Here is a 115,343-nt window from a genome sequence, read left to right as displayed (position 1 = left end):
GCACGTCGCGGATGGACGGCGCGTCGGTGAACAGCATCACCAGCCGGTCGATGCCGATGCCTTCGCCCGCCGTCGGAGGCATGCCGTGCTCCAGGGCGCGGATGTAGTCCGCGTCGAAGTGCATGGCCTCCTGATCGCCGGCGTCCTTTTCCATCACCTGCCGGCGGAACCGCTCGGCCTGGTCCTCGGCGTCGTTCAGCTCGGAGAAGCCATTGGCGATCTCGCGGCCGCCGACGAAGAACTCGAAGCGGTCGGTGACAAAGGGGTCCGCGTCGTTCAGGCGCGCCAGCGGCGAGACCTCGGTGGGATAGGCAGTGATGAAGGTGGGCTGCATCAGCCGGTGCTCGACGGTCTTCTCGAAGATCTCTACCTGTACCTTGCCCAGGCCATAGCTGTCCTTCAGATGGATATCCAGTCCCTGGGCCACGGCGCGGGCCCGGCCCGGGTCGTCGAGATCGGCGTCGGTCAGGTCCGGATTGAAATGCAGGATGGACTCGCGCACGGTCATGCGCTGAAACGGCTGTGACAGGTCGTAGGTCTCGCCCTGGTAGGTCAGCTGCGTACTGCCGAGCACGGAGTGCGCCATGTCGCGCAGCATCTGCTCGGTGAGATCGATGAGATCCTGGTAGTCGGCGTAGGCCTGGTAGAGCTCCAGCATGGTGAACTCGGGGTTATGCCGGGTGGACAGCCCCTCGTTGCGGAAGTTGCGGTTGATCTCGTAGACGCGCTCGAAGCCGCCCACCACCAGGCGCTTCAGGTACAGCTCCGGGGCGATGCGCAGGAACAGCTGCATGTCCAGGGCATTGTGGTGGGTGACGAAGGGCCGTGCCACGGCACCGCCGGGGATGGCCTGCATCATCGGCGTCTCCACCTCCAGATAGGCCCGCGCGTTGAGGAACTCGCGGATGAACTGGACGATACGGGTGCGCGTGCGGAAGGTCTCGCGCGTGCTCTGGTTCATGATCAGGTCAAGATAGCGCTGGCGGTAGCGGCTCTCCTGATCCGACAGGCCGTGCCACTTCTCCGGCAGCGGCCGCAGCGACTTGGTCAGCAGCCGCAGTTCGTCCACCTTCACCGACAGCTCGCCGGTCTTGGTCTTGAACAACTGACCGGAGGCACCGCAGATGTCACCGACGTCCAGTTCCTTCTTGAACCAGGCATAGTCGTCGCTGCCCAGGGTGTCGCGCTGCACGAACAGCTGGATGCGCCCGCTCATGTCCTGCAGGTGCGCAAAGCTGGCCTTGCCCATGACGCGGCGGCTCATCAGCCGGCCGGCCACCCGGGCGCGCACGTTGCGCGTCTCCAGCTCGGCGGCGTCCATGTCGCCGTATTCGGCATGCAGTTCGCCGGCGACCACATTGCGCCGGAAGTCGTTGGGGAAGGCGATGCCCTGTTCGCGGATCTGCGCCAGCTTCTCGCGCCGCTGGGCGATCAGCTTGTTCTCTTCTGCGGCGGCCTGTTCCGGCGTCGTCGCCTGCGGGTCCGGGGCGGTCTGCTCCGGGTCGGTCTGGGGCTGCTTGTCGCTCATAGTCGGTTTCGGTCGTCAGAGCCCGCTCTTCAGGCTGGCCTCGATAAAGGGGTCAAGATTGCCGTCGAGCACGGACTGGGTGTTGCCGATCTCGACATTGGTGCGCAGGTCCTTGATGCGTGATTGGTCCAGCACATAGGAACGGATCTGGCTGCCCCAACCGATGTCGGACTTGGTCTCTTCCAGCGCCTGCTGATCGGCGCGGCGCTTCTGCATCTCCAGCTCGTAGAGCTTGGCCTTGAGCTGTTTCATGGCCTGGTCCTTGTTCTTGTGCTGGGAGCGGTCGTTCTGGCACTGGGTGACGATGCCGCTGGGCATGTGCGTGATGCGCACGGCGGACTCGGTGCGGTTGACGTGCTGGCCGCCAGCGCCGGAGGCACGATAGACATCGATGCGCAGGTCCGCCGGGTTGATCTCGATCTCTACCGAGTCGTCGATCTCCGGCGACACGAACACCGCGGCAAACGACGTATGGCGGCGATTGCCGGAGTCGAACGGCGACTTGCGCACCAGCCGATGCACGCCGGTCTCGGTGCGCAGCCAGCCGAAGGCATGATCTCCCTGCACGGCGACGGTGGCGGACTTGATGCCCGCGACCTCCCCCGGGGAGACCTCCATCAGCTCGGCCTTGAAACCGTGGGTCTCGGCCCAGCGCAGGTACATGCGCAGCAGCATCTCGGCCCAGTCCTGGGCCTCGGTGCCGCCGGAACCGGCCTGGATGTCGACAAAGGCGTTGGAGGCGTCCATCTCGCCGGAGAACATGCGGCGAAACTCGAGCTCGCCGACGCGCTGCTCGAAGCCCTGCAGATCCGCGGCAACCGCATCCACGGTGTCGGCGTCGCCTTCCTCGGCGGCCATCTCCAGCAGGTCGGCGGCATCCGCCAGCCCGGCGGTCAGCTCCTCGACGGTGACGACGATGAGCTCCAGCCCGGCGCGTTCGCGGCCCAGCTTCTGCGCCCGATCCGGATCATTCCAGACATCCGGCGCCTCCAGCTCCCGCAGGACCTCGGTCAGGCGATCCTTCTTCTCGGCATAGTCAAAGATACCCCCTCAGGGACTCGAGGCGTCCCTGGAGGTCGGCGATCTGGTGGCGAAGCGGGTTGGTATCCTGCATGGCAGTCTCGCGGCTGGCAAAACCGGTAAGTATATACCCCGGCCGCGGGAATGACGAAGTTCACCTGCGACGCCGCAGCAGGTAGATGTCCATCAACCAGCCTTTCTCCTCCCGGACCCTGGCGCGGGTCTGCAGCAGGTCGTCGAGCACCTCGTCGAGGGGGCCGCCCACCAGGACCTCGTCCGGGCAGCCGAGATAGCCGCCCCAGTAGATGTCCATGCCCTGGCCGCGGAAACGCTGGAACGACGCCTTGCCGTCGAGCATGACCACGGCGTTCTCGATCTCGGCGGGGTCGCAGGTCTCGAGGTGGCGTCCGGTGGTGATGGTGACCTGCTCGCCGATGCGGTTCAGCGGGATCCGATGCCGGGCCGTCAGGGCCTGCACCGAGGTGATACCGGGAATGATCTCGAAGTCCAGCCCGCCGCTGGAATCCCCCGCCAGCTCTTCCACCAGTTCCGCCACCATGGACACCGTCTGGTCGTACAGCGACGGGTCGCCCCACAGCAGCAGCGCGCCGCATTGCCCCGGCTGCAGCTCGTCGGCCAGCAGTTGCGCGAACAGCCGGCGCTTCTGCTGGTGCCAGGTTCGGACATCCGCGGCATAGTCCCCGGTGTGCGTCTGCCGCTCCGGGCTGGACGCCACCACCACGCGGTATCCGTCGTCGCCGAGGTAGTGGCGCAGGATGTCCCGCCGCATCTGCAGCAGCTCCTCCTTGCCCCGGCCCGCCTTCTCCAGCATGAAGAAGACATCCACCCGCCGCAGGGCATCGACGGCCTGCATGGTCAGGTATTCCGGGCCTCCCGGGCCCATGCCGATGAGATACAGCTTTTTCATCCGACTGGCCATTGCAGGCATGCCCATAACACGTGTTGACTGAAAACCGAAGGAAGGGATCGGGAACGGGATCCGGCCTGGGATCCGGCTCGGAATCGGACGTGGCGCCGGCATCGCACGGACATCATGGCGATTCCAGCCGCGCCTTGGTATGATCCGACAACTTGATTTCGCGGACAACCGGTCATAACGCCTCGATCCGGTTGCATCTGGCCCGCGGTTGAAACGGCCGACAGACCACACAGGCACAGCTTGCCCGGTTCGGTTCGGTCCATGCACTCTCCCGTCGAGACAGGCCTCCGTGTTGCCGTTGTTCCACCCAGACATCTTCAGAGCGACCACCGCCGAAGACCCGGAGCTAAAACATGCGAATTCTCTTTGTCCACCCGAACTACAGCGCCGGTGCCGCGGATATCGCCGGCAACTGGTCACCGGCCTGGGTCGCGTACCTCGCGGGCTATCTCAAGGCCGGCGGCTACGAGGACTATCACTTCGTCGATGCACTGGTGGACAAGCTCGACGAGGAACAGGTGCGCGTCGCCATCCGCGAGGCCAAGGCCGACATCGTCGCCACCACGGCCATGACGCCGATGATCTACACCGCCCAACGGGTACTGCAGATCGCCAAGGAGGAAAACCCCGACGCCATCACCCTGCTCGGCGGCATCCATCCCACCTTCATGTTCAACCAGGTGCTGGCCGAGGCGCCCTGGATCGACGTCATCGTCCGCGGCGAGGGCGAGGCCGTCACGCTGAACCTGGTCCGCGCCGTCGACGAAGGTCGCTGGCCGTCCGATCGCCAGAACATCAAGGGCATCGCCTATCTGGACGAGAACAACCAGGTGGTCGCCACACCGGCAGAGCCGTCGATCAAGGACGTGGATTCCATCCGCGCCGACTGGGGCATCCTCGAGTGGAAGAAGTACATCTACATCCCGCTGGGCGTGCCGGTGGCGACCCCCAACATGGCCCGTGGCTGCCCCTTCACCTGCAGCTTCTGTTCCCAGTGGAAGTTCTGGCGCGACTACCGCGTGCGCGATCCGAAGACGATGGTCGACGAGATCGAGGAACTGGTGAAGGTCCACGGCGTCGGCTTCTTCATCCTCGCCGACGAGGAACCGCAGATCAACAAGGCCAAGTTCGTCGCCTTCTGCCAGGAACTCATCGACCGCGACCTGGGCATCCATTGGGGCATCAACACCCGCGTCACCGACGTCATGCGTGACGAGGACCTGCTGCCCTTCTACCGCAAGGCCGGCCTGGTGCACGTCTCCCTCGGCACCGAGGCCGCGGCACAGCTCAACCTGGACCGGTTCGTCAAGGAAACCACCATCGAGCAGAACCGCCGCGCCATCGAGCTCTTGCAGCAGAATGGCATCGTCACCGAGGCGCAGTTCATCGTCGGCCTCGAGAACGAGACCCGCGAGACGCTTGAGGAGACCTATCAGATGGTCATGGACTGGGGTGCCGACATGGCCAACTGGTCGATGTACACCCCCTGGCCCTTCTCCGACATGTTCACCGAGATGGGCGACAAGGTCGAGGTCCACGACTACTCCAAGTACAACTTCGTCTCGCCCATCATGAAGCCGGACAACATCGATCGTGCCGAGCTGCTCGATGGCGTCATGGCCAACTATCGGCGCTTCTACATGAAGCGCATGTTCTTCCAGTACCCCTGGGTGCGTGACCCGTTCCGCCGCAAGTACCTGATCGGCTGCATCAAGGCCTTCCTGAAGAGCGCCACCGAGCGGCGTTTCTACCAGCTTGGCCAGCAGAACTACTGGGGCCCGATGTTCAAGAAGTTCATCAAGTTCGACTACGACAAGTCCAGGTCGAAGATCGTCGAGCCGGATCACAACGCCTGGAAGAAGGCCCCGCCGGCGAAGCGCCCGGCAGCGACAGCGGCCGCGCCCATCGGCACCAGTCAGGCCGTACCCATGGCCTGCGGCGGCGGCAACCAGCAGATGGAAGACCTGGAGCCGGGTGCTGTGGCCTCGCCGAAATGCCAGCCGGGTGGTTGCGGCGGCGGCAGCGTCACCAAACCCGCCCAGGTGGCAATGCCCGAGCTGAGCAAGCGCAAGCAGCCGGAGGCGATCGCCGAAGAGGCCTGAAACAGGGCCGCAGGCCCCAACCCAAAGCGCTGACCCACCAAACGCCCCACACGCTGGGGCGTTTTCGACTTCGACCCATGCCATGACCGATCAAGCCCCCGACATCGACCTGCAGTTGCCGCCCCTGACCGAGCACGGGCCCCGCCGGGCGCGCACGCTCATGATCCAGGGCACCGCCTCGGACGTGGGCAAGAGCCTGCTGGTGGCCGGTCTATGCCGGGCCTTTGCCCGTCGCGGCCTGGTGGTGCGCCCGTTCAAGGCGCAGAACATGAGCAACAACGCCGCGGTGACGGCGGACTCCGATCTGCCGCCCGATGCCGACGGCCGGCAGCCCCAGGGCGAGATTGGCCGCGCCCAGGCGCTGCAGGCGCGCGCTTGCGGCGTGCCACCCTCGATCCACATGAACCCGGTCCTGCTCAAGCCCCAGACCAACGTCGGCTCTCAGGTGGTGCTGCGCGGCCGGGCGCTGGGCAACTGCCCGGCGCGGGTCTATCACCAGATGCGTCAGGGCATGATGCCGGCGATCCTGGACAGCTTCGAGCGCCTCTGCGCCGAAGCGGATCTGGTACTGGTCGAGGGCGCCGGCAGCGGCGCCGAGGTCTATCTGCGCGACTGCGACATCACCAACATGTACTTCGCCGAGCGGGCGGGCGTGCCGGTGATCGTGCTCGGCGATCTGGACAAGGGCGGCACCATGGCCTCGCTGGTGGGCACCTGGCTGCTGCTGGACCAGGCGGATCGTGATCGGGTGGTCGGCTACCTGGTCAACAAGTTCCGCGGCGACTTCTCGCTGTTCGAGCCTGCCTGTGAGACCATCACCGCGCACACCGGCTGGCCGTTCCTGGGCGTGCTGCGCTGGTTCGAGGGCGCCAGTCGACTGCCGGCGGAAGACTCGCTGGCACTGGAGCGCCCGGCCGAGGGCGATTGGGCCAATGGCGGCGGCAGCATCAATATCGCCGTGCCGCGGCTCTCGCGCACCGCCAACTTCGACGACCTGGATCCGCTCGCCGCCGAACCCGGTGTCAACCTGCGCTGGATCCAGCCCGGCCAGGTGATCCCGGCCGAGACCCATGTGGTGATCCTGCCCGGCTCCAAGGCGACGCGGGCCGACCTGGATGCCCTGCGCCGGGCCGGCTGGGACATCGACATCCTCGCCCATGTGCGCCGCGGCGGGCGGGTGCTCGGCCTCTGTGCGGGCTTCCAGATGCTCGGGCGGGTGGTGCGGGACCCCCAGGGCATCGAGGGCGAACCCGGAGAGACCCCCGGACTCGGCCTGCTGGACATCGAGACCGAGATCGGCTCCGACAAGCGCCTGATCGACCTGGCCGCAACCGACCGGCACAGCGGCTGTCCCATCCGGGGCTACGAGATGCACATGGGTCGCACCACCGGCCCCGGCCTGGAACGGCCCTGGCTGGATCTGGCGGAAACGGCCCAAACTGGCACCGACCGCGCCGAAGCGCGGACCCGCCCAGAGGGCGCCATCTCCGCCGACGGCCGCGTCATGGGTGGCTATCTGCACGGCATCTTCTCCAGCGACGCCTTCCGCGCCCATTGGCTGGAACAGGTCGGCGGGCGCGCCGCGCAGATGGATTTCGAGACCCGCATCGAACAGGCACTGGACGACCTGGCCACGCACATCGAGGCCAACCTCGACCTCGACGCCCTGTTGCGACTGGCGCGTTGACGCCCTCCTGCGGTCACCGGCAAAGGCCGCTATGCGATCCAAACCTCCAGACCGCCGATGCCTGACGATGCCATCGGGGCGCTCATCGATGACCGTCGCTGCCCAGACCCTGCCAAGAATGGACCCCGAGGCCTTCCTCGCATTCGAACGCGATGCGGAGTGCCGCCACGAACTGGTCGACGGTTACCTGTTCGCCATGACCGGCGCCAGCGCGCGTCATGGGGAAATTCTCGCCAACCTGCTCGCGGCCATTCACACCCATCTCCGCGGTGGTCCCTGCCGTGTCTATGGCTCAAACCTGAAGATCCGTGTCGAAGACGATTTCTTCTATCCCGATCTCTTCGTCCGCTGCGGCCAGGATCAGGGAGACCCCTACTTCAAGACCGACCCGCTTCTGATCATCGAGATCCACTCGCCCAACACCCAGCGCTACGACCGGGGTGACAAGCGTCTGGCCTACCAGCGCCTGGACAGCCTGCGTGACTATGTCCTGATCCATCAGGATGCCCCGCTGGTGGAGGCGTTCCGGCGACATGACATCGGCTGGTACAACCAGGCGCGCATCATTCGGGGGCCGGATGGCCTGCTGGAACTCCCGTCGATCGGCCTGACTATCGCACTTGCCGACCTCTATGCCTGAGTTCCGCACCGCTTCTCCGCCGCAACCCGCTTGCCGGAACCCCTCCGCCGCCCCATTGTCAGCGGATTGACGGCGCGGCCGCCCGGGACTGGGCGCCGCGATGCCATACACACGAGCCGCGGCACATGCAACCCAAAGACCTGACCGACAACGAGGCCTACAAGGGCTTCACCAACAGCGACTGCCCGTTTCTGCCCTGCCATGCTGGTGTCAAGCGCGAATTCAACTGCCTTTTCTGCTATTGTCCGTTGATTGCCTACGAGTGTCCGGGACCCTATCAGGTCTTCACCGACGCCAACGGCCTCCAGCGCAAGGACTGCTCGTCCTGCACCCTGCCCCATGACGGCTATCGCGCCTCCTGGGCATTCATCCAGAAATGGCTGGCCAGACCCGTTATCTGGGATGGCCATGCGCAGGACCCTCGCTATCTTCCACGCAAGAAAGATCACTCAGCATCATGACAGATCGCCATCCCCTCCTCCGCCAGCGCCTGCAACAGGCCATCCTCATCCTCGACGGCGCCATGGGCACCATGATCCAGCAGCGCAAGCTGGAAGAGGCCGACTATCGCGGCGAGCGCTTTGCCGACTGGCCGTCGGATCTCAAGGGGAACAACGATCTGCTGGTGCTGACGCGACCGGACGTCATCGCCGACATCCACGGTGAATACCTGGCCGCCGGCGCGGATATCATCGAGACCAACACCTTCAACGCCACCCGCATCGCCATGGCCGACTATGGCATGGAGGAGTTGGCCCGCGAGATCAATGTCGCCGCGGCCCGGCTGGCGCGCCAGGCGGCCGAGTCCGCATCCACCCCGGAGAAACCCCGCTTCGTTGCCGGCGTGCTTGGCCCGACCAACCGCACCGCCTCCATCTCGCCAGACGTCAACGATCCCGGCAAGCGCAACACCGACTTCGACACCCTGGCCAGCGCCTACGCCGAGGCGACGCGCGGACTGATCGAGGGCGGCGCCGATCTCATCCTGATCGAGACCATCTTCGACACCCTGAATGCCAAGGCCGCCATCTTCGCGGTGCGCCAGGTGTTCGACGAAGACGGCGTCGAACTGCCCATCATGCTCTCGGGCACCATCACCGATCAGTCCGGGCGCACCCTCACCGGCCAGACCACCGAGGCCTTCTACAACTCGCTGCGCCATGCCGAGCCCATCAGTGTCGGCCTGAACTGTGCGCTTGGGCCCTATGAACTGCGCCAGTATGTCGAGGAACTCTCGCGCATCAGCGAGTTTGCCGTTTCCGCGCACCCCAATGCCGGCCTGCCGAATGAACTCGGCGGCTACGATCTCGGCCCTGAACAGATGGCAGGCGAGATCCGCGAATGGGCCCAGAGCGGCTTCCTGAACATTATCGGCGGCTGCTGCGGCACCACGCCGGAGCACATCCGCGCCATCGCGGCCGCCGTCGCCGACTGCGCGCCGCGCCAGGCCCCGGAGATCAAGCCGGCCATGCGTCTGTCGGGCCTGGAGCCCTGCAACATCGACGCCGACAGCTTCTTCGTCAATGTCGGCGAGCGCACCAATGTCACAGGCTCGGCCCGCTTCAAGCGGCTGATCAAGGAGGGCGACTACGACACCGCGCTCTCGGTCGCCCTGGAACAGGTCGAGAACGGCGCCCAGGTCATCGATGTGAACATGGACGAGGGCCTGCTGGATGCGGTCGCCGCCATGCACCGCTTCCTCAATCTGGCCGCCGCCGAGCCGGACATCGCCAAGGTCCCGGTGATGGTCGATTCCTCCAAGTGGGAGGTGATCGAGACCGGGCTCAAGTGCCTGCAGGGCAAGCCCATCGTCAATTCCATCTCGCTGAAGGAAGGCGAGGACAAGTTCATCGAGCAGGCGCGCCTGTGCCGGCGCTATGGCGCGGCGGTGATTGTCATGGCCTTCGACGAGGTCGGCCAGGCCGACACCCAGGCACGCAAGGTCGAGATCTGCACCCGGGCCTACCGTATCCTGACCGAGCAGGTCGGCTTCCCGGCCGAGGACATCATCTTCGACCCCAACATCTTCGCCGTCGCCACCGGCATCGAGGAGCACAACAACTACGCCGTCGATTTCATCGAGGCGACCCGCGAGATCAAGCGGACCCTGCCCCACGCCAAGATCTCCGGTGGTGTCTCCAACGTCTCCTTCTCCTTCCGCGGCAACAACCCGGTCCGCGAGGCCATCCACGCGGTCTTCCTCTACCACGCCATCAAGGCGGGGCTGGACATGGGCATCGTCAATGCCGGTCAGCTGGCGATCTACGACGACCTGCCGGAGGAATTGCGCGAGGCGGTCGAGGACGTGATCCTCAATCGCCGCGACGATGCCACCGAGCGGTTGCTGGACCTGGCGCCCAAGTACAAGGGCGACGGCAGCGCGGGCGAGGCCAAGGTGGATCAGGAATGGCGCGCCTGGGCGGTCGAGAAGCGCATCGAATACGCGCTGATCAAGGGCATCACTGAACACATCGACGACGACACCGAAGAGGCGCGTCAGAAGCTCGGCCGACCGCTCCTGGTGATCGAAGGCCCGCTGATGGACGGCATGAACGTGGTCGGCGATCTCTTCGGCGAGGGCAAGATGTTCCTGCCGCAGGTGGTCAAGTCGGCCCGCGTGATGAAGAAGGCGGTGGCCTATCTCTACCCCTATCTGGAGGCCGAGAAGGCCGAATCAGGCAACCAGGCGCAGAGCAACGGCAAGTTCCTGATCGCCACCGTCAAGGGCGACGTGCATGACATCGGCAAGAACATCGTCGCCGTGGTGCTGCAGTGCAACAGCTATGAGGTGATCGATCTGGGCGTCATGGTGCCGGCCGAGACCATCCTGCAGCGGGCGGTCGAGGAGCAAGTCGACATCATCGGCCTGTCCGGCCTGATCACCCCTTCGCTTGACGAGATGGTGCATGTGGCCAAGGAGATGAAGCGCCAGGGCATCGAGGTGCCCTTGCTGATCGGCGGCGCCACCACCTCCAAGCTGCATACGGCGGTCAAGATTGCGCCCCAACGCGAGCAGCCGGTGATCTACGTGCCGGACGCCTCACGCGCCGTCGGCGTGGTGAGCAACCTGCTGAGCCAACGCGAGCGCGACGGCTATGTCGCCGGCATCCGCGCGGAATACGACAAACTCCGTACCGAGCGCGAGGCCCGCGGCACCACGCGCAAGGCGATGCCGCTGGCGGAGGCCCGTGCCAACAAGGTGCCCATCGACTGGGCCGCCTACCAGCCGCCGCGGCCGGACATCCTCCGGCCCGAGATCGGCTTCCAGGGCTTTTCCGACCTGCCCTTCGCAACCCAGCTGCAGACCGCCGGCGATGGCGTCATCGCCACCATCGACGGTTTCCCCCTGGACGAACTGGTCGAGACCATCGACTGGCTACCGTTCTTCAGGGCCTGGGAACTGGCAGGCAGCCGCTTCCCGGACATCCTCGACGACGAGATCATCGGCGAGGAGGCCCGCAAGCTCTACGCCGACGCCCGGGCATTCCTCGACCGCCTGGTCCGGGAGCGCTGGCTGACCGCGCGGTGCGTGTTCGGCTTTTTCCCGGCCAATTCCATCGATGACGACATCCTGCTCTACGCCGACGAGGCCCGCGAGCAGGTCACGGCCAGGCTGTTCAACCTGCGCCAGCAGATGATGCGCTCCGCTGGCCGCGGCCAGCCGAATCTGTGCCTCAGCGACTTCGTCGCGCCCGTGGACAGCGGCCGACCGGACTGGATCGGCGCCTTCGCCGTCACCGCCGGCATCGGCATCGATGCCCATCTGGAACGCTTCGAGGCCGACCACGACGACTACAACGCCATCATGCTCAAGGCCCTGGCCGATCGCCTGGCGGAGTCCTTCGCCGAGCGGCTGCACCAGCTGGTGCGCACCCGCTTCTGGGGCTATGCCCCCGACGAGCAACTGGACAATGCCGCACTGATCGCCGAGAAATACCAGGGCATCCGGCCGGCGCCCGGCTATGCCGCCTGCCCGGACCACACGGAAAAGGGCACCCTCTGGTCGCTGCTGCAACCCGATCAGCGCATTGGCCTGACGCTGACGGAAAGCTACGCCATGCTGCCCACGGCGGCGGTCTCCGGCTGGTATCTGTCGCACCCGGATGCGCGCTACTTCGGCACCGGCAAGATCCAGCAGGACCAGGTGGAAGACTATGCCGCGCGCAAGGGACTGACACTGGCGGAGGCCGAGCGCTGGCTGGCGCCGGTGCTGGGCTATGATCCCTGAGCCTGACCCCGTATCGGCGCGCACAGAGACGCCCGCACCTGAGCACATCCCGGCACTCACGCTGGTCACCGGGCCCGCGCGCAGCGGCAAGAGCGAATGGGCGGAAGCGCTGGCGGTCCGCTCGGGGCGCCCGGTGGTCTATCTGGCAACCGCGCGGGAGGATCCGGATGACGCCGACTGGAGCGCACGCATCGCGCAGCACCGTCAAAGGCGCCCCGATCACTGGCGCACGGTGTGCGTACCCACCGGGCTGGAGGCGGCGATCGCGTCCCACCGCGCCGCTGACGCCTGCCTGCTGGTGGACTCCCTCGGCACCTGGGTGGCAAACCTGCTGGAACTGGACGCCGCCGCCTGGGACAGCCGCGTGCGCAGCCTGCTGGAGGTGCTCGCACCGGGGCGCGGGACGGTGATCCTGGTGGGCGAGGAAACCGGCTGGGGGGTGATCCCGGCCTATCCCGTCGGCCGCACCTTCCGCGACCGGCTCGGCGGCCTGGTCCGGCGTCTCGGCCCCCGCTGCGAGGCCAGCTATCTGGTCACCGGTGGCTATGCCGTGGATCTGCGCCGGCTGGGCACCCCCCTCGGCTGAGGCCCCGGTCGCGCCGGACAGAGGACACCGACCCTGCCACAACCCATCCGCACCCGTCTCTCGCCCGCCTTGTGGCCAGCAGTGCGAGCAGCCTTGCTGCTGGCACTGCTGGCGACCGCGCCCACGGCTGCGTGGGCGGAGTTGCCACGGGTCGCCAGCACCAACCTGTGCGCCGATCTGCTGCTGCTGCAGATCGCGGCGCCCGAACAGATCGTCTCGGTCTCGCGTCAGAGCCAGGACTCACCGCTGTCGCCCGTTGCCGAGCAGGCCCGGTCGTATCCGCCCAACCGCGGCGGCGTCGAGGATCTGCTCTACCGCTCGCCGGACATGGCGCTGGTCTACCAGGGCTGGACCGGGCGACGCCATGCCGAGCTCCTGTCCGAGCAGGGGATCGCGGTGATCCCGCTGCCCTATCCGCAGACCTGGGACGAGGCCCTGGCAATCACCCGTCAGGTCGCCGCGCGGATCGGCCGCCAGCAGGCAGCCGAGTCGGTCATCGCCGACGCCGAGGCCCGCCTGCGCACACTGGGTGCACGGCCCCGCCCCTACCGCGTGCTCTATCTGCGGCCCAGCGGCGGCACGGCCGGCAGCGGCACCTATGTCGACGACCTGCTGCAACGGCTGGGGGTGCGCAACCATGCCGCGGACCTCGGCCATGCGGGCTGGGGTCGGCTGCCGCTGGAATCACTGGTGGGGTCGCCGCCGGATGTCTTCCTGCTGGGCTATTTCGAGTCTGCCCAGCCCTCCACCCAGGCCGCCTACGGCCGACATCCGCTGCTGCGGCGGCTGCTGGAGCGCATCCCGAGCATCACGGTGCCGACCACCGTCTGGGGTTGCGGGGGGCTGGAACTGGTGACCGCAGCGGAGCACATCGCGGCTCGACTCGATGAGCTCGACCAGCTCGGTCGACCCCAATCCCGGTGACAGGCCGCCGCCGATGCGCCCTTCGCCGCTGAACCTGCTGCTGCTCGGCCTGCTGATGACGCTGAGCCTGTTGTCGCTGGGCCTTGGCGAGGCCCCCCTCAGACCCGGCGAGGTGCTTGGCGGGCTGCTGGGCTGGGGGGCAGAAGAACACCGGCTGATCGTGCGCCAGATCCGCTTGCCGCGGGTGGTGCTGGCCTGGCTGGTTGGGGCCACGCTGGGCATGTCCGGTGCCGCGCTGCAGGGCCTGTTGCGCAATCCCCTTGCGGAGCCGGGGCTGCTCGGCATCTCCGCCAGCGCCGGACTGGGGGCGGTGGTGGCGCTGTATTTCGGCCTCGGCGCCCTGACCCTCTGGGCGGTGCCGCTGGCCGCCATGGGCTTTGCGCTGCTGGCCACCTCCATCCTGTACGCCCTGACCCGCGCCGGCGCCACCAACCTGACCCTGATCCTGGCGGGGATCGCGCTGTCGTCGCTGGCGGCGGCGCTGACCTCGTTGGCCCTCAACCTGGCGCCGACGCCGTCCGGCGTGCAGGACATCGTGCTCTGGCTGCTGGGTTCCATCGCCGACCGCAGCTTCGACGACATCTGGCTGAGTCTGCCCTTCGTCGTCCTGGGGCTCGGGCTGCTGCTGACGAGCGCGCCGGCGCTGGAGTTGCTGGCCCTGGGCGAGGGCGAGGCGAGCACCCTGGGGGTGGACATGACGCGTCTGCGCGGGCTGATCATCCTGGGCTCGGCACTGGGGGTCGGCGCCGTCGTCGCCGTGACCGGCGCCATCGGCTTCGTCGGCCTGGTGGTGCCCCACCTGCTGCGGCGCTTCGTCGACTACCGGCCAGGCCGCCTGCTGCTGCCCAGCGCCCTCGGCGGAGCGCTGCTGGTGCTGGCTGCCGATCTGGCCATCCGTCTCATCGACACGCCGCGGGAACTGATGCTGGGGGTAGTGACAGCGCTGGTGGGGGCGCCCTTCTTCCTGGCTCTGGTGCTGCGCTCACGCAGGGACATGCTGTGAGCCTGCTCGAGGCCAGCGCGCTGCAGGTCCGCCTCGGCGGCAAGCCCCTGGTGCGGGACCTGTCCTTCGCCCTCGACGCCGGCGAACTGCTCGGCCTGATCGGCCCCAACGGCGCCGGCAAGAGCACCGCGCTCAAGGCGCTGGTGCAACTGCTGCCCCACAGCGGAGCCATAAGGCTCGACGGCCGGGATCCGGCCACGCTGCCGGCGCGGGAGCGGGGGCGCCGGATCGCCTATCTGAGCCAGAACGACAGCCTGCAATGGCCGATCTCGGTGCGCGATCTGGTGGCCCTGGGCCGGCACCCGTACCGGGGCAGCTGGTGGCGCGGCGACGGTGGTCTGGGCAGGCGCGATGACGAGGCGATCGACAAGGCCCTGCGCGCCACCGATGTCTGGCACCTGCGCGGGCGCAAGGTCACCGAGCTGTCCGGCGGCGAACGTGCACGCGCACGCCTGGCACGGGTGCTCGCCGTGGAGGCCCCCGTGATCCTGGCGGACGAACCGGTGGCCGCGCTGGACCCGAGGCATCAGCTGCGGGTGATGGAGCTGCTGCGGGCGCAAAGCCGCCAGGGCCGGGGGCTGATCCTGGTGCTGCACGACCTGACCCTGGCCAGCCGCTTCTGCGACCGGCTGCTGCTGCTGGACCGGGGCCGGCCGGTTGCCTCGGGCACGCCGGATACCGTGCTGACGCAACCGCATCTGCGCGCGGTCTACGGCATTCGCGCCGTCAGCGGCCGACATCAGGGACAGGACTACCTGCTGCCCTGGGAGTGCGTCTGAGTGGGCCGATTCAGGGGCCGTCGCCCATGACCGCCGCCGCCACCGTGACGGCCTTGCCGTCGGCGCCGCGCCAAACGCACCGGGGCAGCAACAGTTCCCCGCCGCCGGCGGCGAGCAGCGCGGCGGCCTCGGCGACGCTCGGCGTGCCGATGACACGCGCCACGCGCGCGGAGGCCGTGGGTACCGCGACAGCGGCCAGGGCCTCTTCCGGGAAGAACTGCAACGGCCAGCCGCGAGCCCGGGCCAGCGCCAGCAACGCCGGTTCATCGGCCTTGCGGCAATGGCTGGCGAGCCGGCACACGCGGACCTGGCCCAGCGGCCGCAAGGCCGCGTCCACGGCCTGCTCCAGATCGGCCAGGGAAACGCCGCGCCGGCAGCCCAGCCCCAGCGCGATCGCTGTGGTGTTGTTCATATGACCAAAAACTGACGGCCTTTGACTACGAACGATGTCGACTCCTGCAACGCCTCAATGTCCCGCCCTGTTCCTGAGCGCCTGTTCGTCGGGCCAGGGCAAGACTACGCTGGTGGCGGCCCTGGCGCGGCATCACCGCCGGCAGGGCCGGCGTGTGCGGGTGTTCAAGACGGGACCGGACTTTCTCGACCCGATGATCCTGGAGCGCGCAAGCGGCGCGCCAGTGGACCCGCTGGATCTGTGGATGGTCGGCGAGGATGACTGCCGGCGCAAGCTCCACGCCGCCGCCGGCGAGGCCGATCTGATCCTGATCGAGGGCGCGATGGGACTGTTCGACGGCAGCCCGTCCGGAGCCGACCTGGCGGAGACCTTCGGCGTCCCGGTGGCCGCCCTGATCGATGCGCGCGGCATGGGCCAGACCTTCGGCGCGCTCGCCCTGGGGCTGGCGGGTTACCGGCCGGGTCTGGCCTTTGCCGGGGTGCTGGCAAACCGGGTCGCGAGCCCCCGCCATGAGGCGATGATCCGGGCAGGCATGCCGGCGTCGGTGCCCTGGCTGGGCGCCCTGCCACGCCAGACGGACGCCGCCTTGCCGAGCCGGCATCTGGGGCTGGTCCAGGCCGGGGAGATTGCGGACCTGGAGCAACGGCTGGACGCCGCGGCGGAGCCCGTCGCCGACACCGCCCTGGGCCGGTTGCCGGCGCCGGTGGCCTTCGCGGCGCCGCTGCCGAGCGCGCCACTGCCGCCGCGGCTGGCCGGTCGGCGCATTGCGGTGGCGCGGGATGCCGCCTTCTCGTTCCTCTATGCCGACAATCTGCGACTGCTGAGCGCGATGGGGGCCGAGCTGGACTTCTTCTCGCCGCTGGCGGATCAGGGCGTGGAGGCGGACGCTATCTACCTCCCCGGCGGCTACCCGGAACTGCACCTCGCGGCGCTGTCCGCCAACCAGGGCATGCGTCGCGCGCTGCGGGCGCATCTGGCCGCGGGCCGCCCCCTGTACGCCGAATGCGGCGGCATGCTGTACCTGCTCGACCAGCTCGCCGACAAGGACGGTCACGTCGCCGCCATGGCCGGTCTGCTGCCGGGACGCGGGCAGATGCAGCAACGCCTGGCCGGACTCGGCATGCAGGCCCTGGCCACGCCCCAGGGCCGTCTGCGCGGACACAGCTTCCATCATTCGACCATGGAGACGCCGCTGGCCCCGCTCGCCCACGGCATCCGGCAGCACGATAGCCGAGCCGGCGAGCCCTTCTACCGCCACGGGGCCCTGCGGGCCAGCTACCTGCATCTGTACTTTCCCTCGGCGCCGGAGGCCGCCGCCGGGCTGTTTGTGCCGGATTAGTCTGGTTTGATCGCGGTCAAGATCGTCACCGGCATCGCGGTGCGCCAGCCGTCGAAGCGACCGAGGGGAGCGGCATGGGCGACCGAGATCCGGGTCAGATCACCGCCGATGCGCGCACGCAAGCCGACCAGGAAAGACTCGCTCTGCACCGTGACGGCATTGGCAACCAGCCGTCCGCCCGGCTTGAGTGCCTGCCAGCAGGCCTCGGCGACGCCGTCAACGGTCAAGCCGCCGCCGATGAACACCGCATCCGGCGGCGCCAGACCGTCCAGCGCCTGGGGCGCGCGTCCAGCCACCAGGCCAAGACCCGGCACCCCCAGGGCTTCGCGGTTGCGCTCGATGAGCGCCCGCCGGCCGGCATCCGGCTCGATGGCCAGGGCGCGACAGTCCCGCTCGGCCCGCATCCACTCGATACCGATGGACCCGCAGCCGGCGCCCACATCCCACAACAGTTCCCCAGGCAGCGGCCCCAGTCGGGCCAGGGTCGCCGAGCGGATGTCGCGTTTGGTCAACTGGCCGTCGTGGGCAAAGGCGTCGTCCGCGAGCCCGCAGCGACGCGACAGGGGCCGGGCATACGCACCGGCCCGACAGGCCACCGCCACCAGGTTCAGCGCCGCGCACGGCTGCTGCGGCGCGGCCCAGTCGGACGCAAGCCCGTCCAGGCGCCGTTCCGCGGGTCCGCCCAGGCGCTCGAAGACCGTCAGCCGGCTACCGCCGAAGCCCTGCGCATCGAGCAGTGCGGCGAGCCGGGCCGGTGTCCGGCCGTCCGCCGACAGCACCAGCAGCCGCGCGTTCGGCGCCAGATAGAGGTTCACCCGCTCCAGCGGCCGGCCGTGGGCCGGGATGACGCGAACGTCCTGCAGCGCCCAGCCCATCCGCGCCGCCGCCAGCGAGATCGACGACGGCGCCGGCAGGATGCGCATCTCGTCCGGGGGCAGACGCTCCGCGAGGCTGCCGCCGATGCCGAACAGCATCGGGTCACCACTTGCGAGCACGCACACCGGGCTGCCGCGATGCGCGAGCAGCCTGTCGAAGGCGGCGGCAAAGGGACTGGGCCAGGCCTCGCGTCGCTGCGTCGCGCTCGGCGGGAGCAGGCGCAGATGACGCTCCCCGCCGAACAGCACAGGGGCCTCGGTGATCGCGCGGCGGGCGGTCTCACCAAGGCCCGCCAGCCCGTCCTCTCCGATGCCGACGATGGTGAGCCAGGCCTGTCGGGGCCGGTCGGTCGCCCGGGTCATGCGTGAACCCCCTGGTGAGTCGACATGTTCGGGGTTGCTGGCTGCATGGGGAGTGAGAGGTGGATGGCGAAAGGTTTCGGAATTATACTGGTCGGTTTAGCGATTCACACCCCACACCCTGCCCTACACCCTGGGGCCCCGGCGGCGTGCGGGTTGCGTCCTGCCATCGAGACCCTCAATGATCGATTACATCCGGGATGGACAGGAGATCTACCGTCAATCCTTCGCCATCATCCGCGCCGAGGCCCGCCTGGACGCCATTCCGGCGGATCTGGAGGCGCTTGCGGTCCGCGTGATCCACGCCTGCGGCATGCCCGAGGTGATCGACGACCTGGCCTACTCCCCCGGTGCCGGTCAGGCCGGCCGCGACGCGCTGGAGGCGGGCGCCCCCATCCTGTGCGACAGCCAGATGCTGGCCTCGGGTATCACCCGCGCGCGGCTGCCCGCGGACAACCCGGTCATCTGCACCCTGCAGGATCCGGCCGTGCCCGATCTCGCCCGCCGCATCGGCAACACCCGCACGGCCGCCGCGCTGGAACTCTGGCGCCCCCGGCTCGCCGGCGCCCTGGTGGCCATCAGCAACGCCCCCACCGCCCTGTTCCACCTGCTCGAGATGCTTGACGCCGGGGCGCCCAGACCGGCCCTGATCCTGGGCTTTCCGGTGGGTTTCGTCGGTGCTGTCGAGTCGAAGCAGGCGCTTGCCGAGGACAGCCGGGGCGTGCCCTTCGTCACCCTGCGCGGGCGCCGCGGCGGCAGCGCCATGGCGGCCGCCGCCGTGAATGCCCTTGGCCGGGGCGACGCCTGAGCGATATGGGCAAGGGACGACTCTATGGCCTGGGCGTGGGACCGGGCGACCCCGAGCTCATCACCCTGAAGGCCCTGCGCTGTCTGCGCGCGGCCCCGGTGGTGGCCTACTATGTCGGCAAGGGCAAGCAGGGCAACGCGCTGACCAGCGCCCGGCCGCACCTGCACAAGGATCAGCTCCGCCTGCCGCTGGTCTACCCGGTCACCGGCAAGAAACCCGCGCCGCCCTACGACTACGAGGGGGTGATGCGCGCCTTTTACGACGATGCCGCCGAGCGCGTCGCGGCGCACCTGGACGCCGGGCGTGACGTCGCCGTGCTGTGCGAGGGAGACCCGTTCTTTTATGGCTCCTTCATGTACCTGCACGACCGCCTGGCGGAGCGCTTCGACACCGAGGTGGTGCCGGGGGTCTGCTCGGTGATGGCCAGCGCCGCGGTGCTGCGCACGCCGCTGGTCTACCGCGACCAACGCCTGCAGATCCTGGCCGGCACGCTGCCGGAAGACACCCTGACCGAGATGCTGTCGGGCGTGGAGGCCGCGGCGATCATGAAACTCGGCAGCAATTTCGAGAAGGTGCGTCGGGTCTTGAAACAGCTCGGCCTCGACACCCGGGCGCTCTATGTCGAACGCGCGACCATGTCCGGCGAACGGGTGCGAGCGCTGGCGGAGATCGAAGCCGACAGTGTGCCGTACTTCTCCATGATCCTGATCCCCGGCGAGCGCTGGCAAGGCTGATGGCAACACCGGACACCCTGCCCGTGCAGATCGTCGCAGACGATGCCGGCCATGCCCTGGCCAGACGCTTGCAAGCGCACCTGCATGAGCACGGGCACCCCGTTGCCGGCACCCGGCTCGGCCGCCCGTTGACGGCAGAGACATCGGCCGAGACACTGGTCGAGACATTGGCCGAGACGCTGGTCAGCACCTTTGCAGACATCTTGGCCGGCACCCCGGGCGAGGCACACCCCTGTGTGGTCATCGGCCCCGTGGAGACCATCGTGCGCAGCCTGGCCCAGGCCATGGCCCTGCGGCCGACGGCAGACGCATCGGCCCAGAGCGCGCCAGTAGCGGCGCCAGTGATCGCGGTCACCCCGGATGGCGCAACGGTGATCCCGCTGCTCGGCACCGGACCCGAGGCCGATGCACTGGCACACCGCATCGCCGAGGCACTGGGTACGACCCCGGTAGGCCTGGCGCACAAAAAGGCGCAGGCACAGCCGCAGCCCCGGCCCGGACGGCTTGCCGTGATCGGCCTCGGCCCCGGGTGCGCAGAGCTGATGGCCCCGGCGGTCAGGGACGAACTCACGCGCGCCCAGGACATCGTCGGATACACCACCTATGTGAACATGGCCGGCCCCTTTCGGCCGGACCAGCGCATCCTCGACTCGGATAACCGGGTCGAGATGGATCGCGCCCGCCTGGCCTTCGAACTGGCCGCCCAGGGCCGGCACGTGGTCGTGGTCTCGTCCGGCGATCCGGGCGTCTTCGCCATGGCCACGGCGGTGCTGGAGGCCCTGGACCGCTCCGGCGAGCCCGCCTGGAAGGCCGTGGAGCTCGTGGTGCTGCCGGGAATCTCCGCCGCCCAGGCCACCGCGGCGCGAATCGGCGCCCCGCTGGGCCACGATTTCTGCGTGCTGTCGCTGTCCGACAACCTCAAGCCCTGGGCAAGGATCGAACAGCGCCTGCAGCACGCGGCGCTGGCGGACCTGGTCATCGCCCTGTACAACCCCAGCTCCCGGGCCCGGCCATGGCAGCTGGCCCGCGCGCTCGACCTGCTACGGCGCTACCGTGCCCCGGCGACCCCGGTGGTGCTCGGCCGGGACGTGGGCCGCCCCGCAGAACAGGTGACCGTGACCACCCTGGAGCAGGTCCGCCCGGAGCAGGTGGACATGCGCACCCTGGTGATCGTCGGCTCGTCGCTGACGCGCCGGTTTCCGCGGGCGGACGGCGGCGATTGGGTCTACACGCCGCGCTGGTACCCCGACCGACCGCCGACGCCCCGATCCCACCCCTGAACCCCGGACGCTCAACCATCCGCCACGCGTGCCGTCGTGTGCGCGCCGGACTCAAGCGCCGTCAAAGCAGCGCCTCGACCCAGGCCACCGCCGCCTCCACCGACGACGCCGCCGGCAGCACCGGACGCTCCGGCCGCCGGCGCATGATCACCCGAACCCCCAACTCACGGGCCGCGACCAGTTTTGCCTGGGTGGCATCGCCGCCGCTGTTCTTGCAGACCAGCGCGTCGATCCGGTGATGACGAAGCAGCGCGCGCTCGCCCTCCAGGTCGAACGGGCCCCGCGCCAGCAGCAACCGGCAGGCATGCAACGGCGGCATGGGATCCGGCGGCGTCACGGCGCGGACCAGGAACCAGGTGTCATCCAGTGCGGCAAAGGGACCCAGATCCTGGCGCCCCACCGCCAGGAAGACCCGGCGCGCGCCGCCGCACCGCAGCGCCGCGACGGCCTGCTCCCAGTCCGCGACCGATTCCCAGCGATCTTCCGGCGCCGCGACCCAGGGCGGACGCTCCAGCCGCAGCAGCGGCACACCCGCGGCGGCACACCCGCGCTGCGCGTTCCAGCCCATGGTGGCGGCGAAGGGATGGGTGGCATCGACGACACCCTGAATGCCCTGCTCGCGCAGATAGGCCCGCAGGCCCGCGCTGCCGCCAAACCCACCGATGCGCGACTCCCCTGCCGGCAGGCGCGGCTGGCTGGTGCGTCCCGCCAGCGAGGTCACCACCCGCAGACCGGCGCGCAGCGCCAGCGCCTCGGCCAGCCTGTAGGCCTCCGTGGTACCCCCAAGGATCAGGATGTTCCGGTTCATAGCGTTCTGTTGCAATCGAGATCTCGCTGTTCGCGGGTTGGGTGTCGGCGCTGCGGAGACGCCGTGACGGATCACACCTGCTGGCGCCCGGCACGCTCCAGCGCCTCGGCCAGCAGGGACAGCAAGCGATAACCCGCATGCACGAACTTGCTGTAGGGCAACAGCAGAAAGAAGGCCAGCACAGTGCCGAGATGGACCGCCAGCAGCACCCCCATGGCCGGCGTGGCGCGCAGGGCCAGCAGGACCAGCCCGGTGACGGCGACCAGGAACAACAGCCCCAGAAAGGCCAGATCCAGGCTGCGGGCCTCGGCATCGGTGGGGCTACGGTCCTCCCGGCGTTTCAGCCGGGCCAGCCCGACCACCGCACAGGTCATGGCCAGGCCGCCACAGGTGCCCAGCAGCACCGGCGCGCTGAGCAACGGATAAGGTGCCTGCCAGCCAAGCACATGATGCTGGAAGGTGGCGGCCAGGGTGGCGGCAAAACTGAGCAGCAGCCCCACCAGCAGGGTCTGGTGCAGGCGGCGGCGAAGATGCGAGGCGCGGTCATCCAGGTCATTGCAGCCGGGCCCGCCGCCACGCAGATTGCGCATCACCACCACATCGTGCAGCGCGGACCCCAGCGCGCGCCATGATACGGACCCCGGGGGCGCGATGGCGCGCCAGTACCTGCGCAGGCTCAGGCCGATGGACAGCATCGCCCAGCCCAGGGGCAAGAACCCGATCAGCACCATGCCCCACCAGGGCAGGATCCGGTAGAAGGCGCCGGTCCCTGATTGAACGCCGGAATGGGCGCTGAACAGCACCTCGGACGGCACGCTCATCCAGACCAGCCACAGCAGCAATCCGATAGCGCCGACGCTGACCAGTGACGCCGTCAGCACGCCGTGGCGAAAGGCGGCGGCCAGCCAACCGGACCAGGTCCCGGGCCAGAGCCGTTCCACATAGCTGCGCTGGCGCATGCGGGCCAGCGTCTTCGGCACATTCACGCCGAAGGCATGCGGCGGCGCGTACTGACAGGCATACAGGCAGTTGCGACAGCCGTGGCAGAGGTGCGCCAGATGCTCCAGATCCACCGCCGTGGCGGCGGGACGCCGCTTCGACGCCTCGAACAGGTCGCAGAAGCCGTTGCAGTAGCCGCAGGCGTTGCAGATGCCCAGCACGCGGCGCGCCTCGGCCCGGGTGTCATGCAGGCACTCATCCGACGACATGCCGCGCCGCCTCCTCGCCGGCCAGGCGCCCGAAGACGACACCGATGGACATGGCCAGCCCCGACAGATACCCACGGGGCATGAGGTTGGGCGCCATGATCATGCCGGCCGCGAACAGATTCTCCACCACACCGCCGTCCTCCAGCCGGACGCGGGTGTCGGCATCCACGGCCACCCCATGATAGGTAAAGGTGATACCCGGGCGCATGGGATAGGCGCCGAAGGGCGGCTCGGTCAGTGGCAGGGCATGCCGGGATTTTGGCGGCGTCAGCCCCTCGGTATGCCAGCCGGCGACGTCCTCGTCGCCCGCGGCCGGCGGACGCACGGCAGCATTGTACTCCGCCAGCGTCTTCTCGAGGGCCGCCCGCGGGATCGACAGTGCCGCGGCCAGCGCGTCGACATCGTCGGCCAGCAGCGGCGGATACAGCGACGGCGGCGCCCCGCGCAGCCCCTGCCCGTCCAGGATGACATGGGCGATCTGGCCCGGGCAGTCCGCCAGCCGACGCCCCCAGAGGGCATAACGGGTGGAGGCGGTATCGCCGCCCTCGTCATGGATGCGCCGTCCCGTGCCGTCGACGACGATCCCGGCCGGCATGCAGCGCACCCGCGTCACGATCCCCCCGTCATCCGCCGGCGAGCGGGCATCCACCGCCACCAGATAGGCCCCGTCGGGATCCCCCGCCGCCCGGACGCCATCGCGCAATAGGCAATGCAGCACCTCGCCGGTCGCATGGGGCGTACCGCGATTGATGAAGCCGTCCGCGGCATCGCCCCAGCGGGAGCGCAGCCAGGCGCGGTTTGCCTGTGCGCCACCGCAGCAGACCACCACCGCGCGCGGCCGGAGCCTGGTTCGTTCGCTGGCTCTGGTGCTGGTGCTGGTGCTGGTGCTGGCGCTGGCGCTGGCGCAGTCGACCCAGGCCAGGCGGCCCCGTTCCAGCTTCAGGTCGGTTACACCGCAGCTGTAGCGGATGTCCACCCCAAGGGCCTCGGCGGCGGCATAAAGGCGGTTCAGCATGGCGGTGCCGCCACCCAGCAGGAAGGCGGTCTTGCGCGATCGTGGCAGCACCCCGCTCGCGACCGGCTGGAACTGCACACCGGCAGCCGCAAGCCAGTCGGTGCTCCGGGCCGAGTGCTCCACCAGCAGCCGGGCCAGGGCCGCATCTGCCGAGCCGCCGGTGGCGCGCTGCAGATCGGCGCAGAACTCATCGCGGTCGTAACATCCCGGCGACAACGGCGTCGGCACCTCATGCCGGATCCGGAGATTGCGCGAATGCCGGGTGTTACCGCCCCGCAGCCAGCGTGGCGCCTGCTCCAGCAGCAACACCCCGGCCCCGCCCCGCCGCGCCGCAATGGCGGCACACAGCGCCGCCGTGCCGCCGCCGACGACCAGGACATCGGGCTGTTCCGGCAGGTCATGACCTGCTGCGGCAGTGGCGCCGGGGGCGCCCATGACAGCCGGGCGACAGATGCGAAGGTGCGGGAGCAATGACAAGGCTCGGCCGGGGCGCAACAGAACGAAATTGCACCACTATAACCGCAAGACGGTTTGACAACACGCCGAGCCGGCGCGAAGAATGCTTGGCTCGACTGAACGCCGCATCCCGAGGAGCCAAAATCATGAACCGGTCCGATCAACGCTGGTACCGATGGCCGCAGACGCCGAACCGGAGACCTGCCCATGGGTAAGGTCTGGTTCGTGGGGGCGGGCCCCGGTGCCCCGGATCTGATCACCGTGCGCGGCGCACGGCTGCTGGCCGAGGCCGACGCCATTCTCTACACCGGCTCGCTGGTGGCGAAGACCGTGCTGGAATGGGCCGGCAAGGACTGCGAGATCGCCGATTCCAAGTCCATGGACCTGGCCCAGGTCACGGACTGGCTGCTGGACCGCGCGCGCCGCCACACCACCGTGGTGCGCCTGCAGACCGGCGACCCGACCCTGTACGGGGTGCTGGCGGAACTGGCGCGCCCCCTCGACGCCGCGGGGATCCCCGTCGGCATCGTCTCTGGCGTATCGTCCGCCATGGCCTCGGCGGCGGCGGCGGGGGAGTGCCTGACGTTGCCCGAGGTGACCCAGACGGTCATCTTCACCCGTCTGTCCGAGCGCACCCGCATGCCGGAGGAGGAGTCCCTGGCCTCCCTGGCCGCCCATGGCTGCACCCTGTGCCTGTTCCTGTCCATCGAACGCATCGAGGCGGTGGCGGCCCAGTGCATCGAGGCCGGCTGGGCGCCCACGGCCCAGGTCGTGGTGGTGCACAAGGCAACCTGGCCCGACGAGGAACAGGTACTGCGTGGAACGCTGACGGACATCGCCGAACGCTGCCGCGCAGCAGGCATCGACCGCCAGGCGCTGATCCTGCTCAGCCCGGCCCTCGGCGCCCGCACGCGCACCGACAGCCACCCCTCCAAGCTCTACGACGCCGCCTTCCCGCGTCGTTTCCGACCCGCCCGCAAGGCACCGTGAACATGGCTGGCCCCGTCGGCGCATGATCGCATCCATGGCGTTCGTGCTCGCGGCCTGCCTGCTGGATGTCGCGCTGGGCGATCCGGTCTATCGCTGGCATCCGGTGCGCCTGATCGGGCACCTGATCGAGGCCTTCGAGCGACCGCTCTTCGCCGTCGGACTGGATGGCCGACTGGGGGGCGTACTGCACTGGCTGCTGGTGGTCGCCGGCGCGCTGGGTGCCTGGCTGCTGCTGCGTGCCGGACTCGGCGCGCTGCACCCCTGGCTCGCCCTGCTGTGGGATCTCTACCTGGCCTACAGCCTGTTGGCCCTGCGCGGCCTGGCGGAACAGGGCTGGCTGATACTGAAAGACCTGGACGACCTGCCTGCCGCGCGCCGGCATCTGAAGGCGCTGGTGGGGCGGGACACCAAGCCACTGCAACGCGACGGCATCGTCCGTGCCACCATCGAGAGCCTGTCCGAGAACCTGACCGATGCGGTGCTGACCCCGCTGTGGGCCCTGTGCCTGTTCGGCCTGCCGGGGCTGATCCTGGTGAAGACGATCTCGACGCTGGACTCCATGGTGGGCTACCGCAACGCGCGCTACGCCCGGTTCGGCTGGGCGGGTGCGCGCAGCGATGACCTGGTGCACTGGCTGCCGGCGCGCCTGTCGGTGGTGGTCATCGCCGCCGCGGCGGCCATGCTGCGGCTGCATCCCCGGCTCGCCCTGCGGGCCGCCTGGCGCCACCACCACCGGCTGCCGAGCCCCAACTCCGGCTGGAGCGAGGCCGCCTTCGCCGGCGCCCTGCGGGTGCGTCTGCTGGGCCCGGTCTGGCGCAAGGGACGGCTGGTCAACACCGAGTTCATGGGCGAGCCTGACTGGCCGGCGGATCTCGGCGCCGCGGACCTGCGGCGCGCCTTGATGTTGCTGGTGATCTGCTGCGTCATCGCCGTCGCCCTTGGACTGGCCCTGGTCGGCACTGGATGACAACAGGGGCGAGCGCAGGCATGAGCGAACAGTTTATCGATCTGTTGCGCCACGGCGAGGTGCAGGGCGGAGCCTGCTTTCGCGGGGATCGCGACGATCCCCTGACCCCGGCCGGCTGGGGGCAGATGCGCCAGGCAACGGCCACGGACGGCTCCGCCTGGGGCCGGGTCATCAGTTCGCCCGCGCGCCGCTGCAGCGACTTCGCCCGCCATCTGGCCGATACCGCAGGGCTGCCGTTCGAGACCCGCACGGCGTTTCGCGAGCGCGGCTTCGGCGACTGGGAAGGCCTGACCGCGGCGCAGATCCCGGCGGAGGCCCTGGACGCCTTCTGGTCCGATCCGGTGGGCTACACGCCACCCGGGGCCGAGCCCTTCGACGCCTTTCGCACCCGGGTGCTGGACGGCTGGCGCGACCTTCAGCAGCCCCAGCCTTCCAATTGGGCACCCGGCCGGCCCTACAGCTCGCCGCCCAGCTCGTCGCCCAGCCCGCCACACAGTCTGCTGGTCACCCACGGTGGGGTCATCCGCATGCTGGTGGCCGAAGTACTGCGCATGCCCCCGGATGCCGTGCTGCTGCTGGAGGTACCCCACGCCTGCCTGACCCGAATCCGCGTGCCGGCCCGGCCCTGGCGGCCGAGCCTGGTCTTTCATCGGACCCCGTCGCCCGCGGCACCGTCCTGAAACCGACCACGAACACCACCCATGTCTCTACGTCCACTCTGGATCGCCGGCCGCTTCCTGTCCCGACTCCCGTTCCCGGATCCCGGCCCGGTGGAACCGAAGGAGACCGGCCGCTCGGTCCCCTGGTATCCCGTCATCGGGCTGCTGATCGGGTTGCTCGTCGCGCTGGTGGCGGCCGGGCTCGCCGGCCTGGGTGTCGCCGCGGACGTGGCCGCGGCGCTTGCGCTCATGGTCTGGGTCTGGGCTACCGGCGCCATCCATCTGGACGGCCTGGCGGACAGCGCCGATGCCTGGATCGGTGGCCTCGGCGATCGGGAACGCACCCTTGCCATCATGAAGGACCCCACCAGCGGCCCCGCCGCCGTCACCACGCTGGTGCTGGTGCTGCTTGCCAAGTGGGCGGGCTTGAAGACGCTCATCGCCGCTGGCGCCCCCTGGCTGGTGCTGGTGGTGCCGCTGCTGGGACGCGCGCAGTTGCCGCTGCTGCTGCTGACCACCCCCTATGCCCGTGCCCAGGGCATGGCCGGGGACCAGTCCCGGCAGCTACCCCGCAGCACCGCCCGGTCAGCCGTGGTCCTTGCTGCCATTGCCGCCCTGCTGCTGGCGGGCTGGCCCGGGCTGGCACTGGCTGCGGGCGCGCTGGCGGTGTTCGTGCTCGGCCGCCGGGCCATGCTGCGCCGCATCGCCGGCTTCACCGGCGATACCGCCGGGGCGCTGGTGGAGCTCACCGAGACCCTGTTGATCCTGCTCTGCGTGGTGCTGCTCTGACCCGTGACCCGGGTCGGCGGGGAGGCGGAACGCTCCCCATTGATCGTCTATACTCGTCAGACACCCCGGCCCAGCGCGGTCCGGCCGGGCCAGCCCGCAACGACAAGAACGAGCGAGTTTCACCATGGCACGCCTACCCCGATTCCGCCTCCCGGACTATCCGCAACACGTCATTCACCGCGGTAGCGATCATCTGGCGATCCTGCGCGACGAGGAGGACTACTGGGTCCTGTGGGGTGTGCTGCACGATGCCTGCGACAGGTTTGCATGCGAGATCCACGCCTATGTGCTGATGCCGAACCATTTTCACCTGCTGCTGACCCCCCGCCGGGAGGACGGCGTCGGCAAGCTCATGCAATGCGCCGGCAGGCAGTACGTGCACCACTTCAACCAGCGCTACGGGCGCAGCGGGACCCTGTGGGAGGGTCGCTATCGCGCCACCGTACTGGATCCGGACGCCTATCTGCTCGCCGCCTGCCGCTATATCGAGCTGAATCCGGTGCGGGCCGGCCTGGTTGCCGGGCCAGACGAGTACGACTGGTCCAGTCACGCGGCCAATGCACTCGGCAACGAGGATGAACTGGTGCAGCCCCATGCCGTCTACCGGCAGCTCGGGCGCTCCGCCAAGGCGCGGCGCGACGCCTATCGCACCGGCTTCGGCACCCCGTTGAGCGCCGACTTCATCAAACGGCTCCGCGATGCGACGAATAAGGCCTGGGTGCTGGGCGACGCGGCCTTCTGCCACGACATAGAGGCGCGGCTGAACCGGCGTGCGCTACCGCGGGAACGGGGCGGTGACCGTCGCTCGGCGGCCTATCGTCGCGCCGCGGCAACCGGCGCTGCTGCCGCCACCGGCCATCGCTGACGGCACGCGGCGCAACCCCGGCACACCGGGCACCGACGGCAGGCCGGGCCGTCACCACGCGGCTGACCTGCGCCGCGGGTTGCGTATATGATGTCAAGAACCACGCCTTGCGCCGATCGCAAGACGAAAACAAGGCAAACACAGAGACAGTCAAAGCATGTCGAATATCCGAGTGACGCGGGAGCACCGCCTGGGCCTGGAACTTGCGCGCCAGGAGGTCGAGCGCATCGCGCAACGGGTGCACGCCGATTTCGGTGCCGAGTACGCCTGGGAGGGCGATACGCTCTCCTTTGCGCGCACCGGCATCTCCGGCTTGATCACCGTCACCGACGACTGCCTGGAACTCGACATCAAGCTCGGCTTTCTGCTGTCGGCGCTGAGAGGACAGATCGAGCATGGTATCGTCAGCAAGATCGACGAGCGCCTAGCCCGGTACGACAGTGAATAGCGCCTGAACACATCCGCCGAAGTCTCTCCGAAACAAGCGCTTTTTGCGCATTCCCCTTGTCTTTGCCAAGGCGGCCGCCTATGCTTTGGCTTGCCAAGAATAAAGGGGGCCTGACTGCGTCGGGGCCGCATCGTCAGCGATGCGCTCGTGCAGGGCAGTGCGTGCCCCCGTGCTAATTCCGGCCCGGCGAGCCAGTCGGCCTGCCAGTCGACACGCAAGCCAGCAACCGAACCAGCAAGCTGGCGAATCAGCCTGTCCACAGGGGGTCTTCATGAACGCGCTTCACTCATCCATCGACTCGCGGGAGCCCGGCCATGCGCCCATCCTGCACAGTCGACGGGACTTTCTCCTCACAACGGCGCTGGCAACGGGCGGCCTGCTGCTTGGCGCCCCCGGTCTGGCCGACGCAGGACAGACCTCTTCGCTGGAACGCCAGGTGGAATCGCTGGTCAAGCGGATGCGGGCCCAGGGCCGCATCCGGGCCGACGAGAAGACCTCCTGGTCGGTCTACGACTTCACCAGCGGCGACAAGCTGGTGTCCATCAACGAGGAGATACCGCGCCAGGCGGCGAGCATGATCAAGCCGTTCGTGGCCCAGGCCTTCTTCTATACCGCCAAGGCCAAGGGCTCGCGACTGCGCTACACCAGCTCGATCCGCGACACCATGGAACGGATGATCCGGCGCAGCAGCAACAGCGCCACCAACGAGATCATGCAGATCGTCAGCCGATACAACGGCAATACCGGGCCGCGGGCGACGGAGGCCGTGCTCAAGCGTTACGCAGGGGGCATCTTCGTTCAGACCAGCATCGTCGAATACATACCCAGCAACGGCCGCACCTACCGGAACAAGGCCTCGGCGCGCGACTACAGCCGCTTCCTGTATGCGGTGTGGAACAAGCGCACGCCCTATGCCCGCGAGATGCTCGAACTGATGGCGCTGCCCAATAACGACCGCATCACCCGGGGCGTGAACAACATCCCGTCGCATGTGAAGGTCTACGACAAGACCGGCTCCACCGCGCGACTGTGCGGCAACATGGGGGTCATCGAGTGCAAGGACCGGCGCGGCCGGCCACGGCCCTACACCTTCATCGGCATCATCGAAAAGGGCAAACGCACCGGGGCCTACAGCACCTGGATCACCGAGCGCAGCGATTCCATTCGCGAAGTGTCCGGACTGGTCTATCGCTACATGCGCGATCATCACCGCCTGGCGTAGAGCCTCACCACGGCGGCGGTATCATCGGGCTGCAGACGGGCTCAGTATTGCCCTAGGTCAAGCCGTTCTGGTAGTCCGCGGTGGCAATGATGGTGCGCTTGCCGCGTCCGTCTGCCTGACGGTAGTAGGTGATCAGGCGCTGCTCATCGGGCGACAGGGTGGGATCCTCGTCCACGCACAGCAGGTAGGCGGCGGTGACCGCGCCCAGGGCATCGGCCAGCACCTGAGCCCCTTCCAGACTCAGACGCCGGATGCCCTGCTCGTAGTTGCTGATGCGCGACTTGCTGAATGCGCCACCGGTCAGGTCGGACAATTGCGACAGGCTGAGCCCGCGATCGTTGCGAATGGAGCGCAGGCGGTCGCCGATGCGGCGGTTGAGGGGAGGGAATTTATCGCTCATGGCTTCGATCCAAAGGTACACAAAGACTGAAGTTTACACGAACAGCCAAAGAGTGCGCTACACGAATCGGCGAATTTTGCCGCAGCGAACGTCCCGAAACCCCTTACACCCGACCAGCAAACAGGCGCAACGGACAGCCCGGAAAGCACCGTCAGTCCCGCAGCCCCAGCACGTCCTGCATGTCGAACTGCCCGCGCTCACGGTCGGCGATCCAGCGCGCCGCACGCGCCGCCCCCCGCGCAAAGGTCATGCGGCTGCTGGCCTTGTGCGCGATCTCTATCCGCTCTCCGTCCGCCGCGAACCAGACACTATGCTCGCCGACGACATCGCCGGCGCGAATGGTTTCGAAGCCGATGGTCTGGCGTTCGCGCGGACCGGTCTGCCCCTGCCGCCCGTAGACAGCCACCGCGTCCAGGTCCCGGTCCAGGGCGGCGGCGATGATCTCGCCCATGCGCAGGGCCGTGCCCGACGGGGCATCGACCTTGTGGCGGTGATGCGCCTCGATGATCTCGATGTCGACCTCGTCGCCCATGACCCGGGCCGCCAGGTCCAGCAGCTTGAAGCAGAGGTTGACGCCGACGCTCATGTTGGGCGCGTAGACCAGGGCCGTGTCGATGGCGGCCTCGCTCAGCGTCTCGCGCTGTGCCGGACCCAGCCCCGTGGTGCCGACCACCATGCGGCAGCCGGCATCGCGACAGAGTCGGACGTGGTGCATGGTCGCATCCGGCGTCGTGAAGTCGATCAGCACGTCGAAATCAGCCAGCACCTCGTCCAGATCCGGCCGGATGGGCGCACCCACGGGCCCGATCCCCGCCACCTCGCCCACATCCACCCCGACCAGGCCGCTGCCGGCATGCTCCGTCGCAGCACTCACAACCAGCCCCTGGGCCTGATGCACCGCGGCCACCAGGGTACGCCCCATGCGACCGCCGGCACCGGCGATCCCGACTCGAATCTGCTCCACGTCACTCCCTCCATATTCCGCCGACGTTCGCCGAAGCCCGTTACAATACCCGACAGCCCGATCCGGGAGAAGTAGCAACGGAGACACCGGCGATGCGCGTTCAAGGCCGCAAGACACTGCAGACAATCTCGCGCGGCTTGCGCTCGCGCTACCCGATCTTCTACCTGCTCGGCTGGGAAGAGGACCGGATGGAACAGCTGCTGGGCTCGGTGGCCGGCAGCTACTACGGCGCGGACGACCGCTTCGTGGTCTGGACCGCGACCGGTGGTTTCAGCCAGGCCGTGACAGCCAACAACGGCACGCAGACCGACCCCGTCGCCGCCCTGCGCGCCATCGCGGACAGCGACCGCGAAGCCATCTACCTGATGAAGGACCTACCCGCCTGGCTGGACGACAACCCGGCGCTGGTGCGCGCCGTCCGCGACCTCTACTACCGCCTGCGCAACCGCAACACCCATGTGTTTCTGAGCTACCCCCAGCTCGTGCTGCCGGAGATCCTGAAAAAGGAGGTCTTCGTCATCGACATGGACCTGCCCTCGGAGCCGGAGATCCTGGAACGGCTGGAACAGGGACCCCATGCGGACGATGCCACCCCGGATCAGCGTTATCGCTTCGCCGCCGCCATGCGCGGCCTCTCCCTCAACGAGGTGGAGCATCTGCAGGCGCGCCTGTTCCGCGGCAGGTCTGTGGATACCGATCTGGCCCTGCGGGAGATCCTGGAAGAAAAGGCGCAACTGCTGCGCAAGGAGAGCTGCCTGCAGTTCTATCCGCACCAGGGCGCCCTGGAGGACATCGGCGGCCTGGAGAACCTCAAGGAATGGGTGACCAAGCGCAAGGACATGTTCTCCGAGAAGGCCCACCAGTCCGGCGTTCCCCTGCCCTCCGGCGTGCTCTTCATGGGCATCTCCGGCTGCGGCAAGAGCCTGGCGGCCAAGGCCATTGCCGCGGCCTGGAACCTGCCCCTGGTACGCATGGACATGAGCCTGGTGCTGTCCGGCAGCTATGGCGCGCCGGAATACGCCTTTGCCCATGCCACGCGCATGGCCGAGGCGGTGGCACCGGTGGTGCTGTGGGTGGACGAGATCGAGAACAGCTTCGGCTACGACGACCAGGCCGGAGGCAGCGGCGGCGGCAACATCAACATCTTTTCCAGCTTCCTGACCTGGCTGCAGGAAAAGGCCCCAGGGGTATTCGTCGCCGCCACGGCCAACCGCATCCAGTCGCTGCCGGCCGAACTGATGCGCAAGGGCCGTTTCGATCAGCTGTTCTTTCTGGATCTACCGCACAAGGACGACCGCAAGCAGATCTTCCGCATCCATATCCGCAACAACGGCGCCGATCCGACCGAGTTCAATCTGGACTACCTGGCGGCCAGCACCCCGGAATGGAGTGGCGCCGAGATCGAACAGGCAGTGAAGGCTGCCCGCGTGGACGCCTATCAGGAAGACCGCGCCTTCAACGAGCGCGACCTGGTGAACAACATTGTCAGCACGATACCCCTGTCACGCACCATGGTGGAGCAGATAAAGGCCCTGCGGGAGTGGTGCCACAAGCGCGCCATCAACGCCTCGCGGCCGGCGGTGCCGGATGCCTGAGCCGGATGCCTGAACCGAAAAGCTGAAACGGCGCCCTGAACCAGAGCCCTCAACCATAAGAGCAATGGTTCAGCACGCTGAACCAGGGCAACGGGTCCGACGCCGGCTCACCAGGGGCGATAGGTCAGCCCAGGGATGCTGTGCTCGTCGAACGACGCCGGCAGCGTGCGCACCAGGTCCTCGAGCTCGGTACGGTCGACATAGCGGCCATAAGATGCCTTGGCTGCGTCGATCGGCACCTCCACATAGTAACGCTGATGGTCCGGCTCCGGCAGCACCTGCAGGATGTGATCACTGTCGTCGATGATGCCGAGATAGTCGTCTTCGGACTGCAGACGGTCGAGCATCTGCTCGCAGATCGCCTTCGCCGACATGGCGACTGCGCTGGCGGACGAGACGCACTCGCCCGAGCGATTGATAAGATAGAAGACCCGAAAGTGCATAGCGGCACCGCCACAGAAAACCGCCCGAACGCCTGCATCCCTGCACGCACCCGGTGCGCGAACCAGCCTGCACCGGGCGCCAGCCCCGACGATTGCCCGGGCCGACTGGCCGTTTCCGCAGGCCATACCCGGCGGATCATAGCATCTTGCCGATGCGCTGGATATTCGTTAACCGCAAGGAACCCGACATGAAAAAGGCCAGGTCGAAACCGGAACTCAAGCTGCATTGGCAGATCCTGATCGCGCTCGCCCTGGCCGTGGCCATCGGCCTGATGGTCGGTCAGGACAGCGCCCTGTTCGGCATCACCTTCTATGCCGTGTTCGACTTCGTCGGACAACTGTTCCTGAACGCGCTCAAGATGCTGATCGTGCCGCTGATCCTGTCGTCGATCATCGTCGGCATCGCCAGCGTGGGCACCACCGACAACCTGGGCCGGCTCGGCGGCAAGACCATCGGCTACTACGCTGCCACCAGCCTGCTGGCCATCCTGGTGGGCCTGACCGCAGTCAACCTGATCCAGCCGGGGGTCGTCGACGGCAGCCCGCAGGAGGTCTTCGGCCTGAGCGCGGACGCCGCAGAACTGGAGGAGCGGTTCGCCGACAAGGGCAGTGACGACATCGTGGCGATCTTTCTGCGCATGATCCCCACCAACATCGTCGCCGCCGCCAGCGACGGCCAGATGCTCGGCCTGATCTTCTTCAGCCTGCTGTTCGGCTTCTTCATCACCCGCGTCGCCAACCAGTACGCGGAGGCCCAGTACAACTTCTGGGAGGGCGTCTTCCAGATCATGATGAAGATCACCGATCTGATCATGAAGTTCGCCCCCATCGGCGTCTTCGCGCTGGTGGCGCAGACCGTCGCCAGCACCGGTCTGGCGGCCTTCGTGCCCCTGGCCAAGTTCTTCTTCACCGTGGTGATCGCGCTGGCGGTGCACTTCCTGATCGTGCTGCCGCTGTTGTTGCGCTTCGTCGGCAAGGTGAGCCCGCTGCGCCATTACCGTGCGCTGAGCCCGGCGCAGCTGACGGCATTCTCCACTGCGTCGTCATCGGCGACCCTGCCCATCACCATGGACTGCGTCGAAAAGAACGCCGGCGTCTCCAACCGCACCACCAGTTTCGTGCTGCCGCTGGGGGCCACCATCAACATGGACGGCACGGCGCTGTACGAATGCGTTGCCGTGCTGTTCATCGCCCAGGCCTACGGCATCGAGCTGGGCCTGGCCACCCAGTTCACCGTCGTGCTGCTGGCGCTGCTGACCTCCATCGGTGTCGCCGGCATCCCCGCCGCCAGCCTGGTGGCCATCGCCATCATCCTGTCCGCCGTCGGGCTGCCGCTGGAAGGCATCGGCCTGATCCTGGCCGTGGACCGCATCCTCGACATGATGCGCACCGCAGTGAACGTCACCAGCGACTCCTGCGGCGCTGTCATCATCGCCAAGTCAGAGGGCGAGGAAGGCATACTCGAAGATGGCCTGGCCCGCAACGACGCCTAAAACGCGGCGACGGAACAGAGTCGACGAGCAGCACTTTTTGGCCGCAGCGTGAGCGGATATGCACACCGACGAAGGCTCGCGCGCCTGATGGCTGTCAGCCCGGTGCGGCAGGCCAAAACGGCAGGCTGGCGACTGCGCCTGGCCTGCTGCTCGCTTGCCGGCTCCAGCAGACGCCGAATCACCTCGCAAGACCGGTGACGGAACGCCAGGAAGGGTGCTTCATGCACCACGGCGGGCCGCCCACCGGTACGACCGGCGCCGATCGAAATGGCCGAAGGAGCCCCTGATTTGGCCTCCTGGCCAAAGATCAGCATTTCCCTAACCCGCCATGTCCTCCACGATGGCCTTCGCCCGCCGGCAGATCTCGCGACCGTAGTCGGTCCATTCGCCCTGGCCCCAGTAGCGGTAGCAGCTGGTCTGGGAACTCATCAGATGGAAGAGCGCGTTGCGGTAGCGCGGGTCATTGGTGGGAATGCCGGCCTTGAGTACCTGCTCGTTGAAGCGTGAACTGGCCTCTTCCATGGGCCCAAGCACGTTTTCATAGCCCTTCACCCAGGACAGATCATTGGTCCAGCTGCCGCCGTCCATGTGGAACTGGTGATCCTCCTGCTTGAGTGCCTCGATGACGGCGGACAGCTTGTCCGGGCCGTCGCCGGGCTGCATCCGCTGCCAGATCTTGCCCTGCTGCACTGGACGGATCTCGGTGAGGTCGCTCTCCTTGATGCCGGCGGCAAAGAGCTGCTCGATGTATTCGCTGCCGTTCATCAAGGGCACATCACCGCCGGAGGCGGCGCGCACCACCTCGAAGAACTTGTCCGGGAACTCGTTCATCATCACGCCGCCGTTCTCGCCGTCGGCGATCTGGGTGACCAATGGGGGCACCGACCGGCCGGCCAGCTCCCAGCGTGACAGGCTCTGCGCCTCGTACCAGGGCTGCATCTGGGCCACCAGCTTGGTATCCGAGCCCTGGGTCTTGACCAGCGCGAGGATGCTCGCGGTCTCGCCGTGGGAGTTGGTGCAGACCAGGCGATGCGGCAGATGGGCCCGCTCCGGATGATGGCCGTTGCTGACCTGCTCGACCGAGTGCTCCTGCACCAGGACCCATTGATAGCCGCAGTCCTTCAGGGTCTTGACGAACTCATAGGCGACATCCGGGTGATTCGGCAGCGCCATCTCCGAGGGTGAGAAGCCGCGCACCCGCTCCAGGGCCTGCAGCCCGAAGATGGCGGCGAAGTGGTGCTGGAAGGCCTGCACGTGCAGCCGGTAGTCCTGCACCGGCGTCGAGGGCGCCACCGCATGGCCCCAGGGCATGCCGAGCCATTCCACCGCCCAGTTGTACTCCGGGTTCTGGGTGATGCCCTTGAGCGCGTCGATCACATGATCCTCGCCCATGGCACGCAGGCCATGCAGCAGGGTGCCGGAGTACTCCAGCATCACCCGTGGCGACTTGCCCTCGCCGATCAGCTGCGGGATGAACTCGCCCATGCGCTTGTAGCACCAGACGAAGACCGGCGCGTTGTGATTATCGCCAATGCCCTGGTTGTCCATCATGTGCTTGAGGTTGCTGATGATGGCTGCGGTCTGCAGGTCGCCGCCACCGGCCGGGATCAGCGGTTGATGCTGGTGCAGCGCGATCGCAGCGGCGGCGCGGATGGACCCGAAGTCGACGCCGCCCGGCGATTGCGACAGGGATTTGGTTTGGCCGGCTGCCATGGCGGCGGCCACGGCCTGCTCCTGGCCAGAGATGTTCGGCAGTCCATCAACGTATTCGGGAAATTGCGACATGGGGGGCTCTCCTGCGTAGACCTAGGGCGTGGACCTGAGGCTGTGATTAGGCAGTGTGATTTCAGGCTTGAATGTCATGTGAAAGACGGCAGGGGCTGGCTGTTCAGGCGAGCTGCGTCATTCTGCCCCGGGCCGTCTCCAGAGCGTCTTCCGCCGCGTCCAGGTCCACCTGTGCGCGCTCGACCCAGGCCTCGCCCCAGTAGATGTTGCAGCTGGTCTCGGCGCGCAGCAGCCGCCAGCGGGCCTGCTCCAGCGCGGCAATCAGCTCGGCATCGTAGGGTGCACCCGCGGCGGCCTGCTCCGAGAGCTTGTGCAATCGGGCGCTGACATCGGCATAGCGCGACAGCGTGCGGCGCTGGGCCAGGGAACCGGTCCACTGGGTAAAGCCCTTGCCGTGATGCCAGCCGGTGTTCCAGGCGCCGGTCCTGACGCGGACTTCGCCATGGGTGCCGTGGGCGTCCAGGTAGTCGGAGATGAAGGTCGGCCGGAGGTCGGCCGCGCCGGCGCGGATGCGCTCCAGCAGCGGCAGATAGAAGGCGCTCCAGAAATTGGCCCCTTCGGTGACGTTGCGAAACCAGCCGCCGTTTTCGCCATCCGTTGCCGTGGTCACCAGCGGCGGAAAATCACACCAGCGTGTCCGCGCCTCCATCTCGTTCAGGAACCAGTCCAGCTCCATGCCGGATTCCTGGGCATCGGACAGCTCGCGATCGCGCACCACGACGATGATCTCGTCGTCGCCATGGCGCGCCACATGTGGCCGATAGCGCAGCTCGGGCCAGCTCATGTCGGTCACCGGCTCTACATGCTCGCTGTCCACCAGGACGTAGCGATAGCCGAAGGCCCGCAGCAGCGGGATCAGCTCCATGGAAAAGCCCATTTCCGGCGGCCAGAACCCATTGAACCGCGGGCGCCAGAACAGGTGGCCGGCGATGCCCTGCCAGCGCTGCAAATGCTCGGCCCGATCGGCGGACGGGATCAGCGGCAGCACCGGATGGTAGTAACCGGTGCCCAGGATCTCGATGAGGCGTTCGTTCTGCAGATGCCACAGCAGGGCACCGCAGTCGACGGTGCCGTAGACGCGGGCCTGAAAGTCGGGGTCGGACAGCGTCTCCAGCAAGGTGCCGGACATGGACAGATGCACCCGACCCAGATCCTCCTGGCCCCAGAGACTGCGCGGGATGCGATCCATGGCGAACAGGATCTCACGCGCCTCCCAGGGCTGGTCGGCGAGCAGACCTTCCAGGTTTCCGGCAGGCTGGTGCAGATTCAGCACCAGGGCATGATAGGCGTGCATGGGGAACCACCTCTCCCGGTTGACGCGCGGGCCACGACCGGCGCCCGCGGAACCGAATGATACCGGAATCGGCGACCTCTGCGTGCCGCTGGCACTTGACCCCTGTCGGTCAAAGTGACAACTTTCAACCAAGCCGCCGCATCCGGCCCCATGTATCTCCGGTGCATCACGCCCATGCCGCACGTCATCATCGATCCCGAATCCCGGTCCCTGAGCGAACGCTTTGCGCTGATCCGCTCGCCGGGCCGACGCAGCGCCCGCTTTCCGGAAGGCTGCGTCACCCTGGTGGACACCGAGGCCGAGGCCATCCAGGGCCGCGATCCCGCGCGCAAGCTGGTGCCGGCGGTGGTCTATGGTCCTTCCCCCTCGTCCGAGGGGCAGCGCCTGTACTACCTGGTTCGCTGGCTCTAGCTGATCGGCTGGCCGGGATTGCCTGGCTGGGGCGACAGCGGCTCAGAAGCCCATCGAACTGTTCGGTTTTCTGGCGCCGTCGTGTATCCTTCGGCTTGGCAAGCCGGGGCATGAGGCCGCACCCCGCGGCATCGGCATCCACCTCGACCCTGGCGCGAGGGCAGCAACAACATCCCGCAAAACAGAGGCGAGTGAGCGACGATGGCTGAAGAAACGAAGGTCGTGACCAAGAAGACCCAGGCGAAGAAGGCCACCGCGGCCGTCAAGAAGACGGCGACGCGCACCCAGGCGACTGCATCCGGCACCGCCGCCAAGAAGGCCGTGGTGAAGAAGACCACGTCAAAGGCGCCGACGACCGGCCCAGGCACGAAAAAGACGGCCACCGGAAAGGCCACCCCGAAGAAGGCTGCCGCCACAGCCGCGGCACCACACTCCACCGAGGCCCCGGCCAGGGCTGCAGCACGCCCCGCCGCACCGCGGCGGGAGCGACCGGTCACACTGACCCCGTCCGCCCCGGCTTCGTCTGCCGAACCAAGCGCCGAGGAGCGCTACCGGATGATTGCCGACGCGGCTTACTATCTGGCAGAGAAACGCAACTTCGCGCCCGGCCATGAACAGGAGGATTGGCTCGCCGCCGAGGCCGAGGTGGATGCACTGCTGCGTAAGCGTCGCGGCGCCTGAAACCAACCGGAAACCGATCCCACACGCTCGCCACGCAGCCATGTCCAGTCCCGACACGACCAATCCCGATCCGGCCGAGTTTCGCGCGCGCGCCATGGCCGAGGGCCTGAACCGCGCGGATCTCGACCCAGACCCCGTCGAACAGTTCCGGCGATGGTACACCCAGACCATCGAAACCCGGCTGCCGGAGCCGAACGCGATGTCTCTCGCCACCGTGGACGCCGACGGCCAACCGACATTGCGCACCGTGCTGCTGAAGTTCTACGACACCCAAGGCTTCGTCTTCTTCACCAATTATCACAGCCGCAAGGCGCGCCAGATCGACGCCAACAACCGGGTGGCGCTGCTGTTTCCGTGGGTTGCGCTGGCCAGGCAGGTCAAGATCACCGGCCGCGCCGCACGCATCAGCACGCTGGAATCACTGAAGTACTTCGCCACGCGGCCCCGGGGCAGCCAGATCGGCGCCTGGTCATCGCCCCAGAGCGAAGTCATCACCTCTCGCACCATGCTGGAGCAGAAGGTGGACCAGATGAAGCGCAAGTTCGCCCAGGGCGAGGTGCCGCTGCCGGACTTCTGGGGCGGCTACCGGGTGGTACCTGACACCATCGAGTTCTGGCAGGGGCGCGACAGCCGTCTGCACGACCGTTTTCGCTACAGCAAGGGCGCCGGCGGCTGGTCCGTCGAGCGGCTGGCGCCCTGACGGGCTCAGTCCCGCGCTCCCCGACGCACGACCAAGGTCACGGCTACGCCAGCCATGCCGATGCCGATGAGTGTCAGCAGCATCGCATTGTTGTTGAGGAAACCGATACCAACGGCACTACCCACCAGGAACAGTCCGAATATGCCCATCTTCCAGTCCAGATAGATACCGGACAGGATGGCTGCGAGCGCGAGCATGTAGGCAACCACGAAGCCATGGGTCTGGGCATCGAGGAAGTGCTCCATGGTGGGCACGAACAGCAGGAAGGTGACCAGCATCAGGGCGCCCCAGTGCAGGACCTGTTGCGTCAGATAGCGCGCCCGGGAGATCCGCGTCTGGCTCCAGCCGCCGATCACCGACACCAGGCCGACGACGGGCAACAGATATTGCCAGTACTTGCTGGCCTTGTCCGGATCACTGTCGGTGAGGGCCACGAGCCAGATGGTCGCGGCATAGATCAGGATGTAGGGGGAATTGATCAGCAAGACGCGAAGCCAGGTTGGCGCGCTGGAATTCTGGCCCATGCCGGCCCCCGTGGTGGTACCCGTCGGTGCATTCATGGTGTCTGACACGGCAAAGACTCCTCAATGATGCGCAATCGGCTTGCTGGTGAACAGATAGTCCTTAAGCTCCTTGTCGAAGCCGGGGTCCTTGCGCCGAATCCATTCCAGCACCATGGCGGCATGCTCCTTTTCCTCGTCGCGGTTGTGCGCCAGGATCGCGCGAAGATCCTCGTCCTTGCAGGCATCGACGCGCTGGTTGTACCAATCCACCGCCTCCAGTTCTTCCATCAATGAAATGATGGCGCGATGCATGTCACGCGTCTCGTCGGAAAGCTCCTCGACCGGTTCGTGATACCCCTCGTTGGCCATGCTCGATCTCCATTGCAATGGGTTCAATCAGGGCCGGCGTCTGGCACCGGCCGCCCCATTGTGCGTCGTCGGACGGCCGGAAGACAATGACGGAAGCCATTTCTTCCAGGCCCGGCCAAGACCTGGCCAAGACCTGGCCCGGACCTGATCCGGATCGCAGAGCCGGCTGCCGCTGCCAGGTCGCGGCCCCGGAGACCGGGCTTACTCGTCGGCGTTGGGCTCCTTCAGCGTCACCAGCTCCTCGGCACTGACCGGGTGAATGGCCACCGTGTTGTCGAAGTCGGCCTTGGTGGCGCCCATCTTCACCGCCACGGCAAAGCCCTGGAGCATCTCGTCGACACCGTCGCCCACCATGTGGATGCCCACCACGCGTTCGTTGTCGCCGGTGCACACCAGCTTCATGGCTGTGCGCGGACCGTGGCGGTTCAGGGCATAGCGCATGGGCTGGAACTGGGTCTGGTAGACCGTGACACGCTCGCCGGTGTCGCGGGCCTGGGCCTCGGTCATGCCGACACTGCCCACCGGCGGATGCGCGAAGACCACGGTGGGAATGTTGTCGTAGTCCAGCCGGCGCTCGGGCTGGTTGTCGAACAGGCGCTCGGCCAGACGTCGACCAGCGGCGATGGCCACCGGCGTCAGGGGTGCGCGCCCGGTGATGTCGCCCAGGGCATAGATGCCGGGGACATTGGTATTCTGGTAGGCGTCGGTCGGGACGATACCGTTGGGCTGCACCTCGACGCCGGCTGCCTCCAGGTTCAGCTCCCGGGTGTTGGGCGCCCGGCCCACGGCCCAGAGCACGGTGTCGAAGCCGGTCAGGGCCTGCCCGTCGCGATCGATCACGGCGATACCGTCATCGCGCCGCTCCAGTGAGCCAACGGCGAAGGGCAGGTGCATCGCGATGCCTTCCTGGGCCATGTTGTGGGCGACCGTCTCGCTGACCATCGGATCGAACGTCTCCAGCACGCGGCCCTCGAGGGCGACGACGGTGACCTCCGAGCCCAGCGCCCGCAGCACGCCGGCGAGCTCGACGCCGATATAGCCGCCACCCACAACACAGACGCGCTTCGGCTGCTGCTGCAGCTGAAAGAAGCCGTCGGAGGTGATTCCAAGCTCCGAGCCGGGCACCGGCGGCACCACCGGACGCCCGCCCGTGGCGACGACGATATGCTCAGCGGTGTAGCGTGTGCCGTCGACCTCGACGGTGCGGGCATCGACGAAGCGCGCCCGGCCGTTGATCAGGGTGATGCCTTCGCCGGCGACATAGCCGTTCCAGTAGTCCAGGATGCCGGCGATGAAGCCCTCGCGACCGCTCACCAGGGCCTTCCAGTCGACGCCCTCCAGGTCGGCCAGCACACCGTAGTCGCGAGCATCGCGCGCACCCGCGGCCAGGTTGGCCGCGTACCACATCACCTTCTTCGGCACGCAGCCGACATTGACACAGGTGCCGCCGAGCTTGTTCGGCTCGATGATGGCCACGCGCTGGCCGAAAGCGGCCGCCTTTTCCGCGACCGCAAGTCCGCCGCTGCCGCCGCCGATGGCGATGAGATCGAAATGATTGTCCATGTTGCAAACCCCATTGAGTACTGCGTTGGTTGGGACCGGAACGACCGCCCTGAAAACGGCAACCCCCGGACAGGGCCGGGGGCAGCATTCAGTCATACGGCTGACGGCAACGGCTCCCCCTCAGGGCAGCGCCGCCAGACGCATTCGGCACCGGATCAGCGGCTCGCCAGCCACTTCTCCAGGTCGTCGGAGCCGCCGACCTTCTGGCCGTTGATGAACACCTGCGGCACGGCCGAGGCACCGGCCACAGCGCGCAGGGTGCTCTCGCTGTAGTCGCGGTTCAGCACCAGCTCCTCGAAGTCCATGCCGGCGTCCTTCAACGCCGTCTTGGCCTTGGCGCAGAACGGGCAGCCGGGACGGGTGAACACGGTGACGTTGGCCGGCTTCTCGGCGTTCGGCGCGATGTACTCCAGCATGGTGTCGGCGTCAGACACCTTGAACGGGTCGCCCGGCTCCTCCGGCTCGATGAACATCTTCTCGATGGTGCCGTCCTTGACCAGCATGGAGTAGCGCCAGGAGCGCTTGCCGAAGCCCAGGTCGTCCTTGTCGACCAGCAGACCCATGCCGTCGGTGAACTCGCCGTTGCCGTCCGGCACGAAGCGAATGTTGAAGGCCTTTTCCTCTTCCTGCCAGGCGTTCATGACGAACGAGTCATTGACCGACATGCAGACGATCTCGTCAACACCTGCCTTTTTCAGGGCCGGGGCCAGCTGATTGAAGCGCGGCACGTGGGTGGACGAGCAGGTGGGCGTGAAGGCGCCCGGCAGGGAGAAGACCACAACGGTCTTGCCCTTGAAGATGTCGTCGGTGGTGACGTCCTTCCAGTCGTGACCCTCGCGGGTGCGGAAAGTGACGTTGGGAACCTTCTGACCGGTACGATCCTGCAGCATGGCTTGCACTCCTGATGATGGGTGGTGGATGGGTTGGTAGAAACTGTTAGTCGGGCTGGCCCTGGCCGCATCAGGACGGAACCGGATGGCGTGGCGATCATCGCGTCGACCCGGGCCGAGGCGAAGAATGCCAGCGACGGACTGATCTGAAAAATCGAATATTCAAATCGGTCCGATCGGCTCAGGCGATAAGGCCGGCGATACCACGATGGGTTTCACACCCATCGATGCGCTTTGGATCCGGCCCTGCCCGACCTCAGGCAACGTATGGGTATCTTGGCCCGAGACAACCACCCGAGCCGAAAAAAGCCGCTACCGCCTCACGTGATCACATCCGGCTCGGCGCGGCCGGTGCGCGCCTCGATCTGGGCCAGTTCGCGGGCGATCAGGATCAGCGGCGCCAGGGCCTCCTGCACCGGCTGCTCGTGCCGGGCCGGGTCCGGCTCGTACTGTTCGATGTAGACGCGCAGCGTCGCGCCCTGGGTGCCGGTGCCGGACAGGCGCATGACGATGCGCGAGCCGCCCTCGAAGCCGATGCGGATACCCTGACGCGCAGACACGCTGCCGTCCACCGGGTCGGTGTAGCTGAAGTCATCGGCATAGGCGACGGTATGGTTGCCAAACCGCTTGCCCGGCAGGTCAGGCAGCAGGATGCGCAGGTGGTCCACCAGGTCGCCGGCCGCGTCGCTCTCCACCGCCTCGTAGTCGTGCCGGGTGTAGTAGTTGCGCCCGAACGCCCGCCAGTGCTCGATGACGATCTCGGCCACGGACTGCCGGCGCACCGCCAGCAGGTTGAGCCAGAACAGCACGGCCCAGAGGCCGTCCTTCTCGCGCACGTGATCGGAGCCGGTGCCGAAGCTCTCCTCGCCGCACAGGGTGATGCGCCCGGCATCCAGCAGGTTGCCGAAGAACTTCCAGCCCGTGGGCGTCTCGAAGCATTCCACGCCCAGCGCCTCGGCCACACGGTCGGCGGCCTGGCTGGTGGGCATGGAGCGCGCAATGCCGCAGATGCCGGCCTTGTAACCGGGCGCAAGGTGGGCGTTGGCGGCCAGCACCGCCAGGCTGTCGCTGGGGGTGACAAAGAAGTCGCGGCCGAGGATCATGTTGCGGTCGCCGTCGCCGTCGGAGGCGGCGCCGAAGTCCAGCCCGTTCGGCCCCCGGGTCAGTTCCACGAGTTCGCGGGCGTGCACCAGATTAGGGTCCGGATGACCATGGCCGAAGTCCGGCAGCGGCTCGCCGTTGATCACCGTGCCGGGTGCGGCGCCGAGACGGCGCTCCAGGATCTCCTTGGCATAGGGCCCGGTGACCGCATTCATGGCATCGAAGGCCATGCGGAAGCTGCCGCTATCGAAGAGTTGCCGGATGGCGTCGAAGTCGAACAGCGACTCCATCAGCGCGGCGTAGTCCGACACCGAATCGATGACCTCGACGGTCATGGCACCGAGGCGTGCGCTGCCGACCTGGTCCAGATCCACTGCGTCCGCATCGATGGTCAGATAGCGGTCGATGGTGGTGGTGCGCTCGTAGATCGCATCGGTGACTGCCTCCGGCGCCGGCCCGCCGGCATCGATGTTGAACTTGATGCCGAAGTCCTCGTCCGGCCCACCCGGATTGTGGCTGGCGGACAGGATCAGCCCGCCCTGCGCCTGGTACTTGCGTATGATGCACGAGGCGGCAGGCGTCGACAGGATGCCGCCCTGCCCCACCAGCACCCGAGCGACCCCATTGGCCGCGGCCATGCGCAGGATGATCTGAATGGCCTCGCGGTTGTAGAAGCGTCCGTCGCCGCCCAGCACCAGGGTGCCGCCTGCCAACCTGGTCTGGGTATCGAACACCGCCTGGACAAAGTTCTCCAGGTAATGCGGCTGCTGGAACACCCGCACCTTCTTGCGCAGACCGGACGTGCCCGGCTTCTGACCCTCGAACGGCGCGGTGCTGACGACTGACGCTTGCATCTGCATTTCCCTTGAAATCGAGTTGATATGCCTCTATCGACGGGAGCCGATAAAGCTGGAATGCGCCAATTGTAGCGGCTGCAGGCCGCGCGCGAACGATGGATTCGCACCCGGCAGGCGGCTCGCTGCCACCACGGCGAAGGCTGCATCCGCCACTGACCCGACCGTAACGACTGCAATCTTAAGGAACCTTACCGACCATGACCGTAGACGCCCACAAGGAGACGCTGGAATTCAAGGCCGAGGTGAGCCAGGTGCTCGACCTGGTGATCCGCTCGCTGTACTCCAACAAGGAGATCTTCCTGCGCGAGCTGATCTCCAACGCCTCCGACGCCGCCGAGAAGCTGCGCTTCGAGGCCCTCACCGATGACCAGCTGTTCGAGGACGACCCGGACCTGCGCGTGCGCGTGCTGGTGGACAAGGACGCCGGCACGGTCACGGTATCCGACAATGGCATCGGCCTGAGCCGCCAGGAGGTCATCGATACCATCGGCAGCATCGCCAGTTCCGGCACCCGGCGCTTCGTCGAGGCACTGCAGAGCCGCGAAGGCGGCAGCGATGCGGCCGGCGACAACGCCCTCATCGGCCAGTTCGGCGTCGGCTTCTACTCCGCCTACATCGTCGCCGACAAGGTCACGCTGATCTCGCGCCGCGCCGGTCTGACCGCCGAGCACGGCGTGCGCTGGGAATCCGATGGCCGCGGCAGCTACACCCTGGAGACGGTCGAGAAGCCCGGCCGCGGCACCGACGTGATCCTGCACCTGAAGGACGACGAAAAGGAATTCCTCGACGCCTGGCGCCTGCGCAGCGTCATCGGCAAGTTCTCCGACCACATCGCCGTTCCGGTGGAGATGCAGAAGGAACAGTACGAGGCCGAGGACGAGGAAAAGGAAGCGCAGGCCGAGGACAGGGCGCCGGAATTCGAGCAGGTCAACCGCGGCACCGCGCTGTGGATGCGCAGCAAGTCCGACCTGTCGGATGACGACTACAAGGAGTTCTACAAGCACATCTCCCACGACTTCGAAGAGCCCCTGGCCTGGGCGCACAACCGCGTCGAGGGTACCAACGAATACACCACGCTGCTGTACCTGCCCAAGCGCGCCCCCTGGGACATGTGGGACCGCGAGCAGAAGCACGGCGTGAAGCTCTACGTGAAGCGCGTCTTCATCATGGACGAGGCGGACAAGCTGCTTCCGCACTGGCTGCGCTTCGTCAAGGGCGTGGTGGACTCTGACGACCTGCCGCTGAATGTCTCCCGCGAGATCCTGCAACATAACCGCAAGATCGACACCATTCGCGGCGCCAACGTCAAGCGCATCCTCAGCCTGCTGGAGACCATGGCCAAGGACGAGCCGGAGAAGTACCAGCAGTTCTGGGACGAGTTCGGCAAGGTGCTGAAGGAGGGCCCGGGCGAGGACTTCGCCAACCGCGAGCGCATCGGCGGGCTGCTACGCTTCTCCACCACCGTCAGCGAGGGCACCGAGCAGAGCGTGTCGCTGGACACCTACATCGAGCGCATGCAGGAGGGCCAGGACAAGATCTACTACATCACCGCCGACAGCCCGGCGGCGGCGCGCCACAGCCCTCACCTGGAGGTGTTCCGCAAGAAGGGCGTCGAGGTGCTGCTGCTGTCCGACCGGGTGGACGAGTGGCTGGTGTCGCACCTGCACGAGTACAAGGGCAAACACCTGCAATCCGTCACCAAGGGCAAGCTGGACCTGGGCGAACTGGCGGACAAGGAGGCGCAGGAGAAGACCGAACAGGCCGAGAAGGAGCACGGCGATCTGCTCAAGCGGCTGAAGGAGAGCCTGGGTGAGCGGGTGCAGGAGGTGCGTGTCTCCACCCGCCTGGTGGACTCGCCCGCCTGCATCGTCGTCGGTGAGCACGACATGAGCGCGAACCTGGCGCGAGTGCTCAAGGCCGTGGGCCAGGAGGCACCGGACATGAAGCCGACCCTGGAGCTGAACCTGGAGCACCCGCTGGTGAAGCGCCTGGAGGCCGAGAGCGACGGCAGCCGGTTCGACGACCTGGGCATGATCCTGTTCGACCAGGCCCAGCTCGCCGAGGGCGGTCAGCTGGATGATCCCGCCGCCTTCGTCGGTCGCCTGAACAAGCTGATGCTGAACATGTTCATGAGCGGCGGCTGAGGAAGCAGACGCCTCCAGCGGCCAGCCATCAGCCTCCAGCCCGCCGCGAGCGGCTGGCGGCTGGCGGCTGGCGGCTGGCGGCTGGCGGCTGGCGGCTGGCGGCTGGCGGCTGGCGGCTGGCGGCTGGCGGCTCAATTATTCGGGTCCCGCTCGCTGACGTAGCGCAACAGCGCCGCCGTTTCCGGGCGTTCGATCACCAGGTCGCCATAGTCGATCTGGATGCCGTTGAAATATTGCATCACCAGCGCATCGCCACCCCGGGTCTCGGGCAGCACGCCGGTGAAGAAGAAGCCCAGCTTTTCCGCCTCGGCGCTCACCCAGGGAGTGGCCGGGTCGGTCATCCGCAGATACATCTCCACCAGGTTGATCTCCTCCCGCCGCACCCGGCGCAACTCCTGCTTCAACAGGCCGACCAGGTCGCTGCCGTACTGATCGAGGTGGATCTCGCAGAGGGAGCGCGCCGAGTTGATGCTGGCCTTGAGCAGGGTGCGCTGGTCTGCCGCCGGCGGCTGGCCCGCGCCCAGCAGCTCGAGCGGGATCTGCAGACGGGCATACAGATCGACGATGACGTCGCGGTGCTGCTCCGGCAGATACAGGCGGCGTTGCTGTGGCTGTCCGAACAACCGGATGCCCAGCACATCGGAGTTGCGCTGCGCCGCCTGATCGGCAATCCCCTTGAACGACAGCGTTCTGGGCGAGTGCGCCAGCAGCAGGCCGCAGTCGCGAAAGCCCAGCTTGGCGACAAATTTTTGCGTGAACGGATGCACCGTGACCTGCTTGGTGTAGATGCCACGCAGCCCCATGCGCTCCGCTTCGCGCTCCAGAAAGGCACCCAGCTCCCGGGCGATGCCCAGGCCGCGAAATTCATGCCGGGTGACGGCGATGGCCAGTTCCGCCGGCAGGTCGTCGCTGAACAGCAGGGCGTTATGCCCCGCAACCTCGCCGGTCTCCTTGACCACCGCCACCGCCGAGAGCAGCTGGCCGCTCGCGTTCATGGCCGCAATGCGCTCGGGGTAGTAGACAAAATCGCCGGCGTACGAGTAGCCGTAAGAGTCGAACACGGCACGCGATACGGCAATCGCCTCCTTCGGCCGCATGCGGCGGATGTCGTATTCCACCGTCGGCGGCGACGGACCGGTATGCGGCGGCGGACCGGCCCGGGTGTGGCTCTCGTCGGGCGGCGGCCGCGTGTCGCCGATGTGCGGCGTCGCCAGGTACTTGATCAGCGACACCTGCTTTCCGTCGTGGCCCAGGTTCTGATAGCTGTACCTGTCCATCAGCTGCTTGATCAAGAATTCACCCAGACCGCGCCCGGTCTGCTGATCCAGCGACACATCCGGCTGATAGTCGGGATCCAGCGTCGGATCCCAGGGCACACCCTTGTCGTGCACGCAGATCTCCAGGCCACCGGCGACCTGCCGACAGACGATATCGAAACTGTGCGTCTCGCCGGGCGGGAACGCGTGCTGGATGACGTTGGCGGCCGCCTCCTCCACCGCTAGCTCGATCCGTCTTCGGTCACCAGGGCCAAAGCCGGTGTACTCGGCAATGGCACGCACGAAGGCCAGCGCAGCGGGCAGATAGCCCAGATCATTCGGCAGGCTGATGGCGGCGGTGTCTTGACGGTTCATCGGCCCTCTCCCTCTTGTTCAGGCCCAAGGATGCAAGCGACATCGATCTCGGCCTCTACCCGCAGCAGTCATCGGCTGCCGCCTGTTGCCGTCGGCGGCTGCCGGCATCGGACGGCGTCCGGAGGCCCATTCGATTCAATGATAGACGCTATTCGCCAGCGGGCGATCCGAGTGCTGGCATGGCACGCGGGCGAATTATCAACGACCAGGCCGACCCGAATTCGCTCCGGTCGGCCTTTTCAGTTATAACGATCGCAATCAGCGTTCCAATCAGTCTTCCGTCCGGTCATGTCGAACCGAACGCCAAGGGAAGCCGCACTGCCAACAGTCCGAGCAATAGAGGATTCCAGGCCATGGCCAACAGACGCAGCAAGACCACCCTCTCGGCGCTGACATTGATGCTGATCGCCATCGGTTTAGCAAGCCCGGTGGCGAGTGTGGCCGATTCCAAGCAGCCGGCAGCCCTGGCTCATTTGGCGGCAGATCGCATCGATGCCGTCTTCCGCGATCTCGCCGCCAGTACAAGAGCCATCGGTGAGGAGTACCGCAGACTCGCCGCCGAGCCAGCGCCCATCGCCGACACCGAGCGCGCCGCCTGGCTCGCGCGTGCATCGCGCAGTGGCAATACCACGGGCTTCAGCAGTTGGCCCGAGCTCACCGAGACGCCACCGTTTCAAGCCCCGTTTCCGGGCCTCTATAGCTACAAGGATGAAACGACGCTATTCGACAGCACGCTGCGCCAGCTACAGGCACTCAACGCCCTGGTGCCGGTGTTGCGCGCGACCTACAACAGCGCGCCCTATTCCTGGGTCTACCTGACCACCGCGGACGATCTGATGCTGATCTATCCCTACGTGCCCCTGGCCGAGGCCGTGCACAATCATCCGCCCACACAGCAGCTGTACTATCAGGGGGCCGATTTCAAGCGGCGCCAGGTGGGCTGGACCCTGCCCTATCTCGACCTGGTAGGGACCGGCATGATGATCACCGCCTCCTATCCCATCTACCATGGCGACCAGCTGCTGGGCGTTGCCTCGCGGGACATCACGCTGCGGCAGCTGGCCCAATCGGTGCTATCGCATCTGGTGCACCCGAACGGCGGAACCGCCTATATCGTCGACGCCCGCGGACTGGCCATCGATGCCGCCGATCCAGACCTTTCGGCAGAAATCGAGCAGGTCAACACCAAGAAGAAGACAGCCGCCCTGTTCTACCGCAGCACCGACGCCCTCGCGGCCCTTGACCTCGCGGACGCCGCCAGCTCGCGCTTCGACTGGATCAACACCATCACCGACCAGGTCCTGAGCACGCACGCCGAGCAGCGCAGCACCGACCTCATCGCGCTGAACGTCGCAGGTCGGCACGTAATCGCTGCGCCCATCGAGACCACCGGCTGGCTCTTGGTCATGGTCGGCCCCGCGGACTGAGTCGACACCCGGGCGCTCAATACTCATCGGAGTGCGGCACTGCTGTTCGCGCTGGCCCAAAAGCCGCTTGGCCGCCCAGCTGCCCAGCCAGCCGCAGAAGTCACTCACGCACAGCCTCACGATTGCGCTCGCGGGTACGAAAACGGTGCACCTCGATGGTGATGAGGCCGTCGCGGTCCGTACGCTGCCCCCGGCACGAGGTGGTTCAGTACCAAGCTTTTGACATCGCAGCTCTCGGACACCGCGCCGACGTTGGCTCCCCATCGGCCAGTACCAGGGTAAAAAGGGCGCGTGAAGACACCCTTTTGTGCCAGATCAATGCCAGCGTCCAGGATCGTAACTGAACGTAGGCAGCTTCAAGCCCCAGTACAGGGCAGCAATACGCATTGTCAACCCGAATGCGAAGGAAGCTGCAAGGTTGATATCCTGGTGTACGCCCAGAGAGTCCAGCGCCAGGTAAAGCACGGCCACCAGAAAAGAAACGCTGGCGTAAAGCTCCTCCCTGAAGACAATAGGCACACGCTGGCACAGAACATCACGGAGAATTCCTCCGAAGATGCCCGTAATCATGCCTGCCATGATCACGACTACCAGGTTGTATTCGAGCCGCAGCGCCACGCTGCAGCCAATAATGGTGAACGCGACCAAACCCATTGCATCCAATAACAGAAAAAGCTTGCGCAGGTGATGCATAAAGCGGGCTATAACAACCGTCAGCAGACCTGCCGACACGGTCAGATAGATATAGATAGGATGCTGAGTCCAGGTCACAGGAAAGTTACCCAGCAAGATATCACGGATGGTGCCGCCACCCAGTGCAGTCGTAAAGGCAATGACACCAACACCGAAGATATCCATGTTGCGGCGTCCGGCTGCAAGAGCCCCCGACATACCTTCAGCAGTGATAGCGATCATGTAGATATAGGTGAGCACGAAGAACCTCCCGCAGAGGGGTTGAATTCGTCTCTCCCTCTGTCCGGCTACCTGAGAGTTTGTGCAGAGAACTGCATTGCCCCTTCGGTGGGTTGGGTCTAGGCCAACCTCTCTCCAGTCGACGAGTATTGGTTGATTCCGCAGTACATCTGCCTGAGCGATTATGGGAGTTTGCGCCTTCGGCGGGATAGCGGTGAGCACTATCCACTCTCCTGCAGTTGGCGGATTATAGTCTCAGCGAATGAATAAAAACATCAAGGATCCGGAGGCGAACGGCGCGTGGAGTCGCTTGCGCGCCGCGGCAAGCGTCTGCTGGGGCTGACCGCCCCCGGACAAGAGCTGCTGCCGGTCGCCGAGCGCATCCCGCTCGATGTGCAGAACATCAAGCGGCTGGGCACGCAGTGCGCGCAACAGGACACGGAACATCTGGCCATCGCCACCACCAAGGCCCGTTATGCCCAGCCACCGGTGGTGGGCGCAGGCGAGCGAAGTCTTGCCCACGCCGCCCTTGCCGGTGAAGAAGAGATGGCGGGTGCGGGTTCTGCGACTGATCGTGGCGGTCGACCCGCATCACCTGCACCTTGATCGGCACTCCGACGATAGTGGCCAACGCCGCGCCTGACTGGAAGCCGAGCAGCGCGATCGCCGCCGCCACCGCCAGCTCGAAGAAGCTAGAGGCCCCAATCAGCGCCGAGGGACAGGCGACACTGTGCGTCTCGCCCACCGCGCGGTTGAGCCAGCAGGCCAGCGCCTTCGCAGGTTCGAACAGGGGCGCCCGTGGACCAGGCCGTGACTGTTCAGTCTTTTTTCTCCTCGCGCAACATCATGCCAAGCTCATACTCCAGGTTGTAATGGCCAAAGACCTGATTGGCCTCACGATGCAACTCATCGAACAGCTCGGCGGGATCCTCCCCGGCAGCGATGCGCTCTTTAACAAGGGTATCCAGCGCTTCTTTAAAGCTCTTTGCCATGTCGATTCTCCCAGTCTCTATTTGGTTATCGGCGCAAACCGAGAAGCAGGCCCGATGCGATGATCCACCATGTCGGCGACATCATCAAGCCGGTTCTGCCAACGAGACGCTGATTTTTTGCCAAGAGGCCAATAAATCAGCGTCTCCCCGGGTTAGGTTATTCGATGCACTCGGTTCGGGTCTCGCCCGAATCGAGCGCCGACGGTGACCCGGCCGACTCTGCCTCCGCCATCACGGCCCGCCAACGCACCAACTCCGACTTGGGGGCATTTTTAACAACCACCTTCCAGGCAAAACCGGCGAGGCTGTCGCCAAAGGAAATCGCCTTGCGCGGCAGGACCAACGGATGATCTGCTGGTGTCGCAGCACCACGCAGACAAGTGGTTGCACTTGCATAACCGACCTCGCCGGCAAGGCTGACCGTGGCGCGGTTAAAGCTGCCGAAGGGGTAGCAGAGATGCCGCACGTCGCTGCCCAGCAGATCCTGCAGCGCCTTGCGGCTGCCCTCCAGTTCCCGCAGCTGTGCATCGGCGTCGAGCTCCCCCAGCTTGGCGTGACTGAGTCCATGGGAGCCGACGCAGACACCGGCTGACTGAAGTTCGCGCAGTTGGGCCGCGCTCAATAGCTCTGGCTCCAGGCGACCCGGCTCATGCCGGGCCCAAGCCATGCGCCGACCAAGCCAACCACTGATCGCGTAGACGACTGCTGGAAAACCGTAGGCCTGCAGCACCGGCAACGCATGCTCGCGGAAATTTCGATAACCATCATCGAAGGTCAACACCACCGATCGCGGCTTCAACCTGAGCTCGCCCCGCAAACCAGCAAGGGCCTGATCCAGGGACAACACCGAAAAACCGCCCTTGGCCAGAAACGCCATCTGTCGCCGGAAACGGCCGGCATCGCAGTAATTGGCCCGATGGGAACGCATGGGGGCAAAGTACCCCACTTGGTGATACATCAGAATGGATAGTCTCGGCTGCATGACGTCAAGGGATCCACTGAGGAGACGCTGATTTATTGGCCTCCCTGATCCGATCCAGGCCAAAAATCGGCACGCAATTCGAAAACGCGGTTTCCGAATCGCTTCATTTTCAGCGGCGTGCGCCGCTAAAAATGGCGGGGCCTCCTGCCCCGCACTGGAAACGCTGAATCAATCAGCGTTTCCCTAAAACTATTCGCTGAGCAAGCGGCGGTATAGGTTCAGATATCGATCCATGATCACCGCCTCGGCGAACTCATCCGCGGCACGGCGGGCCCCCCCCCGAACCAGAGCCGAACGCAGCGACGCATCGCCGAGCACTCGCCGGATGCCTTCTGCCAAGGCCGACGCATCCTCGCAAGGCACGCACCACGCATCCTCGCCATGATGCGTAAGCTCGCGCGCACCGCGAAAGCGCGTCGTCACCAGGGGGCGCTGCCAGGCCCAAGCCTCCAGGATGACATTCCCCAAGGTCTCAGGATCGTTCGACGGGAACACCACCAGGTCTGCAAGCTGCAGAAAAGGGGCGGGATCCTCCTGCCACCCGGCCCAGATGACACGATCCTGGAGCCCGGCGTCGCGTGATTGGCGAATGAGCTCAGAAGCCAAGGGCCCATCGCCCACCAAAATCAACCGCCAGGGGCGGCCATCAATTTCGTCTGGCACATCGGTCAACGCTGACAGCAGCACCCGATGCCCCTTGACTGGCACAAAGCGCCCCATAGTCACCAGCGCCCAGGCATCCGCGGGCATGCCCAGAGACATCCGCAATTGATCAATCTCCGCATCGAGCCTAGGCCGCGGAGCATTGACGAAATTGTATATATGATAGACCCGCGCTGGAGGCAGCCCTTGGGCAACCATCCAATCACAGAGGCCGCGGGTGTTGCCGATCCAGGCGTGGGCATGACGATACGGACTCAACTTATAGTAACCACCAAGGCGGGCAACATGGACTGCGCCTCCCCCATTCGACAGCCGCGTCAGTCGTGTCGCACGCCCCATATAGGTTTGCACGATTGACGGCCGCAAGCGTCGAATCAGACGCGTGACGGCATGCCGCGAAACCGGGTCCCAGATACTTCTGAATGGCAGGGAGTACAGGGGCAGTCCACCCATGTCCAGTTCAGCCACGGTGCTTTCGGCACGGACCCCCACCGCGGCCGGCGCATCGCGCTCGGCCAGCGCGCGGGCAAAGCGCTGCAGCCAGCGCTCGGCCCCACCGGAGGCCTTGCTCCCTATCAGGTGCAGACTCGATGGCCAGGGCGAGCAAGTCACATCATCGCCAATTCACAATAAACTGCGGGCTTGCCATCGACCATTACATCGACCGAGAACGCTTGTCGGACCAATGCATGCTCCGCAGCGCCCATGCGCCGACACGCCTTGATATCGCCAAGTAGTAATCGCCCTGCCAGCGATCCCTTGCGAACAGAACCAGCCGCAGCCGCAGAAAGGTCTTGTTCAAGGTCGGCACCAAATACATCAGGCAGGACCCAATGACACTTACGCTCGATGAGCTGGTTTTACACGCGTCTGGTGTACATTCCGGGCGGGCCTTGATCATCGTTCCGGCCACCTCCCGAAGTAGAGCACGTAGGGTGGACAAGCGCAGCGCCGTCCACCAGCGGCAGCGCCAGCGCGGGGTTTGGTGGACGGCGCTGCGCTTGTCCACCCTACCGGCTACGGGCCGGCGCGATGATCAAGCCCTTCAGGGCGCACCGAAAGGACGGACCGCGATACCGCCCGACAGCCAGGTACTCCAGCCGCGTTTGCAGGTCGAGCAGCGCTGGGGTAGTGAGGCTAGAGGAGGACCGCGGATTGGTCAAGGAACCCTCCGGATGTGCAGTGGGTTTTTGTTGGGGCAGAAACGCGCTGTAGCGAGGGCGGTGCTGCCCAAGCGGCGGGATCAAGGCGGCGAGATGGTCGAGCAGCTCCAGTGGCGTGCGTGTCATCGCCGTGGAGCCATCGCGCTTAGGAGACGCTGATTTATTGGCCATCCTGGCCAAAAATCAGCACGCGGGGCCTCCTGCCCCGCACGGGAAATGCTGAATGAATCAGCATTTCCCTGAAGCTTGGGTAACCGATAGACGACGCGCTCGTCGTCAAGCAGTTACTGACGCTCAAGCGCGAATGGCGGGCGTGCTATCCGCAGCAGTCATCGGCTGTCAGCTGTCTCCAGCATCGAGTGGGTGCGAAGCGGCCCATTCGTGCTCATAATAGGTGGCATCCTGATCGCAGACGACGTGAGAGCCAGCATGAGCCGCAAAGACCGCCTGATCATCTTCGACACCACCTTGCGCGACGGCGAGCAGAGCCCCGGCGCCTCCATGACCCGCGACGAGAAGGTGCGCATCGCCAAGGCACTGGAAAAGCTCAGGGTGGACGTCATCGAGGCCGGCTTCCCTATCGCCAGCCCCGGTGACTTCGAGGCGGTGAAGGCGGTGGCCGAGACCATCAAGGACAGCACCGTCTGCGGCCTGGCGCGGGCGCTGGACAAGGACATCGACCGCGCCGGCGAGGCGCTGCGGCATGCCAACTCGGGGCGCATCCATACCTTCATCGCCACCTCGCCGATCCACATGGAGAAGAAGCTCAAGATGAGCCCGGATCAGGTGGTGGAGCAGGCCATCCATGCCGTGCGCCGGGCGCGCCAGTACACCGACGACGTGGAATTCTCGCCGGAAGACGCCGGCCGCTCCGAGATCGATTTCCTGTGCCGCGTGCTGGAGGCGGTGATCGACGCCGGCGCGCGCACGCTGAACATCCCCGACACGGTGGGCTATGCCATGCCGCACCAGTTCGGCAGCCTGATCGGGCAACTTCGCGAGCGCATCCCCAATGCCGACAAGGCGGTGTTCTCGGTACATTGCCACAACGATCTGGGCCTGGCCGTGGCCAACTCCCTGGACGCCGTGCGTCACGGCGCGCGCCAGGTGGAGTGCACCATCAACGGCCTCGGCGAACGGGCCGGCAATGCCGCGCTGGAAGAGATCGTCATGGCCGTGCGCACGCGCCAGGACCTGTTCGACTGCGATACCGGGCTGGATACCACGCAGATCGTCACCTGTTCTCGACTGGTCTCCAGCATCACCGGCTTTCCGGTACAGCCGAACAAGGCCATCGTCGGCGCCAACGCCTTTGCCCACGAGTCCGGCATCCACCAGGACGGCGTGCTCAAGCACCGTGAGACCTACGAGATCATGCGCGCCGAGGACGTGGGCTGGACCCAGAACCGCATGGTGCTGGGCAAGCACTCCGGCCGCAATGCCTTCCGCGCCCGGCTGGGGGAACTCGGCGTGACCTTCTCCAGCGAGGAGGAACTCAACGCCGCCTTCAGCCGCTTCAAGGACCTGGCGGACAAGAAGCACGAGATCTTCGACGAGGACCTGCAGGCCCTGGTCACCGACGCCATCCTGGACGCCGCCAACGAGCGCATCAAGCTGGTCTCGATGAAGGTCTGCTCCGAGACCGGCGAGACCCCGCGCGCCGACCTGGTGCTGAATGTCGACGGCGAGGAAGAGATCGGCGCCTCCATCGGCGGCGGTCCGGTGGACGCCACCTTCCGCGCCATCGAGACCATCGTCAACAGCGGCACCACGCTGCGGCTTTACTCCGTGAACTCCATCACCAGCGGCACCGACGCCCAGGGCGAGGTGACCGTGCGGCTGGAGAAGGGCGGACACATCGTCAACGGCGCCGGTGCCGACACCGACATCGTCATCGCCTCGGCCAAGGCCTATCTCAACGCCGTCAACAAGGTGCTGTTTCCACAGCAGCGGGCGCATCCGCAGAAGGGAGACGTCTAAGGGGGTCGTTTGAAGTTTGAAGGGCGAAGTTTGAAGGCTGACGGGTGAACGAATTCCGCCGGCAACACTATCTGCGAGCCATGGGGATCACCCTGTGGCGGGTGCGTACGGTGGATGGAGCGGCCGAGGCAACGCCGGACGTTGCGACCCATGCGGCGCCGGATGCAGCGAATGCTGCGGCTGAGGCCACAACGGACAGCGCGTCGGACGCGCTGCCGCAGGTCACACTGTCGGAGATTGCGCCGGCGGCCCTGGATACGGTTGCAGCAAACACGGACAGTAGCGCAGCCGCGAGGGCGAACGCCGACGTGGCCGGTATCCGGACTGGGGCCGAGACTGTGACCGGAGTCGGGCCCGGCCTTCCGACTGCATCCATGGACTGGCGGGACCTGCAGGCGGCGGTTGCCGAATGCCGCGCCTGCCGGCTGTGCGAGCGGCGCACCAACACCGTCTTCGGTACCGGAGACCAGCACGCCGCTCTGATGTTCGTGGGCGAGGCTCCGGGTCATGACGAGGACCTGCGCGGCGAGCCGTTCGTCGGCCGTGCCGGACAGTTACTGAACCGGATGCTGCAGGCCATGCGGCTCCCGCGCGAGCAGGTCTACATCGCCAACGTGGTCAAGTGCCGACCGCCGAACAACCGCAATCCCAACCCGGACGAGATGGCCGCCTGCGGACCCTTCCTGGCGCGTCAGATCGCCCTGGTCCGGCCACGGCTGCTGGTGGCCCTGGGCGGTGTCGCCGCCAACCATCTGCTGGCCACCACCGACTCCGTCGGTCGCCTGCGCGGACGCATCCACGCCTGTCAACCCGCCGGTGGCGGCGAGGGCATCCCAACCATCGTCACCTATCATCCTTCGTACTATCTCCGCCCCCACTCCACGGCGGACAAGGCGAAGGGCTGGCAGGACCTGCAGCGCGTGCTGAAGCTCCTGCACCAAGCTTGAATCCGCACCCGCGAAAACCGAATTCTCGCTCATCAAACACATTTCCAAGGAGCCACCACGCGTGACCACCGTCAAGAGCACCTGCTACGAGTGCGACGCCAATTGCGCCATCGATGTCACGCTGGACGCCGACGGCGAACCGGTGAAGATCGACGGCCCGGACTGTCCGCGCTGCTACGTCCAGCTCGACCGGCGCAACCACCCGGATCGGCTGCTGTATCCGCTGCGGCGCAGCGGGCCCCGCGGCAGCGGCCAGTTCGAGCGCATCTCCTGGGACGAGGCCCTGGACACCATCGCCACGCGTCTGGCCGGGATACGCGACGCCCACGGCGCCCCGGCGGCAGCCTTCTTCGCCGGCTACACCAAGGAGGCGCGGCCGCAACTGCAGCGCCTGGCGCACGCCTTCGGCTCGCCCAACTACATGACCGAGAGCGGCTGCTGCTTCTCCGCCACCATGGTCGCGGAGAAGGTCACCTTCGGCTACAAGATCAAGACCACCTCCACCGTGGCCTCCAACCGTACCCGCTGCCTGCTGGTCTGGTCGACCAATCCACTGGGCTCCATCCCGCCGTTCCAGTCGCACCCGCTGGCCGCGGCCAGGCCCGGCAAGCGCCTGGTGGTGGTGGATCCGCGACGCACACCGCTGGCGGAGCAGGCGGATGTGCATCTGCAGATCCGCCCGGGCACCGATGGTGCCCTGGCGCTGGGGTTCCATCATCTGATCTTCGCCAACGGCTGGCAGGATCAGGCCTTTCTGGACCAGTGGGCCAACGGCATCGAGGCCTTCCGCGACTATGTGCAGGGCTTCCCGCCGGAGCGGGTCGCGGCCATCTGCGGCATCGATGCCTCGGACCTGCGCAAGGCCGTGGAACTATACACGCAAAACGCCCCAGCGCAGATCATGCTGTCACCCACCGCAACCGTGCAGCACAGCAACGGCTTCCAGAATCACCGCGCCGTGATCCTGCTGTCCGCCGTCACCGGCAACCTGGACCGCGAGGGCGGCAACCGCTTCTTCAACGACAAGGTGCTGCCGAAGCCCATCGAGCTGTTCGATCACTGTCTCAAGGACCTGCCGCCCCGAGTCGGCGACGAGGTCTTTCCGGTCTGGACCCGCTACTGGCCCGCCGCCCAGAGCATGCTGTTGCCGGACTGCATCCTCGACGGCCGTCCGCAACGCATCCGCGGCCTGCTGGCCATGGGCATCAACACCGCCATGTGGCCCAACTCAGGACGCATGGAACGGGCCCTTGGCGCGCTGGACTTCTTTGCCGCATCGGACTTCTTCCACAACCCGGCCACGCGCATGGCCGACATCGTGCTGCCCGCTGCCACCAATCTGGAACGGCCCGCGCTGATCGCCTACCCGGGCTGTGCCTACCAGGGCGAGCTGCGCTATCGCCGTGCCGTGGTCCCACCCAAGGGCGAGGCGCGTGCGGACGGCGAGGTGTTTCTGCAACTCGGCGTGCGGCTCGGCATGTCCGAGCAGTTCTGGGACGGCGATCTCGAGGCCTCCTGGGCCGAGGCGGCAGAGGGCATTCCGGAGGACATCCGTCAGCAGATCTTTGCCAGTCCGGACGGGGTGACCGTCTATGCCCCGGCCATCGACGACCTGATCGACCACGGCTTTCTCGACGCCGACCGGCTGTATCGCCTGCGCGGCTTCAAGACCGCCAGCGGCAAGGTGGAATTCGACGCCCAAGAATTGCGGGCAGTGGGGCATGACGGCCTGCCGGTCTATGCCGAGCCAGCGGAGAGTCCCGTCTCCACCCCGGAGCTGGCACAGGACTACCCGCTGGTGCTCACCAGCGGCGCGCGCACCCGGTTCATGACCCACTCCCAGCACCAGTATCTGGAGCGCATGCGCCGCGCCGTACCGGATCCCCTGGTGGAGATCCATCCGCAGGACGCCACCCCCCGCGGCATCAGCGACGGCGATGCGGTGCGCGTGCGCTCGCCCCGCGGGGCGGTGGACTTTGTCGCCCGGGTCACTGACCGGGTCAAGCCCGGGGTGGTGCACTGCGCCCATGGCTGGAACCACGCCAACATCAACATGCTGACCGACGACCGTCATCTGGACCCCATCAGCGGCTTTCCGCCGTTCAAGTCCGGCCTGTGCCAGGTGGAGCTGGTTAGGGAACAGCGCGGAGAATCCGCTGGCGAATCCGCTGGCCGACCCGCTGGCAAACTGGCCGGCCGCCAGGCGGCGGCGTAGGCAGGCATGCCCTTTATCGGCATTCTGCCCGGACGCGAGCACCTGTTCCGGCCGCAGCCGGTGGCCGAGGTGCCGGTGAGTGATGCCGCGGCCTGGCGCCTGTGTCCGCAACACCGCCGCGTCTACGACAAGTTGTCGCTGGCGCTGGATGCCGGACTCACCGCCGCCCCCTGCGGCGTTGACCCGGCGGCCTACGGCATCGCCGCCGACACCGAGCTGTTCGTCAAACCCGTGGTCAACCTCTCCGGCATGGGGCTTGCCGCCCGTCGCGTCCGCGCCGACGCCATCCCGGAGGAACCGGGCAGCTTCTGGTGCGAATGCCTGCACGGCACGCACACCAGCAGCGATTGCCTGGTGCGCGACGGCGAGGTACGCTGGTTTGCCCATACCCGCGCGTCGGCCGCGAAGGACGCCGAGCGCCCACTGTACTGGGAAGTGGGCGCCGCACTGCCCGAGCTCGAGGCGGACATCCGCCGCTGGGTGGCCCGATGGCTGCCCGGCTATACCGGGCTGTGCAACATCGAGCTCATCGGCGGCCGACCGATCGAGGCCCACCTGCGCGGATCGAACGGCTTCTTCGACCTGTACGGGCCGCACTTCATGCCCGCCTGGGTGGCCCTGATGGACGGCACCCCGTTCCAGGTCCCGCCGGCCATCCCCGGCGGTTACGTCATTTCCGTGTTCGGCCGCGCAAGGCTTGCCCCGGACACCCTTGCCGCCGCGACCGCCGGTGGTTGCCGGGTGCAGCCGGATCCGGCCACGCCGGGCCGGGCCGCCATCCTGCGCTGCCGGACGCTGGCGACCGGCGCCGAGGCCTATCAGCGGCTTACCGGCCGCTCCCTGCCGTTGCCTGATGCCGCGGGCGACAGCCTGGGCCACTGAGCCCCGCGTGATGCTGGCAGGCTCGCAATCAAAGGTTTAGACTTGCGGGTTCGCAGCAAGCCATACCAAAGGCCGGCACGAAGGGCTGCGTCGCTTTCGTCAACGCCGAGAATCAGATCGAGGAGATCGAAATTATGTCCGAGTCGAAGGTCTACGAGGTACCCGCCGAGATCGCTGCCAAGGCCCACGTCGATGAAGAGGCCTACCGCAGCATGTACCAACGCTCGGTGGAGGACCCGGAAGGGTTCTGGGCCGAGTATGCCGATAAATTCGTCACCTGGTTCAAGAAGTGGGACAAGGTGATGGATTACAACTACGGACCGGACGATGTGCATATCCGCTGGTTCGAGGGCGGCAAGCTGAACGTCTCCTACAACTGCCTGGACCGGCATCTGGACAGCCGCGGCGACCAGGTCGCGATCATCTGGGAAGGCGACAACCCCGAGGAAGACCGCAAGCTCACCTACCGCGAACTGCACGCCGAGGTCTGCAAGCTGGCCAACGTGATGAAGTCGCGCGGCGTCAAGAAGGGCGATCGCGTCTGCATCTACCTGCCGATGATCCCTGAGGCCTCGGTGGCCATGCTCGCCTGCACCCGCATCGGCGCGGTCCACTCCATCGTCTTCGGCGGCTTCTCGCCGGACTCCCTGCGTGACCGTGTCAATGACTCCCAGTGCAAGCTGCTGATCACCTCCGACGAAAGCGTGCGCGGCGGTCGCAACATCCCGCTGAAGAAGAACGCCGACAAGGCGCTGGAGGAATGCCCCAGCGTCGACACCTGCATCGTCGTGCGCCGCACCGGCGGCGACGTCGCCTGGGCCGACGGTCGCGACATCTGGTATCACGAGGCCGTGGCCGAGGCCGCCGCCGACTGCGAGCCGGAGCCCATGGACGCCGAGGATCCGCTGTTCATCCTCTACACCTCCGGCTCCACCGGCACCCCCAAGGGTGTGCTGCACACCACTGGCGGCTATCTGGTCTACGCCGCCATGACGCACAAGTACACCTTCGACTACCAGGACGGCGAGGTCTACTGGTGCACCGCCGACGTCGGCTGGGTGACGGGTCACACCTACATCGTCTATGGCCCGCTGGCCAATGGCGCCACCTCGCTGATGTTCGAGGGCATCCCGAACTACCCGGACATGTCGCGCTTCTGGGAGGTCATCGACAAGCACAACGTCGCCATCTTCTACACCGCGCCCACCGCCATCCGCTCGCTGATGCGCGCCGGTGAAGAGCCGGTGAAGAAGACCTCGCGCAAGAGCCTGCGCATCCTCGGCTCCGTGGGCGAGCCCATCAACCCGGAGGCCTGGGAGTGGTACCACAACGTGGTCGGCGACGGCCGCTGCCCCATCGTCGACACCTGGTGGCAGACCGAGACCGGCGGCCATCTGATCACGCCGCTGCCGGGGGCCACGCCGCTGAAGCCCGGTTCCGCCACGCGGCCGTTCTTTGGCGTGGTGCCGGCGCTGGTGGATCCTGCCGAAGGCACCCTCATCGAGGGCGCCAACGAGGGCGCGCTGGTCATCACCCGCCCCTGGCCAGCACAGATGCGCACCGTCTACGGTGATCACCAGCGTTTCATCGACACCTATTTCAAGCAGTACCCCGGCTACTACTTCTCCGGTGACGGTGCTCGTCGCGACGAGGACGGCTACTACTGGATCACCGGCCGCATCGACGACGTGCTGAATGTCTCCGGCCACCGGCTGGGCACCGCCGAGATCGAATCCGCGCTGGTACTGCACGAGTCGGTTGCCGAGGCCGCCGTGGTGGGCTACCCGCATGACATCAAGGGCCAGGGCATCTACGCCTATGTCACACCCATGGCCGGCGTCGAACCCACCGACGAGCTGAAGAAGGAACTGGTGAAGCTGGTGCGCCAGGAGATCGGCCCCATTGCCACCATCGACCTGATCCAGTGGTCGCCAGGCCTGCCCAAGACCCGTTCCGGCAAGATCATGCGCCGCATCCTGCGCAAGATCGCCTGCAACGAGATCGACTCCCTGGGCGATACCTCCACCCTGGCCGATCCGGCCGTGGTGAACGACCTGATCGACAACCGCGCCAACCAGTAAGCCGCGGATACGCGCTCCGGCCTTCAGTTCAATCCCAGACCCCGACGCCGCTTGTCGGGCCTGATCCCCACCAGGGATACCCGACACATCAGCGTCTCCAGAAGGCCGGAGACTCACTGCCCACTGCGGCCCGCCTGCCGGACAACCCGCTGGCGGGTCGCAATGGCCCGCTCGGTGCCCCTGGCGCCGAACCGGTTCTAATCTCCAAGCTGCCCCGACGAGGTTTTTATCTTGCCCTCAACGCAGAGAGTCGGTGTCTATGTTGACGCCGAGAATGTCCGCTATAACGGCGGATACCAGATGCGGTACGACGTGCTGCGGCGCTTCGCCGGGCGCGAGAAGGGACTCCTGCAACGACTCAATACCTATATTGCGCACGATGCCGAGCGCGCCCGCGAAGATATCGAATACGCCAAGAAATCGCGCATGTACCAGCAGATGGTGCGCGATTTCGGCTGGAAGATCACGGTTAAATACGTTCGCCGCTACACCGACGAGGCCGGCAATGTCTCCACCAAGGCCAATGCCGATCTGGACATGGCCGTGGATGCCATGCTGCAGGCGGAAAAGCTCGACCAGGTGATTCTGGTGACCGGAGACGGCGACTTTCTGCAGGTGGTCAGCGCGCTGCAGAATCGCGGTTGCCGGGTCGAACTGATCGGTTTCAAGAACGTCTCGCGCCAGCTACAGCAAGAGGTGGATGCCTTCTGGTCCGGCTTTCTGATCCCGGACCTGCTGCCGGTCTCCTACGAGCCCCGCAACGAGTGGGGCAACGCCGGCTCGTGCGTGCGTGGCGTATGCACCAAGTGGTTTCCGGACAAGGGTTATGGTTTCCTGCGCTTTATCAACGCCATTTCGCCGGACCTCTGGATCACGGATCCGCGCGAACCCGGCTCGCCCTATGTCAGCGTCTTCTGTCACGCCAACGAGGTCGCCGCCGAGGTGACCGAAGAGATGCTGATGAACCGCGAGACCATCCTCGAGTTCTACCTCAACGAGAGCGAGCAGAAGGATAATGGCCTGGTCGCAAGCAACGTGCGCCTGGCATTCGGCGTCAACCGCTGACCTTCCCAAGCCACTTCAATCCCTTGAGTCCCCCATGGCCACCGCGACCCCACAGATCACGCCGGCGGGACTGACTCAGCGACTGATCCGCGAGCACCTGCTCTCGGAGCATCAGGCCAGCACCGCGCAACAGGAGGCGGCGCGGCGCCGCCAGCCCCTGATCCACTACCTGATCGCCGAGAAGCTGGTGGACAGCCTGAGCATCGCCACCGCCGCCTCGCAGGAGTTCGGCGTGCCGCTGCTCGACCTCGGCGCCATGACCCTGATGGAGCAGCCCTTCGAGCTGGTGGACGAACGGCTGGTGCGCAAACACCGGGTGCTGCCGATCCATCGCCGCGGCAAGCGGCTGTTCGTTGCCGTCTCGGACCCCACCAACGACCGCGCCCTGGAAGAGATCCGCTTCAACACCGGCTTTGCCGTCGATGCCATCCTGGTGGAAGAGGCGAAGCTCTCCCGCACGCTCGACCGCATCCTGGCGGCCCAGGATGCAGCCATGACCGAGATCATGGAGACCGACCTGGAGCAACTGGAACTCGGCCAGGGCCAGCCGGAGGAGGACGCGGAGTCCGACCTGCACACCGACGACGCGCCCATCGTGCGCTATGTCAACAAGATCCTGCTGGATGCCATTACCGGCGGCGCCTCGGACATCCATTTCGAGCCGTACGAGAAATATTTCCGCATCCGCATCCGCCAGGACGGCATCCTGCGCGAGGTGGCCAACCCTCCGGTCAGCATCGCCGGCCGCCTGGTCGCCCGCCTGAAGGTCATGTCGCGCATGAACATCGCCGAGCGGCGAATCCCGCAGGACGGACGCATCAAGCTCAAGATCAGCCGCAGCCGCGACATCGACTTTCGCGTCAACACGCTGCCCACACTGTACGGCGAAAAGGTGGTGCTGCGAATCCTGGACTCCAGCGCGGCCACCGTCGGCATCGACCGCCTGGGCATGGACCCGGTGCAGAAGGAGGCCTTCCTGGAGTGCATCGGCAAGCCATACGGCATGGTACTGGTGACCGGCCCCACCGGCTCGGGCAAGACGGTGACCCTGTACTCGGCGCTGAACATCCTGAACAAGCCGGACATCAACATCTCCACCGTCGAAGACCCGGTGGAGATCCAGGTGCCGGGCATCAATCAGGTGAACATGAACCCCAAGACCGGCCTGACCTTTGCCGCGGCCCTGCGCGCCTTTCTGCGCCAGGACCCCGACATCGTCATGGTCGGCGAGATCCGCGACCTGGAGACCGCCGAGATCGCGGTCAAGGCCGCCCAGACCGGCCACCTGGTGCTGTCGACCCTGCACACCAACGATGCGCCCCAGTCGCTGGTACGCCTGGCCAACATGGGGGTGGCACCGTTCAACATCGCCTCGTCCGTGCTGCTGATCATGGCCCAGCGCCTGGCCAGAAAGCTGTGCCCGCACTGCCGCCAGCCGGAAGAGCTGCCGCGCGAGGCATTGCTGGAAGAGGGCTTCACTGAAGACGAGATCGACGCCGGTATCACCCTGTACAAGCCGGTGGGCTGCGAGCAGTGCGTCAACGGCTACAAGGGGCGCATCGGCATCTTTCAGGTGATCCAGGTGTCCGAGGCCATGGGGCAGCTGATCATGGGGGGTGGCACGTCCTTCCAGCTCGCGGAACTGGCGGCCCAGGAAGGCTTTGCCGATCTGCGCCGCTCCGGGCTGACCAAGGTCAAGGCTGGCCTGCTGAGTCTGCAGGAACTCAACCGCGTGACCAAGGACTGATCCCATGGCCCAGGGCACTGCTCAGCAAGCCGCCCCGCCGACGACAACAGCGTCCGCGCAACCGCCGCCGCCCCAGACGGAGGCGGGGGTGGGGGCTGAGACCGGTCTGGTGTTCACTTGGAAGGGGGTCGACCGCACTGGCACCCGGACATCCGGTGAACTGCAGGCCGACAGCGCCGCCCTGGCACGGGCCGAGCTGCGCCGCCAGGGCATCACGCCGCTCAAGCTGCGCAAGAAGTCCGCCCCGCTGGGCGAAGGCGGCAGGCGCCGGCTCGCGCAACTGCTGCGCGGCACCGGGGGCTCCGCCGACGCCCCCACCCGGCCGGAAAAGAATGCCACCTTCGCCTGGGAGGGCATGGACCGGCGCGGCTCGCGCATCAAGGGCGAGCTGGAATCCAGCAGCGTCGCCCTGGCCAAGGCCGAATTGCGCCGGCAGGGCGTCACTCCGCTGAAGGTGCGCAAGAAGCCCAAACCCCTGTTCGGTGGCGGCAAGCGCAAGATCACCAGCAAGGACATCACCGTCTTTTCGCGCCAGCTGGCCACCATGATGGCCGCCGGTGTGCCGCTGGTGCAGGCCTTCGACATCGTCGGCCGGGGCCATAACAACCCCGCCATGCAGGACATGCTGCTGTCGATCAAGCAGGACATCGAGAGCGGCACCGCCATGGCCGAGTCCCTGAGCAAGCAACCGGATCATTTCGACCAGCTGTTCTGCAGCCTGGTGGCCGCCGGCGAGCAGGCCGGCGTGCTCGATGTGCTGCTGGACAAGATCGCCAGCTACAAGGAAAAGACCGAGTCCATCAAGGGCAAGATCAAGAAGGCCATGTTCTATCCGGCGGCGGTGCTGATTGTGGCGGTCGGCGTCACCGTGGTGATCCTGCTGTTCGTGATTCCGCAGTTCAAGTCGCTGTTCGCCAGCTTCGGCGCCGACCTGCCGGCGTTCACCCTGATGGTGATCGCCATGTCGGACTATGTCCGCCAGTACTGGTGGATGCTGGGGCTGGGCGTGGGCGGTACCGGCTATGCCATCGCCAAGGCCCACCAGAAGATGCCCCGCTTCCGCGAGGCGGTGGAGCGCGCGTCGCTGAAGATGCCGGTGGTCGGCCCGATCCTGCACAAGGCGGCGGTGGCGCGCTTTGCCCGCACCCTGTCCACCATGTTCGCGGCGGGTGTGCCGCTGGTGGAGGCGCTCGATTCCGTCTCCACGGCAACCGGCAACGTGGTCTACGCCGAGGCGATCCGCGACATGCGCGCCGAGGTGGCCACCGGCCAGAGCCTGCAGCTGTCCATGCGCCAGAACGCCCTGTTTCCGCACATCGTCATCCAGATGACCGCCATCGGCGAGGAATCCGGTGCGCTGGACGAGATGCTGGGCAAGGTCGCCGACTTCTTCGAGGAGGAGGTGGACAATGCCGTCGATGCCCTCAGCAGCCTGCTGGAGCCGCTGATCATGATCGTCATCGGCGGCCTGGTGGGCGGGCTCGTGGTCGCCATGTACCTGCCCATCTTCAAACTGGCCGCCGTGGTCTGAGCCACGGGCCTTCGGCCGAAACCACGCACGGCAGCAACATCTCCCATGCAGATCATCGACGAACTGGCCCGCATGCCCGCCCTGCTCTACGGCGCCACCCTGGCCCTGGGCCTGGTCGTCGGCAGTTTCCTGAATGTGCTGATCCTGCGCCTGCCGCGCATGATGGAACAGGCCTGGTGGGACGACTGCGCGGAACTGACCGGAACGGGGCCGGCGGCGCCCTCCGGTCCAGCCGTCGATACGCCCGGCGGCACATCGGGCAACGCCGCCGGCGACAAGGTCGGGACGCCTGCCGCTGGGTTTGCCCATAGGCAGGCCGACAGCCATGGCAAACAGCGGCTGTCGCTATCGAGACCCGGCTCGCACTGCCCGCACTGCGGCCACCGCATCCGGCCCTGGGAGAACATCCCGCTGCTGAGCTTTCTGCTGCTGCGGGGACAGTGTAGCCACTGCGGGCAGGCCATCTCCTGGCGCTATCCACTGGTGGAACTTGGCACGGCGTTGCTGTCGCTGGTGGTCGTCTGGCACTTCGGGCCGACGCCCCAGGCCGGCTTTGCACTGCTGCTGACCTGGGGGCTCGTGGCGCTGGCAGTCATCGACGCCGACACCCAGCTGCTGCCGGACGACATCACCTTGCCGCTGCTGTGGCTGGGCCTGCTGCTCAGCCTGTGGGGGGTGTTCGTCGACAGTCAAAGCGCCATCCTCGGGGCGGTCGCCGGCTATCTTTGCCTGTGGTTGGTGTTCCATCTGTTCCGCGTGCTGACGGGCAAGGAAGGCATCGGCCGTGGCGACTTCAAGCTGCTGGCCTTGTTCGGCGCCTGGCTGGGCTGGCAGTCGCTGCCGCAGATCCTGCTGCTGTCCACCATTCCCGGCGCCCTGTTCGGCATCGCACTGATGCTGACGGGTCGCAGCCAGCGCGACACCCCGATCCCGTTCGGACCCTTCCTGGCCCTGGCCGGCTGGGTCAGCCTGATCTGGGGTGATCGCATTGTCGAGGCCTATCTGCGCTTCAGCGGCCTGGCCTGAGAGGGACCTGAGAGCCCATCAGCGAGGCCCCGCATCCCATGTTCACCATTGCACTCACCGGCGGCATCGGCAGCGGCAAGAGCACCGTCTCGGCGCTGTTCCAGGCACTGGGCGCCGTCATCATCGATGCCGACGCGATCTCCCGGGCCCTGACCGCCCAGCATGGCGAGGCCCTGCCGCAGATCGCCGCGGCCTTCGGCGCGCACCTGGTGGATGCCAACGGCACCCTCGACCGCATCGCGCTGCGACAGCTGGTCTTTGCCGACGCACAGGCCCGGCAGCGGCTGGAAGCCATCCTGCATCCGCGCATCAGCGCCGAGATCCGCCGACGGGTGGCGGCGGTCACGGGCCCCTATGTCATTGTCGACATCCCACTGCTGTTCGAGACCGGACAGGCCGACCTGGCGGACCGCATCCTGGTGGTCGACCTGTCCGAACAACAGCAGGTGGAACGGGTGCAGGCCCGCAGCGGCCTCGACCCGCAGGAGATCCGCCGCATCATGGACACCCAGGTAAGCCGCTCCGAGCGACTGCGTGGGGCCGACGACATCATCGACAACAGCGGAGACAAGGTCGCCCTGCCAGCCCAGATACAGCAACTGCACCAGCGCTACCTCGAACTGGCGGCCAGCAAGGCGCGGGCACAGACGCTGTAATACAAAGGCCGTAAAACCCTTGCCCGAAAACAGGCCGGGGCTTGAACATACCCCATCTTGTGACTACGGTTGGGTCACGGGTGTCCTGACTCAGCACACATCCGTCCTGCCTCCACCCAACAGAGCCACGAGAGAAATCCCATGCCAAACACGATCGCTTCCGCAAAGACCCTTGCCGCCGGCGCAATCGTCGCCTGTCTGGCGCTGAGCACGACCAGCGTCAGCGCCGCCGAGTGCAAGGGCATGGAGAAGTCCAAGTGCGAAGGCAACGCCAGTTGCACTTGGGTCGACGGCTACAAGCGCAAGGACGGGGCCCAGGTGGCGGCCTACTGCCGCAACAAGGGCGGCAAGAAGTCCAGCGGCGGCAGCAGTTCCAGCAGTTCCAGCAGCACCGGCAGTTCCAACAGGTCCTCCTCAGGTTGACCGAAGGCCGATACCACGGCGACCAGGGGCGCAGACTGTCTGCTCGAGCAGCTCCGACAGTCTGCGCCCGGGGCGGTCGGCGCTCGGGCACATGCCTCCGCGCCCCGCCCAGCGCCGTCAGCGGCAGGTCCAGGTACGCCGCATGAAACACCCAGTGCGCCCTTGGGCTAGCGCCATCGGGGTGTTGGCCGGCACTCCAGGCCGTCACCCGTAGAGCTGGTGCGGATCGATCAACGGCTCGGCGATGACCTCCACCCGATCGCCCCGCACGGCATTGTAGAAGCAGCTTCTGCGCCCGGTGTGGCAGGCCGGGCCGGTCTGGTCCACCAGCAACAACAGGGTGTCGCCGTCGCAGTCGAGGCGCATCTCCTTCAGGTGCTGGACCTGGCCGGACGACTCGCCCTTGCGCCAGAGCGCGCCGCGGGAGCGCGACCAGTAGCAGACGCGCCCGGTGGCCAGGGTCTCGTCCAGGGCCTCCGGATTCATCCAGGCCATCATCAGCACCTCGCCAGTGTCGTGCTGCTGGGCGATGGCCGGTATCAGCCCATCGGCGCCAAGCTTGAGACTGGCACGCACCTCGGCCCAGGGCAGGCTGTCACCCAGCGCTGCGCCCTCGGTGGCCTTGATCTTGTACGCTTTGGTCATGGTCGGCAGCCCTGCTTGTGAGTATATTGCACAGGTTAGCAGACCGCCTTGGCGGGACGATACTCCCGTCGAGCTGGCGCCGTTCTTGAAACAATCGACGGGAGTTACGCATGTCGAGCCTGCTGATCACCAACGCCGATGTCGTCAATGAGGGCTGCCGCTTCGAGGCGGACCTCTTCATCGAGGACGGGCGCATTGCCGCCATCGGCAACGATCTGCAATCGCGCGGGGCGGATCGGGTCATCGATGCGGCCGGCCGGCTGCTGATCCCCGGCATGATCGACGATCAGGTGCACTTCCGCGAGCCGGGGCTGACGCACAAGGCGGACTTCGCGAGCGAGTCCCGCGCCGCCATCGCCGGCGGCATCACCAGCTTCATGGAGATGCCGAACAGCCAGCCGCCCACCCTGAGCCTGGAGCTGCTGGAGGCCAAGCACGCCCGCGCGGCCGAGGTCTCGCACGCCAACTACAGCTTTTACCTGGGCGCCAGCAACGACAACATCGATGCCATCCGCGGCGTGCGCACGGGCCAGTGCTGCGGCGTCAAGGTGTTCATGGGCGCGTCAACCGGCAACATGCTGGTCGACGACGAGCAGACGTTGGATGCCATCTTCGCCGACAGCCCGCTGCTGATCGCCACCCACTGCGAGGACACCCCCACCATCCTGGCCAACGAGGCCGAGTACCGGCAACGCTACGGCGAGGATGTGCCCATGAGCGCGCATCCGTTGATCCGCTCGGAGGCGGCCTGCCTCGCATCCTCCTCGCGCGCCGTCGAGCTGGCGCGCCGGCACGATGCCCGGCTGCACGTGCTGCATCTCACCACCGCCCGCGAGCTTTCGCTGTTCAGCCCGGGCCCCGTGGCCGGCAAGCGCATCACCGCCGAGGCCTGCGTGCACCATCTCTATTTCGACGCGCGCGACTATGCCGAGAAGGGCACGCTGATCAAGTGCAACCCGGCCATCAAGCGCCCGGAGGACCGCGACGCCCTCCTGGCCGCCGTCAGCGAGGGACGCATCGACGTCATCGGCACGGACCATGCGCCGCACACGCTGGAGGAAAAGGCCGGCACCTACTTCAAGGCGCCGGCGGGCCTGCCGCTCGTGCAGGATGCCCTGCCGTCGCTCTTCGAGCATGTGCATGCCGGTCACCTGAGCCTGGAGACCCTGGTGCAGAAGACCAGCCACGACGTCGCCGACTGCTTCGGCATCGAGCAGCGCGGCTATATCCGCGAGGGCTATTGGGCCGACCTGGCCCTGGTGGAAATGGCGGCGCCCTACACCCGCACCCGTGACCAGGTGCTGTACAAATGCGGCTGGTCGCCATTCGAGGGCCGGCAGTTCCATGCCTGCGTCATCACCACCATTCTCAATGGCGAAGTGGCCTACGAGCACGGCAGACTGAACGACCAGGTCCGCGGCCAACGGCTAGAATTTCGGCCGAACCGATGACCGCTGCACGCGTCGCTGCCGCTGGTCTGTCCCAACTGCGGCGCGGATAGGCGCATCATCGCGCAACATCGCCGAGGCCGCGCCCGTCGAGCAGATCCCCTTGGCTCTCGGTGAGCCGCACCGGCCACCCCCGATCTCGCCCGCCCGCGGACCGCCCGCCTGGCACGAGGCGCCCGAGCCGGCGTCGGACTGAGACCTCCTCGGCCAGCCCGAGCCCGACTTCGTGCCCCTTTGAGACAGGGATCAGCGCGTCTCCTGGTAGCCGCCGTCTCCTGCGGGAGGCGCTGTCGAGCGCCTTCGTCTCGCCGCCGTCCGGCATGAGATAAGCGGCAACCGTCGCGGATGATCGCTCCTCAGCCCGGTTGACCCAGAGCGTCATCTCAGGCACCGATGACATAGCGCGAGTAGCGGCCGAACAGACGCTTCAACAGCATGCTCACCGCGAGTGTTGCAAAGGCGACGCCGAGCGCAAAGACGAAGGCCGCCGGGATCATCGCCTGCGGCGCGAACGCATCGACCTGCTCGAACCAAAACAGTTTGACAGGCCCGAACTCGACCAGCAGGTGCAGGAAGTAGATTGAGAAGCTGTAGGTCGCGAACAGCGACACCAGCTTCAAGTCGTGCGCCTCGAGCGATTGAAACAAGATGAGCGCGATCAGACAGATAGACATCTTCTGCACATAGAACAGCGACTCGCTGCCGTTCAGTGGCCCCCAGGTCGGCACAGCGCCAGCGAGCCAAATCAGCCAGACCGTGGACAATACGGCCAGCACGACAAGCAATGGCATCCAGCGACGTATCAGCGCACTGAAGCTCGCGTAGTCCATCGCCGCGTAGGCGCCGATCATGTACACGGGAAAGAAGTAGATGTACTGGCCGAGGGCCAGTGTCGACCCGGTGCGCGTGCCAAGCAATGGCAGCAGCGCCGCAACCAACGTGACTGCGCCAATCCAGCGTCGCGGGATGCGTAACAACAGGGGGCTGACCAGAAATACGACTGCGATGAACGGAATGTACCAGAACTGCACCTGCGCCGAGCCGGTGAGCAAGGCGTGCCAGAGCGACGCCAGGAACGCGCCAAGATCGAAACTGCCGCCAAGGACGTCGGGCATTGCCCGCGCGACCAGCACCAGCATCGTCATCAGAATGTAGGGCGAAATGACAGTGACGAGCTTGCTGTGGTAATACCTTGCCAGCGTGAACTTGGGCGACAGGTACGAAAACATGAAGCCAGAAATGAAGATGAAGTACAGGGTGGCATCGTGAAACGCGATCTCGCGAATGAGGTTCAACAGATGCGCATCTGCTCGGTCTGAGAATTCCGACGGTGCCACCCACGTATGCACCAGCACAATGTTGATGATCGCGAAGGCCCTGAAATAATGGATATGCGCCAGAAAGGGGCGTTTGTTGGCCGGGTGCACGTTTCGTCGTCCTGGCGTGTCGGATTTAATTGTCTAATTGCGCAGGTCTGGCAGGTGTATTCCTCGCTCGCGCAACTTAGCAGGAAGCAGTTTTAGGGTGAAGCGGACCGTCGATCGGTATCATCCCCCTTTTTGGCCAGCTCCGCTATGCTCAGCGACGAACTGAACAATGGGCGCGAGGGAGTTATTGTGATTTCTGGTGTACAGCGCCGGCTTGTAGGGATGGCGTATCCTGCTGACTGATCACTTGCCCGATCACAGTCAACAGCGGTGGATACGCCGAGACCCAAGTCTACGCTGTCAGCTCTTTCACAACCAGAGATCGAAGAGGCCGATACGCTGCACGCGCTGCTGCGCCAGGCGGCACGTCAGCTGTTCGCCGAAGCGGTGGAAGCGGAGTGAGCCGTGTTCCTGGAGCCGTCTGGTCGCCATCGCCTGAAGGACGGTCGCCGTGGGGTCGTGCGCAACGGTTACCTGCCGGCGCGCACGGTGCAGACCGGGATCGGCGAGGTGCAGGTGCCGAAGGTGCGCGACCGCAGCGGCGCTGGGTGCACAAGACGGCCAACGTGCTGGAGAAACTGCCCAGGTCCGTGCAGCCCAAGATCAAGGCGGCCCTGCACGAGATCTGGATGGCCGAGACCCGCGAGGACGCCCACAGCGCCTTCGATCGGACCCTCAAACGCTTCGAGCCCAAGTACCCCAGCCCATGCAGTGCCTGGCCAAGGACCGCGATGCCCTGCTGGCCTTCTACGACTTCCCGGCCGAGCATTGGGGGCACATCCGCACCACCAACCCGATCGAGTCGACCTTCGCCTCGGTCCGGCTGCGCACCGATCGCATGCGCAACTGCGGCTCACGCGAGACGATCCTGACCATGGTCTTCAAGCGGCTTCAGAGCGCGCAGCAGGGATGGAAGCGCATCAAGGGTTTCAGGAAACTCGAACTGGTTGTCAACAACGTCCAGTTCCGCAATGGAGAGCCAATCAACGATCAGTCCGACAGGCTCGCCGCCTGAGCGGCTATAACGCAAGAAGGCTTTGAGATCTTTTTCAGGCATGATGTGATTTTTCCGGACTATATCAGGAGAGACCTTTGCCGCTGTCTGGGTGGGTGCGCCAATTATGTCAGGTTAGCGAACGCTTCTCCGATTTTCCAGACACCGGCCATCGATCATCAGACTTTGTCAGGCAGACACAACTCCACCCGGATGACCCTCAATCCAGCTGCCGATGCTCAATGCATCTGCTGCCGCCTCGCCAGATCGGCGAAGTGACCGCCCTTTTCCATCAGTTCATCATAGGTCCCGGTCTCGATGACCTGCCCTGCATCCATCACATAGATCTGATCGGCATTGATCACCGTGCTCAGCCGGTGCGCCACCACCAGCCGCGTGATGCGCAATCGGTCCAGGCTTTCGGTCACGACTGCCTGGGTGCGGTTGTCCAGTGCGCTGGTGGCTTCATCCAGCAGCAGGATCTTGGGCCGACCGACGATGGCGCGCGCGATCATCAAGCGTTGCATCTGCCCGCCGGACAGCGCCCCACCCCCTTCAAGAATCATGGTTTGCATGCCCATGGGCATCTGCTCAATGTCCTCGGCGAGACCGACCTGACGCGCCGCCGCCCAGGCGTCTTCCAGACTGCCGCCGGACGGACCGACGATGTTCTCGAACAAGGAACCCGGCATGACATTGGCGTTCTGCATCACCACGCCCATCTGCCGGCGCACCGAACCGACATCGATGGTCGACAATGCCTTGCCATCGAAAAAGATGCCGCCGGACTCGGGCGTCTCGAACCCGAGCAGCAGTCGCATCAGAGTTGATTTTCCGGAACCCGATGCGCCGACGAGCGCCACGAAATGCCCTGCGGGCACCCGGAGGGTGACATCGTTCAGAATCAGCGGCCCGTCGTCGCGATACCGGAACCGGATGTGCGAGACCTCGATCTCGCCGGACAGGCGTCCGGCGTCCGGACGTCCTTCGGCGGTCTCGGGCGCAGTCGTCAGCAGCGGCCGGGCGCGTTCCAGCAGGGGTTGAATCCCCAGCAAGCGAGTCGCCACCTGCAGCAGCGAGGTCAGATGGGACGCGAAGCGTTGATAGGTCACCAGCAAGGCGGAAAATGCACCGATCGCGAGCAGGTCATAACTGTTGCTCGGCTTGCCGATGACGAGCGCGAAGATCAGCAAGCCCGCAAGCACCAGGAGATGATCGAGGGCGGTCTGGGTCGCAATCAGGCGCTGCGAGGCCAGTTGGTGTCGCCGATCCTGTGCGAACACCGCTGCCCACTGGCTGAAGGCGCGCGTCTCTGCCGCGGCCAGACGGATCTTGGCAATCCCGAGGATCATCTGCAGCACGCGGTCGCTGAGTTGCCCGTTCAGGGTCGCCAACTGGCGTTGCTGCAGGAGCAGACGATAGGCGATCAGCAGACTGATCAGGCTGTAGATCAGGGTCACCAGCCCCGCCCAGAGCGCCAGGTGCACATCATAGTGAAACATCAGCGCGAAGCTGAACAGGGCGACCAGACCACCGAGCAGCGTGCTGGTGCTGGCCGTCGACAGCATGGTCTGGATCTGGCTCAGCCCCATCACACGGGACGCCAGATCACCGGTCGAGAAGCCCTGGAAAAACGGCATCGGCAGTCGCAGGACGCGGTCCATCAGGCCCGACTGCAACTGGCGTCCCATGCGGCTTTCCGCGCGCGTGTAAGCCAGCGAGGTCGTATAGCTCACCACAAAGGTGGTCGCGGCAAGCACCAGCAGGACCATCCCGAGCTGGAGCAACAGCGACAGATCCTGATCGGGAATCACGCGATCGATGAGGTAGCCTGTGGCCACCGGGGTCGCCAGACCCAGAATGGCCCCGATCACGCCCAGCAGGAGCACTGCCCACAAATCTGTGGCCGCGGCCTTCACGCCGCGACCGAAGAATTGCCCGAAGCTCAGGGCGCGAAAGGGCAAGGATGGCGTGAACTCCCAGGCCGCTGGTGCGAGACGCTCAGGCGCCAAGGGCTGCCTGTCGCCCGTGACGGGATCGATCAGCAGGGCCTGGCGACGTCCGTTGGACAGCGCGACACGGGGCGCACCGGACTCGGCATCGAAGACCAGCAGGGCGCCGAAATCCCGCAGCCACCAGTGATCACGCAGCACCAGCGCACGGGCGCGCACCCCGCTGGCCTGCGTGAGCGATGAGATCGTCGGCGGCGCCCCGGGCGCTTGATCACTGGGCAGGTGGACCGAGAATCCGAGTTCCTGTCCGATCAACCGCAGGGCGGTCACCAGGGGCGCTTCCGTCCCTGTTGTGCTCGAGACGCCAGCATCGCGACGCCGCGTCACCGACATCAACTCGGAGAAGGCCTGATCGCGCAACCCGTCATTGGAGGCCCTGCGGGCGGTCAACCGATCGGCTGCCGAGATCGCGGCCAGCTGCAGATCATGCGCGATGGCGCGCAGGACGACCCGATGCAGATGTCCGATACCGCTCAGAAGCTCGGCGCGCGTCCCGGGGCTGACCAGCAAGGATGCGGTCTCGCTCGCGACCAGTTCGACCGGCGCGGTGGTCGTCAGCCAGGCCTCGGCCGACAACGGAAAACAGAGCGGGCTGTCGTCGTCGGCCAAGGACTGGGTATCGAGAAACTGCAAGCCGTTGCCCGGCCCGCGCAACCAGGTCAGCGCCGACTGGCTCCCGACCCGGACTCCCGCCTCCAGGGATTGTGACCGTCCTGCGGCCAGCGACTCGCTGATCCGCGGCCGCGGCTGGGTCCAGGCAGCGATCCCCTGGCTCAGCGCCGCGAGCCAGGACTCCAGCAAGGCGACCAGCAGCGGTCGATGCGCCGCCTCCTCCGCCAGTTCCATCAAGGCCTCGATCGGGACCTCGAGGAATTCCGAGTCGATCAGCGGCTGCGCCAGCAGGCAGAGGTGTTCGGCGCGATCCGAGGGCAATCCCAGCAGCAGACTGTCCACGGAAAGGCTGGCCAGATGATGTCGAGAGCCCTCGGTGCCCTCCTCCGCCTCCACCGCAAACAACTCGACCCCACCATGGCGGATGATCCAGGCCTTGGAAGGATCCTCCAGCAGCAGGCGCTCGTGACCGCCGGGCCGCACTGGACGACCCTGGTCGATCAGGGTTTGCGGAAGCCTAGCGTGAGGCTGACTGGTCATGCTCAGGTCTCCAGCAGCGTCCGGTAGGGCCCATCGACGGCGACCAGCGCCTCATGGGTCCCGCGCTGCAGCACCCGACCATGATCCAGTAGGATGATCTCATCGCTGTCTCGAATGGTGCTCAGACGATGGGCGATGATCAGCAGGCTGCAGCCGCGCCGGCGCACATTGTCCATCAGCGCCGCCTCGGTCAGGGTGTCCAGCGCGCTGGTGGCCTCGTCGAGCACCAGCAGCTTGGGATTGGTCGCCAGCGCACGGGCGATTTCCAGACGCTGGCGCTGCCCGCCACTGAAGTTGCGGCCGTTCTCCTCGACCTTGGCGTCGTAGCCCTCGGGGCGCGCCATGATGACATCATGGATCATGGCATCCTTGGCCGCGCGAATGAGTTGCGCCTGCGGCAGGGTCTGATCCCAGAGGCTGATGTTGTCGCGGATGCTGCCCTCGAAGAGCACGATTTCCTGATCGACCACTGCCAGCGAGGTGCGCAGGATGTCCCGCGGGATCTCGGTCAGGGTGTGACCATCGAACAGGATCTGCCCCTGCCAGGGCTCGAACAGGCCGGTGACCAGCTTGCCGATGGTCGATTTGCCACTGCCCGAGCCCCCGACCAGCGCGATGCGACTGCCCGGCTCGATCGACAGCGACAGGCCGTCGAGCAGCGGCGCATCCAGGGGTGCGTAGCCAAAACGGACATTCTCGAGCGTCACGCGACCCGTCACACGCGGGGACGGGGCTGGCTCGGCGGCGCCGACCGCCCCTGCCTGCGCTTCGTCCTGGAACTCCCGCGCCTGTGGATAGCGCAGTGTGTCATCGATCTGCGCCAGATCGCCCTTGGTCTGCTGCAAGGTGCCGGCGACCGACACCAGGACCTGCACCGGCTGATTGAAGAGCACACTGATGGTCGTGAAGGCGACCAGCATGCCGATGGAGAAGGTCTCGACCATGGTCAGATGGCCACCCACCACCAGGATCACCGCCGAGGTCAGGCTGGCGAACAAGGCCTGCAGGGCCGACAGCAGGGCCTCGCGTCGACCAATGCTCTGCTGGGCGTTGATGAAGAGCGCCTGCAGGCCGGACCAGTTGGCAAAGAAGGCCGCATCGGTTCCGGTCGATTTCAGGGTCTCGATCATGCGCAGGCCCTGCATGACCTTGCCAGACATCTTCACGCTTTGCATGGCGATCTTCTCGGAGGCCTCGCCCAGCGACTTGCGCATCCGCTGAAAGACCAGCGCATTCAAGAGTCCCAGGACCACGGCGATCAGTGTCAGCGTGGGACTGTACTGGAGCATCAGCGCCACCAGCATCAGGATGAGGGCCAGATTGACCAGAATCTGCGAAAACCCCTGACTGATGGTCAGCACCAGCTGATCCGCCAGCGCGACCCGGCTGCTGATCATCCCGGCGTAGCGCTGACTGAAGAACATCACCGGCAGACGCAGCAGGTGCCAGACCATGCGGCTCGACAGCACCATGGATAGCTTGGCATTGATGCTGCCCAGCAGGCGCCCCTGCATCAGGGCGAGCAAGGCGACGAAGGGCGCGACCATCAGCAGGGTGAAGGCCAGGGGCCAGACCCAGTCGTCCAGTTCCTGGACCAGGACGCGATCGACATAGACGCGTTGCAGGCCAGGCAAAAGAATGCCGACCAGTGAGAGCAGCAATCCCAGCCCCGCCAGCCAGAGCAGTGGCCCCCGCGTGCGCCGGGCGATCTCGAGCAACCCCGGGAGGATCGCCGGGCGAACCCCGCCTGTCTCGAAATCGGCCGTCGGCTCGAAGGTCAGCACGATGCCGGAGAACATTTCGTCGAATTCCGCCGCGCTGATCCAGCGCCGTCCAACGGCCGGGTCGTTGAGCTGATAGCCCGCCTTGGCCATCCCCTCGAACACCACGAAATGGTTCAGGTTGACGAACAGGATCACCGGGGTCTGGATCTTTTTCAGATCATCGGGTTCCAGTCGTCTCCCGCCGGCCTGCATGCCCAGGGAACGCGCCGCCTTGACGATGTTCAGCGCCTTGCTGCCGTCGCGCGACACCCCGCAGAGCACGCGCAGTTCCTCGACAGGGATCCAGCGTCCGTGATAAGCAAGGATCATCGCCAATGCGGCCGCACCGCATTCCAGCGCCTCCATCTGCAGGATGGTCGGTGTCTTGACCAGTGACGGCCCCGGCTTGCTCGCGCTCATCGGTGTTCGAGCCAGCCGTAGACGTATTGCATCGCCGGCAGCAGCAGGCTGATCAGGTGGATGCGATCCACGACCACGGCGGATTCGGTCAGGGTTCCAGGCTGCAGTTGCAGGTCTGGTCCCGTGCCGGAGGTCCAGGCATAGCCACTGGGTGTCGTTTCGTCAGGGCGCAGTTCGATCAGCACCTCGATCGGGGCGCCGCCCTTGAGCAGTTGATCGACCAGCAGCGCGTTGCCCAGACGCCGCATCAGCGAGGCGCGATTCTCAGGCAAGGGGGACACCCGCTTGACAGTCCCCAGCAGGTAGCCATCGAGTTCCGGCTTGACGGTCGAGGGAGAAACCTGCGCCTCCATGCCGGCCTCCACCTTCTTGCCTTCAGAGGCCGTGATGTAGCTGAAGGATTCCAGCCCGAGTTTGCGCGATCCCTCGACGATCAAGGTGGCGACCTGCTGACCGAGCGGGACCTGGTTGCCGATGTCGACATCCAGTGTCGCAATGGTGCCTGCCTTCGTGGCCGTCACGACACGCGCCCGTTCGTACTCGTCATGCTGGTCCCGGGCTTCCCGTTCCAGCATCATCATCTTGATGCGCTGATCCGTGAGTTGCTGGTCGCGCTGGTCACGTTCTCGTTGCTGATCGACCGAGAGTTGCACCAACTGGTTGCGGGCCAGCGCAATCTCATTGTCCGTGTCCGCAAGTCGACTCTCGGTGTCATAGAGTTCGACGCCGCTGACCATGCCGTCCTTGAACAATCGGGCCTCGCCCTCCTTGCGCCGCTGAAGTGTCGCAGCGAGTTTCTGCAGACTCCGGATGCGCGCCTCGGTCGCCTGAGTGGAACGGCGGAACAGATCCTCGGCCGCCTTGTCCTGAACCGCAAACTCCTTTTCGAGCAGTTCGTAGAGGTCACGGGCTTCGCGCGCAGCGGCCTTGGCGCGGTTCAGCGCATCGAGCTGATCGAGATTGACGAGGATGGCCACCTGCTGTCCCGGCTTGACCCGGTCACCGACATCCACCAGCCATTGCTGCAGACGCCCGGCCCCCTGTGTCGTCAGAACCCTGACACCTCCCGCAGAGAGCAGCACACCCGGCCCGTGAACCTTGACTGGCGCCGTCGCAATCAGACTCCAGAGCAGCGCGGTGAGCACGACCAGCAGCACAAAACCGTAGCCCAGTCGATGGACCGGACGAATGATTTGCAACGCCTGGTCGAGCTGATCAGGGTTGCTGACCTTGGCAAGCGCCTGGGTTCGGAAACGTAACTGCACGGGGTATCTGACCGGCTTGGTGATGAAGTGCTTCGAGCGGACCCGCGGAAGGGATGGCTTTGATCCGGCCAGCCCTAGCGAACCCCAGGCTTACCTCCCCCAAGTTGCCTCGCGCGGCATCATCTATATCCAGGCAGATAACCCGGACATCGGCTTGATGACGCTGGTACTCGTCGGCATGGCCGAGGTGTGCTCCAACGGGATCACGGTCTAACAGCGCCAGTTTCTGCGCATTAAATCGTGTACAATCAGACATCAGGCGCTCGTCGCGGGTGCTTGCGTTGGCGCCAGGCGCGGCATCTCCTGGCGTACGATATCCCAGAGAAAACCGGCGAGTTCGCGGGCGACGGCCAGGCAGACCAACTTGGTGTTCTTGCCGGCACGGGTCAGGGTGCGATAGTGCCCGCACAGGCGCACCTGTGCCTTCCAGGCAATGCGCTTGGCCTCGGGGGAGGCGCTCGCGGCCTTGGCCTTGAGATGCTTGGTCTGGCGCGCCGGGAAGCGGTAGCTCCAGGCTGACTCCACCAGCATGCGCCGGGCGTGGCTGTTGCCAGTGAGGGTGATCGCGCCCTGGCGTCGGCGTCCACCCGAGGAGTGCTCGCTTGGCACCAGTTCGAGGAAGGCGATCAGCTGCTTGGGTGAGTCGAAGCGGCTGATGTCACCGAGCGCGCCCGCGCGCGGTCCCCAGCCTGGGACGAGGCGCCCGATCCGGCGTCGGACTGGGACCTGGTCGCTCAGGCTGAGCCTGAGTTCGAATTCGATCAGCGTATTGCCTGCTAGCCGCCGTCTCCTGCGGGAGGCGTTGTCGGGCACCTTCGTCTTGCCGCCGTACGACATGACCCCGAGCCCGCTCCAGCGCGCCGCTTCGGCCTGCCACGCGCGTCGCCAGAGGTCGCTCCGCCATTTTTCCAGTCCTTGACCTCACATCCAGAGCTCCGCTACCGCCTTGCCTCAGCGCCAGGCCTGACCCTCAGGGCCGCTTGGATTCCCTATCCGTATCCGCACTGTTTGCGCATCTGTTGCCTAGCCGCTGAAGTTTGGCTACCCCCCGCGACCTGATCGAGATCCTCGTCACTGACTTCACCGGATGGCATGGCCGTCGCCAGATCCGCGCCGCTGAATTCAAAACCGGCTGCCTGACCGTGAGCGATCAGTTTGTCAGCATCCCAGGTTTTGCTTTCAGCGTTGAAGGCATCTGCGATGGACTCATAGGCGTCTGTGTTGGCGATGTGCTGCACGAACGCTTTTGCTGCTTCGACTGACATGTTATTCGTCTCCATTGAAAGGGCCACTAGATAATGCTGAAAATTGTAGAGGTTTCACCTCTAACTGACATGCAATTAAATGCCCTCTCTGCTGCTCTTATCTTCTTCGCCTACAGGGCGGCGCATCATTGCCAGCATCAGTCCGAAAGCAGTACTCCCCGCGACCCGATCGAGATCTTCGTCACTGAGTTCCCCAGATGCCATGGCCGTCGCCAGATCCTCGCTGCCATTGGTGAACCACGTCCACCTCTGATCTCGCCCGCACGCGCCCTCCCCGCCTGGGACGAGGCGCTTGATCCGGCGTCGGACTGGTACCTGGTCGCTCCGCCTGAGCCTGAGTTCCAATTCGATCAGCGTATTGCCTGGTAGCCGCCGTCTCCTGCTAGTCGCCGTTCCCTGCGGGAGGCGTTGTCGGGCACCTTCGTCTTGGCACCGTCCGACATGACCTCGAGCCCGCTACAGCGCGCCGCTTCGGCCTGCCACGCGCGTCGCCAGAGGTCGCTCCGCCATTTCTCCAGTCCTTGACCTCACATCCAGAGCTCCGCTACCGTCCTGCCTCAGCGCCGGGCTAGGCTTTCGGGGCGACTTGGATTTCCAGTCCGCAAAAACCGTACAAATCTTCTTCGGACATACTTACCACTCTCTTAATGACAGTTGTGGACGCCTGTAGCCAAGTATGTATCAGACTGTACTCGCAAGAATGAGGCGCGCTTTGCACCAGGCATCTGATTTGATCATAGGGTTGCCGGGCTGAATGCGCAAGGCATCCTACATGACGCGACCGTAATCGTTCAGTAACCGTTCACGGGGCTGAACCTGTCATCGCGGCACGCCCAGCGGCTTGAGCGCATGCTGAGGCACGGCGACTGCCATGCAAAGGGGCCTGTCCGGGCCGACGTGTGATCACGATAAGCCTTGATCGGGATCGCGGCGAGCGACTGGCGTTGCCGCCAACGCACCAGGCCTACGGTGCTGAAGGTGTCGTGCCAAGCGAGCCTGAGGCGTGCGCCAGTGGCAGCGGTGCGGAGAGGAAGGTAGAGCTCGGGCGAGGAGGCCTGGGCTCGAGCGGATCAACGCCCGCGGTGCCGCTCAAGGCGGGGCTGGCAACAACGACGGTGCCGGGCGGTCATGGACGAACGCCTCAACGGCCTCGAGGATAAAGGCAAACGCCGATCGCCCTTGCAGCGCACAGGTCGCGATCACCGTCCATAACCGTTGGTTCGCCCGGCGCCCCTTGACGCTCCGTGTCCCTTGCGTCACATGGCGATCGATGACCACGAAGCGGATCGCCTGCTCTGCGACATTGTTCGTTGGGTCCATGCCGGGCGTGGTGATGAAGGTGAAATACGCCTCGGCATGCTGGCGAAAGCGTTTGGCCATATTCTGCGCCTCGCGTCGGCGCTCGCGGCCCTTGGCGATTGTCAATGCAGTTGTCGCGTCCGCGGTGTCACGCGGCTTGTTGAGCCGGCGTGGGATCAATCATCCGCTCGGGGTTGAGCGAGACGACGGTGATCGGGTTCCAGTTGCGGGTGTTGCCGCTCCAGCGCGCGTGATGGCGGGCGCGTGCGGCCTGGTTTAACACATGACGTTGCGCCAGGATGGCGCGATCCTCACCGCGATGACGCTGCGCGGGCGTGACGAAGCGAATGGCGCTATGGCGATGTTCGGTGTTGTCAGTGTTCATAACCCCTACACCCTTCTCAATCGCAGATTCGAGATCGGCCTGGCCGAGATCGCCATGCGTGAGCACTGCGGCCTGCTCGCCTACTCGCCGCTGGCCTTCGGCATGCTCACGGGCAAGTACCTAAACAGTGCCCGACCTGAGGGCGCCCGGCTCACACTGTATGCGCGCTTCGACCGCTACTCCAACTCGCAGGCCGTCGCAGCCACCGAGCGCTACGTCGACATCGCCCGCCGCCACGGTCTCGACCCGGCGCAGATGGCGCTGGCCTGGGTCACGAGCCGGCCCTTCGTCACCTCGAACATCATCGGCGCGACCACGCTGACGCAGCTCGAGGCCAATCTCGGCAGCGTCGCACTGAGCCTGAGCGACGAGATCATCGCGGAGATCGAGGCAATTCAGACCGAGTGCCCAAACCCAAGCGCATAGAGCGGCTAGCCCCCAGCGTCGACAATGAACCATCGACGACAAGGTGCAAATGCGCGACTTTGCGCGAGTGCGATCAGCGCTGCCCTGACTGCATCCTCTGCACCGCATGCGACCCGTGGGGCGACAGCCTGGGCTGGCTGATGGACCTTGCGATCACGTTGAGCACGAGGATGATCAGCACCAGCACCAGCGACGCCGTCCAGGCCAGCTCGACCTGGTTCTCGAAGGGCATGCCGGAGAAGTTGTAGATCAGGATCGACAGCGAGGCGGTAGGCTCCACCAAGGCACTGAGGTAGTAGTTGCTGAACAAGGCCGTGAACAGCAGCGGCGCGGACTCACCGGCCGCTCCAGCGACGGCGAGCATGACCCCGGTGAGAATGCCCGGCAGCGCCGTCGGCAGCACCACCTTCCAGATCACCTGCGTTTGGTTGCAGCCCATGCTGAAGGCGGCCTCCTTCATCTCCAGCGGCACCTGCGCGATCGCCTCCTCCGCGGCCACCACCACGGTGCGCAGCATCAGCACCGAGAGCGCCACGCCACCGGCCAGCGCGGAGTAGCCGATCTGCATGACCAGCACCGCATAGACGAACAGGCCGGCGAGGATAGACGGTAAGCCGGTCAGCACCTTGGCCAGGAAGCGCGAGGTCCGCGCCAGCAGGGAGCAGGGATCGAGCACCCCCAGATAGGTGGCGGCGAGAATACCGATGGGGACGCTGATCAGCGCGGCAATGGCCACCATGACGAAGGTGCCGACGATGGCCGGACCGATACCGCCCGACGCCTCGAAACCCGCCGGCGGCAATGCCGTAAGCACCTCGATGACACCGGAGCCGAATAGCCGGCCGCCGCCGTTCACGAGCAGCAGATAGAGCACCGACACCAGCGGCACGGCGGCCAGGGCCGCGACCAGCCAGAGAACGAGGCACATCAGGTTGTTCTTGAACGTGCGTGCCTCGAAGGGCCGGCGCTCAAGCGTTGGGCGCTGGACCGTCTCCGCACTTTCGAAGCACTCTCGGATCAGCTGCATGTCGCCAACCCCTTGAAGCCGTTACTCTCTAAGCATAGACCCCAAGTGCGGCAGCGGTTGGGCTTGGCGAGTCAGTAACCGCTGAACGGCTCAGCCTATCCCGCGGCACCGAGGCTTGGGCATGTCCGGTCCCGTAGACGACTGAACGTGGCGGGGCGTCCGGCCCCGCACGGTCAAGGCTAATTACCAGGCCATGAACAAGGGCCGCGCACTCAGGGCGCCGACGGACCAAGCCTGCTCGCCGCCACGATTTGCGTGGGCCAGAGTCGGATATCGCCCACAGCATCGATCGTCGCGCAAGGCACCATGGTCGTCTCATGTGACAGCCGATGAGCGGGACCGGGATTTTTCCATAATGTGCTAATCTCATTGATGAGGGCATGCATTAATCCGACGTGGGCGGCGCCGTTGCATGGGTGCGCGGTGGACTTGGTCCGCAGGGGCGACATCCGCCGTGCCGCAGGCTTCAAGGATGCCGCCGCCCCGGCATCCAGCGCAGCGCAGGAGGACATGATGGCACTTCCACTGATTCCATTCGCCGCTGGCATCGCCGCCGGCTCCCTGGCCACCTTCGGGCTGACCAATAAGCCGCTGCAGGAGCGCATCTCGAAGATCGCGCAGGCGAGCTACGCGAAGCTCACCGAGACCACGGCCTCGGTCATCGCGGTGCTTCCGTTTATCGGCAAGAAGGAGGTCGACCTGTCGACACTCTCTGAAACTGGAGAAGCACTGGCCGAGAAGACCGAGACCATGGCACAGGAGACCGCGGAGACGGCCGCCGAGGCCGCGACCGAGGTCAAGAAGACGACGCGCAGGCGCTCGACGGGCAAGACCGAGGCCTAGCCGAGCTCAGCGCAGGCACCACCGGCGCAGGGCACTCACAGATAGAGGGAAGCCATGCGCCGCCAGTAATAACCTTGGTGGGCGCGGCTGTCCCACTCATGTAGCGCATTCCAGACACCCTTGTCCCAGAGGGTGCGGCTAAGATAGTGGTTGTTTTCCACGAAGGGATCGTCGCGGCCGATGACCAAGACGATGTCCATGCGTCGCAGCGCATCCAGACGCCAGTCGCAGGACAGATTCGGCAGAAACTGCGCTGGGCTGTGAAAGTAGATCAGCTCATCGCGATAGCCGTCGAAGAGATCGCGAAAGTGCTCGACATTGAGCGTCAGGTCGTAGCGACCCGAGAAGGCCGCGAGCTTCTGGAATAGATGCGGATGTCGGAAGGCGATATTCGCGGCATGAAAGGCACCCAGGCTGCAACCATGGGCAATGGTGCAGGGATGCGGATTCTTCGCCGCCATCAGCGGCAGCACCTCGTGCAGGATGTAGTCCTCAAAGGCCTGATGACGCCGGATGCGGTCCGCTGGATGGCACCAGCAGCAATAGAAGGTCTCCCAGTCGATGCTGTCGACGCAGTAGAGCTGGAGCTGGCCTGCGTCCAGCTTGTGTCGCAGGTGGTCGACGATCCGCAGGTCCTCGTATTCGTGGAAGCGGCCATCCCGAGTGGGAAAGACCAGCACCTTGGCGCCGGCATGGCCGAAGACCAAGAGCTCCATATCGCGCCCAAGGCGCTCGCTGTACCAACGGTGATATTCGCGGTTCATGGTCGGTCTCGCCAGCGGGCGCCCCCGCGCGCGGGAGGCCGGCTCAGAGGGTACTGAAGAAGGTCCGCAGCCCGGCCATGAGTTCCCGCTCCTGGCGCGCGCGATTGGGATACTCGAAGTGCCCGGCATCCAGCACGAACAGACGCTTGTCGCTGAGGAGCGCGTTGTAGATCGCAAACTGGCCCGGCGGCGCGACCACCGGATCGAAACGGGCGGCAGCGACGTGCATGGGCTGGCGGATAAAGGCAGCGGCGACCGCGGCATCGTAATACGCCAAGGTTGCCAGCACGTGACGATGCTGCCGGACAAAGTCCTGCACGGCAGCAGCGCTACCGCTGGTTGGCAACCGCAATCGCAACGCCTGATGACCGAAGGTCGGTACATTGAGATGACCGCGGACGATGCGCTCATCCCAGGGCAGGGCCAGCGCACCGATGCCACCGCCGAAGCTGATACCGAGATAGCCAAGACGCCCCGCCAGCGCTGGAAAGAGGGCGAGCAGCGCGCTGACGCCCGTCCAGACGTCCTCGACACAGCCGCCGAGGATATAGCGGTCGCGCTTGTCGATATCGTGCAGCACATGCCAGCGCGGCTCCCGTGAGATCGGCGGACGCGCACTGAGCCCGAGACCACGGAAACAGGGCACCAGATAGATCGCCTGCTCGTCGATCAGATCCCGTGGCGGCTCACTGATGCCGCCATAGCCGTGACCCAAAATGAAGGCCCTCAGCGCCTGGCCTCGGATCGGCTGCAGCAGCCAGCCGCGGATGGTGAAACCCTCGGTCGACCGATAGGCGATCTCCGCAACCGCAAAGCCAGGTATGGCCACTGCGCTTGGACTCAGCCTCGGCGCTGGGTCGATGCCAAGCGCACGGCGATAGCGAGCGACCCAAAAGGGCGCAAAGTCCGACGGCCCTACCGGAGGCTCAACCGCAAGTAGGTCATCGAGGCTGTAGCCATAGGTTGGATCAAACCCATAGCCATGCTGGAGCATTTGATCCATCGACACAGTGATCCTGCCTTCAGAGCCTAACGACGTCACGCCTTTCAGAGAGCTGCGATCCGCGGCAACAACATCATCACCAGGAACCGACGATTCGCCGTGCCGACCGCTGCCGCAAGCCTATCGCGGCTTGCGATAGCGGCCAAGGCGTCTTGTACAAACCCGGCCTTCCAGGCCGCGTAGAAGATATTTGATCACGCCCTTCGGGACGCCAGGTGTCTCAGTTGAAGCAGATCACCAACCTCAGGGTTCCCGTGTGGGCATCGCTATAGCGCTATCCTTGGCGTCATCGGCCTGGCAAGTGTACGGGTGACAGTGGATTCTGCTGGTCACGGAAAAGGATCTCCGATCTCGTGCTCGAGGCCTATCGGCTCACCGAGGCGGAGATCGACCCCCTCTGGCGCACGGCACCGCCGCGGATGCCGACGGTCTAGTCAAGGGCCATGACGGTCGGCTCGGCTGGTCGGCAGCGACTCAGTGAAAGAGGGCGTCCGGGGTGTCGGCGGTGAGGATGCGCGCCGACCAGCAGCGCAGGCTGTCGTTATAGGCCGACTCGACTCGCTCGCGCAGGGCCTCGGCTGTGTCGGCACCGAATTTGTTCTCGATCAACCAGAGCAGGAGGTCGGCCTTGCCTTGCCGATAGCCTTTCTCGATTCCGAAACGCTTGTGAGATCGGAGCTGGCAGCACATCCATGTGCTGCGCCACAACGACGGCAAGTTTCCTGTCACTGGTGCCTTAAGCACCGATCTTCTTGCCACTGAGCTCACGGACGGCCACGAGGCTTGGCTTCGAGACCGGCTCGCCAAGTGGCCATTTGTTTTCATGACCAACCCCCTTTCCTTCGTAGGGGTGCTGGATTGCGCAGAAGAAGGTCTTGTTGTCGCCGGAGAACTCCGGGCCGCAGACCTCGCCGCCTGGGACGCCCGAGAGAAACTGCCGCAACAGCCCCCGATGCTCGCCCTCCACCGGGACAGCGAAGACACCGTCGTTCTGCCCGAAGCCCTTGGTCCCGCCGCTGCCAGGCATACCGTCCGTGGCGATCCACAGGTTGCCCTCGTCGTCGTGGACCAGGTTGTCGGGATCGGAGATCGGACTCACACCGGCCGCCACCGGGTCGGCAATATCACCGAACCGAACATCATGGTAAGCCACGTTGGGGTCGCCACATTGGACGAAGATATTCCACTTGAAGCTGGTGGAGGTCGGATCGTTACCGTCCTCGATCAGCTCGATGATGTGGCCGTGCTCGTTGCCGGTGTTGCTGTCAACGCCATTGTCCCAGGTGTCGAAGCGGGGGTTCGACGCGTTCGGCTCAGTGCTCACCTCACGCCCGTTTACATCGCGCGTCGCGCCCGAACCTGGGGCGCCTGTGCGCTGGGAGTTGTTGGTCAGGGCGACGTACAGCCTGCCGCTCTTGGGATTGACCTCGATGTCCTCCGGTCGGTCCATCGGCGTGGCGCCGACGACGTCAGCGGCACCGCGGGTGTTGAGCAGGATCTCGGTCTCGGTCCAATCGACAAGCGCAGGGTTGTTGGTGGAGAGTTCCAACCATTGGCCGATGCCCATCTCGTCGCCTTCCACTGCACCGACATCGAAGCGGGCCACGTAGAGGGTCCCTTCGTCGAGCAGGTTGAGGTTCGCGCTGCGGTTCCCAGGGTTATAGCGGCCCTTCGTCACGAACTTGTAGACGTACTCGAACCGAGCATCGTCGCCGCTGTAGATGGCCACCTTGCCGTTGGGGGCGACCCGGGCAGCGGCGCCCTCATGCTTGAAGCGGCCCAGCGCCGTGCGCTTCTTCGGCTTGTCCTGCGGGTTGTAGGGGTCGATCTCGACGATGAAGCCGAAGCGGTTGTATTCGTTCGGCTCCTTGGACAGATCGAAGCGGTCGACATAGTCTTCCCATTTACGTTCGGTATCCGCGCTTTCCGCCGCAATACGCAAGCTCAGGTCCTTCGGCCGCCCAGCGACGTCGCCAAAGTTGGCGAAATACTGGTCGAAGTTCTCCTCGCAGGTCAGGATGGTTCCCCAGGGGGTCTTGCCGCCCGCACAGTTATTCAGACAGCCGAGGACGACTTTGCCGTTCGGATCATCGGCGGTCTGCATCTCCGGCATCCCGCGCAGCGGACCACTGATCTCCATCGGAGTGGAGCCGGTCACGCGGCGGTTGAACGGTGACCCTTGGTCGAAGCTCCAGCGGCCGTCGCGGTCCTGAGCCAGCTCGACGATCGAGAAGCCATGGGCCTCGATCTCCACCAGGGCCTCGTTCCGTGACTGGCTGTAACCCGGGAACATGTCAGCGCCCGTGGTGTACTCGTGATTGACGATCACGAGCGCACGCCGACTGTAGGCGTCCTTGAGCCTCGGGTACGCGCTGCCAAGCCAGCGATTCGCGATCGAGCCGAGCTCGCCGCGCCATTGCACCATCTTGCGCACAAACTCCGGCAGCGGGTACCAGAGGACCAGGTCGGCGTTATAGCCGAACTGCAGTGCCTGCTTCTCCGGCGTCTGATCGTTCAGGTCAAAATCGGGGGTGCCAGGAAACAGCGGATCGCCCCAGCGCAAGATGACGTCATACGCGTAGTTGGGCGGTACCACGATATCGCCTTCGAAGCTTGGCTCCACTGTTTGGAACGTCAGACGACTGCCCGGATCTCGCCGCCCCCGACGATCGCGGACGTCATCATCCGCAGCCGCAGGGCTCGGCTTCAATAGCAAGGCAGGGGCGATCACCAGGCCGGCACCGGCCGCGACCCCGCCCTTCAGCAGCGCACGTCTTGTTACGGCCCTCTGGATGACACTTTGGATCGGCTCCGCTGCCGACGGCCGGGCCGCGGTACCCGGCAGGGCATCGACGCTACCGTCGTCCTCCCATGAGATCACCTGGCATTCATTGCCACGCTTCAGGTCTTGCATTGGAACTACCTCGCCCGGGATTCACGAAGATATGAAATGACACAGTGGCCGAAAGACCGGGCGTGGAAGTGTGACAAGCCCGAGCTGCAACGAGGTGAACACTCGGTGTCAGTTATATGAAATTCTCCGCGTGGCGCCGAGCTTTCCGCTTTCAGCATCCTGTGGAAGCAGGCCGAACAGGCGTCAGTGACCGCTTGCGGGAAACAGCACGATGTCTTGGTCGATCCGCGGATCCGCAGCAGGCGGTCGCGTCAGCGCCTGGGGATCGAGCCCTATCTCGACGGCCTGCACATAAAAGGCCCATATCGAAATCGCCGCTAGACTTAAAGCTCAGCGTTAACAGCGGCCGTCACCCTGGATGCGACAGACGCCACCGCCCCTCATACCCATCAGCCGGGACCCGCCGCCATCCTGCGCAGAGCCATGCGCCATCGGCGAGGCACGCGGTAGCGCCCAGGGCGGGCGATCCGCTACCCTAGGACGATCATCACAATGTCGTAAAGTCCTTATGGAGCTCGCTGAAGCCATTCGGCAACTGGTGCCGCTGCAGATGCGCATGCCCGATCCGAAGCACCCCCTTACGCTGCGCACCCATTGTGTCGCTGAGGTGTTTCTGGTCGGCACGAGCCATGGGCAGGCGGTGGTCTGGCTCGATCCCTTTTGGTGTCGTCCCGATGCAGGCGCCAGCTCCCATATCGCCTACGCAATGCCGCGGTTCGATCCGGAGCGCGCGCGCTGGATCGATCAGGACCCGCGTTACGGTCCGCACTGCCACGCCTACCAGAAGCCCGTGGTGTTCGAGCGACTGGAGGGCGGCTCCGGCCCCTGGCGGGAACACCAGGCCTGGCAAATGTGGCGGGCGAGGCTGGGCGCGGCTTGAACGCGCGAAGCCGCTTGGCACCACGCCGAGGCCGCGCTCGGCGACATCGACATCTGGCGCCTGACCTGACCCGCGCCGTCGGTGCGGTGATGTCTTCGAACGGATGAGCGTTCTTACCGGGCTGCGTCGCAGGCTGTCCTTGGGCATCCCAGAAGGAGCGGTTCCAAATACCGAATCCAGGTTGCCCCATCAGGCCGTTTCAGCGCCCGCATCGGCTGCGGCGCAAACCGCCCCAGCGGTCCCGGCAATAGGGTCCAACCGACAGCGCCGCGTCGCCCCGCTTATCCCTTTGCAGATCCATAGGGAGTTGTCCCATGAGCACTACTCGCCCCTGGCATTGCCTCACCGCCACCGAGGCCCTGGAGCAGCTGCAGAGCAGCGAGACGGGCCTGAGCGGCGCCGAGGCAGCGGCGCGCCTCAGCCGCGACGGTCCAAACGAGCTGCCGCGGGCCGACGGCGTCTCGCCCTGGCAGATCCTCGCCGAGCAGTTCAAGAACCTGCTGATCGTTATCCTGCTCATCGCCGTCGCGCTCTCGGCACTGCTCGGCGAGGTGCTGGAGTCCATCGTCATCGCCGTCATCGTGCTCTTTGCCATTGGCCTTGGGTTCCTGCAGGAATACCGCGCCGAGCGCGCCATGGAGGCCTTGCGGCGCATGGCCGCGCCGCAGGCGAAGGTGCTGCGCGACGGGCGCGAGCAGCTGCTCCCGGCGCGTGAGCTGGTGCCGGGCGATGTGATCCTGCTCGGCGCCGGCGACCGGGTGCCGGCCGATGCGCGGCTGCTGGAGGCGGTGAACCTGCGCGCCAACGAGGCCGCCCTGACCGGCGAGTCGGTACCGGTGAGCAAGGACAGTGCCGCCCTCGACGCGCCCGAGCTCGGCCTCGGTGACCGGATCAACCTCGTCTACAGCGGCACCGACATCGGCTATGGGCGCGGCCGCGGCCTGGTGGTCGCCACCGGGCTTGGCACCGAGTTCGGCCGCGTCACCGGCCTGCTCGCCGGCGTGGCGCAGCAGCGCACGCCGCTGCAGCAGAACCTCGACAAGGTCGGGCGCGTACTGGCCATCGCCGCCGGCAGCGTCGTCGTGCTCATCGCCGGGCTCGGTGTGCTGCGCGGCGAGCCGCTGCTGGAGATGGTCATCTTCGGCGTCGCCCTGGCCGTGGCCGTGGTGCCCGAGGCCCTGCCGGCGGTGGTCACCATCTCGCTGGCCATCGGCGTGCAGCGCATGGTCAAGCGCCATGCCCTGGTGCGGCGCTTGCCCACGGTGGAGACCCTCGGCAGCACCTCGGTGATCTGCTCGGACAAGACCGGCACCCTGACCCGCGATGAGATGACCCTGCGCGCCCTCTGGGCCGATGGCGCCATGGCGACCCTGAGCGGCAGCGGCTATGCCCCCGAGGGGGCGCTCACGCTCCCTGAGGCCAGCCCATCCGAGCAACAGGCCCAGCGCGGCCTGATCGAGCGGCTGCTGCGTGCCGCCGCGCTCTGCAGTGATGCCCACCTGGAACGAGAAGACGGCGGCTGGCGGCTCTACGGCGACCCCACCGAGGGCGCGCTGGTGGTGGCCGCGGCCAAGATTGGACTGGATAAGGCCGCGCTGGAGCGCGAGGCGCCGCGCCGCGACGAGATCCCGTTCAGCGCCGAGCGCAAGCGCATGACGACTTTGCATCGGGCCGAGACCGATCCGCAGATGGTCGCCTATGCCAAAGGGGCCGCCGAGGTGATCCTGGCCAGCTGCGACCGGCTGCAGACGGCCGACGGCATCCGCGCCCTGGATGCGGCTGCGCGCGAGCAGATCGAGCAGGCCGCCCGCGCGCTCGCGCAACAGGCCCTGCGCGTGCTCGCGGTGGCCTACAAGCCCGAGGTCAAGGGCAAGGACGACGCCGAGCACGACCTGATCTTTCTTGGCCTCGCGGGCATGATCGACCCGCCGCGGGCCGAGGCCAAGGCGGCCATCGCCGACTGCGCGCGCGCCGGTATCCGCCCCATCATGATCACGGGCGATCATCCGGAGACGGCGCGGGCCATCGCCGCCGAGCTCGGTATCCTCAAGGACGGACGGGTCGTGGTCGGCCGCGAGCTCGATGCCATGAGCCAGGCGGCGCTGGAGGCGGCCATCGAGGACATCGACGTTTACGCCCGCGTCTCCCCCGAACATAAGCTGCGCGTGGTGACGGCCTGGCAGACCCGGGCACGGGTGTGCGCCATGACCGGCGACGGGGTCAATGATGCGCCCGCGCTGAAGAAGGCCGATATCGGTGTCGCCATGGGTCGCACCGGCACCGACGTCAGCCGCGAGGCGGCGGACATGACGCTCACCGACGACAACTTCGCGAGCATCGTCGGCGCCGTCGAGGAGGGCCGCGGGATCTTCTCGAACATCAAGAAGTATCTGATGTATCTGCTCTCATCGAACATCGGCGAGATCGGACTCATCGCCGTCGCCACCCTCGCGGGGCTGCCGCTGCCGCTCTCTGCAGTGCAGATCCTCTATGTCAACCTGGCCACCGACGGCCTGCCGGCCCTGGCGCTGGCCTTCGATCCGCCGGAAAAGGACCTGATGCAGCGCCCGCCGCGGGACCCGAGGACCGGTATCTTCACGCGGCCCGTGATCTTTCTGATGCTCGTCGGTGGCGTCTGGTCGACCATCGTGAATGTCTCGCTCTTTGTCCATCAGCTCAATGGCAGCGCCGCCCTCGGGCTCGATGCGGAGCAGGCACTGGCGCGCGCCATGACCATGACCTTCGTCTCGCTGGTGCTGATCGAGTTCTTCAAGGCCTACAACTTCCGCTCTGACCGCGACTCGGTGCTGCAGCGTCCCTTTGCGAACAAGTGGCTGAATCTGGCCATCGCCTGGGAGCTGACGCTGCTGCTGGCCATCGTCTACGTGCCACCCCTGTCCACGGCCTTCGGCACCTATGCCATCGGTCCCCAGGATTGGCTGCTGGTGCTCTTGGGCGCCGTCAGCATCGTGCCGGTGCTGGAACTGGCCAAGTGGCTGATCAGGCGCACGGCATCGACGCAGCGGACACTGGTTGCCGGGTGACACGGCATCGGTCGGCGTCTTCTCACTCTGGAGGGCATTATGCGGCTAGCATTCGGCGGCGTTCGAGGGTCTTTCCCCGTCACGGGATACGCCTTCGCACGCTATGGCGGGGATACCATGTCGCTGCTGGTTGAAAGCGAGTCTGTCGTTGTCGTTGTTTTTGTCGTAATCGACGCGACCAATGTTGAGTCGGCTCGATGTCGCCGCTTCGGCCTGCGATGCGTCGCGCGCAGCCGCTCCCCCAGGTTTCCGCGCCTTGACCTCACATCCAGAGTTTGGCGATCGCGCTGTCTCAGCGCCGGGCTAGACCCTCAGGGCGGCCTGGATTACCTATCCCTTGCAGATCCCGGTCGAGTCCATCGAGCGCCTTGTCCTCAGGGCGGAAACGACGTGCTCCTCATCCAACCAAGGCCTCAGCCAAGGCTCGCAGCGTCAGCGGCGAGGAGCCTTCGGCCTTGTTGTTGGCGATCATGTACACCGTGCGGTCCTCAGTGAGTGCAGTGCGGATTAGCCGAACGATGCAGTGGCGTGTCTCGGGATCGGGCGCGCGTAGTGCGTCGAAGGGCGCATAGCGCTGACGTGCTGCCTCATAGCTCAGATCGGGTCGCAAGAGCCAGCGAATGAGCAGCGGCCCGCCTCGATGCAAGGGCGAATCCGCTGGTGCCGATTGCCTCGCCGCTTCGCCAAAATAGCGCTCGGCCTGCGTGGCCAGGTCTGGTAGCCGGGGATGCACCGCCAAGCCGGGGACTGCCCCCCCATGCGCCAGTGCGGCCACGAAATCGGACGTCAGCAATTCGGGATCGCGCACCTCGACGGCATAGGTCGGTCCTGGTGGCAATCGCCGCAGGAAACGGTAGAGCGCTTCGGCAAACTGCCGTGGATGCATGCTTGACATGATCGCGGATGAGGAGGCAAACCATGGGGCAGCACTCAAGAAGGGAGCTCACACCTACAAGTACTTCTTCACCAAACTCGGTCGGCGCGTCGTCGTCACCGCCCTGGTCATCCGCGAGTACTTCGTGCAGCCCAGCCTGGTCCGAAATGCGCTCTGAAGTCTTTTGACCAGACCCTGATGGCCGGGGCTTCAGGTCTCGAAGACAACGTCCTCGTAGATGTCATCCATGGAGATGTCCACCGCGAGCGCATCGCAGCCGAGATGAAGCGTGCCCGCTTCGAACACCTCGTAGACCCAGTCCCCGTCCTCTCGATGTCGATAACGCTCGACGCGACGCTGGTCCTGGGCCACCAGCAGGTAATCACGCAGGGACGCCAGACTGCGATAGGCCAGCAGCTTCTCGCGCCGGTCCCGGACCTCGGTGGAGGCCGACAACACCTCGACGAGCAGGCAGGGGCTGGTCTTGTAGAGCGGATGCGCGTCGTGCGGATCGCAGGTCAGCAGCACATCCGGGTAGTAGAAGGCGTCATGCTCCTGCACCCGCACCTTCATGTCGCTGATGAAGACGCCGCAGGGTGTGCCCCGGGAAGCCGCGCGCAGGTGGAATGCAAGATTCAGGCTGATCCGGTTATGCGCCTCCGCCGCGCCGCCCATGGCGAAGACCTCGCCAGCGACATATTCATGGCGGATCTCGCTTTCGAGTTCCCCTTGCAGATAGGTCTCGACGTCCAGCGGCAGATTCATCGCGGCTTGAATCATCAGGCACCCTTTGGATCAGAATGGTCGGCGATCGGGTCAGAAGGGTTCCAGCCTACAGGTTGCACGGTTGCAGGCAAGTCTTTTTCCTGCCCTGTCCGGAAGCATGCCTCAGCGCCCGATCCCACAGGCACCATCGCGACAGCGTTTCCGGTAACGACGCTCGGCGAAACGCGCATAGCCCCATTCCAGCGGCCGGGTCAGTCCGAGCCGCTCTACGCCACCCGCGAGCAGGCGATAGGCCGGCAGTCGCCGCCAGATGACCACGAACGCCGGCACGCCCGACACCAGCCGCCCATCGGCCTCGCGCACGTGGATGCGGCGCATCGCGGTGTCGAAGTCCAGCCCCGCCTGTTCGAGCTCATCGCCCGCGGCCATCAGGCCCACCCAGCGGATCCGCCTCGCCGCCGAGCTGACGCCGGCGGCCCTCGCCTCGATCGCCGAGCAGGTCCAGCGCGCCAGCGCTTCGATTGCGCGAAGTCATTAAATCTCCGCGTCCATTCGCGTACGGTAAAACCTTTCAGTCGTGACTCGGTCTCTTCTCTGGGTGCTGCCGCAAGGCCTCGGCGCATTGCCGTCGCGGACCGAGCATCCGGTGAGGTCGCGGCCGCAAGGGAAGGGACCAAAGCCCCCCTCTGATGGCGTTCGAGCCTCGACCCTGTTCGCTATAGGCACCTTCTACATGCGCCCGCAAGAGCTCTGTACTTCATCTCGGACCCTCCGCGCCCGCTCGTGGCGCGCAAGGCAATGGCCTTGGCTGGCCATTCTGCTGTTGGCGACAGCCATGATCGCCTGGGCCGATACGTCCGATGCACAACCCAGCGCGCAAGCGGACCAGGCATCGGCAGCGGATGGCGCAGTGGCCAAGGGGCTCACATCAGAAGACAGCGCGGAATGCATGCGCTGCCATCACATGCGCACCCTGGCCTATCGTGATCGCGAGACCGGCAAGGTCGTCAGCCTGGCCATCGACCCGGACCGCTACAACCATTCCGTGCATGCCGAGCTGGCCTGCCGCGACTGCCACGGCCGCGGCTACCGTAATTATCCGCACCGCACCAGCGTCGCGGACGAGGGGCTCGGCTGCGCCACCTGTCACAGCGAGCAGGCGGAACAGCATGACGGCCTGGTGCAGCTGGACGGCATCAAGCAGCAGTTCAAGCAGAGCGTTCATGCCGACCGGCGTCCGGGCAAGTTCTCCTGCTTCTCCTGCCACGACGTCCACCACTTTCAGCCGCTGGCGGAGACCGCCACGCCCGCCGAGCGCATCGGCGCGCACAACGACCTCTGCCTGAGCTGCCACGTCAAACAACGTGGTGACGCCCCGGCTGGCCACGACTGGCTGCCGCGGGTACAGAAGCACTGGCAAGCGGTGCGCTGCGTGGAGTGCCATACCCCACTGGAGGGACGCGACGGCCAGCGGCCCTCGCACCAGGTGCTGGCCAGTGCCGACAGCAACCGCGACTGCGTGCAATGCCATAGCCGCAACTCGGCGCTGCTGAGCCAGCTCTACAGCTGGCGCGCCGAGCAGCAGCTGGACCTGACGGGGTTCTTTGGGCAGGCCCTGCACAACGAGGCCTATATCATCGGCATGAGCCGCAATGACACCCTCGACCGCATCAGCCTCGGCGTGCTTGCGCTGGTGCTGCTCGGCATCATCGCCCATGCCACGGGCCGTTGGCTCAGCTATCGCAAGCGCGTGAACCAGGGGGGCGCACAATGACCCAGGACCTGTACCTCTACCCGGTCTGGCTGCGGCTCTGGCACTGGGTCAATGCCGCGCTGTTCCTGGTGCTCATCGCCACCGGCGTCAGCATGCACTACGCCGACGCCGGCTGGCTGCTGGCCTTCGACCAGGCGCGGCCGATCCACAACGCCGCCGGCATCCTGCTCACGCTGAGCTGGATCGGCTTCGTCATCGGCAACTGGAAGGGCGGCAATGGCAGGCATTATGTGCCGCACTGGCGCAGCCTGCCTCGCGAGCTCTGGCAGCAGGGCCGTTACTACGTCTACGGCATCTTCAAGAACGCGCCACATCCGTTCCATGTCAGCGCGGAGCGCAAGCTCAACGCCCTGCAGCTGCTGAGCTATCTCGGTGTCATGTACGGACTCATGCCGCTGCTGATCCTGAGCGGCTGGGGCTTCCTGCTCTCGCCCTATCTACCCGAGGTGTTGTTCGGCATCGGCACCATCTGGATCGTCGCCATGCTGCATCTGGCGAGCAGCTGGCTGCTGGCGGTCTTCCTGCTGGTGCACATCTACATCATCACCACCGGCGAGACGGTACTGACCAACCTCAAGGCCATGCTCACCGGCTGGCATCGCGAGGCCAGCGATTCACCCGGAAACGACCGCTAAACCCATGAGCACGTCGCTACAAACCCTTCTTGCCTCCAAGACCAATCGCCGCATCCTGATCGCGCTGGCGGTCGTGCTGGTGCCGCTGGCGCTGTACAAGGTGGTCTATCCGCTGCTGTTCCAGGCCTATGTCGGCGAGACCAGCAAGCCGCTGACTTACGACAACAGCGTCGAGCTGACGGATGCGCAATTCGAGCGGCTCGCCCTTGAGCTCACCGAAGAGGCCCGTCATGCGCGCGCGGCCGCCACCGTCAGCGAGGATCAGGACAGCTTCGCGCGGCAGGTGAAGATCGAGATGCTCATGCACACCCCGTCGTTCATCGAGCAGACCGGCTATGCGCATATCAAGTATTTCCGCGAGGCCGGCATCCGCCGTTACGAGGGGCCAAAGACCTGCCTGAGCTGTCACCAGACCATGCAGGTGACCCACGGCGACGGCACCACCTCGACGGTCAACACCCTCGACGACCTGGTCGGCTCGGTGCACTTCAAGTTCCAGAGCGACGCCGGCGGCATGTCCACCTTCGGCTACGACGGCCGGCGCGTGAATGCCGAGGGGGAGCGCAAGATCCCGCTCGGCAAGATCAACCGCGCCTGCGGCATCCCGGGCAGCTTCTCCTGGACCGGCTGGGCCGCGCTCGTCGAGAGCCGGCCGGAGCACGCCCAGGGCGAAGACGGGACCGAAGGTGGCGCCAAGCCCGTGCTGCGCAGCGAGGGCTGCGGCCAGTGCCATATCGGCGGCAACTACACCCCGGCCAGCGAGCTGATGATGCCCATCGGCGACGTGACCGACAACGCCAAGGACGGCATCGACTGCCTGATCTGCCACGCGGCCGAATACGACATGAACCAGCGCTTCGTCATCGACGATGGCGTCGGTCTGCGCTGGAACCAGGACCGCAGCCTGCGGGCGGCGCTCAGCGTCGACCGGGTGCGCAACGAGAACTGCCTGCGCTGCCACCAGCACAACATGGGCGGCGACGCCTATGAGCACAACCAGGCGGCCCAGCGCCTCGGCGAGCGGCATCAGCGGCTGCTACACACCGGCGCCAAGCGCGGCAACCCCTTCAGCCCGGAAGACGACGTGCATGCGGCGGCGAATATCCAGTGCACCGACTGCCATGTGCCGGAGGGGCACAAGATCCCGCGCGGGCGCATGGGCGTGGATCTGGTCGCCGGCGACCTGCCGGACAAGGAGGTCAGCTGCGAGACCTGCCACGGCCGCGCACCGCACATCGACTCGGATTACAGCGCGCTGCTCAACGGCCACATCGAGCGCATCGCCTGCGAGACCTGCCACATCCCGCGGCTCGAGGACAACAATGTCGTGCTGCGCGACTGGGTGCACCCCACCTGGAATGCCGAGGAGGGGATTTGGCAGCCCACCGACATCTACCGCTCGGGTGAGCCCGGCAAGGGCCTGATCTACCTCTGGTTCAACGGCAACGGCACCTTCCTGGCCAACGCCCTGGGCAACAATCCCAACCATGGCACCGGCTATGACCCGCTCATGCAGCAGATCGCGCGCATCGATGATCCCGAGGTCATCGCCGCCGTGCGCGCCCAGGCGGAAGTGCTGAAGCAGCGCTATCCGGATATCGACGTCGACAGCTACGTCCGCGCCGCCACCGATCCCTTATCGCAGCTCACGCCAGAGCAGCTGCAACGGCGCCGCGAGATGATCGACGCCAACCTGCGGGAGGCCATGAACGAGGGCGAGAGCCGCATCTATCCGTTCAAGCCCTTCAACGCCATGATGTTCGAGGACATGGGCAACCAGGGCCCCTTCGGCGCCATGATCCTGCCCTTCGACTACAACCGCTATTACGAGACCGGCGATACCCGGGCCGCGGTGATCGAGGCCATCGAGCATCCCATCGTCCAGCGCATGTATCAGACGCCGTTCAAGCTCTACATGATGGACGAGTTCATGGCCTACTTCGGTGTCGAGGGGGGCTGGAACACCCGCTATCCACTGGTCGACGGCGAGCTCAAGAACGTTGAGCCGCACTGGATGCGTCAGATGGGCACACTCATGGTGAATCACGGCATCCAGCGGCAGGGCCATGGCTGCAAGGCCTGCCATGACCCCGCCGGTATCCTGGACTTTGCGGCCTTAGGCTACAGCCCGGAGCGGGCCGCGGAGCTCACGGACATGGACATCGTCGAAAAGCTGGCCGACTGACTAGCAACGCTCGATTGACGCAATCACCATGAGCAGGCCCTGATCCGGCCGCTGGCGACTGGCGGCTGGCGGCTGGTTTAAAGCCCCTCGAATCCATCGTCGCCGATCTGCGCCCGCAGGCGGCGCAGTTCCTGCAGATACTCGATCCGCTGGCGCGCCTGGGCGGAATAGCCGCCGGCGCCGCGAGCGGAGCGCAGCGCCGCCAGCCGATCTCCCAGGGGCTGGATGTCGTCATCGGCGCCCAGATCGAAGGTCTCTTCCGAGGCATCAGTGTCGTCGTACTTCATGCTGTCCTCAACGGTCAGGATGGCCTGAAAAACCGCCTTTATAGCGCCAGATACACCCCCGGAAGGAAACGAATTTTTGTCATGGTGACGATCGATTTCGTTCGTCGAAGGACGGCGACAAGACCGGAGGGGCCGTGGACACCGAACTACTGAAGACCTTTCTGGAGGTCAACCGCACCCGCCACTTCGGCAAGGCCGCCGAGCACCTGTGCCTGACCCAGTCAGCGGTCAGCGCGCGCATTCGCCAGCTGGAGCAACTGCTCGGTGTCGAGTTGTTCACGCGCACCCGCAACAATGTGCAACTGACCCCCGAGGGCGAGCGCCTGCTGCGCCATGCCGAGGTGATACTCAACACCTGGACTAAGGCACAGCAGGAGATCGCGGTCACCGGCGATGACCGCTGCTGCCTGGCCGTCGGCGCCGTCCCCAGCCTCTGGGCCATCGCCCTGCAGGACTGGCTCTTCGCACTGGCCAGGCAGATGCCGCGTCTGGCCGTCACGGCAGAGGCCCACAGCGCCGATGTGCTGTTCAGGCGGGCACGCGAGCGCACCCTTGATCTGGCCTTTGCCTTCGAGTCGCCACAACTGGCCGAGCTCAGCGTCGTACCTTTGGCCATCATCCGTCTGGTCATGGTCAGCAGTCATGCCAACCTTGGCGCGGAAGAGGCGGTCCGGCAGGAGGATTATGTGCTGGTGGACTGGGGCACTGGCTTCGCTACGGCCCATGCCCAGGCATTCACCGATGCGCCACCACCGCGGCTGCGGCTCGGGATCGGCCGACTCGCCCATGCCTACGTGCTGGAGAACGGCGGTAGCGCCTACCTACCCGAGGCCATGGTCGCCGCGGACATCGCGGCCGGTCGACTCTTCCCGGTGCCTGGAGCACCCTTGATGGAGCGCCAGCCCTATGCCTTCCATCATCGGGACGCGGAGCAGGACGGGCGTCTGGGCCGGATGCTAGCGCCCCTTCGCGCGCCGGCAGATCTCGCGAGCGGTGACTGAGTAGACGACCCCTTGGGCGGGGGGGCTTGCGCTCGAGCAGAAAGCGGTCTGGCTACCCGGGTCATAGACCTGGCTGAAGCCGCGCAATGCCCCGCTCAGCGCATGTCAAACAACTCCTGATGAAAGTCGCCCGGCGCCAGACCCTGGGCGACGAAGCCCTCGCGTAGCGCCTGGCCGAACGCGGCCGGGCCGCAGAACCAGACGTCCGCCTCGGACCACGCCGGCACGGCGGCGCAAATGCGCGGTACATCCAGCCGGCCGTCACGGGTACTGACCAGCACATGCAGGCTCACCCCCGCCGCCTCGGCGTCGCGCTGCAAGCGGCGGATGAACGCTTCGTCGAGCACCGCAGTGCTGTAGAACAGATCCACCGCACGGCCATCCGGCTCCACCGCCAGCAGCTTCATGCGCGCGATGAAGGGCGTGATGCCGATGCCACCCGCCACCCAGATCTGTCGCCGCTTGCCACCGGCAAAGGCAAAACGACCATAGGGCCCTTCGACGGTGACCATGTCACCCACATGGAGCAGCTCAGGCAAGCGCGCGGTGTAGTCGCCGATCCCCTTGATCAGGAAGAACAGCCGGCCGTCATCCTTCCAGCCGGAGGAGATCGTAAACGGATGGGCGCCCTCAGCCGGATCGAAGGTCACGAAGGCAAACTGCCCGGCCCGATGCCCGGGCCAGAGCCCCTTGAACTGGATGCTGACCTTCAGCACCTTGTTTTCCGGGAAATGCACCAGCTCGTCGATTTCGCCCACCACCTTGCGCCGTTGGCCCACCCTGCGCAGCAAGGACACCACCGCTGCCACGCTGCCGCCCGCCATCAGCACAGCCATCACCAGCCCCATGCCCTGCCCCCAGTAGCCGAAGGGCAGCAGCACCACCGAATGGAAGACGAGGAAGAGATACACGACCGCGAGCAGACGGTGCGTCTTGACGAACAGCCGATAGGGGAAGCGCTTGACCAGCGCCAGCACGATGAGCACGACGGCGGCGTAGAAGGCCCATTCGCCCACGGACTCGGCCAGCCCGCGCTGCTGCTGGAAGAACTGCAGGATGGGGTCGGTCTGCTCCGGGCGCGGGCCGCGCACCGGCTTGGTCAGCCAACCCCAGCCCACCGCCCATTTCGTGCCCTGCGCCCACAGCCAGTGGATGACGGCCATCAACAGCCCGGTAATGCCCAACCACTTGTGCAGACGGTAAAACTTGTCCAGCCCGCCTAGCAACGGCTCCAGCCGCACCGGGCGCAGCGCTAGCATCATGCCCACGCTCATCACGCCCATGGCGAGGATGCCGGTGTAGTTGATCGCCACCGTGCGCAGGGCGAAGTATTCATAGCCATTCGGCAACAACGGATCGGCCAGCCACCACAGCAGGCTCAGCACCACGATCAGCCCTGCATACGCCCACTTGATCTTCTTCACTGCAATCTCCCTTGTCATACGTGTCCCGCGCACTGCACATCGCCACGACGCTCATCTTTCAGAACATCGCGACAGCACAGTTCAGCAAAAGGAGCGGCACGATTTCATGTTGTCCACCCGTTCGACAACACCTCGGCCTGCTTCAACACCAGCTCGACGGCCTCCGGTGCCTGATCGGGCGGATACTTGTAGCGCTGCAGGGTGCGCCGCACCAGAATACGCAGCTTGGCGCGGACGCTTTCGCGCACCTGCCAGTCCACGGTGGTGGACTTGCGCAGCTTGTCGGTGATCTCGACCGCGATCTGCTTCAGGATCGCGTCGCCCAGCTCCCGCACGGCGCTTTCGTTGTTGGCCAGTGCGTCATAAAAGGCGATCTCGTCGCTGTTCAGGCCCAGTGCCGCCTCGCGGGCCATCTCCTCCTGAAACTGCCTGGCCATGGCGATCAGCTCTTCGATCACCTGGGCCGTCTCGATGGCGCGGTTGTTGTACTTGCGCAGGGTCTCTTGCAGACGGTCGGCGTACTTCTTCTCTTGGACAACATTGTTGCGGGTCTTGGCCTTGATGTCGTCCTTCAGCAGTTTTTCCAGCAGCTCGACGGCCAGGTTCTGGTACGGCATCTGGCGCACGTCTTCCAGGAACTCATCCGACAGCAGGCCGATGTTGGGTTTGTCCAGGCCGCAGAGCGCGAACACGTCGTCCACGCCCTCCGCCACGATGGCGTTGTCCAGGATCTGCTTCAGGGCCGAGTTCTTCTCCGCCTGTGTCAGCTTGCGGTCAACACTGGTGCCCTTGGTGATAGCGGCTTTCACGGCGGACAGAAACGCCACTTCCTTCTGCAGCGCACGGGCTTCGTCCAGTGTGCCACACAGGGAGTATGCCTTGGTCATGGCCAGTACGGTATCAAGGAAGCGCTTCTTGCCGTCGGGCAGCCCCAGTATGTAGTTGGCGGCTCCGACCAGCAGTTTGTGGGCTTGGGTCTCGAACGCGCTGTAGTCGAAGCCGTCGCCCTGAGGCCCCTTGGCGAACATGCCGTGGATGATGTCCAGCTTCTCCAGCAGGATGGCGTAGGCCTCTTCGGCGCTATGGGTCGGCGCGCCCTTGCCCTTGGCGTCGGTGTAGGTCTTCAGCGCCTGCTTCAGCTCGTTGGCGATGCCGATGTAATCCACCACCAGCCCGCCGGGCTTGTCCTTGAACACCCGGTTCACGCGGGCAATCGCCTGCATCAGGTTGTGGCCCTTCATCGGCTTGTCGATGTACATGGTGTGGCAGCAGGGGGCGTCGAAGCCGGTCAGCCACATGTCGCGCACGATCACCAGTTTCAGCGGGTCGTTCACGTCCTTGAACCGCTTTTCGAAGCGCTTCTTGGTCTGCGTGTTATGGATGTGCGGCTGCAGTTCGGCCTTGTCCGACGCCGAGCCGGTCATCACGATCTTGATCGCGCCCTTTTCCGGGTCGTCGTCATGCCAGTCGGGGCGCAGTTGCACGATCGCGTCGTATAGCTGCACGCAGATGTCGCGGCTCATGGCGACGATCATCGCCTTGCCGTCGATACTGGCCGTGCGGGTCTCGAAGTGGTTGACCAGATCCTCCGCAACCTGCTGCAGACGCGGGCCGGCGCCCACCAGCTTCTCCAGTCGGCTCCATTCGCCCTTGGTACGTTCGCGGGTGCTGACGTCTTCTTCGTCTTCGACCACCTCATCCACCTGATCGGACAGTTCTTCGATCAGTTCGCGATTGATGTCCAGCTTGGCCAGGCGGGATTCGTAGTAGATGGGGACGGTAGCCCCATCGGCCACCGCGTCCTGAATATCGTAGATCGACACATAGTCACCGAACACGGCACGGGTGTCTTTGTCATCGCTGGAAATCGGTGTGCCGGTGAAGCCGATGAAGGAGGCGTTGGGCAGGGCATCGCGCATGTGCTTGGCGTAACCGAACTTGTAGCTGCCGTCCTGTTTCAGTGTTGCCTTCAGGCCGTACTGGCTGCGGTGGGCTTCGTCCGAAATCACCACGATGTTGTGGCGGTCGTTCAGAATCGGGTGCCCGGATTCGTCATTCAACAGCGCGAACTTCTGCACGGTGGTGAAAATGATGCCACCGGACTCACGCTCTGCCAGTAGCTCGCGCAGGGTGTCGCGGTCTTCCGCCTGTACCGGCGTCTGTTTCAGCAGCTCCCTAGCGGCGCTGAAGGTGGCGAAGAGCTGGCCATCCAGATCGTTGCGGTCGGTGACGATCACCAGCGTGGGGTTGTTCATCTGCGGCTGTTGCAGCAGTTTGCCGGCGTAACAGCACATGGAGATGCTTTTGCCGGAGCCCTGGGTGTGCCAGACAACCCCGGCCTTCTTGCTGCCAGGCACTACCCTTTCTGCATAGGTAGCACGGCGCTCGCCGATGCCGTCCACATGCTCGGCGGCAATCACGGTGGCTTTCACCGCTTCGCGCACCGCATGGAACTGGTGGTATCCGGCGATCTTCTTGATCAGACGGTCGGAGTCGGTCTCGAACAGCACGAAGTAACGGATGTAATCCAGCAGCAGTTCGCGGTCGAAGAAGCCGCGCACCAGTGTTTCCAACTGCCACTCCAACAACGGCTTGTCGTCTTCGTGCTTGATGGTCCGCCACGGCAGGTAGCGTTCTTGGTTGGCGGTCAGGGAGCCCAAGCGCGCCGTGTAGCCATCACTGATCACCAGCGCTTCGTTGTACACGAACAGCTCCGGCACTTCGTCCTTGTAGGTCTGGATCTGATTGAAGGCGTCCCAGATGTCGGCGGTCTCACTGCCGGGGCTCTTCAGCTCCAGCACTGCAATGGGCACACCATTGATGAAGCAGACTACATCCGGGCGGCGCAACTGCTTGCTGCCCTCGATAGTGAACTGGTTAATGGTGCGAAAACGGTTGTGTTCCAGCGCTTCGAAGTCGATCAGAAAGGCGTGATCATGTACCGGCTTGTCGTCGCGTTTGTATTCAACAGACACACCTTCCAGCAGTAGGCGATGAAAGGTTCGGTTATTAGTGATCAGATCGAGGCTGTCGGGCTTGCTGACCAGCGCGACCGCCTGCTCCACAGCCGATTCCGGCAGGTGCGGATTGATGCGACGGATGGCCGCTTCCAGATCAGCCAGTAACAGGACCTGCCGGTAGTCGGCACGCTCGGGCGTTGGCCCGTCACAGGCGATGTCCGGCCCGTGGGCGACCTCCCAGCCATTTTCGGCAAACCACTCAAGGCAGAGCTGTTCCAGTTGATCTTCGTTCATCGGTCATTCCCTTGGTCGGTCATGCCTACTTGAGCAGAATGAAGTGCTCAATCAGGCGGATCATCAGTTCTTTCTGGTCCGGCAGGCTCTCGGCCACCAATAGGGCCAATGCTACCAGCGTGTTGTCGTTGATCAGCTGCTCCACCGGGCGTGCCAACAGGTGCTGGTTCAGGCGCAAGTACCAGAGGAACAGGAAGGAGCCGCTGCGCTTATTGCCATCTGCCAGCGGGTGGTTCTTGATCACGAAGTACAGCAGGTGGGCGGCGCGGCTGGCCACGTTGGGGTAGAACAGTTCATCGCCAAAGCCTTGTTCGATGGTTGCCAGCGCCGATGCTAGCCCGTCACCACGCAGCTTGCCGAACAGCTCGGTGGCTTCGCCTTTGGCGATCAGCGTCTGCTTCAGTGCAGCAATCGCGGCCAGCACATCATCCAGTGCCAGCGGTTGCATGCTGTCCTGACGTACACCAATGTCGCTCAGGCTCTGTTCGTCATACCCCTGCAGCAGGCTCCATGAACGGGCGTAGTCGCTGATCACTTGTACAACGGCTTCGCCGGATGGGGCAATCAGCTGCTGGTTGCTGAGCGTGCGTGACAGCAGGGCCACTGCCTGTTCAAACTCGACGCCACGCTCGGCCAGCCGCTTCTGGTTCAGCGTATAGCCCTGCACCAGATGCTGTTTGAGCACGCTGGTGGCCCATTGGCGGAATTGGACGCCACGCTGCGACTTGACGCGGTAGCCGACCGATATGATTACATCAAGCGAGTACAGGGCGACCGGCTTATCCGAACCGGCAATATGCACTTTTTGCATATTGCTTTCTGGGGGCAGCTCCCCTTCCTTGAAGACGTTGCGTACGTGGCGGGATATTACCGACTGGTCACGTCCGAATAGCTCACACATCTGCGCCTGACTGAGCCAGACGGTCTCCTGATCCAGTGCGACTTCAAGCTGAGCTTGGCCATCCTGTGACACGAACAGGTGGACCTGTTGCTGGTCAGACTGCGGCATTGGCAACGTCCTGTGGCTCGGTTTGAGCGACTTCGGTGTCGGGCAGGGTCAGCTCGCCGGACAGGAGTTTGGGTAGCAGTGCGTCACGTAATCGTGTGAGCATTTCGTTTTCAGACTTTTTGACCGCCGCAAATTCGTAGAACTCAGAGATGCGCTGGGAGTATCGAGCAACTAAGTCGCTTGAGGGAATCGTTAGGTCGAACTCCATGACCGCCTTTTTGTCCCCTCTGGGCATTTTGGCTCCTTTGGATGTGCGCATCATGTAATCGAAGAAATGATCTTGATACAGCACGTTGAAAAGGAACCCATGCCCTTGAGGGTTGGTACTCTCAAAGCACAAAACATCAGGTGAGCGCCCACCCGCGTACTGTGCAAGCCAGAGTTTCTTGAAATAGGGCCGTATATTGGAGACGAGGACTTGGTTCGTCCTGAAGCTGGGAACAGTTACTGCTGTCGGTAGAGACGCGGCGGCGGATACGCCTTTCTTGTTCTCGATCATGCACTCGGTAGAGACGTAGGTGTCTAGTGAGAGGACATCGGTCGAAATCCTGTCATTTGGGTAATGTGCTATGTCTTTCAGCTTGCCTGCCTCCCACCCCTCCGGTATCTCGCCCAGCTCACTGTCCTGCATAGCGGACGGGAAGAGTTCAGCGGTGGTGCGCAGTTCGGCGTACTGCTCCGGCTGTTCGGCCTGCATCTGAGCCAGCTGGTCAGCGTCCTTACCGGAGATCACCTGCATGGCGGCCAGCAGGGCGTCCTCTTCAGTGCCGCCTGCCTCCAGTGCAGAGATCTTGGCCTTGACCGGCTCGAAGTCGACGAACCAGCTCTTGAAGATCGCTTGCGCCATCTGTTCGAGGGTCTGGTTGATCTGGTGGTTGAGCTGGATTTTGTCGTCTACTGGGCGTAGGAGTGAATCAATGAAGTCTTGATACTGAACGGGGGGCAGTGGGAAGCTCATCTGTTTTAGGTGCGTTGGCCCAAAATGACTGAGTACAGACCCTGAAGCACTGGCAACCGCTTGCTGGCGGAAAGAGTTTGACTGCAAAAAATACTTAATGTAATGGCGACGCACTAAGTCTGACTTCGGCCTAAACCTGATTATACCTGTGTAACAAATACTACCTTCCTGTTCAGCAGAAACCTCTGACACTCGGCCGAGGCTTCCGCTGGTGCTGAGGAGTATATCCTTTGCCAACAGTTTAAAGTGCGCCCATTTTTGCGACACCTTGGCAGGGTCTAAGTAGTTACATCCCGCAAAGTTGGTTACAGGCCCTGCTATTGATGCTAAACGTAGCAGAGGTATCCCTTCTGGGTGAAAGTCCTTAGCAAGGATTCCGGGACCTTCTTGAAAGTCTACTGCAACGGGCAGCGACAACAGCTGCCAGTCTTCAGGCAGGTTGTGGTACAGGTGTTCGAAAATGCCAGCCTGTTCAGAACTCATACCCCAGCCCTCCCAGATTCCGCTTAATCTCAGCTTCCAGCCGGTCACTTTCAGCAAACTGTGCCTGTAGCTGACCGGTCAGTCGAGCCATCTTTTCCGCGAAGGGCTCGCCGTCGTCCTCCTGATCCGGTGCGCCGACGTAGCGGCCCGGTGTCAGCACGAAGTCGTGTTTCTCAATCTGCTGGAAGTCGACGGCAGCGCAGTACCCGGCCACGTCTTCGTAACCCTCACCGGACTGCCACGCATGGAAGGTGTCTGCAACCTTGCGGATGTCATCGGCGGTGAAGTCACGTAGTACACGGTCACGCATGTAGCCGAGGTTACGGGCGTCGATGAACAGCACTTCGTCGCGGCGGTCGCGCTTCTTGCCGTCCTTGCCGCTCTTGTCCTTGGTCAGGAACCAGATGCAGGCGGGGATCTGGGTGTTGGTGAACAGCTGCCCCGGCAGGGCGACCATGCACTCGACAAGGTCTTCCTCGATCAAGCGCTTGCGAATCTCACCTTCGTTGTTGGTGTTGGAACTCATGGAACCGTTGGCTAACAGCAGGGCCATGCTGCCCGTCGGCGCAAGGTGGTGCAGCATGTGTTGCATCCACGCGAAGTTAGCGTTGCCCTTGGGCGGGGTGCCGTACTTCCAGCGGGCATCTTCGGCCAGTGACTCGCTCCACCAGTCCTTCATGTTGAAGGGCGGGTTGGCCATCACGAAGTCGGCGCGCAGGTCCGGGTGCTGGTCGTCGAGGAAGGTGTCACCGTTCTTCTTGCCGAAGTTGAAGTCGATGCCCCGGATGGCCATGTTCATGGCGGCCAGTTTCCAGGTGGTGGGGTTGGATTCTTGCCCGTACACGGAGATGTGCTTCTTCTGCTCGGCGGCGTCGTAGTGCTGTTCCTTGGCGTGCTCTTCGATGAACTTGTCGCTGGAGACGAAGAAGCCGCCAGAGCCCATGGCCGGATCGTAGACACGCCCACTGTAGGGCTCCAGCATCTCCACAATCAGGGTAACGATGCTCTTGGGGGTGTAGTACTGGCCGCCTTGCTTGCCCTCTGCCAGTGCGAACTGACCAAGGAAGTACTCGTACACATGACCGAGGATGTCCTTGCTGTGCAGGCTCAGCGGCTCGCCGTTGTACAAGGGCCTGGTGAACGAGGTGTCGGAGAAGGTGTTGATCAGGCCCAGCAGCTTGTCGTTGTCCAGCTGATACTGGCTGATGCGGTTCAGGATGCCCTTGAGCTTGGTGTTGCTGCGTTCGATCTCTTCCAGCGCGTTGTCGATCAGCCACGATACCGAGCGCAGTTTAACGTTGTTACCGGCGTCGTCCTGCCAAAGCACAGTGCCTACCGGCAGCACGGCCTTTTCCTTCAGCGTGCCCCAGCGGGCCGCCTTGGGCACCCAGAACACGTTGGCTTCCCGGTAGTAATCGAGCACTTCCAGCTCGTCCTGCAGCGCCTGTTGATACGCCTCGTCGCTGTCGAAGTCGCTGTCTGTCTTTTCTGGTGGGGGCAGGTAGTAGATGTTGTCGTCGCTGTCGGTCTTGAACAGCGCCAGCAGGGATTCCTGCCGTTCCTCGAAGGCATCGGACACGTACTTGAGGAAGATCAGCCCCAGGACCACGTGCTTGTAGTTGGCGGCATCGAGGTTGGAGCGCAGCTTGTCGGCGGCCTTCCAGAGCTTGGCGTCCAGATCGTTCAGGAATTGCTGTTCCGTGTTGTTCATACGATCCCTCGGGGGTGTACAGATGAGGTCGCGGCGGGCGGCGGTGATACAAAGCCCGGTGCCAGCGTCATGTTCGGTAAAGGGGAATCGGTCATGCGACACAGGGCGTCGCTGTTGCGCAGCCACAGGTGATACTCAGCGCCGTGCAGGCGGTGGTCAGTGAGCGCAGCGCAGGGGCGGGCGTCTCGGCCGGATCCTAATGCCCCTCCGCGCGACGGCAGATCTCGCGGGCGGTGCCTGAGAAGACGACCCCATGGGCGGGGGCGAAGGCATACCAGTAGAGCAGGCCCCAGACGCCCGCCGGATGCCAGTAGGCGGTGATGGACAGGCGGGTGCCGCCGTTGTCGAGCGGCTTCAGGTCGAATTCGAGCATACCGGCACCGGGTGCGCGCATGCCGAACGCCAGGCTCAGGCGCCGCCCGGGCTCCAGACCCAGCACCTTCCAGGAGTCGACGCGATCGCCCACGCGCAGATCCGTTGGATGGCGCCGGCCATGCCGTCGCCCTGGCCCGCCGGCAACCCAGTCCAGCAGCTCGCGCAGCCGCCAGAGGCCGTCCAAGTAGTAGTAGCCGGTGTCGCCGCCAATGGCGGAGACCACCTCCCAAACCGCCTCCGGCGATGCCGTGGTCTCGGCGCTGGCGCCGGCGCGCTTGGCATAATAGGCGTAATCGATTCGTTGCTTGCGCACGGCAAAGGCCCCCTCGACCCAACGCGCCGCCACCGGCTCGCTGGCGCGCTCGGCGGCAAACACCGCCTCCACGGCCTCGCGAAAACCGAGCAGATGCTGCGGTACCAGTCGCCGCAGTTCGGCGTCGTCGGCATGGAAATCATGTTTGAGCCCCTCGATCAGGGCCCGTGCGATATTGGTCGGCACCGCGGTGATCAGCCGCAGCCAGTAGGACGACAGCTTCGGCGTCAGCACTGGCACCGGTATGACCAGCGGCGGCCGCCGGCCGCCCACCTCCGCCAGGATGCGCATCATGCGGGCGTAGGTCAGGGTCTCGGCGCCGCCGGCGTCGAAGATGCGCTCTTTGGCGGCCTCGATCTGCGGCAGCCGCACCAGGTACATCAGCAGGTTGTCCAGCGCGATGGGCGGCGACTTGGCCTGCACCCACCGCGGCGTGATCATCACCGGCAGATGATAGACCAGGTCGCGCATGACCTCGAAGGCCGCGGAGCCGGGTCCGACGATGATGCCGGCGCGCAGCTCGATCACCGGCACCCGGCCGCGCCGCAGCACGTCGCCCGTGTCGCGGCGCGAGACGATGTGCTCGCTGTCGGCGTCATCCGGCACCAGGCCGCCCAGATAGACGATGCGGTCAACCCCGGCGCGCTCCGCCGCAGCGGCAAAATTGGCCGCGGCGGCAAGGTCCAGCCGGCCGAAGTCCCTGCCCGCCCCCATGGAGTGGACCAGGTAGTAGGCGATGTCCACCCCGGCCAGGGCGGCGTCCAGCGTCGCCGGCTCCAGGGCGTCTGCCTCCACCAGTTCCGCCCCCTGCCAGCCGCGCGCCTCCAGCGATGCCCGGCTGCGGCTGCTGGCCCGCACCGGGATGCCCTCCGCCAGCAGGCGCGGTACCAGGTGACTGCCGATGTAGCCGCTGGCACCGAATACCAGACATCGCTGATGCATCCCTCACCTCCCCCGTCATGGGCTCGTCATCAGGATCTTCACGCATCCGAGACGGACCTGGCCGTCACGGCAGCGACACCGTGCGCAGCCAGTCCGTCACCACCCGGGCCACCTGGTCCGGGCACTCTTCCTGGGGAACATGGCCGCAGCCGGGCAGGATCTCCAGGGTGGCGTTCGGCAACGCCTCGGCCGTGGCACGGGTATCCGCAATGGGCACCACCTGGTCCACCGACCCGGAGATGACCAGGGCCGGCTGGGTGATGGCCTCCAGGTGCTGGCTGATCAGCACCGGCTCGGACAGCGAATGGGTCAGCAGGGCCGCCCAGGCCGCGTCCCAGTTGGCCATGCGGCGATGGATTCCGGTCAGGGCACGCCGCTCGTCGTCGATCCGGGTCGGATCGGCGTAGGAATAGTCCAGCAACGGGCTGTTGCCGCCGAGGTAGCGCGCCAGCAGCAGGCTGATGCGCTGCATCTGCGGCAGGGTCGCAAACCAGTCCGGCAGGTTGGGCCGCTGGGACTGGACCCAGGGGCCGAGCAGGATCAGCCCCTGCACGCGCTCCGGCGCCGCAAGCGCCGCCTCCAGGGCCAGCGTGCCGCCGGAGGAGTTGCCCACCAGCACGGCCCGTTCGATGCCGAGCGCATCGAGGAAGGCAAACAGCTGCTCCAGCGCCGACGCCTTGGCGTAGGGGTTGGGGCCGCTCCAGGTCCCCGGCAGCGGCTTCGCACTGAGGCCATAGGGGATCTGGTCATAGGCCAACGCCCGACCAAAGGGGGCCAGTGTGCCGAGGGTGTGGTTCCAGGTGAAGGCATTGAAGGTGAACCCGTGCAGCAGCACGAATGTCAGTTCGCGCCCGTCCGCTGCCCGTGCCGCCGCCGGGCCGATTGCCGAATCGATGGAGGGAGCGACGGCCGGATCGATGGCCGAGTCCAGATAGTGCAGATTCAGGCCGTTCGTGCCGGCAAAGGGGATCGACACGAACCGGCTGTCCGCCGTTGCCACGGTTTCCGCCCGGGTCGCACCAGGGGCCGGCGTCGGGTCCACCAGCAGCGGACCGGCCACGGCAACGATCAGCAACACGGCGAGCACGAACACCAGAAAACGGGCGAGAAAGCGAAGCATGACGGCGATTCCATGGCGAAGACCGGGCAAATGCTAACACAGCCGCCAGCCGCCAGCCGCCAGCCGCCAGCCGCCAGCCGCCAGCCGCCAGCCGCCAGCCGCCAGCCGCCAGCATTGCGCATGCCGTCCCTGGACGCGGCTCGATTAACCGCTGAGGCGCAGAGAACGCAGAGGCAAGAGGGAGTTTTTTTATAGACTCCAGCCCCAGCCCCCAGCCTCCTGCCTTCACACTTCACACTTCAAACTTCAAACTTCAAACTTCAAACTTCGCCCAACGGTTGCGCAGGGCTGCCAGTCGTCAGTCGCCAGCGGTCACCGTAATGGGCAGGTTTCCGGTTCATGCCGGCTGGGTATAAGATTCCGGCTGGAACCGGATCCACCATCGACCAACGCCATGCCCTTTCCCCCCCTGAAGTTCGGACACATTCCCGCGGCGCCCGCCGCTGTCACGCCATTCGTCCTGCTGCTGGTGCTGCCGTTACTGCACGGCTGTGCCGCGCGACAGACCACGCCGGAGATCGAGCGGGTCGACAGCGTGGTGGTACGCAAGGCGGAGCGTCGGCTGGAACTGATCGAAGACGGCCAGGTGCGGCGCGAGTACCGCATCGCCCTGGGCGATCAGCCGGTGGGGCACAAGATGCAGGAGGGCGACGAACGCACCCCCGAGGGCGAATACGTGCTCGACTGGCGCAATCCGCGCAGCAGCTACTACAAGTCGATCCACGTCTCCTATCCCAATGCCCGGGACCGCGCCGCCGCCCGTGCCATGGGGGTTGACCCCGGCGGCATGATCATGATCCACGGCCGCCCCAACTGGCTGACCTCTGCCCGTGTCGCCCGGGAGTACGATGATCGCGACTGGACCGACGGCTGCATCGCCGTGACCAACGACGAGATGGACGAGATCTGGCGACTGGTGAAGGACGGCACGCCCATCCGCATCCTGCCCTGAGCCAGCCCTAAGGCACGATTCAGAAATAACCTACACGGATGCACGGTAGGGCGGATAAGCGAAGCGCATCCGCCACAGGCCACTGGTGGACGGCGCTGCGCTTGTCCACCCTACACACTGCGCTTGTTCACCCTGCACACGACACGCTGACCGGGC

97 protein-coding genes, 5 pseudogenes and 2 riboswitches (1 of these 104 running past the window's edge) are annotated in these 115,343 nt (G+C 65.6%); of the genes and pseudogenes, 52 read left to right on the top strand and 50 right to left on the bottom strand.

Features of this window, described 5'->3' with window-relative positions; translation table 11 throughout:
* The 3 genes from lysS to cobF all read right to left on the bottom strand — a co-directional run.
* Window positions 1-1,528, bottom strand: the 5' portion of a protein-coding gene (lysS, locus tag F2Q65_RS03420) for a lysine--tRNA ligase (RefSeq protein ID WP_150090433.1). The gene continues 32 nt to the left of window position 1, outside the view; the window shows 1,528 of its 1,560 coding nt (coding positions 1-1,528); its start codon is at window positions 1,526-1,528; its stop codon lies beyond the left edge, outside the window.
* 15 nt (window positions 1,529-1,543) lie between these two features.
* Window positions 1,544-2,642, bottom strand: a protein-coding gene (gene prfB, locus F2Q65_RS03415; RefSeq protein ID WP_150090431.1) for a peptide chain release factor 2 whose coding sequence is annotated in 2 segments (ribosomal slippage) — window positions 1,544-2,566 and window positions 2,568-2,642 — 1,098 coding nt in all. Because the reading frame shifts where the segments join, the coding sequence is not laid out codon by codon here.
* 60 nt (window positions 2,643-2,702) lie between these two features.
* On the bottom strand, window positions 2,703-3,476 hold the full coding sequence (gene cobF, locus F2Q65_RS03410; RefSeq protein ID WP_150090429.1) for a precorrin-6A synthase (deacetylating): 774 nt from the start codon (window positions 3,474-3,476) through the stop codon (window positions 2,703-2,705).
* A gap of 365 nt (window positions 3,477-3,841) precedes the next feature.
* Here cobF and bchE point away from each other — a divergent pair, with 365 nt between their 5' ends.
* From bchE to F2Q65_RS03365, 9 genes are all read left to right on the top strand, one after another.
* Window positions 3,842-5,590 carry a magnesium-protoporphyrin IX monomethyl ester anaerobic oxidative cyclase gene (gene bchE / locus F2Q65_RS03405; protein ID WP_150090427.1) on the top strand — a complete coding sequence of 583 codons (1,749 nt, stop codon included), beginning with the start codon at window positions 3,842-3,844 and terminating at the stop codon, window positions 5,588-5,590.
* Between the two features lie 82 nt (window positions 5,591-5,672).
* A complete protein-coding gene (locus F2Q65_RS03400; RefSeq protein ID WP_150090425.1) occupies window positions 5,673-7,277 on the top strand; it encodes a cobyric acid synthase in 1,605 nt (534 codons plus the stop codon).
* An 88-nt stretch (window positions 7,278-7,365) separates the two neighbouring features.
* Window positions 7,366-7,917: a Uma2 family endonuclease gene (locus F2Q65_RS03395; protein WP_170265497.1), complete on the top strand. Its 552-nt coding sequence runs from the start codon at window positions 7,366-7,368 to the stop codon at window positions 7,915-7,917.
* A gap of 125 nt (window positions 7,918-8,042) precedes the next feature.
* On the top strand, window positions 8,043-8,378 hold the full coding sequence (locus tag F2Q65_RS03390; RefSeq protein ID WP_150090421.1) for a cysteine-rich small domain-containing protein: 336 nt from the start codon (window positions 8,043-8,045) through the stop codon (window positions 8,376-8,378).
* On the top strand, window positions 8,375-12,145 hold the full coding sequence (gene metH, locus F2Q65_RS03385; RefSeq protein ID WP_150090419.1) for a methionine synthase: 3,771 nt from the start codon (window positions 8,375-8,377) through the stop codon (window positions 12,143-12,145). Before F2Q65_RS03390 ends, metH begins: the two co-directional genes overlap by 4 nt.
* A complete protein-coding gene (gene cobU, locus F2Q65_RS03380; protein ID WP_150090417.1) occupies window positions 12,135-12,731 on the top strand; it encodes a bifunctional adenosylcobinamide kinase/adenosylcobinamide-phosphate guanylyltransferase in 597 nt (198 codons plus the stop codon). The genes metH and cobU overlap by 11 nt, the downstream gene beginning before the upstream one ends.
* Before the next feature lie 93 nt (window positions 12,732-12,824).
* Window positions 12,825-13,655 (top strand): ABC transporter substrate-binding protein, encoded by an 831-nt coding sequence (locus tag F2Q65_RS03375; protein ID WP_246155945.1) that lies wholly within the window; start codon window positions 12,825-12,827, stop codon window positions 13,653-13,655.
* A complete protein-coding gene (locus tag F2Q65_RS03370; RefSeq protein ID WP_342782212.1) occupies window positions 13,618-14,658 on the top strand; it encodes a FecCD family ABC transporter permease in 1,041 nt (346 codons plus the stop codon). Before F2Q65_RS03375 ends, F2Q65_RS03370 begins: the two co-directional genes overlap by 38 nt.
* Window positions 14,655-15,437: an ABC transporter ATP-binding protein gene (locus F2Q65_RS03365; protein ID WP_150090415.1), complete on the top strand. Its 783-nt coding sequence runs from the start codon at window positions 14,655-14,657 to the stop codon at window positions 15,435-15,437. Before F2Q65_RS03370 ends, F2Q65_RS03365 begins: the two co-directional genes overlap by 4 nt.
* Window positions 15,438-15,447: 10 nt before the next feature.
* Here the strand turns inward: F2Q65_RS03365 and F2Q65_RS03360 are convergent, their stop codons facing one another.
* Complete coding sequence (locus F2Q65_RS03360; RefSeq protein WP_150090413.1) at window positions 15,448-15,849, bottom strand: cobalamin biosynthesis protein; 402 nt, start codon at window positions 15,847-15,849, stop codon at window positions 15,448-15,450.
* Window positions 15,850-15,883: 34 nt separating this feature from the next.
* Here F2Q65_RS03360 and F2Q65_RS03355 point away from each other — a divergent pair, with 34 nt between their 5' ends.
* Window positions 15,884-17,188 (top strand): cobyrinic acid a,c-diamide synthase CobB, encoded by a 1,305-nt coding sequence (locus F2Q65_RS03355; protein ID WP_150090411.1) that lies wholly within the window; start codon window positions 15,884-15,886, stop codon window positions 17,186-17,188.
* On the opposite strand, the gene cbiE is transcribed toward F2Q65_RS03355, so the two are convergent.
* Window positions 17,185-18,426: a precorrin-6y C5,15-methyltransferase (decarboxylating) subunit CbiE gene (cbiE, locus tag F2Q65_RS03350; RefSeq protein ID WP_150090409.1), complete on the bottom strand. Its 1,242-nt coding sequence runs from the start codon at window positions 18,424-18,426 to the stop codon at window positions 17,185-17,187. The two genes, F2Q65_RS03355 and cbiE, sit on opposite strands and share 4 nt — an antisense overlap.
* 178 nt (window positions 18,427-18,604) lie before the next feature.
* Here cbiE and F2Q65_RS03345 point away from each other — a divergent pair, with 178 nt between their 5' ends.
* Genes F2Q65_RS03345 through cobJ form a run of 3 tightly spaced genes read left to right on the top strand, consistent with a single transcriptional unit; the run spans window position 18,605 to window position 21,245 of the window.
* Window positions 18,605-19,231 (top strand): precorrin-8X methylmutase, encoded by a 627-nt coding sequence (locus F2Q65_RS03345; RefSeq protein ID WP_150090407.1) that lies wholly within the window; start codon window positions 18,605-18,607, stop codon window positions 19,229-19,231.
* Between the two features lie 5 nt (window positions 19,232-19,236).
* Entirely contained in the window at window positions 19,237-19,965 is a 729-nt protein-coding gene (locus F2Q65_RS03340) for a precorrin-2 C(20)-methyltransferase (protein ID WP_150090405.1), read from the top strand.
* On the top strand, window positions 19,965-21,245 hold the full coding sequence (cobJ, locus tag F2Q65_RS03335; protein ID WP_150090403.1) for a precorrin-3B C(17)-methyltransferase: 1,281 nt from the start codon (window positions 19,965-19,967) through the stop codon (window positions 21,243-21,245). The genes F2Q65_RS03340 and cobJ overlap by 1 nt, the downstream gene beginning before the upstream one ends.
* Before the next feature lie 61 nt (window positions 21,246-21,306).
* On the opposite strand, the gene F2Q65_RS03330 is transcribed toward cobJ, so the two are convergent.
* The 3 genes from F2Q65_RS03330 to tcuA all read right to left on the bottom strand — a co-directional run bounded on the left by F2Q65_RS03330 (window position 21,307) and on the right by tcuA (window position 24,747).
* Window positions 21,307-22,053 (bottom strand): cobalt-precorrin-6A reductase, encoded by a 747-nt coding sequence (locus tag F2Q65_RS03330; RefSeq protein WP_150090401.1) that lies wholly within the window; start codon window positions 22,051-22,053, stop codon window positions 21,307-21,309.
* 71 nt (window positions 22,054-22,124) lie between these two features.
* Complete coding sequence (gene tcuB / locus F2Q65_RS03325) at window positions 22,125-23,261, bottom strand: tricarballylate utilization 4Fe-4S protein TcuB (protein WP_150090399.1); 1,137 nt, start codon at window positions 23,259-23,261, stop codon at window positions 22,125-22,127.
* Window positions 23,248-24,747: an FAD-dependent tricarballylate dehydrogenase TcuA gene (gene tcuA, locus F2Q65_RS03320; RefSeq protein ID WP_246155944.1), complete on the bottom strand. Its 1,500-nt coding sequence runs from the start codon at window positions 24,745-24,747 to the stop codon at window positions 23,248-23,250. Before tcuA ends, tcuB begins: the two co-directional genes overlap by 14 nt.
* 192 nt (window positions 24,748-24,939) lie before the next feature.
* Here tcuA and cobM point away from each other — a divergent pair, with 192 nt between their 5' ends.
* The 7 genes from cobM to F2Q65_RS03285 all read left to right on the top strand — a co-directional run bounded on the left by cobM (window position 24,940) and on the right by F2Q65_RS03285 (window position 30,672).
* A complete protein-coding gene (gene cobM, locus F2Q65_RS03315) occupies window positions 24,940-25,722 on the top strand; it encodes a precorrin-4 C(11)-methyltransferase (RefSeq protein ID WP_150090397.1) in 783 nt (260 codons plus the stop codon).
* A gap of 34 nt (window positions 25,723-25,756) precedes the next feature.
* The gene (cbiB, locus tag F2Q65_RS03310) at window positions 25,757-26,689 is read left to right on the top strand and encodes an adenosylcobinamide-phosphate synthase CbiB (protein ID WP_246155943.1); all 933 of its coding nucleotides are present in this window, start codon (window positions 25,757-25,759) and stop codon (window positions 26,687-26,689) included.
* A gap of 20 nt (window positions 26,690-26,709) precedes the next feature.
* Window positions 26,710-27,369 carry a histidine phosphatase family protein gene (locus F2Q65_RS03305; RefSeq protein ID WP_150090393.1) on the top strand — a complete coding sequence of 220 codons (660 nt, stop codon included), beginning with the start codon at window positions 26,710-26,712 and terminating at the stop codon, window positions 27,367-27,369.
* A gap of 21 nt (window positions 27,370-27,390) precedes the next feature.
* Window positions 27,391-28,137: an adenosylcobinamide-GDP ribazoletransferase gene (locus F2Q65_RS03300; RefSeq protein ID WP_150090391.1), complete on the top strand. Its 747-nt coding sequence runs from the start codon at window positions 27,391-27,393 to the stop codon at window positions 28,135-28,137.
* Between the two features lie 124 nt (window positions 28,138-28,261).
* Window positions 28,262-29,002: a transposase gene (locus F2Q65_RS03295; RefSeq protein WP_150090389.1), complete on the top strand. Its 741-nt coding sequence runs from the start codon at window positions 28,262-28,264 to the stop codon at window positions 29,000-29,002.
* Between the two features lie 157 nt (window positions 29,003-29,159).
* Window positions 29,160-29,450, top strand: coding sequence for a polyhydroxyalkanoic acid system family protein (locus tag F2Q65_RS03290; protein ID WP_150090387.1), 291 nt, complete (start codon window positions 29,160-29,162; stop codon window positions 29,448-29,450).
* Window positions 29,451-29,721: 271 nt separating this feature from the next.
* A complete protein-coding gene (locus F2Q65_RS03285; RefSeq protein ID WP_150090385.1) occupies window positions 29,722-30,672 on the top strand; it encodes a serine hydrolase in 951 nt (316 codons plus the stop codon).
* Window positions 30,673-30,724: 52 nt separating this feature from the next.
* On the opposite strand, the gene F2Q65_RS03280 is transcribed toward F2Q65_RS03285, so the two are convergent.
* Complete coding sequence (locus F2Q65_RS03280; protein ID WP_150090383.1) at window positions 30,725-31,072, bottom strand: helix-turn-helix domain-containing protein; 348 nt, start codon at window positions 31,070-31,072, stop codon at window positions 30,725-30,727.
* Between the two features lie 151 nt (window positions 31,073-31,223).
* Window positions 31,224-32,036, bottom strand: a complete 813-nt coding sequence (gene dapB, locus F2Q65_RS03275; RefSeq protein WP_150090381.1) for a 4-hydroxy-tetrahydrodipicolinate reductase — start codon at window positions 32,034-32,036, stop codon at window positions 31,224-31,226.
* Between the two features lie 92 nt (window positions 32,037-32,128).
* On the opposite strand from dapB, the gene F2Q65_RS03270 reads away from it, so the two are divergent.
* Window positions 32,129-33,631 carry an AAA family ATPase gene (locus F2Q65_RS03270; RefSeq protein ID WP_150090379.1) on the top strand — a complete coding sequence of 501 codons (1,503 nt, stop codon included), beginning with the start codon at window positions 32,129-32,131 and terminating at the stop codon, window positions 33,629-33,631.
* 107 nt (window positions 33,632-33,738) lie between these two features.
* Here F2Q65_RS03270 and F2Q65_RS03265 read toward each other — a convergent pair whose 3' ends face one another.
* A complete protein-coding gene (locus tag F2Q65_RS03265; protein WP_342782211.1) occupies window positions 33,739-34,005 on the bottom strand; it encodes a hypothetical protein in 267 nt (88 codons plus the stop codon).
* Between the two features lie 257 nt (window positions 34,006-34,262).
* Here F2Q65_RS03265 and F2Q65_RS03260 point away from each other — a divergent pair, with 257 nt between their 5' ends.
* Window positions 34,263-35,567 (top strand): dicarboxylate/amino acid:cation symporter, encoded by a 1,305-nt coding sequence (locus F2Q65_RS03260; protein WP_150090375.1) that lies wholly within the window; start codon window positions 34,263-34,265, stop codon window positions 35,565-35,567.
* Window positions 35,568-35,885: 318 nt separating this feature from the next.
* On the opposite strand, the gene F2Q65_RS03255 is transcribed toward F2Q65_RS03260, so the two are convergent.
* Window positions 35,886-37,352, bottom strand: a complete 1,467-nt coding sequence (locus F2Q65_RS03255; protein ID WP_150090373.1) for a glycosyl hydrolase family 57 — start codon at window positions 37,350-37,352, stop codon at window positions 35,886-35,888.
* 103 nt (window positions 37,353-37,455) lie between these two features.
* Window positions 37,456-38,646, bottom strand: coding sequence for a polysaccharide deacetylase family protein (locus tag F2Q65_RS03250; RefSeq protein WP_150090371.1), 1,191 nt, complete (start codon window positions 38,644-38,646; stop codon window positions 37,456-37,458).
* Between the two features lie 174 nt (window positions 38,647-38,820).
* On the opposite strand from F2Q65_RS03250, the gene F2Q65_RS03245 reads away from it, so the two are divergent.
* The 3 genes from F2Q65_RS03245 to pdxH all read left to right on the top strand — a co-directional run bounded on the left by F2Q65_RS03245 (window position 38,821) and on the right by pdxH (window position 40,438).
* Window positions 38,821-39,057 carry a hypothetical protein gene (locus F2Q65_RS03245; RefSeq protein WP_150090369.1) on the top strand — a complete coding sequence of 79 codons (237 nt, stop codon included), beginning with the start codon at window positions 38,821-38,823 and terminating at the stop codon, window positions 39,055-39,057.
* A 201-nt stretch (window positions 39,058-39,258) separates the two neighbouring features.
* Window positions 39,259-39,738: a DUF2934 domain-containing protein gene (locus F2Q65_RS19865; RefSeq protein ID WP_246155942.1), complete on the top strand. Its 480-nt coding sequence runs from the start codon at window positions 39,259-39,261 to the stop codon at window positions 39,736-39,738.
* A 40-nt stretch (window positions 39,739-39,778) separates the two neighbouring features.
* Window positions 39,779-40,438 carry a pyridoxamine 5'-phosphate oxidase gene (gene pdxH / locus F2Q65_RS03235; protein WP_150090367.1) on the top strand — a complete coding sequence of 220 codons (660 nt, stop codon included), beginning with the start codon at window positions 39,779-39,781 and terminating at the stop codon, window positions 40,436-40,438.
* 5 nt (window positions 40,439-40,443) lie between these two features.
* Here the strand turns inward: pdxH and F2Q65_RS03230 are convergent, their stop codons facing one another.
* The 5 genes from F2Q65_RS03230 to F2Q65_RS03210 form a co-directional block, all read right to left on the bottom strand.
* On the bottom strand, window positions 40,444-41,010 hold the full coding sequence (locus tag F2Q65_RS03230) for a hypothetical protein (RefSeq protein ID WP_150090365.1): 567 nt from the start codon (window positions 41,008-41,010) through the stop codon (window positions 40,444-40,446).
* Between the two features lie 12 nt (window positions 41,011-41,022).
* The gene (locus F2Q65_RS03225; RefSeq protein ID WP_150090363.1) at window positions 41,023-41,310 is read right to left on the bottom strand and encodes an encapsulin-associated ferritin-like protein; all 288 of its coding nucleotides are present in this window, start codon (window positions 41,308-41,310) and stop codon (window positions 41,023-41,025) included.
* A 201-nt stretch (window positions 41,311-41,511) separates the two neighbouring features.
* Entirely contained in the window at window positions 41,512-42,873 is a 1,362-nt protein-coding gene (gene gorA, locus F2Q65_RS03220) for a glutathione-disulfide reductase (protein WP_150090362.1), read from the bottom strand.
* Window positions 42,874-43,028: 155 nt separating this feature from the next.
* The gene (locus F2Q65_RS03215) at window positions 43,029-43,763 is read right to left on the bottom strand and encodes a glutathione peroxidase (protein WP_150090360.1); all 735 of its coding nucleotides are present in this window, start codon (window positions 43,761-43,763) and stop codon (window positions 43,029-43,031) included.
* A 320-nt stretch (window positions 43,764-44,083) separates the two neighbouring features.
* Window positions 44,084-45,718: an alpha-D-glucose phosphate-specific phosphoglucomutase gene (locus F2Q65_RS03210; protein ID WP_150090358.1), complete on the bottom strand. Its 1,635-nt coding sequence runs from the start codon at window positions 45,716-45,718 to the stop codon at window positions 44,084-44,086.
* Window positions 45,719-45,918: 200 nt separating this feature from the next.
* Here F2Q65_RS03210 and htpG point away from each other — a divergent pair, with 200 nt between their 5' ends.
* Window positions 45,919-47,865 (top strand): molecular chaperone HtpG, encoded by a 1,947-nt coding sequence (gene htpG, locus F2Q65_RS03205; protein WP_150090356.1) that lies wholly within the window; start codon window positions 45,919-45,921, stop codon window positions 47,863-47,865.
* Window positions 47,866-47,996: 131 nt separating this feature from the next.
* Here htpG and F2Q65_RS03200 read toward each other — a convergent pair whose 3' ends face one another.
* Complete coding sequence (locus F2Q65_RS03200) at window positions 47,997-49,496, bottom strand: GNAT family N-acetyltransferase (protein WP_150090354.1); 1,500 nt, start codon at window positions 49,494-49,496, stop codon at window positions 47,997-47,999.
* Between the two features lie 353 nt (window positions 49,497-49,849).
* Between F2Q65_RS03200 and F2Q65_RS03195 the strand changes: the two genes are divergently transcribed.
* Window positions 49,850-50,923, top strand: a complete 1,074-nt coding sequence (locus F2Q65_RS03195) for a PDC sensor domain-containing protein (RefSeq protein ID WP_150090352.1) — start codon at window positions 49,850-49,852, stop codon at window positions 50,921-50,923.
* Between the two features lie 315 nt (window positions 50,924-51,238).
* Here F2Q65_RS03195 and F2Q65_RS03185 read toward each other — a convergent pair whose 3' ends face one another.
* From F2Q65_RS03185 to F2Q65_RS03165, 6 genes and pseudogenes are all read right to left on the bottom strand, one after another.
* A complete protein-coding gene (locus F2Q65_RS03185; RefSeq protein ID WP_150090350.1) occupies window positions 51,239-51,856 on the bottom strand; it encodes a trimeric intracellular cation channel family protein in 618 nt (205 codons plus the stop codon).
* Window positions 51,857-51,885: 29 nt separating this feature from the next.
* Window positions 51,886-51,984, bottom strand: a riboswitch (glycine riboswitch).
* Between the two features lie 3 nt (window positions 51,985-51,987).
* Window positions 51,988-52,081: riboswitch (glycine riboswitch) on the bottom strand.
* A gap of 9 nt (window positions 52,082-52,090) precedes the next feature.
* Window positions 52,091-52,357, bottom strand: a complete 267-nt coding sequence (locus tag F2Q65_RS20365; RefSeq protein ID WP_170265495.1) for a hypothetical protein — start codon at window positions 52,355-52,357, stop codon at window positions 52,091-52,093.
* Between the two features lie 67 nt (window positions 52,358-52,424).
* A pseudogene (locus F2Q65_RS19855) lies at window positions 52,425-52,607 on the bottom strand (arsenical-resistance protein); the annotation flags it as partial.
* A 46-nt stretch (window positions 52,608-52,653) separates the two neighbouring features.
* Window positions 52,654-52,827: a hypothetical protein gene (locus F2Q65_RS19385; RefSeq protein WP_170265493.1), complete on the bottom strand. Its 174-nt coding sequence runs from the start codon at window positions 52,825-52,827 to the stop codon at window positions 52,654-52,656.
* A gap of 157 nt (window positions 52,828-52,984) precedes the next feature.
* The gene (locus tag F2Q65_RS03170; protein WP_342782210.1) at window positions 52,985-53,704 is read right to left on the bottom strand and encodes a polysaccharide deacetylase family protein; all 720 of its coding nucleotides are present in this window, start codon (window positions 53,702-53,704) and stop codon (window positions 52,985-52,987) included.
* A 294-nt stretch (window positions 53,705-53,998) separates the two neighbouring features.
* Window positions 53,999-55,084 (bottom strand): glycosyltransferase, encoded by a 1,086-nt coding sequence (locus tag F2Q65_RS03165; protein ID WP_150090348.1) that lies wholly within the window; start codon window positions 55,082-55,084, stop codon window positions 53,999-54,001.
* Window positions 55,085-56,064: 980 nt separating this feature from the next.
* Here F2Q65_RS03165 and F2Q65_RS03160 point away from each other — a divergent pair.
* The 11 genes from F2Q65_RS03160 (at window position 56,065) to F2Q65_RS03110 (ending at window position 70,188) form a co-directional block, all read left to right on the top strand.
* Window positions 56,065-57,615: a 2-isopropylmalate synthase gene (locus F2Q65_RS03160; RefSeq protein ID WP_150090346.1), complete on the top strand. Its 1,551-nt coding sequence runs from the start codon at window positions 56,065-56,067 to the stop codon at window positions 57,613-57,615.
* Window positions 57,616-57,659: 44 nt separating this feature from the next.
* The gene (locus tag F2Q65_RS03155) at window positions 57,660-58,562 is read left to right on the top strand and encodes a uracil-DNA glycosylase (protein ID WP_246155941.1); all 903 of its coding nucleotides are present in this window, start codon (window positions 57,660-57,662) and stop codon (window positions 58,560-58,562) included.
* A 61-nt stretch (window positions 58,563-58,623) separates the two neighbouring features.
* Complete coding sequence (locus tag F2Q65_RS03150) at window positions 58,624-60,777, top strand: molybdopterin-containing oxidoreductase family protein (RefSeq protein WP_150090344.1); 2,154 nt, start codon at window positions 58,624-58,626, stop codon at window positions 60,775-60,777.
* A gap of 6 nt (window positions 60,778-60,783) precedes the next feature.
* Window positions 60,784-61,659, top strand: a complete 876-nt coding sequence (locus F2Q65_RS03145) for an ATP-grasp domain-containing protein (protein ID WP_150090341.1) — start codon at window positions 60,784-60,786, stop codon at window positions 61,657-61,659.
* Between the two features lie 134 nt (window positions 61,660-61,793).
* Window positions 61,794-63,740 (top strand): acetate--CoA ligase, encoded by a 1,947-nt coding sequence (gene acs, locus F2Q65_RS03140; RefSeq protein ID WP_150090339.1) that lies wholly within the window; start codon window positions 61,794-61,796, stop codon window positions 63,738-63,740.
* 231 nt (window positions 63,741-63,971) lie between these two features.
* A complete protein-coding gene (locus tag F2Q65_RS03135) occupies window positions 63,972-64,805 on the top strand; it encodes a LabA-like NYN domain-containing protein (protein WP_150090337.1) in 834 nt (277 codons plus the stop codon).
* Window positions 64,806-64,839: 34 nt separating this feature from the next.
* The gene (pilB, locus tag F2Q65_RS03130; protein WP_150090335.1) at window positions 64,840-66,552 is read left to right on the top strand and encodes a type IV-A pilus assembly ATPase PilB; all 1,713 of its coding nucleotides are present in this window, start codon (window positions 64,840-64,842) and stop codon (window positions 66,550-66,552) included.
* Window positions 66,553-66,907: 355 nt separating this feature from the next.
* A complete protein-coding gene (locus tag F2Q65_RS03125; protein WP_150090663.1) occupies window positions 66,908-68,083 on the top strand; it encodes a type II secretion system F family protein in 1,176 nt (391 codons plus the stop codon).
* Between the two features lie 45 nt (window positions 68,084-68,128).
* On the top strand, window positions 68,129-69,109 hold the full coding sequence (locus F2Q65_RS03120; RefSeq protein WP_150090333.1) for a prepilin peptidase: 981 nt from the start codon (window positions 68,129-68,131) through the stop codon (window positions 69,107-69,109).
* 38 nt (window positions 69,110-69,147) lie between these two features.
* Window positions 69,148-69,765 (top strand): dephospho-CoA kinase, encoded by a 618-nt coding sequence (gene coaE, locus F2Q65_RS03115; RefSeq protein WP_150090331.1) that lies wholly within the window; start codon window positions 69,148-69,150, stop codon window positions 69,763-69,765.
* A 141-nt stretch (window positions 69,766-69,906) separates the two neighbouring features.
* The gene (locus F2Q65_RS03110) at window positions 69,907-70,188 is read left to right on the top strand and encodes a chromosome partitioning protein ParB (protein ID WP_150090329.1); all 282 of its coding nucleotides are present in this window, start codon (window positions 69,907-69,909) and stop codon (window positions 70,186-70,188) included.
* 204 nt (window positions 70,189-70,392) lie between these two features.
* Here F2Q65_RS03110 and hisI read toward each other — a convergent pair whose 3' ends face one another.
* Complete coding sequence (gene hisI / locus F2Q65_RS03105) at window positions 70,393-70,833, bottom strand: phosphoribosyl-AMP cyclohydrolase (RefSeq protein ID WP_150090327.1); 441 nt, start codon at window positions 70,831-70,833, stop codon at window positions 70,393-70,395.
* A gap of 110 nt (window positions 70,834-70,943) precedes the next feature.
* On the opposite strand from hisI, the gene F2Q65_RS03100 reads away from it, so the two are divergent.
* Complete coding sequence (locus F2Q65_RS03100; RefSeq protein WP_150090325.1) at window positions 70,944-72,284, top strand: dihydroorotase; 1,341 nt, start codon at window positions 70,944-70,946, stop codon at window positions 72,282-72,284.
* A 380-nt stretch (window positions 72,285-72,664) separates the two neighbouring features.
* On the opposite strand, the gene F2Q65_RS03095 is transcribed toward F2Q65_RS03100, so the two are convergent.
* Window positions 72,665-73,708, bottom strand: coding sequence for an acyltransferase family protein (locus tag F2Q65_RS03095; RefSeq protein WP_170265491.1), 1,044 nt, complete (start codon window positions 73,706-73,708; stop codon window positions 72,665-72,667).
* 398 nt (window positions 73,709-74,106) lie between these two features.
* On the opposite strand from F2Q65_RS03095, the pseudogene F2Q65_RS03090 reads away from it, so the two are divergent.
* Window positions 74,107-74,723 (top strand): annotated as a pseudogene (locus F2Q65_RS03090) (transposase).
* A 218-nt stretch (window positions 74,724-74,941) separates the two neighbouring features.
* Here F2Q65_RS03090 and F2Q65_RS03085 read toward each other — a convergent pair.
* Genes F2Q65_RS03085 through F2Q65_RS03075 form a run of 3 tightly spaced genes read right to left on the bottom strand, consistent with a single transcriptional unit; the run spans window position 74,942 to window position 81,314 of the window.
* Window positions 74,942-77,866: an NHLP bacteriocin export ABC transporter permease/ATPase subunit gene (locus F2Q65_RS03085; RefSeq protein ID WP_150090321.1), complete on the bottom strand. Its 2,925-nt coding sequence runs from the start codon at window positions 77,864-77,866 to the stop codon at window positions 74,942-74,944.
* 2 nt (window positions 77,867-77,868) lie between these two features.
* The gene (locus F2Q65_RS03080; protein WP_150090319.1) at window positions 77,869-80,049 is read right to left on the bottom strand and encodes an NHLP family bacteriocin export ABC transporter peptidase/permease/ATPase subunit; all 2,181 of its coding nucleotides are present in this window, start codon (window positions 80,047-80,049) and stop codon (window positions 77,869-77,871) included.
* On the bottom strand, window positions 80,046-81,314 hold the full coding sequence (locus tag F2Q65_RS03075) for an NHLP bacteriocin system secretion protein (protein ID WP_170265489.1): 1,269 nt from the start codon (window positions 81,312-81,314) through the stop codon (window positions 80,046-80,048). Before F2Q65_RS03075 ends, F2Q65_RS03080 begins: the two co-directional genes overlap by 4 nt.
* Window positions 81,315-81,336: 22 nt before the next feature.
* Here F2Q65_RS03075 and F2Q65_RS03070 point away from each other — a divergent pair, with 22 nt between their 5' ends.
* Window positions 81,337-81,528 carry a hypothetical protein gene (locus F2Q65_RS03070; protein ID WP_150090315.1) on the top strand — a complete coding sequence of 64 codons (192 nt, stop codon included), beginning with the start codon at window positions 81,337-81,339 and terminating at the stop codon, window positions 81,526-81,528.
* Between the two features lie 41 nt (window positions 81,529-81,569).
* Here F2Q65_RS03070 and F2Q65_RS03065 read toward each other — a convergent pair whose 3' ends face one another.
* The gene (locus F2Q65_RS03065) at window positions 81,570-82,151 is read right to left on the bottom strand and encodes a transposase (protein WP_150090313.1); all 582 of its coding nucleotides are present in this window, start codon (window positions 82,149-82,151) and stop codon (window positions 81,570-81,572) included.
* Between the two features lie 152 nt (window positions 82,152-82,303).
* Window positions 82,304-82,579, bottom strand: a complete 276-nt coding sequence (locus tag F2Q65_RS03060) for a Nif11-like leader peptide family RiPP precursor (protein WP_170265487.1) — start codon at window positions 82,577-82,579, stop codon at window positions 82,304-82,306.
* A 33-nt stretch (window positions 82,580-82,612) separates the two neighbouring features.
* Here F2Q65_RS03060 and F2Q65_RS03055 point away from each other — a divergent pair, with 33 nt between their 5' ends.
* Window positions 82,613-82,948, top strand: a complete 336-nt coding sequence (locus tag F2Q65_RS03055) for a hypothetical protein (protein WP_150090309.1) — start codon at window positions 82,613-82,615, stop codon at window positions 82,946-82,948.
* Window positions 82,949-83,668: 720 nt separating this feature from the next.
* On the opposite strand, the pseudogene F2Q65_RS03050 reads toward F2Q65_RS03055, so the two are convergent.
* A pseudogene (locus F2Q65_RS03050) lies at window positions 83,669-84,055 on the bottom strand (IS66 family transposase); the annotation flags it as partial.
* Window positions 84,027-84,308 (bottom strand): annotated as a pseudogene (locus F2Q65_RS03045) (IS3 family transposase); the annotation flags it as partial. The pseudogenes F2Q65_RS03050 and F2Q65_RS03045, both read right to left, overlap by 29 nt.
* Here F2Q65_RS03045 and F2Q65_RS03040 point away from each other — a divergent pair.
* Window positions 84,249-84,689, top strand: a pseudogene (locus F2Q65_RS03040) (aldo/keto reductase); the annotation flags it as partial. The pseudogenes F2Q65_RS03045 and F2Q65_RS03040 sit on opposite strands and share 60 nt — an antisense overlap.
* 73 nt (window positions 84,690-84,762) lie before the next feature.
* Here the strand turns inward: F2Q65_RS03040 and pstA are convergent.
* Window positions 84,763-85,716, bottom strand: a complete 954-nt coding sequence (gene pstA, locus F2Q65_RS03035) for a phosphate ABC transporter permease PstA (RefSeq protein ID WP_150090305.1) — start codon at window positions 85,714-85,716, stop codon at window positions 84,763-84,765.
* A gap of 423 nt (window positions 85,717-86,139) precedes the next feature.
* On the opposite strand from pstA, the gene F2Q65_RS03030 reads away from it, so the two are divergent.
* Window positions 86,140-86,559 carry a hypothetical protein gene (locus F2Q65_RS03030; protein ID WP_150090303.1) on the top strand — a complete coding sequence of 140 codons (420 nt, stop codon included), beginning with the start codon at window positions 86,140-86,142 and terminating at the stop codon, window positions 86,557-86,559.
* Window positions 86,560-86,594: 35 nt separating this feature from the next.
* Here F2Q65_RS03030 and F2Q65_RS03025 read toward each other — a convergent pair whose 3' ends face one another.
* From F2Q65_RS03025 to F2Q65_RS03010, 4 genes are all read right to left on the bottom strand, one after another.
* Window positions 86,595-87,323, bottom strand: a complete 729-nt coding sequence (locus tag F2Q65_RS03025) for an esterase family protein (protein WP_150090301.1) — start codon at window positions 87,321-87,323, stop codon at window positions 86,595-86,597.
* A gap of 43 nt (window positions 87,324-87,366) precedes the next feature.
* The gene (locus tag F2Q65_RS03020; protein WP_246155940.1) at window positions 87,367-88,326 is read right to left on the bottom strand and encodes an acetylxylan esterase; all 960 of its coding nucleotides are present in this window, start codon (window positions 88,324-88,326) and stop codon (window positions 87,367-87,369) included.
* 474 nt (window positions 88,327-88,800) lie between these two features.
* Window positions 88,801-88,935 carry a hypothetical protein gene (locus F2Q65_RS20140; protein ID WP_281290980.1) on the bottom strand — a complete coding sequence of 45 codons (135 nt, stop codon included), beginning with the start codon at window positions 88,933-88,935 and terminating at the stop codon, window positions 88,801-88,803.
* A gap of 127 nt (window positions 88,936-89,062) precedes the next feature.
* Window positions 89,063-91,240 carry a PhoX family protein gene (locus tag F2Q65_RS03010; protein WP_150090299.1) on the bottom strand — a complete coding sequence of 726 codons (2,178 nt, stop codon included), beginning with the start codon at window positions 91,238-91,240 and terminating at the stop codon, window positions 89,063-89,065.
* A 508-nt stretch (window positions 91,241-91,748) separates the two neighbouring features.
* Between F2Q65_RS03010 and F2Q65_RS03005 the strand changes: the two genes are divergently transcribed.
* Both F2Q65_RS03005 and F2Q65_RS03000 read left to right on the top strand, forming a co-directional pair.
* Complete coding sequence (locus F2Q65_RS03005; RefSeq protein ID WP_150090297.1) at window positions 91,749-92,120, top strand: hypothetical protein; 372 nt, start codon at window positions 91,749-91,751, stop codon at window positions 92,118-92,120.
* Between the two features lie 314 nt (window positions 92,121-92,434).
* Window positions 92,435-95,164, top strand: coding sequence for a cation-translocating P-type ATPase (locus F2Q65_RS03000; RefSeq protein WP_150090295.1), 2,730 nt, complete (start codon window positions 92,435-92,437; stop codon window positions 95,162-95,164).
* 397 nt (window positions 95,165-95,561) lie between these two features.
* Here F2Q65_RS03000 and F2Q65_RS02995 read toward each other — a convergent pair whose 3' ends face one another.
* Window positions 95,562-96,050: a DUF72 domain-containing protein gene (locus F2Q65_RS02995; RefSeq protein WP_246155939.1), complete on the bottom strand. Its 489-nt coding sequence runs from the start codon at window positions 96,048-96,050 to the stop codon at window positions 95,562-95,564.
* Here F2Q65_RS02995 and F2Q65_RS19380 point away from each other — a divergent pair.
* Window positions 96,049-96,216 carry a hypothetical protein gene (locus F2Q65_RS19380; RefSeq protein ID WP_170265485.1) on the top strand — a complete coding sequence of 56 codons (168 nt, stop codon included), beginning with the start codon at window positions 96,049-96,051 and terminating at the stop codon, window positions 96,214-96,216. The two genes, F2Q65_RS02995 and F2Q65_RS19380, sit on opposite strands and share 2 nt — an antisense overlap.
* Before the next feature lie 32 nt (window positions 96,217-96,248).
* On the opposite strand, the gene F2Q65_RS02990 is transcribed toward F2Q65_RS19380, so the two are convergent.
* Both F2Q65_RS02990 and F2Q65_RS02985 read right to left on the bottom strand, forming a co-directional pair.
* A complete protein-coding gene (locus F2Q65_RS02990; protein WP_211353938.1) occupies window positions 96,249-96,818 on the bottom strand; it encodes a Uma2 family endonuclease in 570 nt (189 codons plus the stop codon).
* 108 nt (window positions 96,819-96,926) lie between these two features.
* On the bottom strand, window positions 96,927-97,211 hold the full coding sequence (locus F2Q65_RS02985; RefSeq protein WP_281290987.1) for a thiol-disulfide oxidoreductase DCC family protein: 285 nt from the start codon (window positions 97,209-97,211) through the stop codon (window positions 96,927-96,929).
* Window positions 97,212-97,599: 388 nt separating this feature from the next.
* Between F2Q65_RS02985 and F2Q65_RS02980 the strand changes: the two genes are divergently transcribed.
* The 3 genes from F2Q65_RS02980 to F2Q65_RS02970 are packed head-to-tail and all read left to right on the top strand — an operon-like array spanning window position 97,600 to window position 101,358.
* The gene (locus F2Q65_RS02980) at window positions 97,600-98,538 is read left to right on the top strand and encodes a cytochrome c3 family protein (RefSeq protein ID WP_170265484.1); all 939 of its coding nucleotides are present in this window, start codon (window positions 97,600-97,602) and stop codon (window positions 98,536-98,538) included.
* A complete protein-coding gene (locus tag F2Q65_RS02975; RefSeq protein ID WP_150090286.1) occupies window positions 98,535-99,173 on the top strand; it encodes a cytochrome b/b6 domain-containing protein in 639 nt (212 codons plus the stop codon). Before F2Q65_RS02980 ends, F2Q65_RS02975 begins: the two co-directional genes overlap by 4 nt.
* A 4-nt stretch (window positions 99,174-99,177) precedes the next feature.
* Window positions 99,178-101,358 carry a multiheme c-type cytochrome gene (locus F2Q65_RS02970; protein WP_150090284.1) on the top strand — a complete coding sequence of 727 codons (2,181 nt, stop codon included), beginning with the start codon at window positions 99,178-99,180 and terminating at the stop codon, window positions 101,356-101,358.
* A gap of 77 nt (window positions 101,359-101,435) precedes the next feature.
* On the opposite strand, the gene F2Q65_RS02965 is transcribed toward F2Q65_RS02970, so the two are convergent.
* Entirely contained in the window at window positions 101,436-101,645 is a 210-nt protein-coding gene (locus F2Q65_RS02965) for a PA3496 family putative envelope integrity protein (RefSeq protein WP_150090282.1), read from the bottom strand.
* 134 nt (window positions 101,646-101,779) lie between these two features.
* Between F2Q65_RS02965 and F2Q65_RS02960 the strand changes: the two genes are divergently transcribed.
* Window positions 101,780-102,646, top strand: a complete 867-nt coding sequence (locus tag F2Q65_RS02960; protein ID WP_150090280.1) for a LysR family transcriptional regulator — start codon at window positions 101,780-101,782, stop codon at window positions 102,644-102,646.
* A gap of 95 nt (window positions 102,647-102,741) precedes the next feature.
* On the opposite strand, the gene F2Q65_RS02955 is transcribed toward F2Q65_RS02960, so the two are convergent.
* The 7 genes from F2Q65_RS02955 to F2Q65_RS02925 all read right to left on the bottom strand — a co-directional run bounded on the left by F2Q65_RS02955 (window position 102,742) and on the right by F2Q65_RS02925 (window position 114,235).
* On the bottom strand, window positions 102,742-104,070 hold the full coding sequence (locus F2Q65_RS02955) for a ferredoxin reductase family protein (RefSeq protein ID WP_150090278.1): 1,329 nt from the start codon (window positions 104,068-104,070) through the stop codon (window positions 102,742-102,744).
* Between the two features lie 104 nt (window positions 104,071-104,174).
* The gene (locus tag F2Q65_RS02950) at window positions 104,175-107,324 is read right to left on the bottom strand and encodes a type I restriction endonuclease subunit R (protein WP_150090276.1); all 3,150 of its coding nucleotides are present in this window, start codon (window positions 107,322-107,324) and stop codon (window positions 104,175-104,177) included.
* A 25-nt stretch (window positions 107,325-107,349) separates the two neighbouring features.
* Window positions 107,350-108,333, bottom strand: a complete 984-nt coding sequence (locus F2Q65_RS02945) for a virulence RhuM family protein/type II toxin-antitoxin system death-on-curing family toxin (protein WP_150090274.1) — start codon at window positions 108,331-108,333, stop codon at window positions 107,350-107,352.
* Window positions 108,320-109,774 carry a restriction endonuclease subunit S gene (locus tag F2Q65_RS02940; RefSeq protein WP_150090272.1) on the bottom strand — a complete coding sequence of 485 codons (1,455 nt, stop codon included), beginning with the start codon at window positions 109,772-109,774 and terminating at the stop codon, window positions 108,320-108,322. Before F2Q65_RS02940 ends, F2Q65_RS02945 begins: the two co-directional genes overlap by 14 nt.
* The gene (locus F2Q65_RS02935; protein WP_150090270.1) at window positions 109,764-111,485 is read right to left on the bottom strand and encodes a class I SAM-dependent DNA methyltransferase; all 1,722 of its coding nucleotides are present in this window, start codon (window positions 111,483-111,485) and stop codon (window positions 109,764-109,766) included. The genes F2Q65_RS02940 and F2Q65_RS02935 overlap by 11 nt, the downstream gene beginning before the upstream one ends.
* A gap of 196 nt (window positions 111,486-111,681) precedes the next feature.
* Window positions 111,682-113,115 (bottom strand): DUF2867 domain-containing protein, encoded by a 1,434-nt coding sequence (locus F2Q65_RS02930; RefSeq protein ID WP_150090268.1) that lies wholly within the window; start codon window positions 113,113-113,115, stop codon window positions 111,682-111,684.
* A 64-nt stretch (window positions 113,116-113,179) separates the two neighbouring features.
* Complete coding sequence (locus F2Q65_RS02925; protein ID WP_150090266.1) at window positions 113,180-114,235, bottom strand: alpha/beta fold hydrolase; 1,056 nt, start codon at window positions 114,233-114,235, stop codon at window positions 113,180-113,182.
* 394 nt (window positions 114,236-114,629) lie between these two features.
* Between F2Q65_RS02925 and F2Q65_RS02920 the strand changes: the two genes are divergently transcribed.
* A complete protein-coding gene (locus tag F2Q65_RS02920; RefSeq protein WP_150090264.1) occupies window positions 114,630-115,187 on the top strand; it encodes a L,D-transpeptidase family protein in 558 nt (185 codons plus the stop codon).
* Window positions 115,188-115,343: the final 156 nt, after the last annotated feature.

This window comes from Thiohalocapsa marina (assembly GCF_008632335.1).
In the GTDB taxonomy this organism is placed as follows: domain Bacteria; phylum Pseudomonadota; class Gammaproteobacteria; order Chromatiales; family Chromatiaceae; genus Thiohalocapsa; species Thiohalocapsa marina.
The sequence above is the reverse complement of the archived record's forward strand: the minus strand, read 5'-3'. Positions and strand labels throughout refer to the sequence as shown.

Coding starts and splice junctions, on each gene's coding strand:
- F2Q65_RS03065 (WP_150090313.1), bottom strand. CDS start 82,151: ATGTCGTACGGCGGCAAGACGAAGGTGCCCGACAACGCCTCCCGCAGG.
- F2Q65_RS19385 (WP_170265493.1), bottom strand. CDS start 52,827: ATGGCAAAGAGCTTTAAAGAAGCGCTGGATACCCTTGTTAAAGAGCGC.
- F2Q65_RS02925 (WP_150090266.1), bottom strand. CDS start 114,235: ATGCTTCGCTTTCTCGCCCGTTTTCTGGTGTTCGTGCTCGCCGTGTTG.
- F2Q65_RS03125 (WP_150090663.1), top strand. CDS start 66,908: ATGGACCGGCGCGGCTCGCGCATCAAGGGCGAGCTGGAATCCAGCAGC.
- F2Q65_RS03210 (WP_150090358.1), bottom strand. CDS start 45,718: ATGCAAGCGTCAGTCGTCAGCACCGCGCCGTTCGAGGGTCAGAAGCCG.
- F2Q65_RS19380 (WP_170265485.1), top strand. CDS start 96,049: ATGCTTGACATGATCGCGGATGAGGAGGCAAACCATGGGGCAGCACTC.
- htpG (WP_150090356.1), top strand. CDS start 45,919: ATGACCGTAGACGCCCACAAGGAGACGCTGGAATTCAAGGCCGAGGTG.
- F2Q65_RS03020 (WP_246155940.1), bottom strand. CDS start 88,326: ATGGATCAAATGCTCCAGCATGGCTATGGGTTTGATCCAACCTATGGC.
- F2Q65_RS03295 (WP_150090389.1), top strand. CDS start 28,262: ATGGCACGCCTACCCCGATTCCGCCTCCCGGACTATCCGCAACACGTC.
- hisI (WP_150090327.1), bottom strand. CDS start 70,833: ATGACCAAAGCGTACAAGATCAAGGCCACCGAGGGCGCAGCGCTGGGT.
- bchE (WP_150090427.1), top strand. CDS start 3,842: ATGCGAATTCTCTTTGTCCACCCGAACTACAGCGCCGGTGCCGCGGAT.
- F2Q65_RS03200 (WP_150090354.1), bottom strand. CDS start 49,496: ATGAACCGTCAAGACACCGCCGCCATCAGCCTGCCGAATGATCTGGGC.
- cbiB (WP_246155943.1), top strand. CDS start 25,757: ATGGCGTTCGTGCTCGCGGCCTGCCTGCTGGATGTCGCGCTGGGCGAT.
- gorA (WP_150090362.1), bottom strand. CDS start 42,873: ATGGACAATCATTTCGATCTCATCGCCATCGGCGGCGGCAGCGGCGGA.
- F2Q65_RS02945 (WP_150090274.1), bottom strand. CDS start 108,333: ATGCCGCAGTCTGACCAGCAACAGGTCCACCTGTTCGTGTCACAGGAT.
- F2Q65_RS03260 (WP_150090375.1), top strand. CDS start 34,263: ATGAAAAAGGCCAGGTCGAAACCGGAACTCAAGCTGCATTGGCAGATC.
- coaE (WP_150090331.1), top strand. CDS start 69,148: ATGTTCACCATTGCACTCACCGGCGGCATCGGCAGCGGCAAGAGCACC.
- F2Q65_RS03300 (WP_150090391.1), top strand. CDS start 27,391: ATGTCTCTACGTCCACTCTGGATCGCCGGCCGCTTCCTGTCCCGACTC.
- F2Q65_RS02990 (WP_211353938.1), bottom strand. CDS start 96,818: ATGATTCAAGCCGCGATGAATCTGCCGCTGGACGTCGAGACCTATCTG.
- F2Q65_RS03245 (WP_150090369.1), top strand. CDS start 38,821: ATGCCGCACGTCATCATCGATCCCGAATCCCGGTCCCTGAGCGAACGC.
- tcuB (WP_150090399.1), bottom strand. CDS start 23,261: ATGTCGTCGGATGAGTGCCTGCATGACACCCGGGCCGAGGCGCGCCGC.
- F2Q65_RS03010 (WP_150090299.1), bottom strand. CDS start 91,240: ATGCAAGACCTGAAGCGTGGCAATGAATGCCAGGTGATCTCATGGGAG.
- cbiE (WP_150090409.1), bottom strand. CDS start 18,426: ATGACCCGGGCGACCGACCGGCCCCGACAGGCCTGGCTCACCATCGTC.
- F2Q65_RS19865 (WP_246155942.1), top strand. CDS start 39,259: ATGGCTGAAGAAACGAAGGTCGTGACCAAGAAGACCCAGGCGAAGAAG.
- F2Q65_RS03225 (WP_150090363.1), bottom strand. CDS start 41,310: ATGGCCAACGAGGGGTATCACGAACCGGTCGAGGAGCTTTCCGACGAG.
- F2Q65_RS03120 (WP_150090333.1), top strand. CDS start 68,129: ATGCAGATCATCGACGAACTGGCCCGCATGCCCGCCCTGCTCTACGGC.
- pilB (WP_150090335.1), top strand. CDS start 64,840: ATGGCCACCGCGACCCCACAGATCACGCCGGCGGGACTGACTCAGCGA.
- F2Q65_RS03110 (WP_150090329.1), top strand. CDS start 69,907: ATGCCAAACACGATCGCTTCCGCAAAGACCCTTGCCGCCGGCGCAATC.
- F2Q65_RS03100 (WP_150090325.1), top strand. CDS start 70,944: ATGTCGAGCCTGCTGATCACCAACGCCGATGTCGTCAATGAGGGCTGC.
- F2Q65_RS03215 (WP_150090360.1), bottom strand. CDS start 43,763: ATGCTGCAGGATCGTACCGGTCAGAAGGTTCCCAACGTCACTTTCCGC.
- F2Q65_RS03355 (WP_150090411.1), top strand. CDS start 15,884: ATGTCGACTCCTGCAACGCCTCAATGTCCCGCCCTGTTCCTGAGCGCC.
- cobM (WP_150090397.1), top strand. CDS start 24,940: ATGGGTAAGGTCTGGTTCGTGGGGGCGGGCCCCGGTGCCCCGGATCTG.
- cobU (WP_150090417.1), top strand. CDS start 12,135: ATGATCCCTGAGCCTGACCCCGTATCGGCGCGCACAGAGACGCCCGCA.
- F2Q65_RS03305 (WP_150090393.1), top strand. CDS start 26,710: ATGAGCGAACAGTTTATCGATCTGTTGCGCCACGGCGAGGTGCAGGGC.
- F2Q65_RS02975 (WP_150090286.1), top strand. CDS start 98,535: ATGACCCAGGACCTGTACCTCTACCCGGTCTGGCTGCGGCTCTGGCAC.
- F2Q65_RS02940 (WP_150090272.1), bottom strand. CDS start 109,774: ATGAGTTCTGAACAGGCTGGCATTTTCGAACACCTGTACCACAACCTG.
- F2Q65_RS03195 (WP_150090352.1), top strand. CDS start 49,850: ATGGCCAACAGACGCAGCAAGACCACCCTCTCGGCGCTGACATTGATG.
- F2Q65_RS03055 (WP_150090309.1), top strand. CDS start 82,613: ATGCTGAAAATTGTAGAGGTTTCACCTCTAACTGACATGCAATTAAAT.
- F2Q65_RS02995 (WP_246155939.1), bottom strand. CDS start 96,050: ATGCATCCACGGCAGTTTGCCGAAGCGCTCTACCGTTTCCTGCGGCGA.
- metH (WP_150090419.1), top strand. CDS start 8,375: ATGACAGATCGCCATCCCCTCCTCCGCCAGCGCCTGCAACAGGCCATC.
- F2Q65_RS03000 (WP_150090295.1), top strand. CDS start 92,435: ATGAGCACTACTCGCCCCTGGCATTGCCTCACCGCCACCGAGGCCCTG.
- F2Q65_RS03270 (WP_150090379.1), top strand. CDS start 32,129: ATGCGCGTTCAAGGCCGCAAGACACTGCAGACAATCTCGCGCGGCTTG.
- F2Q65_RS03390 (WP_150090421.1), top strand. CDS start 8,043: ATGCAACCCAAAGACCTGACCGACAACGAGGCCTACAAGGGCTTCACC.
- F2Q65_RS03005 (WP_150090297.1), top strand. CDS start 91,749: ATGGAGCTCGCTGAAGCCATTCGGCAACTGGTGCCGCTGCAGATGCGC.
- F2Q65_RS03400 (WP_150090425.1), top strand. CDS start 5,673: ATGACCGATCAAGCCCCCGACATCGACCTGCAGTTGCCGCCCCTGACC.
- F2Q65_RS03170 (WP_342782210.1), bottom strand. CDS start 53,704: ATGGCGTTTCTGGCCAAGGGCGGTTTTTCGGTGTTGTCCCTGGATCAG.
- F2Q65_RS03080 (WP_150090319.1), bottom strand. CDS start 80,049: ATGAGCGCGAGCAAGCCGGGGCCGTCACTGGTCAAGACACCGACCATC.
- F2Q65_RS03160 (WP_150090346.1), top strand. CDS start 56,065: ATGAGCCGCAAAGACCGCCTGATCATCTTCGACACCACCTTGCGCGAC.
- F2Q65_RS02930 (WP_150090268.1), bottom strand. CDS start 113,115: ATGCATCAGCGATGTCTGGTATTCGGTGCCAGCGGCTACATCGGCAGT.
- F2Q65_RS03285 (WP_150090385.1), top strand. CDS start 29,722: ATGAACGCGCTTCACTCATCCATCGACTCGCGGGAGCCCGGCCATGCG.
- acs (WP_150090339.1), top strand. CDS start 61,794: ATGTCCGAGTCGAAGGTCTACGAGGTACCCGCCGAGATCGCTGCCAAG.
- F2Q65_RS02920 (WP_150090264.1), top strand. CDS start 114,630: ATGCCCTTTCCCCCCCTGAAGTTCGGACACATTCCCGCGGCGCCCGCC.
- F2Q65_RS03145 (WP_150090341.1), top strand. CDS start 60,784: ATGCCCTTTATCGGCATTCTGCCCGGACGCGAGCACCTGTTCCGGCCG.
- F2Q65_RS02965 (WP_150090282.1), bottom strand. CDS start 101,645: ATGAAGTACGACGACACTGATGCCTCGGAAGAGACCTTCGATCTGGGC.
- F2Q65_RS03070 (WP_150090315.1), top strand. CDS start 81,337: ATGAAGTGCTTCGAGCGGACCCGCGGAAGGGATGGCTTTGATCCGGCC.
- F2Q65_RS03345 (WP_150090407.1), top strand. CDS start 18,605: ATGATCGATTACATCCGGGATGGACAGGAGATCTACCGTCAATCCTTC.
- F2Q65_RS03395 (WP_170265497.1), top strand. CDS start 7,366: ATGACCGTCGCTGCCCAGACCCTGCCAAGAATGGACCCCGAGGCCTTC.
- F2Q65_RS03060 (WP_170265487.1), bottom strand. CDS start 82,579: ATGTCAGTCGAAGCAGCAAAAGCGTTCGTGCAGCACATCGCCAACACA.
- F2Q65_RS03280 (WP_150090383.1), bottom strand. CDS start 31,072: ATGAGCGATAAATTCCCTCCCCTCAACCGCCGCATCGGCGACCGCCTG.
- F2Q65_RS03085 (WP_150090321.1), bottom strand. CDS start 77,866: ATGACCAGTCAGCCTCACGCTAGGCTTCCGCAAACCCTGATCGACCAG.
- F2Q65_RS03290 (WP_150090387.1), top strand. CDS start 29,160: ATGTCGAATATCCGAGTGACGCGGGAGCACCGCCTGGGCCTGGAACTT.
- cobJ (WP_150090403.1), top strand. CDS start 19,965: ATGGCAACACCGGACACCCTGCCCGTGCAGATCGTCGCAGACGATGCC.
- F2Q65_RS03340 (WP_150090405.1), top strand. CDS start 19,237: ATGGGCAAGGGACGACTCTATGGCCTGGGCGTGGGACCGGGCGACCCC.
- F2Q65_RS03025 (WP_150090301.1), bottom strand. CDS start 87,323: ATGAACCGCGAATATCACCGTTGGTACAGCGAGCGCCTTGGGCGCGAT.
- F2Q65_RS03265 (WP_342782211.1), bottom strand. CDS start 34,005: ATGTCGGCGAAGGCGATCTGCGAGCAGATGCTCGACCGTCTGCAGTCC.
- cobF (WP_150090429.1), bottom strand. CDS start 3,476: ATGAAAAAGCTGTATCTCATCGGCATGGGCCCGGGAGGCCCGGAATAC.
- pstA (WP_150090305.1), bottom strand. CDS start 85,716: ATGCAGCTGATCCGAGAGTGCTTCGAAAGTGCGGAGACGGTCCAGCGC.
- pdxH (WP_150090367.1), top strand. CDS start 39,779: ATGTCCAGTCCCGACACGACCAATCCCGATCCGGCCGAGTTTCGCGCG.
- F2Q65_RS03330 (WP_150090401.1), bottom strand. CDS start 22,053: ATGAACCGGAACATCCTGATCCTTGGGGGTACCACGGAGGCCTACAGG.
- F2Q65_RS03370 (WP_342782212.1), top strand. CDS start 13,618: ATGAGCTCGACCAGCTCGGTCGACCCCAATCCCGGTGACAGGCCGCCG.
- F2Q65_RS02950 (WP_150090276.1), bottom strand. CDS start 107,324: ATGAACGAAGATCAACTGGAACAGCTCTGCCTTGAGTGGTTTGCCGAA.
- F2Q65_RS02935 (WP_150090270.1), bottom strand. CDS start 111,485: ATGAACAACACGGAACAGCAATTCCTGAACGATCTGGACGCCAAGCTC.
- F2Q65_RS03360 (WP_150090413.1), bottom strand. CDS start 15,849: ATGAACAACACCACAGCGATCGCGCTGGGGCTGGGCTGCCGGCGCGGC.
- F2Q65_RS03250 (WP_150090371.1), bottom strand. CDS start 38,646: ATGCACGCCTATCATGCCCTGGTGCTGAATCTGCACCAGCCTGCCGGA.
- F2Q65_RS02980 (WP_170265484.1), top strand. CDS start 97,600: ATGATCGCCTGGGCCGATACGTCCGATGCACAACCCAGCGCGCAAGCG.
- F2Q65_RS02970 (WP_150090284.1), top strand. CDS start 99,178: ATGAGCACGTCGCTACAAACCCTTCTTGCCTCCAAGACCAATCGCCGC.
- F2Q65_RS03255 (WP_150090373.1), bottom strand. CDS start 37,352: ATGTCGCAATTTCCCGAATACGTTGATGGACTGCCGAACATCTCTGGC.